Genomic DNA, 115,343 nt, shown 5'->3' on the forward strand with positions numbered 1-115,343 from the left:
GGTCGAGGGTGCCACGCTGAGCACCAGCGAGGGCGACATCGAGGTCACCCTCTTCCCGAAGCAGGCGCCGACGACGGTCCGCAACTTCGTCGAGCTCGCGGAAGGGTCCAAAACCGCCAACCCGACCACCGGCGACGACCGCTTCTACGACGGCACGATCTTCCACCGGGTCATCGAGGACTTCATGATCCAGGGCGGCGACCCCCTGGGCACCGGCACGGGCGGCCCCGGCTACACCTTCCCCGACGAGATCGACCCCGACCTCACCTTCGACGCCCCGGGCAAGCTGGCGATGGCCAACTCCGGTCCGAACACCAACGGCTCCCAGTTCTTCATCACCACGGCTCCCACACGCCACCTCGACGGCAAGCACACCATCTTCGGCGAGGTCGCCGACGACGAGGGGCAGCAGGTGGCCGAGGCCATCTCCGCGGTCGACAAAGACGCCTCGGACAAGCCGGTCGAGGACGTCGTGCTGGAGTCGGTCACGATCCACCGGTCCGACGACTGACCTGATTCCACCCGTGGGTCGCCGTCTCATCGCCGAAGCCCCGCACCTCCTGGCCCTGCATCGCCTCGGCCATGAAGGCGGTCCACACCTTCGCTGACGTGCTGCCACCGGTGACCTCCTCGACCCCGGGGATCTTCAGTGGTTCGCCGTCGGGGCGGCTCAGGCTGACGGCGGTGGCCAGCTGCGGCGTGTACCCGGCGAACCAGGCCGACCGCGCGTTGCCGTAGGTGCCCGTCACCCCGGCGACCGGCTGCCCGGTGGGCAGGACCGCGTCGATCCCCGGCGCGCGGTGCACCGCCTCGTTCATCGCGAAGGTCGCGTCGAGCGCCGTCGCGGCGCTGAAGGCGCGCGTGCCCCGCTCCAGCCGCGCGGCGTCCACGGGCTCCAGCACACGCCCGTTGACGTCGGTGACCTTGGTGATCATGTGGCGCGGCTTGTGCAGTCCCCCGTTGGCGAAGGTCGCGAAGCCGCTCGCCTGGTCGAGGGCGGTGAGCTGAAAGGTGCCCGACGCGATGCTCGGCTCCATGGCCGCCGTCTCGAACTGCTCTTCGTCGACCCCGGCCTTGCGCGCGGTCTCGGTCACGCTCTCGGGGCCGATCTTCACCACGGTCTCGACAAAGGGCACGTCGGCGGATTCCACGGTCGCCTGCAGGAGGTCGGTCGCCCCACCGGTTCCCCCGGCGTCCCGGCCGCCCCCGCCGAAGGGACCGGGGATATCGGCACTCCGCGTCTCCGGCCGCCCGATGCCCTGCTCCAGCGCCGCCGCCAGCACATAGGGCTGGAACGTCGCCCCCGCCTGGGTGCGCTGCACCAGCGAGTGGTCCAGCTCGTTGACGAAGTCCGCCCCGCCGTGGAACGCGCGGATCTCCCCGGTCGCCGGGTCGACCGCGGCCAATCCCTTGTTGGTGCCCTCCGGCAGGTCCGGCAGGGCCGTGTCGAACGCCTTCTCCGCGGTCTTCATCAGGCGCTCGTTCAGCGACGTCTCGACCTCGTACCCGCCCGCCGCGATCTGCGCGTCGGACAGCCCGTAGCGCTCGCGCAGCTCCCGCTCGACCGCGAGCTTGATGTAGCCCTTGAAGCCGGACAGGCTCGTACCCGGCGTGTAGTCCACCGTCTCGGGGAACTCCAGCGCGTCGGCCTCCGCCTGGGAGATGCCGTGCTCGGGGTCGTCCTCGTGCATGGCCACCATGCCGTCCACGGCGTAGGCCCACCGGTCCTTGAGGACCTCCTCCATCTCCGAGCCGGGGGTGACGTTCTCGAAGTTGGCCGGCTGCTGGATGATCGCGCCGATGAACGCGCCCTCGGCGGCGTCCAGGTCCTCCACGTCCTTGCCGAAGTAGGCCTGGGCCGCCGCCTGGACGCCGTAGGCCTCGCGCCCGAAGTAGATGGTGTTCAGGTACTGCGTGAGGATCTCCCCGGGCGGCAGCGTGCGTCCGACCTTGATCGATATCAGGATCTCCTTGACCTTGCGGGTGTAGGAGCGCTCCTGGGAGAGGCCGTCGTAGTAGTTCCGCGCCATCTGCTGGGTGATGGTGGAGCCCCCGCCCGCGCTGCCGCCGGACAGCACGGCGCGCGCCAAGCCCACGGGCGAGACCCCCGGCTCGGTATAGAAGTTCCGCTGCTCGGAACCGAGGACGCCGTTGATCACCGTCTCGGGGATCTGGTCCTCGCTAACAGGGATCCGCTTCAGCTTGCCGACGGTGAGGGCCTCACCGCCATCGTCATAGGCGATGCTGCTGCCGACCAGCAGCGCGCGTTCCTGCGGCTGGAGGTCGCGGGGGTCCGGCGTCTGCGTGTAGGCGACCACGAACACGGCCACCAGTGCGCCCAGGCCCAGCACGCTGGTGGCCGCAAGCGGTTTCCACGCCCGGGCGATCAGCCGCCGGGTGCGGTGCAGCCGCCGACCGCCGTTCTTCGGCGCACCATCGGTGGCGGTCCGCCGGTGCCGCGGCGTCCGCGGTCGTCGCGTGGAGTCCGTCCGTCCTCGTCTGCCCATGCTTCGCGCCCCGGTCGTGGTGCGCCCCGCGCGAAGGCACCGCCCACCCGTCAGGGGCGCCCGGGCAAGCGGTCCCCGCCCGGCATTTCCGAAGGCTGGCGGAGAAACGCGACGAACCCGTGTGGACGGCGTGATGATCTCGTGTTCGTTTCCCCGCCGTTGTGTAACAACCTCTCGCGCGCCGCGCGCGGATTCGATCGATCCGGTTCCAGTGGCCGCTGCGTCGCGCTCCGCCGTCGTGGGGATCGATGGTGGGTGCCGAGGCGGAGGCGCGTGATAGCGTTCCCGCTTCCCGGACGATTGTTGTTCACATTCAACGACTTTCGGCTAGCCGGAAGCGTGTCACCCGGTATACGATCAGTTCACATCACTACGTGCCACGAAATCGGCACTTTCTGTGAAATTCTCGTTCTTCTTGATCATCCACCTCGCTGAGATGAATGATGGCTTCCGTGGATCCCCTGCTGCGCAACCGTGCTCTTCTCCCCCTCCAGCCCTCACCCGCGCGTGGGCAGCGCCCCGTCCTCGGCCTCGACGACTCCGGGGGGTACTCGTATTCGACGCTGACCGCCGAGATGACCGAGTGGCTCGACCAGAACAGCGTCATGACCGTGGTCTGCGGCGACGAACACGGCCGCGGCCTGCTGAGCAGCGCGGCGTGGGTCGCTGGTGAACGCCTGTCCTGCTCGGTCCGGTCCCGCTGCCACGGCCGGAACATGACGATCTGGGTGGAGAAGCCCTGAGGCGGTGTCCAGGCGCCCGGGCCACGGACGCCGCGTCCGCCGCGAGCCCCGTGGCCGTCAGTCGCAGGGGCGGCGCAGGCGCTGCGCCCGGTCGGCCTGGTCGGCCAGATCCAGCAGTGAGGACGCGAGCTCACGGATGGCCTGGGGGCTCAGCCGGTAGTAGGTGAAGCGGCCGGACGGCTCGGCCGTGACGAACCCCGCCTCGCGCAGGATCTTGAGATGGTGGCTGATGGTGGGCTGCCGCGCGCCCGTCTCCTCGATGAGGTGGCACGTGCACATCTGCTCGCTGGCGAGGAGCCGGACGATACGTGCACGCAGTGGATCGCCGAGCAGCTTCACGGCGGCCCCGTCCATGGTGCCTCCCGAGGAGATCAACATGCCTTGATAGCACCACGCTTTTTATACGTCCGTCAAATGCCCAGCATCGGCACGACACCGTCCGACCGGGGCCGCCCCGGCCCCGGTCTGTCGGCCCGGGGCCGGGGCCCGGGACCGGTCGGGCGGCCGCTCTCCCCTCATCAGCGACCACCGCCGGTCCGGTTCATGCCCCCGTTCATCAGGTGCGCGCGGGCAGGCCCAGCTCGCCCAAGAGCCGCTCCACCCGAGAGCGAATCTCATCACGCACCGGCCGGACCTTATCAAGGGGCTGTCCCGCCGGATCGTCCAGCTCCCAGTCGAGGTACCGCTTGCCCGGAAAGACCGGGCAGGTGTCGCCGCAGCCCATCGTGATCACCACGTCGCTGGCCTCCACCGCCTCGGGGGTCAGGACCTTGGGCGTGTTGGCGGAGATATCGATTCCGACCTCGCGCATCGCCTCGGCGGCGATCGGGTTGATCCGCTCGCCCGGTTCCGAGCCGGCCGATCGCACCTCGACGGCGCCGCCGGAGAGGTGCGTCAGGAACCCGGCCGCCATCTGGGAGCGGCCCGCGTTGTGTACGCAGACGAAGAGGACACTGGGTTTCGTGGACATGTTCCACCTTTTCATTGCGGCGGGTCGTCGGAGGATTGGGGAGACGAGGGCAGCGGCGGCCCCAGTCAGGTCCGATCGGCGGCCGCCGCGGCGGCCTCGGCCGGCGTGCGGCGCGGGAAGAACCCGCGCGCCCGCAGGGAGACGTAGACGAGCCCGACGAGCACGGGGACCTCGATCAGCGGCCCCACGACCCCGGCCAGCGCCTGCCCCGAGGTCACGCCGAAGACGCCGATGGCCACGGCGATCGCCAGCTCGAAGTTGTTGCCCGCGGCGGTGAACGCCAGGGTCGTGGAGCGCTCGTAGGAGAGCGAGATCGCCCACCCGAGGAGCATGGACAGCCCCCACATGAGGCCGAAGTAGGCCAGCAGCGGGACGGCGATGCGGGCGACGTCCAGCGGCTGGGAGGTGATCGCGTCGCCCTGCAGGGCGAACAGGATGACGATGGTGAACAGCAGCCCGTAGAGCGCGAAGGGGCCGATGCGGGGGAGGAAGGAGCCCTCGTACCAGTCCCGCCCCTTGGCGCCCTCGCCGAACCTGCGGGTCAGGTACCCCGCCACCAGCGGGATGCCGAGGAAGATCAGCACGCTCTTGGCGATCTCGACGGCCGAGACGTCGATCCCGTTCTGGGAGAGGCCGAGGACGCCAGGCAGGAACTCGAGGTAGAACCAGCCGAGGGCGCCGAACAGCAGCACCTGGAAGACCGCGTTGAGCGCGACGAGGACGGCCGCGGCCTCGCGGTCGCCGCAGGCGAGGTCGTTCCACACGATGACCATCGCGATGCAGCGCGCCAGGCCGACGATGATCAGGCCGGTGCGGTACTCCGGGAGATCGGCCAGAAAGATCCAGGCCAGCGCGAACATCAGCGCCGGCCCGACGACCCAGTTCAATAGGAGTGAAGGAAGGAGCAGACGGGTGTCGCGGGTGACCGTGTCGAGCCGGTCGTAGCGCACCTTGGCCAGGACCGGGTACATCATCAGGAGCAGACCCAGCGCGATCGGCAGGGACACCCCGTCGATCTGCACCGCCTCCAGGGCCCCCTGGAGCCCGGGCACCGTGCTTCCCAGCGCCAGCCCGGCGACCATCGCCAGTCCGATCCACAGCGGAAGATAGCGGTCCAGCGTCGACAACCGGGCGGCGCCGCCCGACGGCGCCGCTGCCGCTTCCGTATTCTCCGTCATCTCGTTGACCCTCTCAGTTCGACCACATCAAGCCAAGTTGATATGAACCGCGACTGATGTGTCAATCCCACACGTCCACCAGTGGCACGTCTCACCCAACCCCGATGACCTGCGGAGACAGAACGGATCCCAGGTCGTGGCGCCCCACGACGCCGCTGCGGCCCCCTCCCGACGACCGCGCGCTGTCGCAGGGGGAACTTGACAATCCGCCACCGACTCGCGAATGCTCGCGGATCACGCGACACCCCATCCGCCCAGACCACCCCCCATCCCTCCCCGGAGGCTGCCGTATGACCGATCTCCTCCTTGTCCTGACGGGCGCTGGGATCAGCCTCGTGAGTAGCGTGACCGTCACCTGGCTGCAGGCCAGATACACCCGCAGGGGCGAGGTGCGCGAGTCGACCCGCTCCGCCACCCGTCGGCTCACCTCCCTGTTCATCGCCGAGCGCGACGCCGCCGACTCCAGTGGGGAGCCGACCGCCGCGATGGCCGAAGCCGAACTGCTGGCCATGACGATCACCGAACGCCGCGCCCGGGACCGCGTCCGCGACCTGACCCGGCTGCTGCGCGAGCTCCGCCTGCCGGAGCTGCGGGAACTGAGCGGGATGCGGCCGGAACGCGCGCGGCGGGTGCTGTGCGATCACGCGCTGGAGGTTCTGGGCGCCCTCTACCGGGGCGAGCGGCTGCCCGCCGTGCCGCCGCAGGTGCAGAAGATGCTCAGCGTGGAGGACGAAGCGCTGAGCATCCACGCCGGGGAGGTGCCCGCCCCCGTTGTGCGAACCGCGGACGAGAGCGCTGAGGCGGAGCCGGCGGAGGCGTCCGATCGGGCGCAAGGTACCGAGGAGGACGCGATCGCGAAGAGCGCGGTGCCCCGTCGCCCGCGCCGGTCGACGCGGGCGACGCGCGACAAGGGCGGCGACAACGGCGGCACGGGGTCGGAGAAAACGACGTGATCTCGGGAAAGCGGACCGAATCCTCGATGGTTTTCGGCACGCTTTCCCGAGGCTGACGGGCTCCCCCGTCCCGTCAGCCGGTGGTGACCAGCTCGAGGTTCCAGCGGTCCAGGATCTCGTTCACGGGCTGGAAGAACGTGCTCCCGCCCTCAACGCAGTTGCCCATCCCGCCGGAGAGCACGCCCTGGGCCTGGTCGTCGGACATGAAGGGGCCACCGGAGTCGCCCCGCTCAGCGCAGGCCGAGGTGTGGGTGAGGCCGAACACGATGCCCTGCTCGTAGATGACCGTCTGGTCCTTGGCGAGGACCTCTCCGCAGCGCCACCCCGAGGTGGACCCGGAGCGGCAGACCGACGCGCCGACGCTCGCCTCCTCCGACCCGGCCACGTCCTCGGGGCTGGAGCGGACCTGCGCCGTCGGCGTCCAGTTGACGGTCTCGCCCACGAACGCCATGTCATCGCCGGGGAACATCGAGCGGACGAAGGTGCCGGTGGCCTCGGATCCCTCGGCGGGAACGCTCGAGGAGGCCGTGGACCCCACGGAACCGCAGTGCCCCGCCGTCACGAAGCCCCCGTTGTCGTCGGAACCGTCGGTTGCGCCCGGGCCCTCGGTCACACCGAAGCCGATGGAGCAGCGGGACTGGTCGTTGATGAAGTACGGGTCGCCGCCCACGATGTCGACGAAGGTCCGCGGTGGTTCGGTGACCTCCGAGATGACCACCGCCTCCGGGTCCACCCCGGCCGCCGCGATGGCCTGTTGCGCGTCATCGGACCCGCCCGGCAGGACGGTCATGACCACGGCGTCCTGCTCGACGTCCGGATACCAGCCGGTCACGCCGGGGTAGCCGGTGCCGACCGAGCCGTTGAGCTCGTCCATCACCCGGCCGAGAGCGTCCTCGCCATAGGTGACGACCCGCGCTTGGGCGCCGGCGTCGCGGACGGCCTCGGCCGCGTCCGGGTCGGTGACCGCGACGGTCAGCTCCCGCGTATCGGCGTCGAAGACGGCGCCGCCGAAGTCCGGTCCGAGCGCGGAGCGCAGTTCTCTCTCGGTGGCGCGGGCCTGGCGCTCCCGCACCACCAGGTCGACGGCCTCGGTCCGGGTGAGCCCGAGGTCGCGCTGCAGCGCCGCGAGCTGTTCGGGGTCTCTCAACACGGGTTCGACGTCAGCGGAGACCACAGGCGCTGCCGAGACGACCAGCCCGAGGGCAAGAAGGGCGCTGCCCAGCGCCGGGATCGTGGGGGATTTTCGCACGTGCCTCACTCCTTGAGCGGGAGACTTGGAACAAGGGGGACATTCGGCGGGGAGGCCCTTGGGACTCCCGCGTCGGCCCCCAGCGGCTCCAGACCGCGGGGCACCTGACCCACCGGCATTCACCCGACAAGTCCGGTGAACGCTTCGTAACGGTAAGTGAATAGGCCGAGTTTCAACAGCCCCGACCAGGCACGAAAAGCCGAGTGATCGTCGCGTAATGGTTGACGCGTGGTGCGGTTGTGAACACTGTGACGCATGTGGGCGGAACGTTCGACCGCCCTTCGCGCGAGATGACACCGGCGACCGCCCCGCGGGAATGTCGGGCGGCGATGAGATCATGCAGGCGGCAACAGCTGATCATGCGCGATGTTCCGCCTGTTCAGGCGGGATGCGCCGGATGTCCGTCCATCACTCTTGGCGCCGAAACGATCGGGCGATGAATCCGCGACGACCTCGCGGGCGTCGAACGATCACCTCCCCCTGCTACCCGCCTGAAGAGGACCATGGATGCTGCGGATTCACTTCACCGACGCGGACCTCGCCCGCACCCGCGTCGAACAGGAGCCCGACCCGCTGTGGGAAGTGGTCATGAGCCTGCACCGGCTCCAGACGCGGTGGGGACGGCGCAGGGTCCAGGACTGGTACGCCGACGTGCGGCGCACGCTCACCGAACGCGGACTGGACACCACGGTCAGATCGCTGCTCGTGCCCATCGCGCCGTTCGCCGACTACTTCCCCGACTTCCTCACCCCCGACGCGGCACGGCACGGACTCGACGCCGGGCTGGAGGCGGTCGCCGCCACCCCGCGCTCGGAATTCGACCGCCAGCTCGAGATGGTCGCCGAGCGGCGCGCCATGCCCACCGGGATACGTTCACTGACTGAAGGCGACCCCCGGCCCCGCAGCGAGCTCGTCACGGCGTTGCGCGTCTACCATGACACCGCCCTGGCCCCCTACTGGGAGCGGATCCGCACGGTGAGCGACGCCGATCGCATCCGCCGCGCCAGGGACCTGCTCCACGGCGGGGTCGAGGGGCTGCTGGGCGGATTCGCGCCGCTGATGCGCTGGGAGGCGCCGACTCTCCACGTCGACTACCCCCTGGAGTCCGACCTGTATCTGGGCGGACGCGGGATCCGGTTCATCCCGTCGTACTTCTGCCACAAGCGCCCGGTCGCCCTGGCCGACCAGGCACTCCCCCCTGTGCTCGTCTACCCCCTGCACAGCGGGGCGTCCCCGGTCGGCCAGGGCTCTCCCCCCTCCCAAAGCGCTCCCCTCTCCAGAGCGCTTCCCCTGCGCGCGCTTCTGGGCGCGACGCGAGCGGAGATCCTCCAGGCGGTCGCCATGGGCATGACCACCAGTGAGCTCGCCGCCCACCTGGGCATCACCCCGGCCGCTGCCAGCCACCACACGAGGATCCTGCGGGACGCGGGACTGATCGTGAGCACCCGCGACCGCCACCACGTGCTGCACACGATCACCGCGGCCGGATCCGGCCTCCTGGAGACGGCCGCAGGGTGACCGCGGCGGGGCGCTGAGATCGCCGTCCTCGGTCCCCGCGCCCCGCGTGGTGCGCTGTGCCTCCACATACTGGCCTGGAGCGCCCGGACCGTGCCACACCCTTCGATCCTGATTTAAAAACGCTGGTCACAGCAGTTTTTCCGGTGCACGAACACGCGGCTGCCGCTGCCAGCGCGGAACGGCTCCCGCCGCGAGACGGATGGTCCGGCGGTGGTCCGTCGCGGGCTCCCGGAGACGCGGCCGAATTCGGGGAATCCCGGCGCGCATTCGGGTCGCATATCTCATAGGATCTCCTGTACTGCGGCCGTTCCCCCTCTCGTCGCGTAGGTCCCCCCTGTCCTTTCGGACACCTTCACCGGCATGCGCGTCGGCCGCCCCTTTTCGCTCCGGGCACCGCCCGACCCATTCGCCGCCGAGAAAATGGCCCATTCATGTCCGAAGACGCCGCAAGCTCGTCCGAAGCCGCCCCCTCCGCCGACGCGACACAGGACCACGCCGACACCGCGACCGCGACCGACACCTCGGACGCCACGCCTCGATCCCCGCTCCGCCGACGCCTGGCCACCGTCACGGCGGTGGCCCTCGCCCTCCTGCTCGTCGCGGGAATCGGCTCCGCCTACGCCTACTACCGCTTCCTCCAGGGCAACATGACCCGCCACGACCTCAGCTCCGCACTGTCGGACGAGGAACGGCCGCCCAAGATCGGCGACGCCGTCAACATCCTGTTCATCGGCTCCGACGGCCGGGAGGGCGGAAACGCCGCCTACGGGGGCCGCGACTTCGTCGGCGAGCGGTCGGACTCGCTGATGCTCGCGCACATCTCCCCCGACAGCCGGGTCACCGTCATCAACATCCCCCGCGACTCACTTGTCCAGCTGCCGTCGTGCGCCCCCTACGGCGAGACCGAGGGCACTACCGGCTACTACGGGATGATCAACTCCGCGCTGTTCCACGGCGGACCGCCGTGCGTGATCAAGACGGTGGAGTCCCTCACCGGCATCCGGATCGACCACTTCGTCCACCTGAGCTTCGTCGGATTCCGCGACATGGTGGACGCCATCGGCGGCGTGCCGATGTGCATCCCGAACCCATGTCAGACAAGCGCTCCAAGCTCGACCTGAAGGCGGGGCGCCAGCGACTCGACGGCGAGGAGGCGCTGTCGTTCGTCCGCGCACGCTACGAGATCGGCAACGGCGGAGACATCGGCCGCATCGACCGACAGCAGATGTTCCTCGGCGCGCTCGCCGACGAGGTGACGAGCAGCGGGGTCCTCACCAGCCCGAGCAAGATCAACAGGCTGCTCCAGGCGATCACCGAGCACACCGCGACCGACGACGACCTCTCCCTGAGCCGGATGGTCTCCATCGGATCCACGCTGGCCGAGGCCGACCTGCACGACATCACGTTCTACACCGTCCCGTGGTATCCGGCGCCCTCCGACCCCAACCGGGTGGCCTGGAACGAGGAGAAGGCCCAGCGGCTCTTCACGGCGGTCAGCAGGGACGAGCCGGTCAGCGACGCCATGCTGGAGACCGGTGCGCCGAAGTCGACGCCGTCGGAGAGCCCGCTGCCGCCGCCGTCGTATCCGGCCGAACCGTCCACCGAGCCGGTGACCCCCGCGAACTCGTCGACCCCCTCGCCGACCGGCGACGACATCACCGGCCGCGACGCCACGTCCAACCCCTGCGTGAACGGCCTGGGTGAGGGCACCGAGGACGGCGCCAAGTAGAGACGGCGACTCGGCGGGACGGGACGGCGGCCACCACGAGCGCCCCCGTCCCGTTTCTTTCGTGGTGCGGCCGGCGGGTGGAGGAGCCTTTCGACGGACGCGTCGGCGCGCCACCCGGCGAGGGATCGAGGCGTCCGGGCCGGACGTGGGGCGGCTCTCGACGCCGGAGCCTCCCGCGGATCAAGAGAAAAGGCCCTGAGCGGAGCGACCGGATCCCGGGATCTCCGTCCCGGGAACCCCCACAGTTCCCAGGACGCCCCGCTCACCGGGGCCGGTCGCATGCCCGCTCAGGGCCGGCGTGCGTCCCACCGAGGACGGATGGGTGGGACGCACGGTTTTTGGGGTTGTTACAACGGCAGGGCGTCCTGCAGCCCGGCGTTGCCCGCCAGGTCCCCCACCAGACCAGCGTTGCTCAGGTCCAGCAGCGGGGCCTTCTTGGCCTTGTCGGTCGTCGCGTTGACGTCGACGTCCGCGGGCACGTCCTGCGCCTCGGCGGGCTCGACGGCGTCGGTCGGCTTGACCGTGTCGGTCGTGGTCTCGTCGTTGGCGGTCTCCTGCTTGACGTCCGCGGGGAGCGTCTTCGCCTCGACCGGCTTGGTCGCCTCCACCGGCTCGGTCACCTCGGCCTTTTCCGGGGACAGCAGCGACTGCAGCGCGCCCAGCGAGGGCAGGTCGGAGGTCAGGCTGTCGGTGGGCAGCTGGTTCGTCGGGAGCTGCCCGGTGGGCACCTGGTCCGTGGGCACCTGGTCCGTGGGGACCTGGTCCGTGGGAACGTCCACCTGGTTCGAGGTCGGCTGGATGGCACCCGGCTGAGCCGCGCCACCGGCGAGCTGCTTGAGGGACGCCAGCAGCGGGAACACCGGCACCGGCAGCTGCGGCATGTTCGACGTCGAGGGCGCCGACGGCGCGTGCTCCGACGCGCCCCCTGGCAGCGGGTGCTCGCCGCTCACGGCGTCGGTGTCCACCGCGCGCTGGTGCGAGATGTTCTTCTGGACCGCACCGTTGGTGCCCTTGGACGGCTTGGCTACGTCGCCGACAACGGGCAGTCCGCCGCCCACATCGCTGACGACGGGCAGTCCGTCCGCCTTGACCAGGTTCTTGGCGCCGGCCAGGCCGTTGACGTCCGGCAGCCCCTTCGCCTTGGTCAGGCCCTCGGCGTCCAGGTTGTGCACCGTGTTCGCCGCGCCGTGCACCTTGCTCACCGTTCCGTGCAGCGTCTTGTGGGTACCGCCCGGCTTGCCGGGCACCTGCTCGTCCACATTGCTGTTGAGGGCTCCGTTGAGGTCGGGGCCGGAGCGCTGGTGCTCGATCTCGTGGGACAGCCCGACGGTCTCGGTGACGCTGTCGAGCGTGCCCTGCACCTTGTCCACCTTGGCCTGGGACTGCGGGCCGACGTGCGACATGTCGCCGGTGGATGTGGTCAGGTTGTCGGTCTTCGGGGCCGACACGGATTCGGACAGGTCGGGCGTTTGACCGGCCAGCCCGAACTTCAGGCCGGGGACCGTGCCGGGCGCGACCGTGTCGCCAAGGACATCCGCACCGGCGAAACCGGTACCGAAAGCGATGAAGCCGGCGGCGCTGGCTGCCACCACAACAGCCTTCGCGGACGTGCGAGCGAACTGGAACATGGAGATGGTCCTTTGCGGATCGTGTGCTTGTCGAGATGTCGGTTGGGGAAGGGGCGGATCTCTCCGCCCTGCCCGCGGACGCCCTGGCCCGGGGTGTCCTACGGGCTGTGTGGTGGTTTTGGTGGGTGTTCCCCCCGAGAGCTCCGCCTCCGCGCATGGCCTGCGCGGCAAGCGGATACCGGGTTCAGTCAGAGGATCTGGCGGACCTTCGACTGACGTGAGCCTCGTGAGGTGAGGCACGGGGCTCACGTCAGCCCCCAGAGGTGAAGCTGGGATCGGCGTCGTCGCCAGGGTGCGGGGAGTCTCGATGGCGGCCCTCACGCGCGAGGCGCGGGCGTGTCCCCGGGGATCCGACGTACTAGTCGGGCGAGACCGTCGGTTCTTCGGCCGGGTCCTGCGGGATGGCGGCGAGCGCGTGGCGGTCGGCCTGCAGGAGTCCGGAGGACGGTGCGGCGAGCGAGGTCGCGGGCAGGTACCCGGCGAGCATCGTCATCGCGGTCGGGCCCTGCGCCTGCGGCGCGGAGCCGACGATTCGCTGAGAAGTGTGCGGCGCGTCGTCATCCTGCGACGCGGGGGACGCGTTGGTGCCGGCGTCGGTGGTGCTGTCGGACGCCGCCTCCCAGGCGCTGTTCGCCACGGCGGAGGCCGGGAACGGGAAGGCCTCATCGGTCCGGACCGCCGGCGTGGGGGCGTCGGCGGTGCCGTCGGCCTTCTCCTCGTCGTCCTCGGACGTCGGAGCGGCGGGCTCGGGCTCCTCGGCGCCGTGGGCGTCCGGACCGCGGTCGGCGGGACGCGTTTCGGCGGGCTTCTCGGCCCCGCCCGGGAGACCCGGGAGGGCGGACCGGCCCTTCTCGGTCGCGCCGAGCCCGGCGTGCCCGACCTTCTCGACGACGTCCCCGACCGAGGTGGCGGAGTGTCCGTTGCCGCGGCCGCGGGAGTCGCCCGCGGGAGCCTGCGGCTTCGGCTTGGTGATCGTCGGGACCTGGCGGACGGCCCGCTCGCCAACGGACTTCACGGTGGAGGCGGTGGAGGCGACGGACTGGTGCTGCGGCGCGGCGGACGCGCGTGCCTCCGTGTTCGGCCGGGCTGCGGGTCGCTTCTCGGCCTCCGCCTGGTGTTCCCGGTGCTCCGTCGACGGACCGCGGGCGTCCGCCGCGGCGGCGCCCGCCTCGGTGGACCGCTCGGCGGCCGGGGCTTCCACGGGACGCTCCAGCTCCGTCTCGGCTCCGGCGGGCGCCGTGCCGAGCATCCAGGCGGCCGCGAGGAATCCGCCCGTGATCAGCAACCGCCGCAGGGGGGTCGCCGTCTGCGCACGCACGGCCGCCACGACGCGCGAGGCGCGTCCTGTTCGGCCCGTACGCAACACTGTGGAGACCCTTTCGACGGTTACCGGTGGCGGAGGTAGAGGATCGGCCGAACCTGCTCAGGTCCACCGATCAACCACGGAGCGTGGAGAGAGGAGTTCATGGAACTCCCTGTCGATGACAGAACGCGACGTTAGCACGATCGAATCCAGAGGCAACCGTCTTCCCCCTGAATTTTTTCATCGCCAGTTCATAACAACTGTGAAACGCCAGGTCGGAGCGGGCCCGGGGAAGGTCTCTTTCATTTTCGACAAACCCCTCGAAACGTTATTACCCCGATATCGGACAGTGGTCGATCACAGTCTCACTGGTCACGCTCGGCGTATCTCGGCGGCACGCATTGTGGACCCTCCGCTATCGCCGCACGCCCCAATCGACCGGGATAACGTGGTGTGCGGAGGTGTGCACCCAGTGCCCGACATTCCCGAGCGCCCCCTGCTCCCCCGGATGCGTCTCGATGAGCTCCTGTCTGACCTGCACAGCCGGCTGGAGGCCACGCTGTCGACGCGCGATCGCGTGCATTCGCTCCTCGAAGCGGTGCTGTCGATCGGCAGCGACCTCGATTTGGCCACCGTTCTGCGGCGGCTGACCGAGGCCGCCGCGCACCTCGTCGACGCCGAGTACGCGGGTCTCGGCGTCATCGGCGAGGACGGCCGCTTCGTCGAGTTCATCCCCGTCGGCGTGAGCGAGGAGGAGGCCCGCCGGCTCGCCCTCTTCCCCCACGGCAAGGGGATCCTGGCGGTCCCCAGTCGGGACCGGCGCGCCCTGCGCCTACGCGACCTGCGGGAACATGCCGACCACCACGGCTTCCCGGACGGCCACCCGCCCATGCGCTCCTTTCTCGGCGTGCCCATCCAGGTCCGGCACGAGGTCTTCGGCAACCTCTACCTGACCGAAAAGCGGGGCGGAGCGGAGTTCGACGAGGACGACGAGGCCATCGTGACCGCGCTGGGCACCGCCGCCGGCGTCGCGATCGAGAACGCGCGGCTGTACGAGGAGACCCGGTTGCGCGAGCGGTGGCTCACCGCGTCCACGGAGATCACCACGCGGCTGCTGTCCGGGGACGACACCGACGAGGTGCTCGCCTTCCTGGCTCAGCAGGCCCGGGCGATGTCCGAGGCAGACATCGCGGTGGTGCTCCTGCCCGACGCCCAGGACCGGCGGCTCATCGCGGAGATCGCCGACGGCCCGGTCGCCGCCGAGATCCTGGGAACCCCCGTGGACATGAGCGAGACCAAGTGCGGACTGGTCTACCGCAACGGCACCGCCGTCTCCGTCCCCGACCTGCGGCAGGCCAACTGCCCGATGCTCACCCACCGCGGGTTCGGCCCGGGGCTGCTGGTGCCCCTGGGTACCCCCGCCCACACCCGCGGCGTCCTGCTGCTGGGCAAGCTGGGCGCGCGCTCCCCGTTCAACGACGCCACCCGCCGGATGCTCGACGCGTTCTCCGGCCAGGCCGCGGTGGCCCTGGAGCTGGCCGAGGCGCGCCGCGACGCCGAGCGGCTGGTCGTGCTGGAGGACCGCGACCGCATCGCCAAGGACCTGCACGACGTGGTGATCCAGCGGATGTTCGCCTCGGCCATGACGCTGATGAGCACGATCCGGCTGATCAGCGACCCGGAGGCGAACGAGCGGGTCCAGCGCACCATCGACGACCTGGACGAGACCATCCGGGAGATCCGCTCGACGGTGTTCGCCCTGCAGCACCCGCCCACGCCCGCCGAGAGCTCGCTGCGCGAGCGGATCCTGGCATCGGCCGAGGGCGCGGCGCGGGCGCTGGGCTGCCAGCCGGGGGTGAACCTGGAAGGGCCGATCGACGCGGACGTCCCCGAGGAGGTCGGGGAGCAGCTGCTGGCGGTGCTGGCCGAGGCGCTGTCGAACGTGGCCCGGCACGCCCACGCCTCGGAGGTGCACGTGTCGGTGGAGGCCGATGAGTGGCTGACCCTGCACGTCACCGACGACGGATGCGGCATTCCGGAGCAGGGGAGACGCAGCGGCCTGCGCAACCTCGCCGAGCGCGCCGCGGCGCTGGGCGGCACTTTCACGGCGGGTCCGCGGCGCGGCGGCGGCACCGAAGTGCGCTGGAGCGTGCCGTTGTCGCCGATCGACACCGCGTCCCCGACCGAGCGGTGCTTACCCGCGATGGTGGGACGACCGGACGTCAGCCCCGAGCACCACCGGGAGCCGGTCGACTAGGCGGTCGGCCGTTGTTGCGCCTGCGGTCACATCCGGTCCCCTAGGAGGCCGGCATGACCAAGCAGAACTCATTGCCCTCCGGGTCATGCAGCACCTGGAAGGAGCCCTGCGCGTCGGTTTCCAGCGCCCCGATGGCCGTCGCACCGACCGCGACGGCCTCCGCCGTCGCAGCGGCGATATCGTCGACCCGAATGTCGAGATGGAGGCGGTTGCGCTCGGTCTTGGCCGCCGGATCCGGCTGGAAGGACAGGCGCGGACGCCATTCGGCTCCGGTGGTCCCCTCGATGTAAGACCAGCCGTCCGGCCGGTCGACCACCGCGCCGCCGAGGACGACGGCCCAGAACCGCGCGACCCGTGCCGGATCCGCGGCGTTGATGACGATCTGCTCGGTTCGTCCCAGCGACATGCCGGGCATCCTAGCCTGCGGCCGTCCCCGGTGTTTCCTTCGGGATGCGGCGGCCGGTGATGACCTTGGTCTCGACCCGGATGAAGTGCGACCGGTCCCCGGGCGCCCAGGGGTGCAGCGGGAGGCGCTCCAGGTCGGCGCGTTCCTCCGGGTCGGTGACGGCGCGGCCATTGCCCACGACCGTCACCGACCAGCCCGCGCGCGCGTCGACATCGAAGTCGTCCACCTCGAAGGCGACAACCGTGTCGCGGGTCGCCGAGGCCAGCCGCGAGGTGGCCGACGTGCGGATCACGATGTCCATGCCGTAGACGACGAAGTTCACCGGTTGGACGGCGGGCAGGGCGTTGTGGGTGAACACGATGCGCCCCAGGGGTGCGGCGGCCAGCAGCCGCAGGCACTCGTCGCGGCCGAGGATCTCCAACCCGGCGTTGTCCGTCGACGTATCGGGCGTGGTCATCGCTTCTTGTTCCGGAGATCCGCCACGAGGATGGCGGCCTGGGTCCGACGCTTCAGGTCGAGCTTGGACAGCAGGCTGGACACGTAGTTCTTCACCGTCTTCTCGGCCAGGTAGAGCCGTTCTCCGATCTCCCGGTTGGTCATCCCCTCCCCGATGAGGTCGAGGATCTGGCGTTCCTGCCGACTGAGCCCGGCCAGCGGGTCGGGCTCGGGGTCCCGGCCGCGCAGGCGTTCGAGCATCCGGCCGGTGCTGCCGGGATCCAGCAGCGAGCCGCCCGCGGAAACCGTGCGGACGGCCCCGACGAGGTCGGCGCCGTGGATCTGCTTGAGCACGTAGCCGGCGGCACCGGCCATGACCGCGTCGTACAGGGCCTCGTCGTCGGCGAACGAGGTCAGCATCAGGCAGGCGGTCTCGGGTCGGCGCGACCGGATCTCACGGCACACGCTGACGCCCGATCCGCCGGGCAGCCGCACGTCGAGAACGGCGACGTCGGGGGCGGCGGCGGGGATCCGGGACAGCGCCTGCTCGGCGGTTCCCGCCTCCCCCACGATCCGCATGTCCGGCTCGCCCTCGAGAAGGGCGGCGATACCGCGTCGCACCACCTCGTGGTCGTCCACCAGGAACACCCTGATCTGCTCCGGCGCCCCGGCCGTCATTCGGCCAGCCCCTCTCCAGCTGTCAGCACGCCCGACGTCATGTCGCTTGCCTGACCGACGTTATAGCGCCGGGGTCGAGCGGCGTCCACTCCGAAGGGCTCGAATGGGGAAGGCCGAAGGTCCCGAATCGGTGTCCCGGTGGCCGGAGACCCGGCCACCGGATGCCCGGCCGACTACAGGTGGGCCCAGGGACGGGCCTCCTCGAAGGCGCGGCACGCCGCCAGCACCAGGGCGTCGGCGTGGCGGGGACCGACGACCTGCAACCCCACGGGTAGCCCGTCCCGGGTCAGGCCGCACGGGACGCTGGCCGCAGGCTGCTGGGTCATGTTGAACGGGTAGCTGAACCCGGCCCAGCTGGTCCAGCGGCGCTCGGTGGATCCGGAGGGGACCTCCGGTCCGGCCTCGAAGGCGGGGATCGGCATGGTCGGTGTGAGCAGCAGGTCGTAGTCGGCGTGGAAGAGGCCCATGTCGCGCCCCATCCGCATGCGGGTGTCCACGGCGGTGAGGTAGTCCTGCGCGCTGTAGGTCAGCCCCTCGGCGATGATCTCGCGCAGCCCGGGGTCGAGGAGTTCGCGCTCGCGCTCGCCCAGCCGCTCGGTGGCCTTGGCCGCGCCGGCGTACCAGAGGACCTGGAAGTCGTGTCGGCAGTCCTCCAGCGGCGGGTCGACCTGTTCCACCCGCGCGCCCAGCTCGGCGAAGGTGGTGACGGCGTCGGCGACCACGCGGGCGACCTCAGGGTCGACCGTCAGGTGGCCGAGTGCGGGGCTGTAGGCGATGCGCAGTCCGCGCACCGACCGCCCGAGCCCCGCGGAGAAGGGGGTGGCCGGCGGTGCCAGCGCCGACCAGTCGCGCGCGTCGGGGGCGCTGGTGACGTCGAGCATGAGCGCGGCGTCGGCGACGGTCCGGGTTATCGGTCCGGTGTGGGCGAGGGTGCCGAACGCGCTCGCCGGGTAGTGCGGGACCACGCCGTAGGTGGGTTTGATGGCGAAGACGCCGGTGAAGCTCGCGGGGATGCGCACCGAGCCGCCGCCGTCAGTCCCGGTGGCCAGCGGCCCCATGCCGGAGGCGACCGCCGCGGCGGAGCCGCCGCTGGACCCGCCGGGCGTGGTGGACAGGTCCCACGGGTTGCGGGTGATACCGCTGAGCGGGCTGTCGGTGGTGCCCTTCCAGGCCAGTTCGGGCGTGGTGGTCTTGCCGACGAAGACCGCGCCGTTCTCGCGGAGGCGCGCGACGACCGGGGAGTCCTCCGGCCACTCCTGGTGCGGGTCGACCGTCATGGAGCCGCGCAGCGTGGGCCAGCCGCGGGTGAGGTGGATGTCCTTGATGGCGGTGGGCACGCCGTCGAGCCGCCCCTGGGGCTCCCCGCGCTGCCAGCGCTCCTCGGAGGCGCGCGCCGCCGCCCGCGCTTCGTCCGGCTTGACCAGGCAGAAGGCGTTGAGCGCGGGGTTCTCGCGCTCGATGCGGTCCAGCACGGCGTCGGTGACTTCGACCGGCGACAGGCTCCGCTTCTCGTATCCGGCCAGCAGTTCGGTGGCCGAGAGCGCGGTGAGCTCGGCGGTCGCCCCTCCGGCCTCTCCTCGCGCCGCGGACGGGCCGGGCGTCCCCTGTTCGGGGACGGACTCCCCGGCCGAACGGTCCAGCCCCTCGAACCCGGTACTCATGTCAGCGTCCTCGTTTCCGTTCGGCGGATTGATAGAGGTGAGGAGGTGAGGGGAGCGTCGGCGCTCAGGGACCGGACACGTACCCCCTCCGCTTGTCGACGATGTTGCGGGGCTCCTCCCCGCGGAGGAACCGGTCGAGGTTGTCGGTGAACAGGCGCACGAGTTCGGTGCGCCAGCCGACGATGTCGCCGGACATGTGCGGGGAGATGATCACCCCGGGCAGATCCCACAGCGGGGAGGACTCCGGGAGCGGCTCGGTCTCGAAGACGTCGAGCGCGGCACCGGCGATGGCGCCGTCGCGCAGCGCGCGCACCAGCGCGTCCTCGTCGACGATGGGGCCGCGCGCGACGTTGATCAGCCGGGCCGTGGGCTTCATCAGGGACAGGGCGCGTGCGCCGATGAGCCGGTGGGTCTGGTCGGTGAGCGGTGCGGCGACCACGACGTAGTCGGCGCGGGGCAGGGCATCGCCCAGGTCGGGTCCGGTCGAGCCGAGGGAGGCCTCGACCACGTCGCCGAGGTCGGCGTCGGTGCGGGCGGTGCGGCCCGCCGCCTCGACGGTCATCCCGGCGGCGGCGAGCTGGGCGGCGATGGCCCGGCCGATGGGGCCGGTGCCGATGACCAGGGCGCGCCGCCCGGCGATGGGCTCGGTCTCGCGGTGCCGCCAGACGCGGTCGCGCTGCAGGTCGTGGCTGCCGGGGAAGTCCTTGGCGAAGCTCAGCACCAGGCCGAGGACGTACTCGGCCATGGGCCGGTCGAACACGCCGCGGGAGTTGGTGACGGCGACGTCGCTGTCGACCAGGGCGGGGAACATGAGGTTGTCGACGCCGGCCGTGGCGGCGTGCACCCAGCGCAGGGCGTCGGCCTTGGGCCACGCGGCGGCGACGGCGGTGGAGAAGAGGTCCCACACGAGGAGGACCTGGGCGCCGGGCAGCACCTCGTCCAGGCGGTCGGCCGTGGCGTAGCGGACGGAGGCGAGCCGGGGATCGGCGTCGATCCGCTCGTGTCCGGGCGGGAGGGTGTCTCCGTGCAGGATGACGAGGTGCGGTGCTGGCCGGGGGGCAGCGGACACGAGGGCGACTCCCTGGTGCACGTCGTGGGTGGTCAGGGCGGCTTTCCCGAAAGCCAATGCCACGCTAGGGAGCCCCCGTAGGATTGTCAACAATTGATCGAATACCCCCTGGTACGACACCCTCGACCACGTTTCACAGACACGTAACACGGCGTGGCGACGCGACCATTGATGCGCCCGCCGATGCGATCGTATGATTGTCGACAATCCACGGCATCAGTGGATGCCGCGGTCGAAGTTGACAGTGTTTGTTCGCAGGTATTCCGCTTTCATCCTCTTTCTCCTTCTTCACGGGGAGAACTACCTCCGCGACCGTCCCGGTGGCCCGCCTTCCGGGTGGCCTGGCGCGGACCCGTTAGCCCGACGACGAAAGGGCCGACCCGACGATGCCTCGGTACATGACCATCAGCCTGGAGAAGCGCGGCGTGTCCTGCGTCGCCGAGCTCCTGGACAAGGACGCCCCGCGCACCTGCGAGGCGGTCTGGGCGGCGCTGCCCCAGGGCGGCGACGTCTACCACGCCAAGTACGCCCGCAACGAGGTGTACGCGATGGTGCCCCGATTCGCCGCCGAGGAACCCGGCCAGGAAAACCCCACCGTCACCCCCATTCCCGGGGACGTCGTGTACTTCTCCTTCCCCGGCGGCATGCTCGACCGCCGCTTCAAGGAGGAGAAGGGCATCGACGCCCTGCCCGGCGTGATCGACCTGGCGATCTTCTACGGACGCAACAACCTGCTGCTCAACGGCGACATCGGCTGGGTCCCCGGCAACGTCTACGCCACGATCGTCGACGGCCTCGCCCCCATGGCGGAGGCGTGCAACGACGTGTGGCGCTCCGGAGGCGTGGGCGAGCGCCTCGTCTACCGGTGCCTGGAGTAGCTCGCGGCACCTTTGACCAGCGGGCCCGAGATTGATTCGGGTCCGTCCGCTGTTCCATACGAATAGAAGGGGGTGAGTGACCAATGCGCATCGATCGGTATGCCGGAGACCCGGCGCACGGTGACGATCGGGACGAGCGGGTCCTCCTCGACCACGCGGGGGCCCCGGCGCCCCTGCTCGGCCGCACGGCGCCTGACGCGGATATGCAGCACAACGTCGTCGAGCTCTCCGCTGTGACGGATACCCCGTGGCAGTCCGGCGTGGGGGTAGTGGCCCCCTACGACTTCGCGCTCGATCGGGAACTGTGGCGGTGGGCGCCCGACGACATCTCGCTGTACGTCACGCGACTGCCGTTCGTCCCGGTGCCGGTGACCGTCGACCAGGCGTCGGCGCTGAGCGACGGCGACAACGTCGCCCGGGCCACCCGCGACCTGCTCGCGCCCGAACCGCTGGTCGTGGCCTACGCCTGCGCGTCCGGCAGCTTCGTGAACGGCGCCGGCGGCGAGCGGCTGCTGTGGCGGAGCATCCTCGACGCCGGTGCGCCCTCGGCGGTCACCACCTCCGGGGCGCTCATCCGGGCGCTCGACGCCCTGGGCGTGCGCCGGGTGGCCGTGGTGACGCCGTACGTCGACAGCGTCACCGAGCGACTGACGGGCTACCTGCACGAGCACCGCGTCGAGGCCGTGTCCAGCGTGGGGCTGGGGCTGCTCAACCACATCTGGAAGGTCGCCTACTCGGAAGTGGTGCAGGCGGTGCGCGACGCGGACCGGCCGGAGGCCGAGGCCGTCTTCATCAGCTGCACCAACGTGCTCACCTACGACATCATCGCGCCGCTGGAGCGGATGCTGGGCAAGCCCGTCCTGGCCGCCAACCAGGTGACCATGTGGGCCGCGCTGCAGGCCATCGGGCGTCGGCCGGTGGCACACGGGCAGCACCTGGTGGACGCCACCGACCAGACCACCGCCGCCTAGAAAGCCCCCGTGCGGCCGTTGTCCGCGCACGGGCGGCGGGCGCGTCCGGACAGCGCCGTCGAACGGAACCGAGCGGACACAACAAAGGGGAGAGGACCATCACCATGGCCAGTGCCGGCTTCTTGTACCCGGGGTACAGCGCCGAGGACGACTACCCGACCCTGCAGAAGCTGATCGGGTCCGATGTCACGCTGCACCTGGTGCACACCCTGATGCGGGAGGACGCGCACCGGGTGGACGCGCTGCTCGACATCGGCGGCTCCGACGTGCTCGGCGAGGGCGCGCGCGAGCTGCGCGCGCTGGGCGTCGACTCCGCGGTGTGGGCGTGTACCAGCGGCAGCTTCGTGTTCGGCTGGGAGGGTGCGCGCCGGCAGGTCGCCGAGGTGCGGGAGGCGGCCGGTGTGCCCGCGTCGAGCACGTCGTTCGCGTTCGTCCACGCGCTGCGCCACCTCGGGATCGAGCGGGTGGCGATCGCCGCGACCTACCCGGCCGATGTCGCGCGGCTCTTCGCCGAGTTCCTGGGGGAGGGCGGCGTCGAGGTCGTGGCGTGGGCCGACCGCGGCATCGTCACGGCGGCGGAGGTGGGCACGCTTCCGGCGGCCGAGGTGGTGGACTTCGTCGCCGCCAACGACCACCCGGCGGCCGAGGCGGTCCTGGTCCCCGACACCGCGCTGCACAGCGCGGCGATCCTGCCGAGCCTGGAGGAACGGCTCGGCAAGACCGTACTCACCGCCAACCAGGTGAGCGTGTGGGAGGGGTTGCGCCTGGCCGGGGCGACGGCACCGCGCGCGGGACTGGGCGCGCTCTTCGCGGCGGGAGCTCCGGATTCCGAGATCGACGCGCGAGGGGCGGTTATCGACGGATGAGCGGGAATCAGAAAGAGGAGCGGCAGTGGCGCGCGGAGCACCGATCGGAGGGGGCAGTGGGCGACGTACGGGGGGTTAGGGTCGGATTCGGCCCGGACCTCCCGATCCGATCGCACCGACCGCGGCGGCCCGAGCGCCCGATCCGACCGAGCAGACGCCATAGATAGGTGTGCGGATGTCATGAACGCCCCAGGACGACTCCAACCCGTTCCCCGAAGGTCCACCGCCGCCCTCATCGCCGACCAGCTCCGATCGGCGATCATGTACGGCGAGCTGGTCCCCGGGGACCAGCTCGGCGAGACCGACCTCGCCGCGCAGCTGGGGGTGAGCCGCGGCCCGCTGCGGGAGGCCATGCAGCGGCTCGTCCAGGAGGGGCTGCTCCGCAGCGAACGCCACCGCGGGCTGTTCGTCCGGGAGCTCACCGCCCAGGACGTGCGCGACATCTACGTCGCGCGGCTCGCGATCGAGCGCACCGCCTGCGAACTGATCATGCGCGGCAACCGGGGCGAGGCCACGGCCCGCCTGACGGCCGCCCTCCAGCGTCTGGTGGAGGCCGCCGCCACCCGCGACCGGGTGGCCATGAGCGACGCCGACCAGGAGTTCCACCACACCCTGGTGAGCTGCTCGGGCAACTCCCGGCTGGAGCGCATGGCCCAGACCCTCCTCGTCGAGACGCGCATGTGCCTGACCGTCATGCAGAAGGCCTATCCCGAGCCCGACGAGCTGGTGCAGGAGCACCGCAAGATCCTCGACGCCATCGCCGACGGCGACGAGGAGGCGCTGCTGCGGCTCATCGAGTCACACATGCTCGACACGGTGGAGCGGATCAACACCCCGGCACGTTCCGACGACGGCGCCGGGGGCCTGTCCGAGTCATCGCCCGCCGGACGCTCCTGACCTCGCACCGACGATTTCGCCGGACGCTCCGTTGATCTCGGCAGAACGCACCGAGAAGCTGCGGGCCGCGTCAGGTGGTGGGTGCAACCATGTCGCCCCACCGGGTCAGGCGCGATCAGCTCGGCCAGACGCTGGGCCGGCGGACCACCGGTCGGCCAGCCGGGCGAGGACGACCGTGCGCAGCAGGCCGTGCCCGGCCAGCCGGGCCCGCTTGGGGCGCCCGGTGCGCCGCTCGGCCCATGCCTTGGCCCAGACGGCCTGGTAGCCCACCCCGTAGCGCCGCCGCGGCCCGTGGCCGGCCGGGTAGTCGCGCATCCGCGGGTTGCCCACGCCCCGGGGGCGGGCGTGGTCGCGGTCCAGCTCCCTGCCCGCGGCAGCCGCGTCAACGCCCAGTGCCTCGGCGATGCGGCCCAGGCTGGCAGCCTGGCCCCCGCACGTTCTCCAGCACCTGGCGGTGTCCCAGCGTCAGCGCACCCGGTCTGGCCACATCCCACCCCTGGCGATCAACGACAACACGGGACGTCGCGCTTGGACAGGTCAGTGGGGCGTCCTGCCCTCCGGTTCCGGTGCTGAGCGCGTTCCCGACGCGCCTCCCCTGAGCAGGTCGGCCGCCACGGAGGCGAGGGCGTCGCGGAGCCGTTCGGGGGCGACGTCGTCACCGAGCAGGAAACGGCGGAGCTGGGGAACGGCGAAGTTCCAGTTCGCGATGGCCATGAGCAGGAACACCAGCAGCTCGGGCGGCTGGTCGTCGCGGACGGTTCCCGAAAGCTGGGCCTCGCGAACGGTGCCGGTCTTGGCGGCGTAGTGCTCGCTGCGCCAGTCCGCGCCCGGGATGGCGCCCTCGGCGCCGTGGCTCAGCCCTTCCCAGAGCAGCAGTCGGACCAGCTCCGGGTGGGCACTCTGGTAGTCGAAGAGGCGGGTGACGTAGGCCGCGGGGTCCGCGGGGTCCATGGGCACCTCATCGGCGATCCGCCGCTGGGCGGCCTCCAGGACGACCTCGAACAGCTTCTCCTTGCCGCCGAAGTAGTCGTAGATGGCGCGCTTGTTGGCGTTGGCGCGCTGGGCGATGCGGTCGACGCGGGCACCGGCCACGCCGTACTCGGAGAACTCGGCGGTGGCCGCTTCGAGGATGCGTGCCCGGGTGGCCTGGGCGTCGTAACTCATGCCACAAGAATAATCGAACTATCCAGTTCGTTTGGACGCCGCCGGGGGTGTACATTGCTTGCGAACTATCCAGTTCGTTCGGAATTCAGGATCGGAACCCAAGGAGGGACTCCGTGTCCACCACCCCCATGCCCCGCACGCTGCTGCCCGTGCTCGCTCTGTGCTGCGCGGTCACCGTCGCCAACATCTACCTCAGTGCCCCGCTGCTCAGCCTGATATCGGCCTCGCTGGGCACCTCTGCCGCGCAGTCGGGCCTCGCCGCCACGTTCTCCCAGCTCGGCTACTCCGCCGGACTGCTCTTCCTGCTTCCGCTCGGCGACACCGTGCGCCGCCGCCCACTGGTGAGCTGGCTGGTCGTCGGAACGGTGGCCGGTCTGGCCACCGCCGCTCTGGCCCCGGGACTGCCCGCACTGCTGGCGGCAATCCTGGCCGCGAGCGCGTTCAGCGTGATCCCGCAGCTTCTCGTGCCGATGGCCACGGCGATGGCCCCGCCCGAGCGCCGCGCCCGGGTGATCGCGACCCTGCAGGCCGGGGTGTTCAGCGGCGCCATCGCGGCGCGGGTGATCGGCGGCGTGATCGGCGAGTTCAGCGGGTGGCGCGCGGTGTTCGCGATCGCCGCGGTCGGCACCGCGGTGATCGGCGCGGTCACCGTCGCCCTGCTGCCGCCGGACGAGGAGCAGCGCGGCGGGGAGCGGCCGAGCTACGGCGCTCTGCTGGCCTCGCTGCCCGGGCTGCTCCGGGAACCGGTGCTCCGGCGCTCCCTGGCCCTTCAGGCGAGCGTGTTCGCGGCTTTCAACATGCTGTGGACGACGCTCGTGTTCCTGCTGACCGCCCCGCCCTACCGGCTCGACACCGCGGCGGCCGCGTACTTCGGCCTGTTCGGCCTGGTCGGCGTGGGGGTGGCGCCCGTGGCCGGCCGCTTCATCGACCGGTACGGTCCCCTGCGCGTCGTGGGCGTCTCGCTCGCGGTGGTCGCGGCGAGCTGTGTCGTCTTCCTCTTCGGCCGCGCCGGTCTGGCCGTTCCCGGCGTCGCGATCGCCGTCCTGTTCGCCGGGCTGCAGGGCTGCCAGATCTCCAACCAGAGCGCGGCCCTCGCCGCCCGCCCCGACGCGCGCAGCCGGATGAACACCGTCTACATGTTCGGCACGTTTCTCGCCGGGGCGATGGGATCGGCGCTCGGCGCGACGCTGTACGAGCATGTCGGGTGGACCGCGGTCAGCGCCGCGGCGGGCGGCGTCACCCTTCTCGGGCTGGCCGTGTGGGCCATGGCCACGCTGCGGGAAGGGCGTGGCGCCGACGGGTCCGCTCGGAAAGCGGAAGGTAGCCCGAGCGGACCGTCGGCGCGGGTGTGAGGAGCGGGGTCACACGCCGCCGATGCCCACGTACTTCATCTCCACGAACTCGTCGATGCCGACGCGCCCGCCCTCGCGGCCCAGGCCGGAGTGCTTGACGCCGCCGAAGGGGGCGGCCGGGTTGGAGACGATTCCTTGGTTGAGCCCCACCATGCCGGTCTCCAGCGCCTCCGAGACGCGCAGCGCCCGCTTCAGGTTCTCTGTGAAGACGTAGCTGACCAGCCCATACTCGGTGTCGTTGGCGGCGGCCAGGGCCTCCTCCTCGGTCTCGAAGGTGATGACCGGCGCGACGGGGCCGAAGATCTCGGTCGTGGAGAGCTCGCTCTCCTTGGAGACGCCGGAGAGGACGGTCGGCCGGTAGAAGTAGCCGTCGCCCTCGCCGGGGCCGCCGCCCACGAGGACCTCGGCGCCCCGGCCGACGGCGTCGTCCACCAGCGACTGCACCTTCTCGCGCGCCCTGGCGTCGATCAGCGGACCCACCTGCACGTCCTCGTCGGTACCGCGACCCAGCTTCAGCGCGGCCATGCGCTCGCCGAGGCGCCGGGCGAACTCCGGTGCGATCGCGGCCTGGACGTAGAACCGGTTGGCGGCGGTGCACGCCTCGCCGATGTTGCGCATCTTGGCCTGCATGGCGCCGTCGACGGCGGCGTCCAGGTCGGCGTCGTCGAACACCAGGAAGGGCGCGTTGCCGCCGAGCTCCATTGAGGTCCGCAGGACCTGGGAAGCGCTCTGCTCCAGCAGCCTGCGGCCGACCGACGTGGACCCGGTGAAGGACAGCTTGCGGATACGGCCGTCGCGCAGCAGCGGCTCGGTGACCCCGCCGGCGTCGGTCGTGGTGATCACGCTGAGGACGCCCTCGGGCAGGCCCGCCTCGCGCAGGATGTCGGCCAGGGCCAGCGCCGACAGCGGCGTCTGCTGGGCCGGTTTGAGCACCATGGTGCAGCCGGCCGCGATGGCCGGGCCGATCTTGCGGGTGCCCATGGCCATGGGGAAGTTCCACGGTGTGATGAGCATGGACGGGCCGACGGGCTGGCGCATGATGAGGAAGCGGGCCTGGCCGTTGGGGGCGAGCGAGTAGCCGCCCTCGATGCGGACCGCCTCCTCGGAGAACCAGCGGAAGAACTCCGCGGCGTAGGCGATCTCGCCCTTGGCCTCGGCGACCGGCTTGCCCATTTCGAGTGTCATGAGGAGGGCGAGGTCGTCCTGGCGCTCCATCAGCAGCTCGTAGCCGCGCCGCAGGATCTCCCCGCGGTCGCGCGGCGCGTGGCGGGCCCAGGAGGACTGCGCCTCGGCCGCGGCGTCGAGGGCGGCGAAGGCGTCCTCGGTCCCGGCGTCGGCGACTTCGCACAGCACCGAGCCGGTGGAGGGGTCCTCGACCTTGAAGGTCGCGCCGCTCTTCGCGTCGTGCCAGCGTCCGCCGATAAGGAGCTGCTTGGAGACCTGCTCAACGACCCGCGTCTCCCGGTCTGCAACGGTCATCGCCTGTGCATTCCCTTCCGAATCGAGCGCGCGTGCGCAGCAGGACGGCGTCTGCCTGCGTGGACGACCTTTCCCGCGGGTGCGCCCGCTAACCACCGCCTGCGTCGCGTATTCCCAGGACGAAGCGGATACCCGGCGCCCGAACGGGTAGGGGCTACGGCGCGCTCTGGACATCCCTTCAGGGCGGATGATTCCATAGTGCCGTCGATTGTCAACAATCCTACAAACACACCGAACGCAGCCACAGACCCAACGACCCGTCCCAACCCCAGAGACAGAGACAGAGGTTGACGAGCATGGCTGAGCAGCCGACCCGGCTCTCCCCCGTCCTGAAGCAGGCGACCCCGGTCCTCGCCGCGCGCGGTGAGGGCGTCTACATCTACGACGAGGATGACCGCCGGTATCTCGACTTCACCGCCGGGATCGGCGTCACCAGCACGGGCCACTGCCATCCCCGCGTGGTGGAGGCGGCGCAGCGCCAGGTCGGAACGCTCATCCATGGCCAGTACACGACCGTCATGCACCGGCCACTGCTCGACCTGACCGAGCGGCTGGGCACGGTCCTGCCCGAGGGGATCGACCGGCTCTTCTACGTCAACTCCGGCAGCGAGGCCGTGGAGGCGGCACTGCGCCTGGCACGGCACGCGACGGGGCGGCAGAACGCCATCGTGTTCCAGGGCTCGTTCCACGGCCGGACCATGGGGGCGGCGTCGCTGACCACCTCGGGGGTGAAGATCCGGGCCGGGCACGGCCCGCTGATGCCGGGGGCGGTCGTCGCCCCCTTCCCCTACGCCTACCGGCTGGGCATGAGCGAGGACGAGGCGGTCGCCTACACCCTTCGGGAACTGGACTACCTGCTGGCCACGGTCACCTCGCCGAAGGACACGGCCGCGATCTTCATCGAACCGGTGCTCGGCGAGGGCGGCTATGTGCCCGCGCCGCCGGCGTTCCTGCACGGACTGCGCGAACGCGCCGACCAGCACGGGATCCTCATCGTGATGGACGAGGTGCAGACCGGGTTCGGCCGCACGGGCAAGTTCTGGGGACACGACCACGCCCGTGTCCGCCCGGACATCGTGATCACCGCCAAGGGCCTGGCCAGCGGCTTCCCCCTATCGGCGATCGCCGCCCCGGCCGCCCTGATGGAACAGGCCTGGCCGGGCTCCCAGGGCGGCACGTACGGCGGCAACGCCGTCTCCTGCGCCGCCGCCCTGGCCACCCTCGACGTCATCGAAGAGGAGAACCTCGTCGACAACGCGGCCCACATGGGCACCCGTCTCCACCACGGCCTGTCCCAGGTCGCCGAGGCCCACCCGGTCATCGGCGACGTCCGCGGCCTTGGCCTGATGATCGGCAACGAGTTCACCGCCCCAGACGGCTCGCCAGACACGGAAACCGCCACCCGCGCCCACGGCATCGCCGCCGACAACGGCCTCCTACTCCTCACGTGCGGCCCCTACGGCAACATCGTGCGGATGATCCCCCCGCTGATCGTGAACGAGGAGCAGATCGAGACCGCCACCTCCATCTGGGCTGAGGCGGTCAAACAAGCCACCGGCTGACGGCCCCCACAGCACCCCAGGAACCAGGTGCCGGGGCGCGCCCACCCGCGCGCACCCCGGCACCTCCCGCCCACACGCGCGGACACCGCGCCCTGTCGCCTGCCTCACACCTGAACCGCATCGGCGGAAAATGCGTCAAAACCTCGCCGAACACTCTGGTAGAGTCTTACTCGTCTTCAGGGAGCAGCAAGCGACCAGGGACAACACAACAGTATCTGCGCTCGTAGCTCAATGGATAGAGCATCTGACTACGGATCAGAAGGTTGGGGGTTCGAATCCTCCCGAGCGCGCAGCGGCCAAGAGGCCTGATTGGGACCCTGACCTGGGAAGACAGGTCAGGGTCTTCCTGTTCCCTCCAGCCCTTGCGAACCTCGGCCGCCCTTACGGGGACGGCAAGGGGATGGATCCGTCCCCCACCAGTCCCGAGTGCTGTCCACAGCGCGACCGCACGCACTCGTTTCATCCGCCCCGGGGACGGAAACCCACATATTCAATGTGATCCGCACCGCCCAGCGCCCCCGGGGTGCCTCACATGCGTGATCTACGCCACGCGACATGGCGGGGTCGCCCTGGATCTCTAATGCATCCGGGCACCCCATAACCCGGAAGAAGAGCCCGGCCCCGCCAGCCCAGATTCAGAACGGCGGGTTAGCGGACCGTCCGTGCGAACTGGGCATTCGGGATTCCTTTCCACCGCAGGGTCCAGCGGTGCCAGAGCCGCACAGCCGCCGGGCCGCCAAGGTCCTACACCACCGCGACGGCCCCAGCCCGGCCGTACTCGCCTCCTACGACCTGTTTGTGCTCGGCTTGGTCTGTCGGATGGTCTGGCGCTGCCCGCGTGGCCGGATGCTGGAACTGTACGACCGCAACGTCGGCGCCCGACACTTGGACCTGGGGCCTGGCACCGGTTTCTTCCTGGATCGATGCTCCTATCCGGTCACCAACCCGCAGCTGACCCTGCTGGACCTTAACGAGGACGCTCTGACCAAGAGCGGCCGACGGCTGGCGCGGTTCGACTCGGCTGGGCTGAACTTCTTGCTGCACTGTCTGCCCGGCGGTTTGGCTCACAAGGCGTCGGCCTTCGACCATGTGGCCGGATACATGTGCGAGGGTGGACGGATCTTCGGCTCCACCGTGCTGGCGCTCGGCATTGAGCGCGGGTGTCTGGCGCCTAGGGCCTGTTTTTTGAATCGGCGGGTGGAGTGGGGCTCGCGCTGGCAATCTTGGTGAGCGTGTCCGGCCGTCATGAACTCACCGATGCCGAGTGGGCCCTGCTCGCCCCGCTCATGCCCGACAACCCGCCCAAAGGCGGCCAATGGGCCGACCACCGCCGCGTCATCAACGCCGTGCTGTTCCGAACCCGCACCGGGATCCCCTGGCGTGACCTGCCCGAACGCTACGGCCCCTGGGAGACCGCGGCCGGGCGCCACCGCCGCTGGTGCCTGGACGGCACCTGGCAAAGGATCGCCGACCGGCTGCGCATCGACGCCGCCACCGGAGAAGACCTGGTGGTCGGCATCGACTCCACCAGCGTGCGCGCCCACTCCCACGCCGCCGGAGCCGCGAAAAAGGGGAAGCGGTACGGGACGAAGCGGACGGCTCGGAAGCACTGGGACGTTCCGGGGCGGGCTGACCACCAAGATCCACCTGATCGCCGACCAGCGCAGGCGGCCGCTGGTGACCGCGACCAGCCCCGGCCAGCGCGGTGACGCGCCCATGTTCGAGCCGCTGATGGTCGCCCTGCACCTGCCCCGCTCGGTCGGGCGCCCCGGACCAGGCCCGACCGGCTGCTCGCGGACAAGGCCTACTCCTCAGCGGCGATCCGCTCCCACCTGAGCAGGCGCGGTATCAAGGCGACCATTGCCCAGCCCGCCGACCAGCGGGCCAATCGCAGGCGCAGGGGATCGGCGGGCGGTCGGCCCCGGCTTTCGACCGGGGTGCCTACCGCGGCCGCAACACTGTAGAACGGGCGATCAACCTGCTCAAGCAGAACCGGGCCGTGGCCACCAGGTACGACAAGCGCGCCGCGATCTACGACGGGACCGTCCAGCTCGCCTCGATACGGATCTGGCTACGCGACCTCACCCGTTCGAAAAACACTGCCTAAGGCGCTGGAGTCGCTGAACGAGGACCGCACCATGAGCAATGCCGAAGACTCACGGGAACAACTGCACGGCGAATTGGGCAGGCGATTCACAGATTATCGGGTAACTGTCCAGGGCTCCGTCGCCCTTTTCGAAGCGACGGTAGACAGTTAGAAGATGCTACGATTACGGACAGGTTGACCAACGGGAGGATTCCTATGCGCCGGGATTCAGGTGTAACGCAAAACGGACAGCTGACCACTGCGCATCCAAGGACGACCATCCTCCATGAAGACCCTCAACATCGGAATCCTGGCCCATGTTGACGCCGGGAAGACCAGCCTTACCGAAAGACTGCTGTTCGAGACCGGAGTTATCGAAACGGTAGGTAATGTCGACAGCGGCACCACGCAGACCGACTCCATGGACATGGAGCGGAAGCGTGGTATCACCATTAGGTCGGCTGTTGTTTCGTTCCCTATCGACGACCTCGATGTCAACCTGATCGACACTCCGGGCCATGCGGATTTCATATCCGAGGTCGAACGGGCGCTCCGGGTACTGGACGGCGTGATCCTGGTGGTCTCGGCCGTGGAAGGTGTGCAGACCCAGACTCGGGTGCTGATGCGCACCCTCCAGCGGCTGGGCGTCCCCACCCTGATCTTCGTCAACAAAGTCGACAGGATGGGCGCCAGCAGCGATGTTGTCTCTGCCATCAGGCAGCGACTGACCTCACACGCCGTCGTGATGAGTGAAGTCCAATGGATCGGCACAGCTTCGGCTCAGGTGACCCCGCGGTCTTTCAGCAGCGAAGATTTCCAGGCCGAATTGGCTGATGCCTTAGCGGAGGCGGACGACGCCTTTCTCGCCGCATACTTGGAAGGCCCACACCATCTCACCGCAGAGCGGTATCGCGCTGAACTGACCGCCCACGTGTGCAGCGGACGGGTCTGCCCTATCTTCTTCGGATCGGCAGTGACCGGCGAGGGGGTGGCTGACGTGATCCAGGCCATCGGACAGCTCCTGCCGACCAACGATGGGAGCGCAGATGGCCAGCTTTTCGGGACTGTTTTCAAGATTGGGCGGGGAGCGGTCGGCGAGAAGGTCTCCTACGTGAGGCTGTGGTCGGGGTCGATGGGCCTCCGTGACCGGGTCACGTTCTACCGGCCTGGCCCCGGCGGTCAGGCCACAGAACACAGTGGAAAGATCACCGCGATGCACGTGTTCGGCCGTGGCGATCAGAAGGTGGAGACCCGATTGAGCGCCGGCGGTATCGCCAAGGTGTGGGGCCTGAAGGACGTGCTGATCGACGACCACATCGGCGCGAGCGCGAAGGGGTCTGATCAGCCCCACTTCGCGAGGCCGAGCCTGGAGAGCGAGGTACGCGCCAAACACCGCGATGACCAGCCCCATCTATATGAGGCACTGCAGCAGCTGGCTGAGCAGGACCCGTTCATCAACGTCCGCCGGGTCGATGGCCAGCAGGCCATCACCGTCTCGCTCTACGGCGAGGTGCAGAAGGAGGTCATCAAAGCGACCCTGGCCGAGCAGTTCGGGGTCAGCGTCGAATTCGGTGACACCCAGACCGTCTACATCGAGAAGGTCACCGGGGTCGGCGCCTCCGCCGAGGTCATTGACAAGCGGGGCCACAACGACTTCTACGCCACCGTCGGCTTCCAGGTCGAACCGGGCCCTCCGGGCTCAGGGGTGGTCTACCGCCTTGGCGTGGAACCCGGCTCGCTGCCCAGCGCCTTCCACACCGCCATCAGGGAGACCGTCCATCAGACGCTGCGCCAGGGCCGGTACGGCTGGGAGGTGACCGACTGCGTGGTCACGCTCACCCAATCGGGGTTCGCCGGCCCGGTCAGCACGGCCTGGGACTTTCGGGCGCTGACGCCGCTAGTGCTGATGGATGCGGTGCACAAGGCCGGAACCCAGGCGTACGAGCCGGTCAATCACTTCGAGGTGGAGACGCCGGTCAACACGCTCAGCGCGGTGCTGATGCGGCTGGCCGAAACCGGCGCGATCCCCCAGGAGCCGGTCGTCGGCGGGGACGTCTGCTGGGTGGAGGGCACCATTCCGGCCAGCCGGGTACACGAAGTCGAACGTCAGCTACCGGCGATCATGCAGAGTGAGGGCGTGTTTCTGTCCCAGTTCGAGGAGTACCGCCCCGTCACCGGGGTTGTTCCGACGCGGGCCAGGACCAACGCGAATCCGCTGGACCGCAAGGAGTACATGGCCGCGCTCTCAATCCAGCGGTCGACCGGCTAGGCAGTGTTTTTCGAACGGGTGAGGTCGCGTAGCCAGATCCGTATCGAGGCGAGCTGGACGGTCCCGTCGTAGATCGCGGCGCGCTTGTCGTACCTGGTGGCCACGGCCCGGTTCTGCTTGAGCAGGTTGATCGCCCGTTCTACAGTGTTGCGGCCGCGGTAGGCACCCCGGTCGAAAGCCGGGGCCGACCGCCCGCCGATCCCTGCGCCTGCGATTGGCCCGCTGGTCGGCGGGCTGGGCAATGGTCGCCTTGATACCGCGCCTGCTCAGGTGGGAGCGGATCGCCGCTGAGGAGTAGGCCTTGTCCGCGAGCAGCCGGTCGGGCCTGGTCCGGGGCGCCCGACCGAGCGGGGCAGGTGCAGGGCGACCATCAGCGGCTCGAACATGGGCGCGTCACCGCGCTGGCCGGGGCTGGTCGCGGTCACCAGCGGCCGCCTGCGCTGGTCGGCGATCAGGTGGATCTTGGTGGTCAGCCCGCCCGGGAACGTCCCAGTGCTTCCGAGCCGTCCGCTTCGTCCCGTACCGCTTCCCCTTTTTCGCGGCTCCGGCGGCGTGGGAGTGGGCGCGCACGCTGGTGGAGTCGATGCCGACCACCAGGTCTTCTCCGGTGGCGGCGTCGATGCGCAGCCGGTCGGCGATCCTTTGCCAGGTGCCGTCCAGGCACCAGCGGCGGTGGCGCCCGGCCGCGGTCTCCCAGGGGCCGTAGCGTTCGGGCAGGTCACGCCAGGGGATCCCGGTGCGGGTTCGGAACAGCACGGCGTTGATGACGCGGCGGTGGTCGGCCCATTGGCCGCCTTTGGGCGGGTTGTCGGGCATGAGCGGGGCGAGCAGGGCCCACTCGGCATCGGTGAGTTCATGACGGCCGGACACGCTCACCAAGATTGCCAGCGCGAGCCCCACTCCACCCGCCGATTCAAAAAACAGGCCCTAGGCCGGACGGTCACGGCAGCCGGCCTCGATCTTCCAGACGCTTGAGCCTCGTCCGCTTCACCGCCGTCCCATCCGGCCCGGTGCCCCGTCGAAGCTGTCGGCCGATCTGCCAGCATCGCACCGGACCGTCGGCTTCGCTCACCGTGGCCGACCGGTCTGGTAGTCGTCCGGCAGCGTGGGCGAGACGGCCGCCGTTTTCGGTTTCGTTGGCGGGAACCGCAGTGAGAGTGCCGCCTTCAATCGGGCGTTGACCCGGGAGTAGGGTCTGCGGATCCACCGTGAGCACAGCCGAAGGGAGATCACGACAGAGCCGTTGGGGCCGCTGGAGCTGGTCGGGGATCGATGGGCCATCGGCGATCCTGACCGGAAAGAGGGGTCGTGCCGGGTTTTCACCGCCGACGGCATGGAGCATCACAAGCTCGCGGCATCAGAGCCGCTTGCCGTCGTTCCGTGGCCCAGGTTCGTGGACGGCCCGAGAGTGAAAGCCACCGCACGAGCGTGGTCGGCCACCCGCGCCGCGGGCATACTGATCGATACTTTCGCAGATCGCAGGACGATCGCTGGCCCTCGCGCCTGCTCCGTTCACGTATACCTGCGCCATCCGTACGAGGACGTGTTGGTGAACTGCACCCATCACAAACGCCGCTACCTGTTCCGCCACATCTCCCTCCTGGACGCGTTGCTCAAGAAGACGACCGAGGCGAAGGCGGCGCACCGTCTGGGGGACCCGGAGTGGCTGGGAGAGGCGGTCACCCGCGTAGCGGCGCTGCGTTCCTGGTTGCGCCCGGATCGATCTGTAGGTGAGGTCATCGCAGACCTCGGCACATGAAGAAGTGCCGCAGGACCTTGATCGTGTTGAATGCGTGCGCACTGCGACGAGATGGAAGCCTTGATCGCTGTGATTTAGCTCGTCAGCGGCCTGAGCCACGCATCATGAGCGATTCACTGCGCATCAGAAGGTTGGGGGGTTCGACTCCTCCCGAGCGCGCAGGTAGAGGGCAGCTCTCCAGAAGAGCCGCCCTCGTTTGTGTGCACATATGGTTCACACCAGCCGCGGGCCGTCGGCCGCGCCCTCGGCGCGGCCGACGGCCCTTTCTCCGTTAGCGCCGACCATGGCGCTGGGGCGTCACTGGCACGCGCCCACCTGGACAGACTCGATCCTGTCGTTGAAGTCCCACTGCGCGCTGTCGAGGTTGTAGATCTTGGCACGGGCCGGGATCTCCCGACGCTCGCCTGAGAAGTCCTTGTTGGAGAACACACACCAGGCGTGATCCGTGTTGTTGATGAGGGAGCTCGCCGTCCTGGAGACTCCGAACGGGCGGACGTCAACCTCGCTGTACTTGAAACCGGCGAAGACGCCGTCGTAGCCCGCATGCGAGTAGAGGCACAGGCGCTCGCCGGTGCACTGCTGCGGGCTCGCGGTCGCAGCGGAGGCGGCGCCGGCCGGGAGGACGGCTACCGCGGCCGCGGCGAAGAGACCCGCTGCCAGCGCTTTTCCGAATCCACGCTTCATGCTGTTGTCCTTTCCTAGGAAGTCCAGCCGTTCGTCGTTTAGTGAAGCAGCGACTATTACCGCCGATTCACATGCCATAGCATCCCGATTTTCGGATGCCGTGGCACACGCAGGCCAAGGCACACATAGCCACACCACGAAGCCACACCCCTGCCGGGTGCGAGTTCCCCCATTTTCAAGGGATTCCCGAATGCCTTTGCAAGCGACGCACCGAGACTATCCTCGAAAACAACTGGGAGCAAGACAGAAAGAAAGGAGATTATTCAATAATCGAAACGGATAGATATTGACCGAGGAACCGCGAATAAAAAGCGAGGAGAAATAGCTGAAATGTCGACTGCCTCTCAGAACGCGAACGGCCCCGGACACACCCGAACGGGCGTGTCCGGGGCCGTCGGCGCGTAGTGACCGAGACGGGCGGTACTGCGCGCTCCCCTCCACCCTCAGTCCTTCGTAGAGAACGGCGTGAGCGGCCCGCCGAGGCGGGGCATCGAGAGGACCAGGCCGAGACCCGCATGGCCTACTGCGGACCGGTGCTCAGCCGACGGCGGGCCTGCCGGTCACCCACCAGCCGAGAACACTCCGATCCCTCGATTCCACCCAGGGGCGTTAGGCCGGGTTTCCCTGGGCTTCAGTACCTGGCGGTGTCAGGGGAAGGCATCAGGACCGTACTTCGGCCTGCTGCTTGGCAGGGGGCTGCGAGGCTGCGGCAGCGGCATCGGCGGCTACGCGGCTGCGGTGCCGACCGTCGGCCAAGCCGCACAGCAGGGCGAAGATCAGGGCGCCCGCGCCGAGCAGGGCGGCGATCCAGATGGGCGAGGTGTACCCGAGTCCGGCGCTGATGGTCATACCGCCGAGGAAGGGGCCAACGGCGTTGCCGATGTTGAAGGCGGAGATGTTGGCGGCAGAGGCCAGGTTCGGCGCGCCTTCGGCTGTGGCCATCACCTTGGCCTGCACGGGCGGAATGACCGCCGCCACCGCGGCGCCGAAGACGATGAACATGGCCACGGCTGCGACCTTGCTGTGCACGGCGAGCAGCAGCAGGAGCGAGGAGGCGGTGACCGTGATGAGGACGCCGTACACCGCTGCCATCAGCGCGCGGTCGGCGAGCCTGCCGGCGATGGGTGTACCGATGACCATGCCGACGCCGAACAGGACGAGCACGATCGGGACCGAGCTGTCGGAGAAGCCGGAGACGTCGGTGAGCATGGGAGCGATGTAGGTGACAACAGCGAGGGCGGGTGCCCAGCCAAGGGCTGTCGCGCCGTAGGCCAGCCACAGGCGGCCCCGTTTGAAGACCGCCAGCTCGCTCCGCAGGTGGGTGCCTTCCGCCACCGGCGAGAAGGGAACGAGCTTGAGAACACCGAGAAGGACGACCACACCGATGGCGCCGACGGCCCAGAAGGTGGAGCGCCAGCCCAGTGCCTGCCCCAGGGCCGTACCACCGGGAACCCCGACGACGTTGGCGATGCTCAGCCCCATGAACATGATGGCGACCGCCCTGGCCTTGCGGTCTTCGGATACGACATCGGCGGCGGCGACGGCGCCGATACCGACGTAGGCGCCGCCGACCAGCGCGGATAGGACCCGGCCCACCAGCAGCACGCCGTAGTCGGGTGCCAGGGCACTGATCAGGCTTGAAGCGACAAAGCCGACCATCAGCCACACCAGCATGGACTTGCGCGGCACTCGCGTCCCTAGTGCGGCCAGCAGCGGTGCGCCCACCACCATGCCCAGTGCGTACCCGGAGACCAGGGATCCGGCGGTCGGGATGGAGATACCGAAGTCAACGGAAATCTCGGGAAGGAGACCGGCGATGACGACTTCGGTGGTGCCGATGGCGAACGCGCCGAGTGCGAGGGCGAGCAGCGCCACGGGCATTCGGGCCCCGTTGCGGGAGCGCGTCGTCGACGTCGAATGAACATTGGACATAAAGCCACAGTCGGCGACCCGTTGAACTGGAACAACGCCGAAAAATGCAACGTTCGTCAAGCCAGGCTTACCGATCAGGTTCGCTTCGCCGCGGCAGCGTCCATACATGCCTGAACGAACATGCGAACCCTGGCGTTCTCACCTGCCGATCGCCACACGAGCCCGTACTCCAGCGGTTCGGCGCCCTCCAACGGGACGTATGTGACGCCCCGCGGCGTGTAGCGCTGGGCGACATCGGCGCCCACCGGGGAGATGCCCTTGCCGGCACCGACGAGGGCGAGAGTCTCCTGCAGCGTGGCGGCCGATTCGCCGCGCTCGATCGGCTGGCCGCTGGGGGTGCGCAGGGGCGCGTTGTGCTCCTGCCAGTACATCGGTACTTCACCGATACAGGCGAATACCTTGTTGTGGGCCAGGTCTTCCAGGGAGACCGACGTCCGCTCCGCCAGCGGGTGCCGCGAAGGCACGGCAAGCATCCGCGGTACGGAGAAGACCACAGGTCCGCGCGTGAGGTCCTGCTCGTCGATGGGAAACTGGGTGACCAGTACGTCCACGTCCCCCGCGCGCAACGGACTGATGATGCCGTTGATCTGTGTCTCTTTGATCTGGGCGTCCGTGCCGGGGTGGCGTGCGGTGAACATGCTGATCGCATCCAGGACGAACTCTCCTGCCGCGGCGCCGAGGAACCCGACGCGCAGGACTCCGTCGACGCCGCGCGCGGCGGCCTCCGCCCTGGCGATACCGTCCTTGATACGCCGGTAGCCGGGCTCGATGTCCTCGTACAGCTGCTGCCCCAGGGGCGTGATCCGGACCTTTCGGCTGGTCCGCTCGAACAAGGGGGCACCGATACCCCGCTCCAGCTTCTGGACGGTCTGGCTGACCCGGGCCCGGGAGATGAGGAGACGCTCAGCGGTACGTCCGAAGTGCAGTTCGTTGGCGAGCGTGAGGAAGACCTGGATCTCAAGCCGCTCCACTGACGTTCCCCTCGTGACACTGCGCGTCGCGTCGGCGAATATACCGGCGCCGCCCATCCACCTCTCCGGGTCGGTGTTCTGGTGGTCGAGCGGTCCTTTATGCGGCCGGGTTAATGCCCTGGTCCCTCACCAACTCGGCACCGCCAGTCCGCACGCATACCCGGGGCGGGGGACGGCCGGATCCATGCGGCCGACCGTCCCCCAGGGCGTCAGGCGGCGTCGGCCAGTAGGCCGCTGACGTTGTTGTGCAGGGCGGCACTGGAGGCGTTGAGGCCGGTGATCTCGGCGGTGACGCCGTTGCGGCGGAAGCGTTCCAGGGCCTGGTCCAGGGCGGCCACGGCCGAAGCGTCCCACACGTGGGCGCCGGAGAGGTCGATGGTGACCGTGTGGACGCCCGCTTCGCGGTAGTCGAAGTGGTGCAGGACATGGTCGCGGGAGCCGAAGAAGAGCTCGCCGTGGACGGAGTAGACGCGGGTGCCGCCCTCGGGGTCGAGGACGCTGGTCACCTCCGCGACCACGGCGGCGTGGCGGGCGAAGATGACCATCGAGGTGACGACGCCGATGCCCACGCCCAGCGCCAGGTTGTGCGTCGCCACGATGACCGCCGTGGTGACCACCATGACCAGCGTTTCGGTCCACGGCATCCTGCGCAGTGTGTAGGGGCGGACGCTGCGCCAGTCCATGGTCGTGGCGGCCACGAACACCATCACGGCCACCAGCGCTGCCATCGGAATCCCCGCCACCAGGCTGTCGAGCATGACCACGAGCACGATCAGGAACACCCCGGCCAGGAACGTCGACAGCCGGGTGCGCGCCCCCGACCGCACGTTCATCACGGTCGGCCCCACCGTGGCGCAGCCGGGCATGCCGCCGAGGAAGCCGGAGAGGATGTTGGCCCAGCCCTGGCCGCGGGCCTCGCGGGCCTTGTCGGAGTGCGTCTCGGTGTAGTCGTCCACCAGCTTGGCGGTGATGAGCGACTCGATGAGGCCCACGAGCGCGAGCGTCATCGCCGTCGGCGCGATGACCCGCAGCGTCTCCCAGCTGAGGGGGACGTCGGGGAGGAACGGCACCGGGAGGCTGTCCGGCAGCTCGCCCATGTCACCGACCGTGGGCACGTCCAGCCCCACGATCCAGGCGAAAGCGCTGAGCACGATGATGGCCACCAGCGGTGCCGGGACCGCCGTGGTCAGCCGCGGCAGCAGCAGGATGATGGCGAGCCCGGCGGCGATCATCGCGTAGACCGTCCACCCGTCGCCCGCGAAGTGCGGGATCTGCGCCGTGAAGATCATGATGGCCAGCGCGTTGACGAACCCGGTCATGACGCTCGCGGGTACAAACCGCATCAGCCGGGCGACCCCCAGCAGCCCCAGCACGACCTGGACCGCCCCGGCCAGGATGGTGGCCGCGAGCAGGTAGTCGACGCCGTACTCGCGCCCCAGCGGCGCGACGACCAGGGCCATGGCCGCGGTCGCCGACGAGATCATCGCCGGGCGCCCGCCGAGGAACGCCAGGGCGACGGCCATGGTGAAGGAGGCGTACAACCCGACGCTGGGGTCGACACCGGCGATGATCGAGAACGAGATCGCGTTCGGGATCAGGGCCAAGGCCACAACAAGCCCGGACAGGGCTTCGGCGCGCAGCACCGACAGGCTCGGAAGCGTGGTCCGCTGCCACGCCGTCCTCAGTGTGGTCATGAAGCCGCTCACTTTCGGGCAGCTCGGTGGGACCGCTCGAAGCGGTTTGCCATACATCGGTCAGGGGAGCGGGACACGGGCGCGGTCGGCCCGGATGGGATGGGGATGAATCGGGGAAAGGTCGGTCCCGCGCGCGGAGTTTCCGCGGATCCCCCTGTGCTCCGGAGACACCGTGTGCCCGAGCGGGCGGCGCCCCCGCACAGCGGGGAGGAAAAGGGAAAGCAATAGGAGCCCCGCACCGCAGCACGAAGCTCCCGTGGCGACACTACCCTCCGCCAAAGGCGGAGGTCACGCGGTTGTCCTGAGACGGTATTCACACGTTCGGGCCAGGCGAACGGGACGCTTCGGTCCCCGTGCTGACGTATGCTCCCCCGCCGCTCACCCACCCCCGCAGAGCGACGTGCTACCGCGGCGAGAACGCGGACAGAGCCCGTGCAGAGCGCCCCTCCGTAGCGTTCCTTGACGACAAAGGGAAAGAAACGGAGCGCACTAGGGGTTGAATTGGGGAGACCACGCAGTTCCCTCAGAGTCGCGATAGTCGGAGCGGGCCCGGTCGCCTGCCTTGTGGCGATCGAGCTCCGCAAGAATTCATTCCACGTCGACCTCTATGAGAAAGGGGAGGATATCCGCCGGATTCCTCCGGCGAAAGGGCATTCCTTCAATCTGACGCTCACCACGCGCGGTCTGCGGTCGCTGGACACCCGCATCGTGGATCTGCTCTACCAACGGGGCGTTCCCCTGCCGCAGCGGGTCGTGCACCACCGCGACGGCGAGCTCACCTATCAGCGGTACGGCACCGAACCCGAACACCACCTGCTCTCGATCCCGCGCGGCGTGCTCCACCGCGCCCTGCTGGACGAGGCGGCCCGCGCCGGAGCGCGGTTCCACTCCGGCCACGAGTACATCGGCGCCGACCCCAAGAACGCCACCGCCGACGAACTGGCCGCCCGGCTGCGGTCGCTCCCCGGCATCGACGTGCTGCCCCGCGCTCCGGGCCACCTTCCGGTGGTCGCTTTCCGTGCCACCGCCGACGGCTCCCGGGGCGGCCGACAGACCGAGCTCTTGTGCCGCCGGATCTGCTCACGCGGCGACGTCTACGTCGCGCCCGCCGTACTCCCCAACGAAGGCCTGGTCGTCCGGACCTGCATCATGCACCACAGGAACTCGCGCACGGTCAGCGGGCAGTCCTCACTGTCGAACGCGGCCAGGGCCAGCTCATCATCCGCGCCGACGCATCATGCGGCCCCGCACCGTGACCACGGTCCACACGATGAGCAGCGGAAGCGCGTTGAGGATCGGGCCGACGGGGGAGAACTCCTCGCCCGGTGTGCGCAGCAGGTCGGCGTGGAGCTGTTGGTTGATCGCCAGGGCGACGAAGAGCACGGCCGACACCGCGGCGACCACGGGCCAGGAGCGCACGTAGGTGTTGAGCCAGTAGCCGGTGGCCGCCCCGATCGCGGCGCGGATGAGGGTGGCCACGGCGCCGACCACCAGGGGGATGCCGATGGGGTTGTAGGTGAACGACATCTTCCAGTCGCCGCTCATCGCCGCCCACACCGACCGGGTGCCCCCGCACATGGGGTCCATGATGCCGAAGTAGTGCGCCAGGCCGTGGACGTCGACCGGCGGCAGGCCGAACACCGCCATCAGGCCGCCGAGGACGAGCCCGCCAAGGGCGGCGAGGGTGAACCAGCGGTGGGCGTCGTGGCGCTCGACGCGGAAGGCCAGGGGCCGCGTCCACGCCCTGACGCTCGTCAGGTCCCGTATGTCCGTCACTTCTCACCCCGCAGGCGCTCGATCATGCGGCGGTCGCGCTTGGTCGGGCGGCCGGCTCCCCGCTCGCGGCGGGCCACCGGCATCGCCACCTGGGGCGGCGGTGGCGGGGTGTGGTCGGTGTAGCAGCGCACCGCGATCGGTGCGCCGACGCGCTTCTCCAGGATGTGGGTGACCTCGACGATGCGGGTGGTGCCGTGGGCCTTCAGCCGGATCATGTCGCCGACGCGGACCGGCAGGGCGGGTTTGGCTGACCGGTCGTTGACCCGGACGTGGCCGCCCCGGCAGGCCTGCGCGGCTTCCGCGCGCGTCTTGAGCAGCCGAACCGCCCACAGCCAGCGGTCCACGCGCGTCGTCGGTGGCCCGGGCGGCAGGGGCCGTTGCTGCGCGGGCGGGCGCTCCGACGGCGCCCCCTCCGGCCTCCGGTCCTGTGCCTGCTGGTTATCTGGGTCGTTCACCCTCAGGTCCTTCGCGCACGCTGTCGGTCTCCGCCCGCCCCCATCCGGTGATCTCGGCAGAGTGCACGGAATTTCAGCGGTTTTCTGGTGCATTCTGCCGAGAACATCGGAGGAAAGAGCGAGGCCTCTGTCGCAACTGTAGGTGCGGAGGCGGGGGCGGTGGTAGGCGGAGGCGTCTGGAGGGGGCGCTCGGCCGGGTCAGTCGCGCGCCGCGTACTCCGATCGGGGCGCACGCTCCTCGGAGGTCTCGGGTGCGCGGCCGTACCAGGGCCACCAGTTGGTGGTCCTTCCTTCGGGGATCATGCGGTCCAGGCGGATGGTGAGCGCCAGGGCGAAACCCCCGGCGATCATGCCGGTGACCAGGTCGGTGAACCAGTGGAAGTGCAGGTAGGCCGAGACCATCGACTGCAGGATCGCGATGCCGACGATGCAGTAGCCCAGGCGGCGGACGATGTGCGGGCGCACCGCGCGATAGCGGATAAGCAGGAACAGCACGAGCCCGTAGATGAGCGTGGCGTTGGCACCGTGGCCGGAGGGGAAGGACACCCCGCCCTGGTCGCCGAAGAACACCGGGTCGTAGGTCCGCGGATGGTTGCGGGCCAGCAGCAGCTTCATCGACGCCACCAGACACACCATCCCGAAGACGCCGCCCACGCCCAGGACGACCGGCCGCCACGAGCGGTGCCAGTAGGCCAACTGGAACGTGGTCGCGGTGAGCACGGGCAGTGCCACGGCACGCGAGGCCACCGTGTCGGGCCACAGGATGAGGAACTGCCGTATCTCGTCCCAGTAGGGCCGGGGCGCGGTGTTCACGAAGTTGTCGATGGGGTGCAGCGGCCCCGCCGAGAGCACCGTCATGGTGATCAACGCCACGGCCAGAATGATCGCGGTCTTGTCCGACGCCAGGCCCCACGCGATCTCACTGACACTTGGCCAGGCCACCTGCGGGTTGGAGGGCTTTCCGGACGACTTGAGCGAGATTCGGGGTGCCGCGCGCAGGACGCGATTGGCTCTATCTTTGGAGGGGAGCGAATGGCCCGCCCGGTGCGGCGGCTTCGTCCGGATCCGCGATGTGTGCATCATGTGTGCTCAGTGCTGTCTCACGAATTGTGGGCTGGCCTGCGGCACGGGTGTGCTTAGGGGGACGGGCTCGCCGCTGGGACAGGGGTCGGTGGTTGCGGGGGCGGGGACACTGGGTTCAAGGCGCCCGCGCGGCCGGGGATGTCCGTGTCGAGGTTGTCGAGGTTGAGGTCTGCCGCTGGGTCGATCCTGCTCATCGCAGGCTTTCGGGCGGTCAGGGGTTTCCGCCGGGAAAACCGGCTAACGTTACCCAGCTGTTTATTTGAACATTTCCGACAGGTGAGCATAGCGCCCTGCCGGAACACCCGACACGAGCGGCCCATCGGTACTCCTTGGTCACGCTGGGCGCTTCACCCACTGCTCAGGGGATGAACGGCGGGAGTTCACCCGTCGGCCGTCCACATGTGAGTTATCCGTTAGGTGATGTCGGCCACAGATCGGTTCCGCTCCGTGATGTGGCACTCTTCGTAACGAGCCTCCGCACATCCTTCGCGCCGCGCACGGCGCCGCAGAGCAGAAAGGCCGTTGATGGTCGACCTCCCCGAGCGGTCGGACGCGGAATCCCGCTTGGCCCGCAACCCGTTGCGGGAGCAGATCCGTCGGTTCCTCGTCGACGGTCTGCTGTCCGGGCGCTGGCAGCCGGGGGAACGCGTCGTCGAGCGGCGCATCGCCGCCGAGCTCAACGTGAGCCAGGCGCCGGTGCGCGAGGCCCTGCGCGAGATGGAGACACTGCGGCTCATCGAGTCCGTGCCGAACAAGGGGGCGCGCGTACGCGACTTCGGTGTCGCCGACATGGCTGAGATCTATCCCGTCCGGGCCGGTCTCGAACTCGTCGCGGCCGAACTGGCCGCCCCGCGCCTGGCCGAGGACCCGCGACCGCTGGAGCGCGAGGTCGAGGCGCTCAAGCGCGCGACGGTCAGCGGTGACGTGGACGAGCAGGTCAGACACAGTGTGGAGTTCCACCGGGCCATCGTGCGGGCCGCGGACAACAGTGTGCTTTCCCACACCTGGGAGTCGCTGGGCGTCGAAGTCTGGACCGCGCTGTCGGTCCGCTGGCTCAATATGGAGCTGCACGCCAAGGCCGCCGACCACGCCCAAATCACCGAGGCGTTCCGTCGGCGCGATCCCAACGTCGGCCGGATGCTCAGCGACCACGTGCTGAACTACGTCGAGGCCGCGTTGAAGACGCACAACGTCGCGCACTGAACGCGTTCGACCTCGCGTGGGAGACAGCGGGCGCCGCAGCGCGCTGATCTCCATTCCCTCCACCCGGGTCGGGCGCCGATCCGCCCCCGTCGCGAAGATCTCAGCGACCTATCCACCCGTCTGCGCGCTACGCCCGAGATCTACCCTAGAGTCATATTGATCGATCATCGATCAATCCGTAGAGTATGCGCGACACACGTCACACAGAACACCAGTCTTGCGTGATCAGCGAGCCGACCGGCCGGACCAGCCCGAAACCGATGTATGAGCCGGCCCCCGACCGGGAAGCGAAGCTGAAGAACGAGTAACGAGTCGCGCCGAACCGACGCGGCGCAGACTCGAACAGCCACTTGCGCGCCCCGCCGTTGAGCCCGGCGTCGGCGCGTCCGCCCTGGCCACAACCACTGTGGGCCACGGCGCGGGTCCCCGGGGCCCACCGGCCCGCCGGGGACCGTCCCCGCACGTAGAAAGGCACACCATGGCTGACACGGCCAAGCCGAAGGGCGGCGGCACCGCCAGGACAACGGGTGGTCGCCGGCGGAGTCGGAAGGCTGACACCGCCGCCTCGTCCATCGCCAACGAGCAGCCCAAGGTGCTGCTCGACTACTACCGGCAGATGCTGCTCGTCCGCCGGTTCGAGGAGCGCACCGGCCAGGCGTACACGCAGGCCCGCATCGGCGGCTACTGTCACCTGAACCTGGGCGAGGAGGCCACCGTCGTCGGCCTCATGACCGCCCTCCAGGAGCGCGACTACCTGTTCACGAACTACCGCGACCACGGCTATGCCATCGGCAAGGGCATGAGCCCCCGCCGCGTCATGGCCGAGCTCTACGGGCGCGCCACCGGTGTGTCCAAGGGCTGGGGCGGCTCCATGCACATGTACGACACCGAGACCCGCATGCTCGGCGGCTACGGCATCGTCGGCGGGCAGCTCCCGCTGGCCACCGGTGCCGCTCTGGCCGTCTCCTACCGCGGCGGCGACGAGGTCGTCATGTGCCAGATGGGCGACGGCACCACCAACATCGGCGCCTGGCACGAGTCGCTGAACATCGCCGCGCTGTGGAACCTGCCCATCGTGTTCGTGGTGATCAACAACTTCACCGGCATGGGCACCACCGTCGAGATGTCCTCCGCCGAGCCCGAGCTGTACAAGCGCGGCTCCGCCTTCCAGATCGAGGGCGTCCGGGTCGACGGCCGCGACGTGCTCGCCGTGCGCGACGCCGCCAGCGACCTCGTCGAGCGCGCCCGCTCCGAGCAGCGCCCCTTCCTGCTCGAGGCGACCAGCTACCGGATGAAGGGCCACTCCGTGGTCGACCCGGCCAAGTACCGCACCAAGGAGCAGGTCGAGGAGGCCAAGGCCAACGATCCGGTGCTGGCCTTCGAGACCCAGCTCGACGAGGCCGGTGTCCTCACCGAGGAGATCAAGAAGGAGATCTCCGAGTCGGTCAAGGCCGAGGTCACCGACGCCGCGGACTTCGCGGAGAACAGCCCGCACCCCGACGTGTCCACGCTGTTCGACTACACCTACGCCACCCCCGTGGCGAACGAGTCGCGCCGTATGCCCGCCGACCCGGTCTTCGCCGAGTAGATAAGGAGCGGGTACATGTCCGTGATCACCTACCGCCAGGCTCTCCGCGACACGCTGCGCGCCGAGATGCACCGCGACGAGAACGTGCTCCTCATGGGTGAGGAGATCGGGGTCTTCGAGGGCTCCTACAAGATCACCGAGGGTCTGCTCAAGGAGTTCGGCGAGCGCCGGGTCCGCGACACCCCCATCGCCGAGGAGGGCTTCGTCGGCGCCGCGGTCGGCGCGGCCATGCTCGGCCTGCGTCCGGTCGTCGAGCTCATGACGATCAACTTCTCGCTCATCGCGATCGACCAGATCATCAACCACGCCGCCAAGATCTACGGCATGTTCGGCGGTCAGACGCCCGTGCCGATGGTCATCCGCACCCCGGGCGGCGGCGGCCAGCAGCTCGGCGCCACGCACTCGCAGAACATCGAGCTGTTCTACTCCTTCATCCCCGGCCTGAAGGTGCTCGCCCCGAGCACCCCGGCCGAGGCCTCCTCGATGCTGCGCGCCGCCATCCGCGACGACGACCCGGTCCTCTTCCTGGAGAACCTGGGCCTGTACAACACCAAGGGCGAGGTGCCCGACGAGGACGAGAGCGTCGCCGAGATCGGCCGCGCCGCGGTGACCCGCGAGGGCACCGACGTCACCCTCATCGGCTACTCCCGCATGGCCATGGTCACCAACCAGGTCGCCGAGAAGCTCGCCGCCGAGGGCATCAGCTGCGAGGTCGTCGACCTGCGCAGCCTGCGTCCCCTCGACCGTGAGACGATCGTGGAGTCGGTGCGCAAGACCGGGTCCGCCGTCATCGCCGAGGACGACTGGCTCACCTACGGCATCGGCGCCGAGATCGCCGCCTCCATCCAGGAGGGCGCGTTCGACTACCTCGACGCCCCCGTTCGGCGCGTCGCCATGGCCGAGGTACCCATGCCGTACGCCAAGCCGCTGGAGACCGCTGCTCTCCCGTCGGTCGAGTCGATCACCACCGTCGTCAAGGAGACCCTGAACGCCGTGGGCCGGCGGGTCGGGTAAGGGGAAAGCACACGATGACTGACATCTACATGCCGCGCCTCTCCGACACCATGGAGGAAGGCGTCATCAGCTCCTGGGTCAAGAACGTCGGCGACAAGGTCGCGACCGGTGACGTGCTGGTCGAGATCGAGACCGACAAGGCCGTCATGGAGTATGAGGCCTACGAGGACGGTTACCTCGTCAAACAGTCGGTGAGCGCGGGCGACACCGTGCCGATCGGTGCCGTCATCGGTGTCATCGGCGACAGCCCGGACGCCGTTCCGGAGGAGTCCGCCCCGGCCGCCGCGCCCGCGGAGAAGGCGGAGGAGGCCCCGGCCACGGAGGCCGCCGCCCCGGCCCCCGCTGCTCCCGCCGAGACCGCTCCGGCGGCCCCGTCCGCCAACGGCGCCGCCGCGCGTCCGCGCACCTCCCCCCTGGCCCGCCGACTGGCCAAGGAGTACGGCCTGGACATCGAGAAGATCTCCGGGTCGGGCCCCAAGGGCCGCATCGTGCGCGCCGACATCGAGGCCGCCGCCAAGCAGCAGGCCGCCCCGGCCCCTGCTGCCGCCGCCCCGGCCGCTCCGGCTGCTGCTCAGGCCCCGGCGGGCGCCCCGCAGGAGGCGTTCGACGACGGCCGCGCCTCGGAGGAGCTCAAGGTCAGCAACGTGCGCAAGGTCATCGCGCGCCGGCTGACCCAGAGCAAGCAGGAGGTCCCGCACTTCTACCTGCGCCGCACGATCGACGCCGAGGGGCTCAAGGAGTTCCGCGGGCAGATCAACGCGCAGCTCGCCGACACCGGCGTCAAGGTCAGCTTCAACGACCTGATCGTCAAGGCCGTCGCCACGACGCTGCGCTCGCACCCGGAGGTGAACACCTCGTGGGTGGACGACAAGCTGCTCCAGCACCACCGGATCAACGTCGGTGTCGCCGTCGCGGTGGACGCCGGGCTGGTCGTTCCGGTCCTGCACGACACGGACAAGACGCCGCTGTCGGAGATCAGCACCAAGACCCGCGAGCTGGCCGGTAAGGCCCGCGACAACAAGCTGAAGCCGCAGGAGATGAGCGGCGGCACGTTCAGCGTCAGCAACCTGGGCATGTTCGGCATCGACAGCTTCTCCGCCGTCATCAACCCGCCGGAGGCCGCCATCCTCGCGGTGGGCGCGATGAAGCAGGAGGCCGTGGTGCGCGACGGCGAGATCGCCGCCCGCAACACCATCGCCCTGGAACTGTCGGTCGACCACCGCGCGGTTGACGGCGCCGTCGGCGCCGCGTTCCTCAAGGACCTCGCCGAGGTTCTGGAGAACCCGATGCGGATCATCCTGTAGTCGCCGACCAGGCCAGCCACCGACGCCCGGCTCCCGGTTCACTCCGGGGGCCGGGCGTTTCGCGTTCGGTCCGGCCATTCCGGTCGGCCCCCTGGTCAACGGCCCGAGTTCCACGTGAAACATGCACGTGTACGCGTGCGTTCGCGCGACCGCCGGTCTTCCGGCAAGATCACGGTTGGCTTCCCGTCTCCGCGCCCCAGTGGCCGACAGGCCGCCGCATGCGTCAGGCTGACTCTCGAACGGCCACGACCGATGGTGACTCCCCGATCACCGAAACGGCCGTCCGCATCCGCGCCGACCAGATAGAGAGCCCGTATGATGATCGCCTCTCACCAACCGGCCGGGGCCGAACCGACCATGGCCTCCGCAGCCATCGTCCCTGGACCGGACTGGACCCTGACCTTCGTGCTCCTGAACAGTGGCGTACACACGGGGCACTGGTCACTCCCTGCGGGCCCCATCGGCCCCGGTGAGAGCGCCGAACAGGCCGCCCGCCGCGAAGCCGAAACCAGCGCCGGCGTCCGCCCGGGCCCCCTCGCTCCCACCGGCATCTACGACGTCCACGGACGCACCGACGGCCTGCCCTACCGCTTCCGCCTCCACGTCTACCGCGCCCTCCAACCCTGCACGGTCACCGACGGCTTCGTCCCGAACCCGACCGACGTCGCGGAGGTCGGCCAGGCCCATCCCCACGACATCCTTCCGCACCCCACCCACATGCGGATCCTCAACGACGCGGGCCTCGCCGACTTCGACCCGGCTCTCGTCCAACGGCTGCTGGAAACCGACGGCGTGGCCGTGACGCGCCAGGACCTCTAAGACGGGTGCCTCAGCGAAGCTATCCCTCTCACCACCTCACGGCGGCACGGCAACGCTCCAGGGATCGGCCCCAGCACCTGGCCCCTCCGGAAACCTCGGTCCTCAAGGGCTCTGCTGCGCGGCGCTGGCGCCCTGCCGCAGGCCGCGAGGGCCCGGGACGAAGGCGTGGGTGCGGAAGGCCGCGGTGATCGTCACGGCGGCCAGGGCCAGAGCGACCAGGCTCCAGGGAAGCGCGCCCGTTCCGGCGCCTTCCAGCAGCACGCCGCCGAGCAGTCCGCCGCCGGCCACGGCGAGGTTGAAGAAGGTGACGAACATCGACTGCGCCACGTCGGCCGCCTCCCCAGCGGCGTCGGCCAGCGCGGTCTGCAGGAGGGTGGGCGCGCCGCCGAACGCCAGTCCCCAGGTCGCCACGCCCGCGAAGACGGCCCAGGCGTGTCCGCCCACGGCCCCCAGCAGCGCGGCCGAGGCCGTGAAGAGCACCAGGCTGCCCAGGGTGAGGGCGCGCAGGTGCCGGTCGGTCCAGATTCCGGTGAGCCAGATGCCGACGATCGCCGCCAGGCCGAACGCCGCCAGCAGCACGTCCACGCGTGCGGACAGCCCCGCCTGGGAGGCGAAGGGGGCGATGTAGGTGTAGAGGATGTTGTGGGCCAGGATCCACAGGAACATCACCGCCAGGACGGGCCGGACGCCGGGGGTGGTGAAAGTGCGTGCGATGGGCTGGCGGTCGGCGGCCTTCTGGCCGGGGAAGTCGGGCAGCAGCAGCCGGATCCACAGGCCCAGGAGCAGAGCGGCGACCGACATGGTCCAGAAGACGCCTCGCCATCCGACCAGGGCGCCCAGGGCGGTGCCGAGGGGAACGCCGAAGCACAGGGCGATGGGCTGGCCCACACCCATGACGGCCAGCGCACGCCCCTGCTGGTGGAGGGGGACCAGGCGGCGGGTGTAGCCGGAGAGCAGCCCCCAGATCACCCCCGAGGACATACCGGCTCCCAGCCGACCGACCAGGGAGAGCACGTAGGTGCCGGAGAGCGCGGTGAGGGAGTTGAACACCAGCAGCCCGATGACGCCGCAGAGCAGGAGTGGTCTGCGGCGGACTCCGCGGGTGGCGGCGATGACCGGGATCGCGGCTACCACGGAGCCGATCGCGTAGACGGTGATGAACTGCCCGGCCAGGCCCTCGCTGACCCCGAGGCCGGCACCGATCCGGGGAAGCAGCCCGGCCGGCATCGTCTCGGTGACGATGGCCAGGAACCCGGCCGTGGTCAGCGCCAGCAACTGGCGCACCGGCAACCGCGCCGACGCACCCGCCGCGGTTCGGGACGTCTCCCACACCCTGTCTTCAGTCTTCTTCATCCATCCCCCTGAGCGCCTTGTGTGGACTGCGTCGAAAGAGGGAGCCGGTCGATGCCGCCCCGCAGACCGGCGCCCCTCGTCGCCTCCGACGCCGAATCGGACCGGGGCTGCCGATCCAATTCTTCCGAGCGCGAGCACCTGAATTTCGTTTCAAAATGAGAGTGCGACGCCCATGGTGAAGCAGGGGCGCCACCCATTCCGCCCGGCGATCAATAATCCAAAAAGTGAGGGTGGCATGGGCAGGACCAGGCAGTCAATAGAAGGAATCTGGTTGCTGATAGAGCGCTCCTAATGCCCCTGGCAGGGTAATGACCGTGGAATTATTTCGTGAAATACGTCACGCTTCCACTGCCGTCTATTATGGGGGCCTAGTCTCCAGGCACGGAGGATTCCACGATGCGCACTACCGCCCTGCCCGCTAAAAGGGGATTTGGAGAGCGTGCAGTCCCATACGCCTTCCCAATGTGCGGAGTGGTGGCCACGTCCGGCAAGCACAGAGGGAATTCCGACCGCCTCGGCCGCGCTGGGCCCACCGATGGACGGCCCCGCGTACGCTGCCGGGATGGAGCGAACTCGGGGTCGTTGGTGATCGGCACGTCATTACGCGGGGATTTGTTGGAGGACAAGGGGAGACCTTCGGCGAACTCTGGCCTCACCGACTTCGACCCGGTTCTCGTCCAACGGCTGCTGGAAACCGACGGCGTGGCCGTGACGCGCCAGGACCTCTGAGACGGGTGCCTCAGCGGAGCTGTCCCTCTCACCACCTCACGGCGGCACGGCAACGCGCCAGGGATCGGCTCCGGCACCCGGCCCCTCTTCACACCGAGATCAGGTGGACGTCTTCGGCCCCGAACGTCTCCAGGTAAGCGGCCAGGTCCTCGGGGTCACTGGTGAACACCACCGCCCCCTGGTGCTTCACGGCAGTCCAGGCAACGAGGGCGTCCACCACGTCGGGCCGCTTCTTCGGGGGGAGACTCGCCGTGCCCAACACCCCGCCGATGCGTCGCCAGTCGGCCATGTCAGGAGCAGTCGCGCACGCGATGCACTGCGCCTGCCCAGCGGACGTAGGCCGCAGTGCCGGGGGAGACGAGCGGGCTTGGGGCACGACAGACTCCTTCAGCACCGTGCTCAAGGCGTGTACCGTCGCCGGATCCGGGCGCCACATCTGTGCCAGCACGGGTCCCGGCACGATCGGTCGATGCGGGGTGCCATCCAGGCTGCGGTGCATCTGAATGGCCTTCGCTTTCCGGGCGGCCAGTGCGATGAGCATCCCGGTGTCGTACACGGGGACACGGACACTCAAGCGACGTCTCCCCGATGACGACCTGCGTCCTCATCCTGGCCATAAACCAACCGCATGGCGTCGTCCACGTCGCGCTGTTCGTCTTCGGTCAGCGCGGCCACGTCGGTGTCATCCGCGGGCCCATAGTGGTCCGCCTGAGCCATGGCATCGGCGATGACCGCGTCGATCCCCGCGAAGCCAGCTTCCGCCGCTTCTGTCTCCGCCATCTGCCGAGTCGCGGCGTTCACCAGGTACGCGGACACGTCCATCCCCGCACGTTCCGCGTGCGATCTGACGCGCTCGGCCTGGCTCGGTTCGAGGCTGATGCTGATCCGTACTTTCCCCATACGGCGATCGTAATACGTGTATTACGAGACGTACAGCAGCGCCGTCGATTCATCCATCGGCAGCGTTTCTCCGGATGTCCGGCTACTGGGACGACCACCCTGACCAGCTGGCGACCGCCACCAGGATGATGGCGTCCGTCGGCGGGGTGTCCCGGTACTGCGGGTACTTGGCGACGAGCCGGTCCCGGGCCTCGTTCCACTGCGGTCCGGTGTACTCGATACGCGCATCCCCGTCCGCGCGGGCCCACCACAGGTGGTCCCAGTCATCGCTGTAGTCGTCCACGAGCAGCGACACCCGGGGGTTCTCCGCGATGTTGCGGAGCCGCTTGAGGGCGCGGGTGGACTTCGGCTTGCTGTCGATGGCGGTCGCGACCGTGTCTCCGTAGGCGGCAAAGGTGACCGGAACGAGGTGCGGCCGCCCGGCGGTGTCGGCCGTGGCCAGGCGCGCGACACGGCTCGTCGCGAACTGTCGCCGCGCCTGTTCCGCGCTCCACCTCATCCGGGGCAGCCTCCCTTCTCAGCCCGTGGTGCCCGGCCGTGGCGGCCGCCTGACGCCGCCGACCCGCATCGTTCCGGCAAGGGAAGGCGAGTGGGCCTGCCCTCTGTAGTTTTCTCCCATTCCCGCTACTGATTCAGGTGACACGCATTAGGATCCAGCGGCATCTTGTGTCGTATCCCACACGGGGTTATTCGGCCACAGCCGAAAAGCACCGAAGTCGTCTTCACACGAGCAGGGCCCGCCGTTAGCTTGTGACCGGAACGGCCGAGGACCGGCTGCTGTCCCGCGCTGGGATGAAACGCCGACGGCCGGCTTTTCTCACGCTGTCCGGTGGGGACAGCGCATCGAAGTCGGAGATCACATGATGCTGAAGAAGATGGCTGCTGCCGGAATTATCGCGGCGACCGCCACCACCATGTTCGCAGCTACCCCTGCATCCGCTGCGGAGGCGGCGACCAAAGGCACCGTGCGGTTCTCGTTCGGCTGCAATGGTTCCACGAAAGCGCGGGCGAACTTCTCGTACAACGAGGGAACTGTCAGTACGACTGTTTACTACAACAACCACTGCTCGCACTCGGTGCGCGTCACGGTGAACATGGCCGACGCCTCCGGCCAGAATATCCACTGCCTGAAGGTCCCGGCCCACAAGAAGGGCAGCAAGAAGTACCGCCAAGGGCTTTCCGGGACGTTCAAGGGCCTCAGCAAGGGCTGCCTCGCCTAGCACTGACGGAAGTCACAATATCGGGGGCGACTTCCAAGGAGAATCGAGCAGACCTGCAAGGGGCAGGGAAACCGGAGGGGTGGGCGCCGCGTGCGGCGCCCACCCCTCCGGCCTGTCGAGCCATGGGGAAGCGCGAGGATCGTCAGCGCCCCCTCCCACCGTCCGCGCCACTCCTGTCACATGGCGAAGACCGCTCGCGGGTCGTCGGTCCCAGGTGTCCGTCCGCCCGTTGCCAGGTGCACCGAGCCTGTGCCGGCCGTGACACGCCAGTTGCCCGCCAGAACACCACGCGCGGGCAGGAACTCGCGCTGCGATGGCAGGGTGACCACGTCGGCCGAGTCCACGGCGGTGAACAGGCACCATCCCTTGCCCGTCACCTTGCAGGCCCACAGACGGGCGCGCTCAGGGATATAGTCCGGCACCTCATCGTCCAGCTCCAAGCGGACGCCCCGGCGTTCGGCCTCCTTTCGGATCACGCTCCACGCGTGCTCGGCCAACGTCAGCTGTTCCACCATCACGCTCCAAGTCAGCGTCGCCACGGCTCACCCCACGGACGGTCGGGTGGCTCCGAGGTGGCAATCGACTGCCCACAGTTATCAGAGGTCAGGCTACGGCGGCGAGCCGCCGTGACGAAGCCGTTCGCGCGACCCGATTCCGCCTTCTCGCCCGCTCCTGAGCGCCACTGTCTCAAGTCCGCCGAACGCTGACCGCCCGGGCACGGGACGGCGGATGACGTGCGAAAACCGAAAAGGTACCGTGCGCCACGCAATATCACCTAATGACCTTAGGCGCATAGGTAAAAAGGCAGAGGCTGCCGTGCGGCACGGACAGGGGCGGCACCGGCGCGACATCGACGCAGGCGGAGGCGACCGAGCACCGGTTACTCGGGGTAGGAAACCGGCACGGGGCCGGGCGGCCACGAGTGGCGCCCCGTCCACAGAGAGGAAACGGTGTCATGTGCTCGATGGGCGGGGCGACCGGCGTGATGGGAGGCATGGACATGATGGGCTCGATGATGATCGGCATGCTGTTCGTTCTGGCCGTCGTGATCGCCCTCGCCGTGGCCGGCGGAGTATGGCTGGGCCGGTCCCTGGCGAGGCGCGACGACAACGTCCCGCAGGTCGCGGAGGACCCCGCCCAGGTCGAGCTGCGGCGCAGGTACGCAGCGGGGGAGATCGACCGCGAGGAATACCTGCAGCGCAAGATCGACATGGAGTAGCTACCGGAGGCTGGGCCGGTCCAGCGGTTCGGTGACCTTGAGGGCGCGATCACGGAATCACGGAAGTCGTGTGGGCGACCGATTGTCCGCTTCTGGTGCGCGAGGTCCTCAACCGGCGCGGGCGAGATCGTCCTCCTCTACTTCCAGGGGGGACTGATGTACCAGCCCGGCTTGGCCCAGATCACCGACCTGGAGAAGTCCGAGAAGAAACACGCCTCCGGCGAGGGTCCAGCGCCAGCGGCGGCCCCGACCCCGGCGGCCACTGCCCCCGACGAAGACGACGATGCTCGAGCGGTTCGGTGACGGCGAGGCCACCGTCGCACGGCGGCCGACCGCCGCCATCTACTATTCGTTCGTAGTAACAACTACAATCATGTAGTAGAAAGAGAGGACGCCAGGAGAAAGGGGAGGGGCATGGGCAAGCGCGAACACCGGGCGGAGGACGTCGCACTGAACCGGATCCGCCGCCACTGGGACCGGCAGGCCCGCGGATACGACCGGGCGATGAGCACCTTCGAACGCGTGATCTTCGTCGGCGGCCGGGAGTGGGTGTGCTCCCGCGTCCGCGGGCGCACCCTCGAAGTCGCGGTCGGGACCGGGCGCAACCTTCCCCTCTACCCGCCCGGCACCGAGCTGTCCGGCATCGACCTCAGCGCCGAGATGCTCGCCATCGCGCGTCGTCGCGCCCGCGACCTGGGCATCGACGCCGACCTTCGCGAGGGTGACGCGCAGCGGCTGCCCTACGCCGACGCTTCCTTCGACACCGTGGTGTGCACGCTGTCGCTGTGCTCAGTACCGGATATGGAGGCCGTCATCGCGGAGATGCACCGCGTCGTGCGCCCCGGCGGTTCCCTCCTCCTACTCGACCACGTACGCCCGACATTGGCGCCGTTGCGCTGGTTCCTGATCAGCGTGCAGGGGCTCATGAACCTGCTCAATCCGGGCACCGGTGAGCAGATGACCCGTCGGCCGCTGCCCGCCGTGCGCGCCCAGGGGTTCGAGATCGAAGAGAGCGAGCGCACCAAGGGCGGGATGGTCGAACGCCTCGCCGCCCGTCGGCCCACCTGACCCGGCACTGGACGGTCGCCGTCGACGCCCCGGCCACTATCCTCGTGTAGTAGGAGATCTCGCCCTCGGAGACCGGAGGAGGAGACCGCGTGGCCAAGGCGTCGCCGGGAGGGCTGGAAGCGGCCGTCATGAAGGTCTTGTGGGACCAGGGCGCCCCTATGACGGTGCGCGAAGTTCTCGACGCGGTGAACGAGGGCCGCCACCGCACGCTCGCCTACACGACCGTGATGACCACGCTCGCCCGGCTCGCGGACAAGGGCGCCGTGCTGCGCGAGGCGGCCGGGCGCGGCTACTCCTATCGGCCGGCCGGGCGCGACCCCGCGGCGCTGGCCGTGCGGTCGGTGCTCACCGACCATGGCGACGCCGCCATCGCGCATTTCGTCGAGCAGGTCGGGGCGGACCCCGAGCAGCTCGGGCGACTGCGGCGGCTGCTGGACGCCCGGCCGGATGAGGGCAGAGCCGGTGGATAGCGGCCGCCGCCCGTTCATCTTGCTGGTCGGCTCGGTGCTGACGCTACGGGCGGTCCTCGCGGCGTCCGCCTACTGCCTCGTGCACCTGATCGCGGTCCGGGTGGCCGACGCTGGCCCGGCCGTGCTGTGGTCCGACGGCCAGTACCTACCGGCGGTCCTCGCCGCCGCTCTGCTCGCCGCGAGCACGGTCGCGACCGCCCGCCGCGCGTTCCAGTCACGCCGCGACGACCGCGCGCTGCGCGCGGCAGTACGCGGACGCTCCCGCCCGGCCGACGGCGGGCTCGCCGCCGTCGCCGCCCGGCACGGTCTGGCCGACCGGGTCGTGGTCGTCGACGAACCCCGCCCGTACGCGTTCACCTTCGGCATGCTGCGCCCGCGAGTCGCGGTGAGCCGCTCCCTCCTCGACAACCTGGAACCCGGTGAGGTGGCGGCGGTGCTCGCCCACGAGGCCGCCCACGTTCGCGGACGCGATCCGCTGAAGACCCTCCTGGCGCGGCTCGCGACGAGCCGCGGCCTCTACCTGCCACCGCTGCGCGATCTGTCGGCGCGCTTCACCCGCGGCCGCGAGCTGGCCGCCGACCGGTCCGCGGTGGCGGCCTGCGGCGTGCGCCCGGTGGTCGGTGCCCTGTTGCGCAGCGCCACGCCCCCGGCCTGGCGGCGGGACCGGCCGCGCCGATGGCCGCTCAAAGCCCCGGCGAGCCGTTGGACGCCCGGATCGGCCAGCTGGAGTCCGGCGTCGAATCCCCGCCCCGCCGCTCCGATCCACTCGACGGCGGTGGGTGCGGCGAGCGCGACGGTCGTGGCCGCGATCGGCGTCCAGGCGTACATCCTCATGATGCAGCTGTGCGGATGCGCGATGTGAAGCAACGCGGATGCCCCAAGGGGGTTACGAGCCGACACCCGGGGATGGCGGGGTGAGGTCGCCACCCTGCGCGAGGGGGCGCGACCGCGGTACTGCTGTTCCCCCTCGCCCTGGCGGAGTCCACGGGACGGTGGGGAACGAATCGTGCATGCCGTGACACTGCCGCATCCCCTTGACAATCGCCCACAGGTTTTCCCTGGCTAACCGGAGGGTGAGAGCTTCTTCCCGTCGAGGTCGACACACGATCTCATGCGTCCTCATGCGTCCAGGAGTGGCCAAGTTCGCTCGTCCATTCGCGCCCATTCCAGGGAACTCCGCTGCTTTACTGGGGATCATGGGCGAGCGTTGGCAAGATCGGTTCCGTGCGAGCAGGGTCAGTCTCCCATCCTGGGCCAGAGAAGCCCCTGACCATTCGATGTTCCGCAGCAACGCCAGCGGCACCTGGGAGATCTACACCTGGGACCGGGCCACCGGCGAGCAGTGCCAGGTGACCAAGCGCCACCACGGCACGATGTCGGGCACGCTCGACCCCACCGGGACCTGGGTCTGGTGGTTCGACGACACCGACGGCGACGAGTTCGGCGTCTGGCGGCGGCAGCCGTTCCGAGGCGGCCCCGACGCCCCGGCCGTCCCCGGACTCCCCTCCTCCTACATCGGCGGCCTCGCGCTCGGCGCGTCCGGGCTCGCCCTCGTCGGCCGCTCCACGGACGACGGCTTCAGCGTCCACCTCAGCCGACCCGGCACGCAGCCGCGCACCGTCTACTCCCACCGCCAGGAGGGCTGGATCTCCGACCTCTCGCGCGACGAGTCCCTCTTCGCCATCGGCCACAGCGAGCACGGCGACAGCCGCCACATGGCCGTGCGGGTCCTGCGCCTCCTCCACGACGGCACCACCGAGACCGTCGCCGACCTGTGGGACGGCCCCGGCCGCGACCTCACCCCCGTGGGCTTCGCCCCCGACGGCCACCGGCTGCTGGTGCTGCACGAACGCTACGACCGTGTGGAACCGCTGATCTGGGACCCCCTCTCCGGCACCGAGCAGGAGATCCGCCTCGACCTGCCCGGCGAACTCTCCGCCGGGTGGACGCCCGACGGCGGCTCCCTGCTGATCGCCCAGGACCACCGGGCACGCAGCCGCGTCCACCGCCACGACCTCGCCACCGGCGCGACGACCCCGCTGGACATCCCCCGCGGCCTGGTCTCCGCGGCCGCGGCCCGCCCCGACGGCACGGTCGAGTACTCCTGGTCCAGCTCCGAGCACCCGCCGGTGGTCCGCGACACCACCGGCACCACCGTCCTGGCCCCGCCCGGCCCCACCGCACCGTCCTCCGTGCCCGTCCGCGACGTCACCGTCCCCGGCCCGGGCGGCGACATCCACGCGCTCGTGTCCGTCCCGGCCGACGCCGCCGCCCCCGTGCCCACCGTCTTCATCGTGCACGGCGGCCCCGAGTCCCATGACGTCGACGCCTTCGCCCCCGACGTCGCCGCCTGGGTCGACCACGGATTCGCCGTCGTCCGCGTCAACTACCGCGGCTCCACGGGCTACGGCACCGCCTGGCGCGACGCCCTGGAGAGCCGCGTCGGCCTGACCGAGCTGGAGGACATCAAGGCGGTCCGCGACTGGTCGGTGGCCTCCGGCCTGGCCGACCCCGACCGCCTGGTGCTGGAGGGCGGCTCCTGGGGCGGCTACCTCACCCTCCTCGGCCTGGGCGTGTACCCCGAGGACTGGAGCCTGGGCATCGCCGCGATGCCGATCGCCGACTACGTCACCTCGTATGCCGACCAGATGGAGGCGCTGTGCGCCTTCGACCGCTCGATGTTCGGGGGCTCGCCCGACGAGGTCCCCGACCTGTACCGCCGCTCCTCGCCCATCACCTACGTGGAGAACGTATCGGCTCCCGTGCTCATCCTCGCGGGAGAGAACGACCCTCGCTGCCCCATCCGGCAGATCGACAACTACATCACCCGCCTCGCCGAGCTCGGCAAGCCGCACGAGGTCTACCGGTTCGACGCCGGGCACGGCTCGTTCGTCGTGGAGGAGCAGATCCGCCATATGTCGGCCGAACTGGATTTCGCGCAGAGATTCACCGGAACCCGCACGGAAGGGCCGTCCCCGAGGACCGCATAGCTATGCCAGGGCAACCGCGCTATCTGTGGCTGGCGGACCAGCTACGCACGCCCATCCTCAACGGCGAGCTGACCCCCGGTACCCGGCTCCCATCGCGGTCCCGGCTGGCCCGCTCGTATGAGGTGAGCGAGCAGGTGTCCCGGCACGCCCTGCGCCTGCTCGTCAGCGAGGGGCTGGTGGAGGCCCGGCCCGGCTCCGGCTACTACGTCCGGTCCGTGCCGCAGATCCACCGCTTCTCGCGCACCGACCGCTCCTCGGGGTCGGGCGTGGAACCGCTGTACCGCCGCGATATCGACACGGTCACCGAGAAGGCGTGCGACCTGGTCTCGCGCCGACTCGCCATCCGCGACGGCGACGCGGTGTACCGCACCCGCTGCCTGGGGCTGACCGACGGCGTACCCGTCGCCCTGCACACCGCCTGGGAGCCGATGCTGCTCACCCACGGCACGCTGCGCACTCCTGCCGACGCCGAGCCGGGGACCAGCGTGCTCGACCGCCTCGGGGCGGCCGGGGTGATCATCGACCGGGTGGTGGAGGAGGTCGGCGTGCGCCCGTTACGCGAACCCGAGGCCTCCATGCTCCAGCTCGCCGCCGGCCTCCCGGTCCTGGTGGTGGAGCGCACCCACTACAACGGGCAGCGCCCGGTGGAGACCTCCGACCTGGTGGGCTCGGTCGACCACTGCCGCCTGCTGTACCGGCTCAGTCTCGCCCGTACGCCGAGGAAGGGGCGCTGACGGACCGTTTTCGCGATGAGCACGGGGATTGTGTCGATTTCGGCGGTTTTCCGACGGAGTTTCCGTGGTCATCGCAGAGGGAGAGTGGGGGAAAGCACGACGGCGGCCGGGGCTCCCCCTCCCGGAGAACCCCGGCCGCCGTCGTTGACCGCCCGAGTCGGGCGGGATCGCCTAGCCCTGGATGAACTCCTGGGCCACGACCTCCGCGATCTGGGCGGTGTTCAGAGCGGCGCCCTTGCGCAGGTTGTCGCCGCACAGGAACAGGTCGAGCGACGCCGGGTCGTCGAGCGAGCGGCGGATACGGCCGACCCAGGTCGGGTCGGTGCCCACGACGTCGGCCGGGGTCGGGAACTCGCCCGCGGCCGGGTCGTCCTGCACCACCACGCCCGGCGCGGAGGCCAGCGCCTCGCGGGCCGCGGCGGCGTCCACCTCCTGGGCGAAGGTGGCGTGCACGGCGAGCGCGTGGGTGGTGACCACGGGGACGCGGACGCAGGTGGCCGAAACCCGCAGCTCCGGCAGGCCGAGGATCTTCCGCGACTCGTTGCGGACCTTCAGCTCCTCCGAGGAGTAGCCGTCGTCCTTGAGCGACCCGGCCCACGGCACTACGTTCATCGCGAGCGGCGCCGGGAACGGCCCCAGCTCGCCCACGGCGGCGCGCACGTCACCGGCGCGGCTGCCCAGGGTGCGGTCGGTGGCGGCCTTCTCGATCTGGTCGTGCAGGGTGTCGATGCCCTCCTGGCCGGCGCCCGAGGCCGCCTGGTAGGAGGACACCACCAGGTCGGTCAGACCGTAGGCGCGGTGCAGCGCGCCCATGGCGACGATCATCGACAGCGTGGTGCAGTTCGGGTTGCTGATGATGCCGCGCGGGCGGTTGCGCGTCTGATCGGCGTTGACCTCGGGCACGACGAGCGGGACATCGGGGTCCATCCGGAACGCGCCGGAGTTGTCCACGGCCACCGCGCCGCGCTCGGCGGCGATCGGCGCCCACTGCTTGGACACCTCGTCGGGGACGTCGAACATCGCGACGTCGACACCGTCGAAGACCTCCGGCGCCAGCGCTTGGACCTCGACCTCCTCACCGCGGACGGTGAGGCGCTTGCCGGCCGAGCGCGGGGAGGCGATCAGCCGGATCTCGCCCCACACGTTCTCCCGGGTGGAGAGGATGTCGAGCATGACGGTGCCCACGGCACCGGTGGCACCGACGATGGCGAGGGTGGGAAGACGGTTGCTCATCGGCCGGTACCTCCGTAGACGACGGCCTCGACCTGGTCGGCGTCGAGTTCGAACTCACTGTGGGCGGCCGCGACCGCCGTGTCGATCTGGTCCTGCTCCACGATGACCGAGATGCGGATCTCCGAGGTGGAGATCATCTCGATGTTGGTGCCGGAGCGCGCGATCGCGTCGAAGAACCGCGAGGTGACGCCCGGGTAGGAGCGCATGCCCGCGCCGACCAGGGACACCTTGCCGATCTGGTCGTCGTAGCGCAGCCCCTCGAAGCCGACCTTCTCCTGGACCTTCTTCAGCGCCGTCATCGCGGTCTGGCCGAAGTCCATCGGCACGGTGAAGGAGATGTCGGTGCGCGCGGTGGAGGCCGCCGACACGTTCTGCACGATCATGTCGATGTTGATCTCGGCGTCCGCCAGGGCGGTGAAGATCGTCGCGGCCTCGCCGACCTTGTCGGGAACGCCGACGACCGTGATCTTGGCCTCGCTGCGGTCGTGCGAGACGCCGGAGATGATCGGTTGTTCCATGCCTTCGGTTTCCTCAACTTCTGAGACGACCCAGGTACCGGGCTTCTGACTGAACGACGAGCGCACGTGCAGCGGGATGTTGTACCGCCGCGCGTACTCCACGCACCGCAGGTGCAGGATCTTGGTGCCGGTGGCGGCCATCTCCAGCATCTCCTCGTAGGAGACCTGCGGGATGCGGCGAGCGGACGGCACGATGCGCGGGTCGGCGGTGAACACGCCGTCGACGTCGCTGTAGATCTCGCACGCGTCGGCGTTCAGCGCCGCCGCGAGGGCAACGGCCGTGGTGTCGGAACCGCCGCGGCCCAGCGTGGTGATGTCCTTGCTGTCCTGCGCGACGCCCTGGAACCCGGCGACGATGCAGATCGACCCCTCGTCCAGAGCCTCCTGGATCCGGCCCGGGGTGACATCTATGATCTTGGCGTTGCCGTGCAGGGACGTGGTGATGACTCCGGCCTGCGAGCCGGTGAAGGATCGGGCCTCATAACCCAGGTTCCCGATCGCCATCGCGACCAGGGCCATGGACATGCGCTCACCGGCGGTCAGCAGCATGTCCATCTCGCGCCCGGGGGGAACGGGGGAGACCTGCTCGGCGAGGTCGAGGAGCTCATCGGTAGTGTCGCCCATGGCAGAGACCACGACGACCACGTCATATCCCGCTTTTTTCTGAGCGACGATCCGCTGGGCTACGCGCTTGATGGCGTCTGCGTCAGCGACGGAGGACCCGCCGTACTTCTGCACGATTAGAGCCACGGTCGTTGCTCCTGAGGAGTTGGGATCAAGGTAATCAACCAGAAGTGTAGCTATCAGGTTTCATCGGATGCCCTCTCACCTGCGGCGAAAGGCACCGAGATGGGGTCGTACCCGGCAAACGGGCCGATACTCCAACTTTTTTTCGGACTCATCGTCCAGACGTGTACGATGCGCCGCGGAGCGCGGCGGTTCGCGCCGCTGAGAGGGGCTCTGGGCCGCGTGGGGCGGTTCCGGACGACGGCTCAGAACTCCAGGTTCCGGCGCCCCTCGAACGCCCGACCCAGCGTGACCTCATCGGCGTACTCCAGGTCGCCGCCGACGGGCAGGCCGCTGGCCAGGCGGGTGACTTTCAGCCCCATGGGTTTGACGAGGCGCGCGAGGTAGGTGGCGGTGGCCTCGCCCTCCAGGTTGGGGTCGGTCGCCAGGATCAGCTCGGTGACCTGGCCGTCGGACAGCCGCGTCATCAACTCCTTGATGCGCAGGTCGTCCGGGCCGACGCCCTCGATCGGGCTGATGGCGCCGCCGAGCACGTGGTAGCGACCGCGGAACTCGCGCGTCCGCTCGATCGCCACGACGTCCTTGGACTCCTCCACCACGCAGATGACGGCGGAGTCGCGCCGCGGGTCGCGGCAGATGCGGCACTCGGTCTCCTCGGAGACGTTGCCGCACACCTCGCAGAACCGCACCCGGTCCTTGACCTCGACGAGCGCGTTGGCGAGGCGCTTGACGTCGGCGGTCTCGGCGGCGAGCAGATGGAAGGCGATGCGCTGCGCGCTTTTCGGACCGACGCCGGGCAGCCGCCCGAGCTCGTCGATCAGATTCTGAACAGCGCCTTCGTACATCGCCTACCACTCACTCGTCGATCTCTCGGCCTCTACCGTAGTCGAGCCGCGCGAAAGATCTCACACCCGCACCGGCCGCCGGAGACGCCAGCGGGTGCCTAGAAGCCGGGGAGGCCGGGCATGCCGCCGCCGGGCATGCCGCCACCGCCCAGGCCTTCGGCGAGCGGGCCCATCTTCTCCTGCTGCAGTTCCTCGACCGCGGACTCGGCGTCGCGGATGGCCGCGAGGACAAGGTCGGCGATGGTCTGCGCCGTCTCGCCGGCGTCGTCGGGGTCGATCGCCTTAGGGTCGATGGTGATGTCCTCGACCGAACCGCGGCCGCTCACCTTCACGGTGACCAGCCCGCCGCCCGAGGTGCCCTCGACCTGGGCTTCGTCGAGCTGCTGCTGGGCCTCCATGAGCTGCTGCTGCATCTGCTGGGCCTGCTGCAGCAGCGCCTGCATGTCCATTCCGCCGCCAGGGTTCACTTGCCAACATCTCCTTGCGTCATGTGCCGACTCTTGCGAGCGTATCCGCTCGCGCAGAAGAGGTGGGGCGGTCGCGACAGGGCGTGGTGCGCGCCGTCAGTCCGCGCTGGTGCGCGGGCGCGTCGAGGCGGACGCGATGACGTCGTCGAGGTGGTCGCGCGAGGCGATAAGCCGATCGATCATCCCCGAGATGCGCTCGCGCTCCTGGGCGAGGGTATCCAGCAGGTCGGGGGCGGGGTCGCCGCGCTCCTGGGCGTACAGGCAGGGCAGCAGATCATAGATCCCGGCGCTGGACAGCCCGGCGGCGTACAGGCACTGGATGCGATCGACGCGCTCCACCGCCTCCTCGGAGTACTCGCGGTGGCCGCCGGCGGTGCGGCGTGCCGCCAGCAGGCCCTGCTCCTCGTAGTAGCGCAGTGACCGCTCACTGACGCCGGTGCGGCGCGCCAGCTCCCCGATGCGCACTATGACCTCCGACACATTGGGTTGAACCTGACATGGATGTCAGATTCTAGGCTGCCGCACATGGACATCGACACCCCCGCCCACGGCGTCCCCAGCCCCCTACTGACCAGCGCGGACCTCGCCGGAACCGAGCTCCCCAACCGCATCGTCATGGCCCCCATGACCCGGCTGCGGGCCGACACCAGCGGCGTGCCGCAGCCCATCATGGCGCAGTACTACGCGCAGCGCGCCAGTGCCGGGCTGATCGTCTCCGAGGGCATCTCGCCGAGCGTCCGCGGCCAGCAGTACCTCACCGAGCCCGGCCTGTTCAGCGAGGAACAGGTCGCCGGGTGGACACCGGTCACCGCGGCCGTGCACGCGGCGGGCGGCCGGATCTTCGCGCAGATCATGCACGCCGGGCGCAACGGGCACCCGGACAACCGGATCGACGGCGGTCAGCCCGAGGCCCCCTCGGCGGTGCCGCTCACCCGCCCGCTGCACACCCTCGACGGCAAGATCGACCCCGTCATGCCGCGGGCCATGACCACCGCCGACATCCGCGCCGCGATCGACGACCACGCCGCGGCGGCGCGCGCCGCCCTCCGCGCCGGGTTCGACGGCGTGGAGATCCACAGCGCCAACAGCTACCTGCCGCACCAGTTCCTCGCCGACAACACCAACCTGCGTGACGACGCCTACGGCGGAAGCCCGACCGCACACGCCCGGTTCGTCGTCGAGCTCACCGAGGCCGTGGCCGACGCCGTCGGCGCGGACCGCGTCGGCCTGCGCATCGCACCGGGCAACCCGGAGAACGAGATCACCGAGGCCGACCCGGCGCCCGTCTACCGCGCCCTGCTGTCGGCCGTCGACCCGTTGGGCCTGGCCTACCTGCACGTGACCGACAACCCCGACTACCCCGCCCTGGACGACCTGCGGCCGCGGTGGAGGGGAACGCTCATCGGCAACACGGGTGAACACGAGGCGACGACCCGGGAATCGGCGGAGCGGCTGATCCGGGACCGGCGGGCCGACCTCGTGTCGGTCGGCCGACCGTTCATCTCCAACCCCGACCTTCCGGAGCGCGTCGCGGCCGGGATCGCGTGGGCGCCGATCCGGGAGAAGAACTTCCACTACACCTCGGGGCCGCGCGGCTACATCGACTACCCCGCCGCGCGAGAGGTCGTGGCCGGGTAGCGACACGCCCGGCCGGGGCGGGGCCGAAATGGCGTCCACGCGGCTCCGCCCCCGCTCATTTGAGCAGGTCGGACCCAGTGTGGGCCATCGCACCCACCTGCGGAGACCCGTTGAACCGAAATCCACTCCGTCATCACTTGGTATCTATATGGGGTCAAGGCGCGCGTCTGAGGATCGATGAGCACTGACCGTTCGAGTGGACGGATTCGACATATGGTCCGCATGGTCCGACCCCATCGCCTCCCCACCCCCGACCGGCGCAGTTTCCTCGCACTGACTGGCATCAGCACCGCGGCTTTCGTGCTCGGCAGCAACGTGGCCGGGCATGCCGCCCCCATCGACCGCCCGGTTCCGGACAACCCGTTCTCCCTGGGCGTGGCCTCCGGAGACCCGACCCCCGACGGCGTGGTCCTCTGGACCCGCCTGGCCCCCGACCCGCTGGCCGAAGACGGCCACGGGGGCATGCCCGCCCACGACTACACCGTCGAGTACGAGGTGGCCACCGACGACCGCTTCCGCGACGTCGTCCGGCGCGGCAGCGCCGTGGCCACCCCCGACCTCGCGCACGCCGTGCACCCCGAGGTGGCGGGGCTGGAGCCCGGGCGCGAGTACTTCTACCGGTTCCGCACCGGAGGCGAGATCAGCCCGGTGGGCCGCACCAAGACCGCGCCCGCGCCCGGCGCCAGCGTCTCCTCCCTCTCCCTGGCCATCACCTCCTGCCAGGCCTGGTACCACGGCCACTACACGGCCTACCGCGACATCGCCGAGCAGGACCTCGACCTGCTGCTGTTCCTCGGCGACTACATCTACGAGTACGGGATCACCTCGGCCAACCGGCTCCGGCAGGGCGCCCCCGAGCTCAGCGAGGCGCACGCCGCGGCCGTCCTCACCCTGGAGCAGTACCGGCTGCGGTACGCCCTCACCAAGACCGACCCCCACCTGCAGGCCGCGCACGCCGCGGCGCCCTGGGCGGTGACCACCGACGACCACGAGGTGGAGAACAACTACGCCGACGCGCACTCCCAGTACGGGGTGTCCCAGGAGGACTTCCTCCGGCGCCGGGCCGTGGCCTACCGCGCCTGGTACGAGAACCAGCCGCTGCGCGCCGCGTCCCTGCCCAAGGGCCCGGACATGCGGCTCTACCGCCGGCTGCGCTTCGGCCGCCTCGCCGAGTTCAACGTCCTGGACACGCGCCAGTACCGCGACAACGTCCCGGCCGACGGAGGCGCTCCCGGCGGGGACCGCACCGACCCGGAACGCAGCATCCTGGGCACCCAGCAGGAGGAGTGGCTCTACAAGGGGCTGAGACGCAGCGACGCCACCTGGAACGTGCTGGCCCAGCAGGTGGTGATGGCCCTCATCGACCGCGACACCGGGCCGGGCCTGGAGTTCAGCATGGACCAGTGGGACGGCTTCCCCGCCAACCGCCAGCGGCTGCTCGACACCCTGACCGAGTACGACGTGTCCAACCCCCTTGTGCTGACCGGCGACATCCACCGGCACGCGGCCGCCGAGCTCAAGGAGGACTTCGACGACCCGGACTCCGCCACCATCGGCACCGAGCTGATCACCACGTCGGTGTCCTCGGACGGCAACGGGTCGGACCGGGACCATTTCGCCCCCATCTGGCTGGGCAACGACCATGTCAAGCTCTACAACGCCCGGCGCGGCTATGTTCAACTGCAGATGACCCCGAGCGAAGTCACGTCGGACTTCAAGGTGATCGACCAGATCGAGGCCGACGACTCAGGGACCGTGAGTACCGTGGCCAGGTTCGTCACCGAGGAGGGCCGACCCGGCCTCGAACCGATCGGCGGAGGACGCCCGTGAGCAGACCCCCCATGCCCGTGACCCGGATCGCCGCCCAGGGACGCGTCGGCGCGATCGACCTGTCGTGGAAGCTCCCCGGATGGGATCCGCTGGTCGACCACTTCGCGATCCATATGTCGGAGGACCCCGAAGTCGAGCTGACGCCAGAGACGCTCATCGGCAAGACCGTCTACGGGCGCTTCACGCACGACACGCTCGGGCCGCGGGCGGAGACGCGCCACTATCGGATCGTCACGGTCGACGCGGCGGGACGGCGCAGCCGCCCCTCGCGGCTGGTGCGCGGGGTGTCGACCGAGTCGATGACCATGCGCGGGCGCCCGTTCGCGCAGGTGGGAGAGTTCGACTCGAAGAGTCTGGAGCTGGCGCTGGCCCCCGACCGCGGCCAGCCCGACTACCTGTCGACGTTCCCCGATGGCGTCGACTTCCGGCACGGACAGAGCGACCCGGCCACGGACTGGTGCTACCTGCACCCGGGCCCGCGCGACCGGTGGGCCGGGCATCGGGCGCACACGTTCCGGCTGCGGTTCGACATGGCCTACGCGCCGACGGCCGACCCCGGGTTCGTGATCTGGCTGATCGACACGCACGCCACCCTGGCCGGGACCGCGACGCTCGCGGTCAACGGGGCCGAGGTCACCGAGGTGGAGTTCGAAGGCGGGGCCACCCGCGGCTCCCTGGAGGGCGACGCCACCGTGCCCGGCACGGCGCTGGTCCCCTCCTTCGTCGAGCTGCGGCTCCCGGCTCAGCGCTTCGCCGCTGGGGAGAACGCCATCGACATCACCAAGACGACGGGGTCCTGGCACGCCTACGACGCGGTCGGGGTGTTCGAGCTGGAGCGGTGAGCACCGCGCCGTTCTCCTCCGCCCGCAGACGGCACACATGCCCGATTCAACCCCTCGATGTCCGGGGACAACCGTGACCGGTGGCACCGCGCTCCCCGCCCTATCGACCACCGAATCGGAAGCGTGTAGAGATGATCACCGCCGCCCAGCGCCATGCCGCGCTGATCGACTCGCTCATTCAGTCCGGTGAACTGGTCGACGACCGGCTGATCGCCGCCTTCCGGGCGACGCCGCGGCACCTGTTCATCCCGGAGGTCGGGGCGCTGACCGTGCACGGCACCGTGCTCGACGCGCGCACCAGCCCCGAGGCGTGGCTCGCGGCCGTCTACTCCGACGACGCGATCATCACCCAGGTCGACGACGGCGACCCGACGCGCCGTCGCCATCTGCCCACCTCCTCCAGTTCCGCGCCGACGATCATGGCGCGCATGCTGGAGGCCGCCGACCTGGGCGACGGTCAGCGTGTGCTGGAGATCGGGACCGGCACCGGGTGGAACGCCGCGCTGCTCGCCGCCCGTCTCGGCGACACGAACGTGACCTCGGTGGAGGTCGATCCCGCCGTCCTCGCCGGTGCGCGCTCCGCGCTGGCCGCGGCGGGCCGTTCACCCGCCACGCACCTGCGCGACGGCGCGCTCGGGTACCCGCCGGGCGCCCCGTACGACCGGACGATCGCCACGTGCAGCGTGACCCGCGTTCCCCGCGCCTGGATCGAGCAGACCCGGGTCGGCGGGCTGGTCGTGACCCCGTGGACGGCCATGGAGGGCGCCGGAGTGCTCGCCCCGCTGACCGTGGCGGAGGACGGCTCGGCCTCCGGGCACTTCCGCGGCGGACTGGGGTTCATGCTGCTGCGCTCGCAGCGCATGCCCGATGTGCCCCCGCACGGCCTCGACGCGGAACCGGACGAGACCCGCGTCGTCGACGAGGACGTCATCAGCCCGCTGACCGAGTTCGCGACCGCGTTCCCGATCACCTTCATGGTGCCGTCGTGGCGCATGGGGCTGCGGAGCATGGGCACCGGGATGGGGTTGTGGCTGTCGGCCACCGACGGGCCGTCATGGGCGCGCGTCTACCCCTACGGCGACGAGTGGGCGGTCGAGCAGGGCGGGCCGCGCTCGCTGTGGGACGAGGTCGAGCGCGCGACGGCCGAATGGGGGGCGCTCGGCGCGCCCGATCACGACCGGTTCGGGCTCACCGTGGCGCCCGATGAGCGGCACCGGCTGTGGCTGGACACACCGGACGGCCCCGGCTGGGACTTCGTGCTGCCGGACCGCTGAGAGCCGGCTACCGAAGATTCACCACCGACGCCTCCGGTCCCTCCGTTGATCTCGGGGATACCGGGGTCTCACGCGCGATTTTCCCCCGATATCTCCGAGGTCAACGCAGGAGCGGCGCGCAAACCGACACGGCACGTGAAAGCTCGGTGGTCGTGCCCTCGTCGGCCCCGGTGCCGCCGACGAGGGCACGGTGGAGTGCGTCGCGACGATCGCGACACCCACGGGCGCACGGCCTAGTCACCGGAACCGTGCTTCTTCTGTTTTCTGTTCCCCGCTCCTGAGCCCCGGCTGCTCCGCTGCTGCATGCGGCGCAGCAGGTCGCGCTTGTCCTGAAGCGGATCGGAACGCCCGGCCCCGGTCTGCTTGGCCGTGTCACCACCGCGCAGCTGCGCGCGGGACACGCTCTTCCGCTGACCGCCGACACCCAGCAGGCTGTTTCCATCTCGCGGCATACGCCACCTCCCTGATCGAACAATCCGAGACGTTTCGTCTCGCTCGATTTCGAGCATGCACCACCGCGATCGAGCATGTCAAGACGATACGTCTCGTTCCATTGGTTGGTAGGCTCGTGGCATGCCATCCGACAACGTCCCCAGCAGGCCCCGCCGCAGCGAACGTGCGCGGCGCGCCATCCTCGACGCCACCTATGACCTGGTGTTGGAGAAGGGCTACGCGAAGCTCACGATCGAGGCGATCGCCGCGCGGGCGGGGGTGGGAAAGCAGACGATCTACCGCTGGTGGCCGTCCAAGGGCGCGGTGATGATCGACGCCTTCCTGCCCGAGGGCGCCGGAGAGGAGACCGAGGTCGACCTGCCCGACACCGGCGACCTGGCGGCGGATCTCAAGGGGGTGCTGCGCGCGACGGCCGACGAGTTCGCCGACCCCGCCTTCAGCGCGCGGCTACGCGCGCTGAGCGCCGAGATCCTGCTGGCACCCGAGCTGGCCCCGGACGTCGCGGAGCGCGTCCTGGGTCCGGGACTGCGGGCCTACAAGAAGCGGCTGCTCGCCGCGCAGCAGGCGGGTGTGATCGCCCAGGGCGACGACGTGGACCTGGACGTGGCCGTGGAACTCCTCCTCGGCCCGCTCCACTACCGGTGGCTACACGACCTCGGCGGGATCACCCACGACTACGTCGACACCCTCGTCGACTTCACCCTCGCGGCCCTCCGGCCGGGCGCGACGACTACGTCGTCCTCCTCGTCCTAGGCCTGGTGGCTCGGGCGGCGTCGACGACGTTGTCTTTAGAGTGAGCCCCATGGCAGTCGTTTCTCTGCGCATCATCGGCCGCGACCTGCCGGGGCGCGAATGCGGTGAATACCGGAACATCCATGTCGCCGTGCAACGCGGGCGCGAGCCGGAAGGGGCCGTTCCGGGAGATGCGGCGGAGGCCGTCTGGGAGTTCACGGTTGAGACGGTCGTCGCGCCGGACGGGACCCCGGACTTCCGAGGGCCTTATGTCCACGGGCGGCGCGGGGCGCGGTTCCTGTATCTGACCTGGGGCGAGCAGCCACCCGGGGGACCGTTCACGATGTTCCGCCGCGCCAAACTCTTCCTCGACGACCTCCCGGCGGAGGCCCTCGATCGAGGCACTGCCGAGGGAGAGCTCGGGCTGACGGACTCCTGCGGCATGGCGCGTTGCGCGGCAGTGCGCCCGCCCGACATCACCTGGAGCTACTGACGTTCCAAGCGTGATGTCCCGCCCCGTCTCTCCCGTTGATCTCGGCGAAGCGCACCGAATTCCAGCGGTTCTTCGGTGCGCTTCGCCGAGATCAACGGACGAAGCGGTGACATCGTTGGTGGAAGGTCAGTAGTGGCTCACCACACGGCCATGGCCAGGTGTCAGCGGGACCACGACATCCGCGTCACTGCGCGGTGTGGTCGATCTCGTCGATGAGCTTGCCTCCGAGCTCGCTCTGGATCAGCGAGTACCCGGTCGGCTGCGGCGTCTCGTTGACGGACGGGTCGTCCGCCGGGTCGGACATGGCGGACTGAGGTTCCGGCTCCGGAGCCGGAGGCGGAGCCGCCGCGGCGTTCTCGTAGGGGTCCGGAGGAGGCTCCGGGAGGTCGCTGACGGGGCGCTGCGGTCGCTCCTCGTCCGCGGCGGGACGCTGTTGCGGCTCGGGCGCGGGAGACGCGGGAGACGGCTGCGGCTGGCTCTGCGGTTGCGCGGGAGCGTCCCACCCCGCCGGTTCCGCGGCCGGGGCAGGAGCGGCGGGAGGCGGAGTCGGCGCCGCCGGACGCTGCGGCGCGACGGGCGGTGCACCGTTCGCGGCCACCGCCGTGACACGCACCTCCATACCGAGGATGTGCTGGATGGCCCCGGCGACCACCTGGTCGCTGCCGCTGTTGGAGAAGCCCTTGGCGTCGTTGGACCGCGAGAAGCCCAGCTGCACCGTGCTTCCCTCGACCGCGACGGGGCGCGCGTCGCTGCCGCTGAGCACCATCCAGGTGAAGCGGCGCATGCCCTTGACGGCCTCCAGGATCTGCCCCCAGGACGCCTGGAGCGTCCCCAGATCGAGGCCCCCACCCGACGCGGGCTGGGCAGCGGCGGCACCGTGCGCCGGAGAAGCAGCCGGAGCCGGATCCGCCGGGGCGGCGGAAGGAGCCGGAGCTGCGAACGCCTCGGGCCAGTCGTCGCCCCGCGGAGCCGCCGGACGCGCGGGCGCGGCCTCGGGCTCCGGAGGCGGCGACGCGGCCGGGGTCGCGGGCGCGACCGGTGCGGCCGGGGCTGCCGCGGCCTGCATGACCGCACCACCTACTGTTCCCGAGATCACGTTGCCCGTGGTGGGTGCAGCTGGCGAGCCCGGATTCGATGAAGCGCCCGACGCCACTCGGCGCTCCAGCTGGTCCAGGCGGGCCAGCAGGGCGCCGCCGTCGCTGCTCGGGTCGGCCGCGGGCAGCAGCACCCGCGCGCACAGCAGTTCCAGCAGCAGGCGCGGCGACGTGGCGCCGCGCATCTCGGTCAGCCCCTGGTTGAGGATCTCGGCGGCGCGGGTGAGTTCGGCCGGTCCGAGCCGAGTGGCCTGCTCCCGCATCTGGTCGACGGCGTCGGGCGAGACGTTGATCAGGCCCTTGTCCAGCGCGTCGGGCACGGCCGCGAGCACGACCAGGTCGCGGGTGCGCTCCAGCAGGTCGGCGGTGAAGCGCCGGGGGTCGTGGCCGCCCTCCATGACGCGGTCGATCAGGCCGAACACCGCCGCGCCGTCGCGGGCGCCCAGCGCGTCGACCATCTCGGTGAGCAGCCCGGAGTCGGTGTAGCCGAGCAGGGCCACCGCGCCGTCGCGGGTGATGCCGCTCTCGTCGGAGCCGGCGAGCAGCTGGTCCAGGATGGACAGCGAGTCACGTGCCGACCCCGCGCCCGCACGCACGACCAGCGGCAGCGCCGCCGGGTCAAAGGGGACGCCCTCCTCGGTGAGGACCTCCTCCATGAGCTCGCGCAGCGTGCTCGGCGGGATGAGCCGGAACGGGTAGTGGTGCGTGCGCGACCGGATGGTGCCGATGACCTTGTCGGGCTCGGTGGTCGCGAACACGAACTTGAGGTGCGGCGGCGGTTCCTCGACGAGCTTGAGCAGCGCATTGAAACCCTCGCGGGTCACCATGTGCGCCTCGTCGATGATGTAGACCTTGTAGCGCGAGTTCACCGGCGAGAAGAACGCGCGTTCGCGCAGTTCCCGCGCGTCGTCGACACCACCGTGGGAGGCGGCGTCGATCTCGATGACGTCGATGCTGCCGCCGCCGTCGGGAGCGAGCGCGACACAGGGCTCGCACTCCCCGCACGGATCGGGGGTGGGACCTTGCACACAGTTGAGCGAGCGGGCGAGGATCCGGGCGCTGGACGTCTTCCCGCACCCGCGCGGCCCGCTGAACAGGTAGGCGTGGTTGATCCGCCCGTTGCGCAGCGCCTGGCGCAGCGGCTCGGTGACGTGCTCCTGCCCGCGCACTTCGCCGAACGTCGCAGGCCGGTACTTGCGATACAGCGCGATGCTCACGGCGCGTTCACTTCTCCCTCCGCACGTCCACGCCCTCCATTGAACCGCGTAACAGTGACACCCCGCGCCGGATCCGACGGAACTCGGGAGAGGAGGAGACGGGAAACCCCAGACCAGGGAAGAAAAAGGACCCCCCGCGCACCCGCCAGAGCTTACTTATCCTTGCTGCCTTCCGGCCCTGGGGAGGTTCATAAGGTGACGCCGCACGAGGGGTCTGCTTGGAGTCTATAGGACACAGCGGACCCCTGAGTACCCCCGAGCCTCACACCCGACCGTCCCTCGCCGCGACACCCGCCACAGTGCCCGGCCGTCGACGAAACCGTTCGAAGCACTCCCGAATGGCCTGTAAAGTGGTCTGCGGAGGATTCGCCTAGAGGCCTAGGGCGCACGCTTGGAAAGCGTGTTGGGGGCAACCCCTCACGAGTTCGAATCTCGTATCCTCCGCCAGCCTCAAGCAGGCAAAACGAAGGCCCGAACCAGGTGCGTGGTTCGGGCCTTCGTCGTTTCGCCGTCTCAGTTCTCGCCTCCGTTGCCCCACAGCCGGGGAAACACAGAACCCATCCGATGCGGCACCGGCCAAGGCGACCCCGCTCCGGGCGCGTCTCCTCGAATCCCTGCCGGACCGCCACCGATGACCCGCACCTGCGTCACTCACGCATGTTCGACCCCCCGGTAGGGGAATTGGGACCCTCACGCTATGCAGTTTGATCACATTTCGTGAAATTATTATCACTGTGGATAGTGAAACCGATGCCACCGCGGAAGCGAGTCACCCCCTCCCCACCAGCCGAGATCGGCCTCAAGCCACACCGGTGACGGCGGACTCGCTGACCGTAGGGGTGGAGGAGGAGTATCTGCTGGTCGATCCGGTGACCCGGGAGGTGAGCTCACACGGCCCGAGGGTGGTGGCTCAGGCATCCTCCGGGCTCGGCGACCGGGTCAGCACCGAACTGACTCGCTACCAGGTCGAAGCACGGACCGAACCGCATACAGCGATGGAGGGCCTCGGCGAGCAGATCCGGTCGATGCGAGCCTCCGTGGCACGCGCCGCTGGACGGCATGGCCTGCGCATCATCTCGAGCGGAGCTCCGATCCTCGGCCAGTCGCTTCCCCCGCCCTTCTCGGACGGACCTCGGTACGCGCAGAGCGTCGCGACCTTCCGCGCCCTGGACGACGAGCAGACCGCCTGCGCCTGCCACATTCACATCGGTATGCCCGACCTGGACCGGACTCTCCAGGTCAGCAACCACATGCGCCCCTGGATCCCGGTCCTCATCGCCCTGATGGCCAACTCGCCCTACTGGGCGGGCCGAGACACCGGTTATGCGAGCTGGCGCACGATGACCCTGGCACGCTGGCCGGTCGCCGGCCCACCGCCGTATTTCGAGTCACCCGCGCACTTCGACGACCTCATCGGCCGCGTCATCGAGGCCGGCGCCATCCTGGACCGCGCCGGCCTCTACTGGGACATCAGGCCCTCGAACCACGTGCCGACCCTGGAGGTCCGCGTGGCCGACGCTCCCGTGACCGCCGACGACACGCTCCTGCTCTCCGCCGTCGTCAGAGGCATGGTCGCAACCGCACTGACGGCGATCGACGCCGGGGAACCGGCGCCGCATCCGAAGCCGGAGATCCTGCGTGGGGCCTGCTGGCGTGCCGCACGCGACGGACTGACCGGACAGAGCGTCGACCTGTCCACCGGCCGCCTGATTCCCGCGGCGGCGCGAGTTGATCAGCTCCTGACGTGGATCCTGCCCGCTCTGCGCGACCAGGGCAGTCTCGCCCTCGTGTCCGATGGATGGTCACGCCTGCGCGCCAGTGGCAACGGAGCCGACCGCCAGCGCGTCGCCTACCGCCGCCGCATCAGCCTCTCCGACGTCGTCGACCACCTGATCGCCGCCACCACCCCTGCCAACCGCGATCCGGGCTAACGACGGCCCGCTTGGCGCGCGAGCTCCTGCTACTGGACGCGGGTATGGAGACCGACACCCTTGACACCGCGGACATCACCCGCACCCTGCCCCTGTCCGGACACTTCTCACCCCTCCAGCGGCAGGTGGACAAGATGGTGCTGGCCGCCCAGGAGGCGGGCATGGCCGCCCTGCGGCCGGGCGGCGAGACGCTGCCGGTGGAGCTGTGGGGCATCGGGGCGCGGATCAAGGACGACCTAGTCATCACGGCCGACGGCGCACAGCTGATGTCGCGGGCACTGGCGCGCGCTCCAGAGGCAATCAAGACGTGGACCGGCGTACTGCTCAACGGCTGACCAATGTGCGTGTCGGCATCTCTTGTCGGTGTGAGTGCCATGTGAAATATTACTGACGTGCTCACGCGAAACCTCGCGGACGTCGTCATCGTCGGGGCCGGCGTGGTCGGCGCGGCCTGCGCCTACTACGCGGCCCGCGCCGGTCTCGACGTCTCTGTGATCGACCGCGGCCCGGTCTCGGGCGGCACGACGGGAACCGGGGAGGGCAACCTCCTCGTCTCCGACAAGGAGCCCGGCCCAGAACTCGCCCTCGCCATGCTCTCCCTGGGACTGTGGCGGGAACTGGCCGACGTGCTGCCCTCGCGGATCGAGTACGACGCCAAGGGAGGCCTCGTCGTCGCCTCGAACGAGTCCGGGGCACGGGCGCTGCGCGACCTCGCGGTGCGCCAGAGGGTGGCGGGCGTCACGGCGCACGAGGTCCCGGCCGACCGGTTGCGCGAGCTGGAGCCCCACCTGGCCTCCGGTCTGGCGGGCGGCTGCCACTACCCGCAGGATGCCCAGGTCATGCCCGCGTTGGCGGCAGCGCATCTGCTGCGCGCCGCCGGAGGCCGGGTGCGGCTGCGGCTCGGCGAGGAGGTCACCCGCCTACTCACCGGAGCCGACGGCGCGGTGCGGGGGGTGCGCACTCAGACCGGCGAGATCCCCGCCCCCTACGTGGTGAACGCCGCCGGCGCCTGGGGCGGCGAGTTCGCCCACCGTGCGGGAGTGGAGCTGCCCGTGCAGCCCCGCCGCGGCTTCGTCCTCGTCACCGAACCGCTGCCGCGCGTGGTGCGGCACAAGGTGTACGCGGCCGACTACGTCGCCGACGTGGCCAGCGATGCGGCCGACCTGCAGAGCTCACCGGTGGTCGAGGGCACCGCCGCGGGCCCCGTCCTGATCGGTTCCAGCCGCGAGCGCGTGGGCTTCGACCGGTCGTTGTCGGTACCGGTCCTGCGCCGCCTCGCGGCCGGGGCCACCGCGCTCTTTCCCACCCTGGCCGGGGTGCGGGTGATGCGGAGCTATGCGGGATTCCGGCCGTATCTGCCCGATCACCTGCCCGCGATCGGCCCTGATCCGCGTCGGCCCGGGCTCGTGCACGCGTGTGGTCACGAGGGCGCGGGTGTCGGACTGGCACCGGCGACGGGGCTGGTCGTCGCGCGCTGGCTGAGCGGCGGTGACCTACCCCTGGACATCCACCCGTTCCGGCCTGAGCGGTTCCCCACCGCCGCCTGAACGCCCTCCACCCGCTATGAGAGGAGGCACCCATGGCACGTACCCCGGCCGAGCTGGCCGCGGCGCGCCCCGGACCGCCGTTCGAGATCACCGTCGACGGCCGCCCGGTCACGGCCCTGCCCGGGCAGTCCCTTGCCGCCGCCCTATGGGCCGCGGGCATCCTGGCGTGGCGTACCACCCGCATCGGCGGCCGCCCGCGCGGAGCGTTCTGCGGGATCGGCCAGTGCTACGACTGCCTCGCCACCGTCAACGGCCGCCCCAACCGCCGGGCCTGCCTGCTTCCCGCCCGGGCCGGCGACGTGGTCACCACCCAGGAGGGACACGGCCGTGCCGAACCCGACGTCTGACAGCGCGCCGCACGACGGCTACGACCTCGCGGTCATCGGCGCGGGCTGCGCCGGTCTGGCCGGTGCCGCGGCCGCCTCCGAGCTCGGACTGTCGGTCGCCCTGCTGGACATGGCGCGGCAGACCGGCGGCCAGTTCTACCGGCGTCCGGCCCCGGAACTGCGGGTCGAACGCCCCCAGGCCCTCCACCACGACTGGTCCGTATTCACCGGTCTGCGCCGACGCGTAGCGGCCAGCGGCGTCACCCGGCTCACCGGGCACCATGTGTGGAGCGTCACGCGGGAGGACGACGGAGGCGGCAACGTGGAGTGGGTGGTCCACGCCGCGACCGGCGCTGATGGCGGCGACGAGCGGCCGGTCCGCGTACGGGCACGGGCCATCCTGCTGGCAACCGGGTCCTACGAACGCCACCTCCCCTTCCCCGGATGGACGCTGCCCGGTGTCGTCGGCGCCGGGGGCGCCCAGGCGATGCTCAAATCCGGGCTCGTCCTGCCTGGCAGGCGGGTGTTCGTCGCGGGCAGCGGTCCCCTCCTGCTGGCCGTCGCCTCCTCACTCGCCGCCGCCGGGGCGCGGATCCCCGCCGTCGTAGAAGCGTCGGGCTACCTCGGCTACTCCCGCCGACCGGGGGTACTCGCCGCCAACCCGCTCAAGCTCGGTGAGGCGGTGACGCACGGGGCGGCGCTGCTGCGCCACCGGGTGCGGCTGAGCACCCGGAGCGCGGTCACCGCCGCCCATGGCACCGACCGCGTCGCAGCCGTCACCGTCTCCCGGCTCGACCGTGACTGGCGCCCTGTGCCGGGGTCGGAGCACCGGATCGCGTGTGACGCGCTGGCCGTGGGGTTCGGCCTGGCCCCGCAGATCGAACTCGCCACAGCGCTGGACTGTGCCACGCGGCGCGCCGTTGACGGCACCACCGCACTCGTCCTGGACGGGCTCCAGCGGACCTCGGTCCCCGGCATCTGGGCGGCGGGCGAGACCGGTGGCATCGGCGGTGCCCACGTGGCCCGCGTCGAGGGGGAGCTGGCGGGCATCGGCGTCGCCGCCCAGCTCTCCGGGCGGGGCGCCCTGGTCAGGACCGGCAGGGTGCGCACGCTCCGGCGCCGTCGCGACCGGATGCGCGCCTTCGCCGACGTCATGGCCGCCGCCCACGCGCCAGGGCCGGGCTGGACGCGGTGGTTGACCGATGACACCGATGTGTGCCGCTGCGAGGAGGTCACCGCAGCCGACATCCGCGAGGCCGTCACCGACCTCGGCGCCCGCGACGCGCGCAGCGTGAAGCTGCTGACCCGCGCGGGCATGGGCTGGTGCCAGGGGCGGATGTGCGGGGCGGCCGTCACGTGCCTCGCGGCCTCGGGCGGCGAGAGCGTACCGCCGTCGGCCGAACGGCGCCCCTTCGCCGTTCCCATCACTCTGGCCGCGCTCTCCTCCCCCGAGAGCCCGGCCGACGCCGACGCGCCGTCCACGGCACCACCGGATCCCGCCGTGACCGACGACTGACCTCCGCTTTCCACGGCAGGAGACCCGTCCCACCCGGTCCGGAACACCCGACCATTAATGCAATGTCACACACCATAGAAAGGCTTGCCCTGGCATGGACGCCACCCCCTGGACCGCCGACCGTCCCTGGCGCGGCATCATGGTCGCCACCGCCCTCCCGCTGCGCGACGACCTCTCCGTCGACTACGACGCCTACGCCGAGCACATCCGCTGGCTCGTGGACAACGGCTGCGACGGCGTTGTCCCCAACGGCTCACTCGGCGAGTACCAGACCCTGACCCACACCGAGCGCGCCCGCGTGGTCCGTACCGCCGTCGAGGCCGTGGGCGACGGCGCGCGGGTGATGCCCGGCGTTGCGGCCTACGGCAGCGCGGAGTCCCGCCGCTGGGCCGAGCAGGCCGCCGACGAAGGCTGCGGCAGCGTCCTGCTGCTGCCGCCGAACGCCTACCGCGCTGACGAGGCGGCGGTGCGGACCCACTTCGCGGAGGTCGCGAAGGCCGGGCTGCCCGTCGTGGCCTACAACAACCCCATCGACACCAAGGTCGACCTCACCCCCGCGCTGCTCGCGCGGCTCCACCGCGACGGGAGCATCGCGGCCGTCAAGGAGTTCACCGGCGACGTGCGCCGGGCCTACGAGCTCGCCGAACTCGCCCCCGAGCTCGACCTGGTGATCGGCGCCGACGACGTCGTGGTGGAGCTTGCCCTCGCCGGTGCCGTCGGCTGGATCGCGGGCTACCCGAACGCCTTCCCCGCCAGCTGCGCCGACCTGTACCGTGCGGCGGTCGCCGGTGACCTGGAGACGGTGCTTCCCCTCTACCGGTCGCTGCACGCGCTGCTGCGCTGGGATTCCAAGACCGAGTTCGTCCAGTCCATCAAGCTGTCCATGGACATCGTCGGCCGCTCGGGCGGCCCGGTCCGCCCGCCGCGCTCCCCGCTGGCCGGGAAGATCGCGGCCGGGGTACGCGCGGCCACCGAGAAGGCCGTGGCCGACGGCCACCGCTGACCTTGCGAAGGGAGACCGATCCTTCATGCGTACGCGTCATGTCTACAGCGCCGTGGATTCGCACACCGAGGGCATGCCCACACGCGTGATCACCGGGGGCGTCGGGGTGATCCCCGGCGACACCATGGCCGAGCGTCGGCACCACTTCATCGAGCACCTCGACCACCTGCGCACGCTCCTGATGTACGAGCCGCGCGGCCATGCCTCCATGAGCGGCGCGATCCTGCAGCCGCCCACCCGCTCCGACGCCGACCACGGCGTCCTCTACATCGAGGTCTCTGGATCGCTGCCCATGTGCGGCCACGGCACCATCGGCGTCGCCACGGTCCTCGTCGAGACGGGCATGGTGCCGGTCGTCGAGCCCGTCACCACGGTCCGCCTCGACACCCCGGCCGGGCTGGTCTCGGCGGACGTGCACGTCGAGAATGGCGCGGCCACGGGGGTCACGCTCACCAACGTCCCCGCCTTCTGCGTCGGCTTGGACCGCAAGGTCGACGTGCCGGGGTACGGTTCGGTGACCTACGACCTCGCCTACGGCGGGAACTTCTGCGCCTTCGTCGAGCTGGACGCGCTGGGGCTGCCGTTCGACCGCTCACGCAAGGACGAGCTGCTGACCGCCGGACTCGCGATCATGGACGCCGTCAACGCGTCCCCGGACCGGCCCGTGCACCCGGAGCGGCCGGGGATCGCCGGACTCAAGCACGTGTACCTCGCCGCCTCCGGATCCGACGCGCACCGCTCGCGGCACGCCATGGCCGTCCACCCGGGCTGGTTCGACCGCTCGCCCTGCGGCACCGGAACCTCCGCGCGCATGGCCCAGCTGCACGCACGCGGTGACCTGCCGCTGCACCGGGACTTCGTCAACGAGTCCTTCATCGGCACGGCGTTCACCGGCCGCCTCATCGAAGAGACCCGGGTGGGCGGCGTGGCCGCCGTGGTGCCGCGCATCACCGGACGCGCCTGGATCACCGGCACCGCCCAGTACTTCCTCGACCCCGACGACCCGTTCCCCGGAGGCTTCCTGCTATGACCGACCACGCCGCACACGTCGCCTCGCGCAACCCCGCCGACCTGGTGATCGACGCCCTCGCGCCCGGCGCTCCCGCCACCGCCGCCCCCACGGTGTCGCCCGCATTGACAACGTGACATTGTACCGTGGTGCTCCACGGGAAATACGGAGGGAACACCGATGGGGCACCTGAAGCAGCGCAATCTCCTCGCCGCCACGGAGCGGCTGCGCGATCAGGTCGCCCATGCCCTGCGCGCCGCACTGATCTCCGGCGAGCTGCACCCCGGAGAGGTGTACTCGGCACCCGGACTCGCGGAGGACTTCGGCATTTCCGCTACCCCGGTACGCGAAGCGATGCTCGATCTCGCCCGCGAGGGCCTGGTCGAGCCTGTCCGGAACAAGGGCTTCCGGGTCACCGAGGTCAACGAGCGCGACCTCGATCAGTACACCGAGATCCGCACCCTCATCGAGGTGCCCATGGTGGGCCGCATCACCCGCAGCGCCACGCGCGAGGAGCTGGAATCGCTGCGGCCGGTGGCCGAGGAGATCGTCAGTGCCGCGAGCCGGCACGACCTCATCGGCTACCTGGAGGCCGACCGGCAGTTCCACCTGTCCCTGCTCGCACTCGGCGGCAACGACCGCCTCGTCGAAACCGTCGGAGATCTTCGCAAGCGTTCCCGCCTGTACGGCCTGCCCGGCCTGAACGAACGCGACCAGCTCATCCCCTCGGCCGAGGAACACATCGAGCTCCTCGAACTGATGCTGGCGGGGGACGCCGAGGGCGCCGAGAAGTGCATGGCCCGCCATCTGGGACATGTGCGCTCACTGTGGGCCTAGAAGCACGGACGCCCGACCGGATGGCGGACGTCAGTTCCGCCTCCCACCCCGGCGTCCGCCTCGGCGCCGGCCCCGCCGTACCCCGTCGCCGCCTCCCGCAATCAGCGGCAGCGGCCCGCACCGCCCTCCGCTTCACAGCACAGGGACAGGAGTCGGAGACAATAACCGCGGCGGCGTCAGGGCTCGGAAAGGCAGGGCATCTGTGAAGGCCAGGTTCGACACCACGACCACACAGGTTGCCCTGGCGGAAGAGGGTGTGTGCCTACTGCCCCCGGACACCGTCAACGCCGCGCTGGGCATCGAACCTTCGCGGTGGACGCGCTTCGCCGCCCACTGGGATGACCTGGCCGACGACCCGTACGTGGCCGCGCACGGCACGCGGCGCCAGCGGCGCTACGACCGGTTCTCACTCACCCCGGCGAACGGGGAGCTGGACCCGCTGCCGCACACCCCCTTCATCCAGCCGGGACACACGAATCCGCTCTATCCCGATGTGGAGCGCCACTTCGCCCCGCTCACCGCGGAGTTCCAGAGCGAGCCGCTGATGCGCGCTCTGCTCCTGCTGCTCGGACGGTTGGCGAGCGCCCTGGACGACGCCGCTACCTGGACCTCCTACGTCCACCCGATGCGCGTCATCGCATCGGCGGACAGCCAGGGGGATCCCACCCCCGAAGGACGGCACCGCGACGGCGTCACCCTGGTCACCTCGTTCTTCGTCGGTCGACGCAACGCCACCGGCGGAACCACCACCGTCGTCACCTCTGCGGGAGAGCCCCTGCTGACCACGGCACTCGACCAGCCGGGAACTCTGCTCCTGTGCGACGACCGACGCACCCTGCACCAGGTATCGGCCATCCAGCCGACCGACCCCGCCCGGCCCGCGTTCCGCGATGCCTTGGTGACCACACTCGTTCCGGCCTGACGACCGCGCCGTCGGTCCCCAACCGCCCGCATATCCGCGGTGACCACCGATGACGCGGATAGGCTGTGGCCAATGGAGATCTTCCACCTGCGCTACTTCATGGCGGTCGCCGATCATCTCAGCTTCTCCAAGGCGGCACGGCAGCTGCACATGGCGACATCGCCGCTGAGCCAGCGGGTGCGGGATCTCGAACACGAACTCGGCCAGCGGCTGTTCGACCGGGACTCCCACCACGTTGAGCTGACCCGGGCCGGTGCGGCACTGCTGCCGGTCGCCAAGGACGTGGTCGGCCGGTTCGACGACATCCCCTGGCGGTTGCGCCAGGAGATGCGCTCCGAGCGCAAGACCGCCTACGTGGGCGTCACGCCCGCCCTGCACCCGGGTCTGCGGGAGCGGTTGACGCGGCTCGAAGAGCGCTGCGCGGAGGAGTTCGACGTCAAGCGCTGGCCCGGGAACAGTGCGAACCTCGTGGCCGCGGTGCAACGCGGCGACCTGGCCATGGCGCTGGTCCACCTGCCCGTGCACGCCGATCGGATCGAGGTGCTGGAGCTCGTGCACGAGCCCCTGGGCGCGCTCCTTCCCTCCGCCGAATTCGGTTCGCGGAGTTCGGTGTCGCTCAGCGAACTCACCGATTACACGTATGTGTGCTCCGCCCCCGGGACACTGCCGACGTATTTCGAACAGCTCAAGGTCCGGCTCAGGGCGGCAGGGATCCGCAAAGAGGTCACCCTCAACATCGGTGACTACGCGAGCGTTCGCGAGATGGTGGCGAATGGATCGGCATTCTCGATCACCCTCCTCCGGGCGGGCAACGACGTCGCGAATGGCGAAAACGGCGGTTCCGTCGTCAGGTCGGGATACTACGGCTCCGGTCCGTGTGTCGTGGTGCCGTTCCAGGACTTCGCACCGGCGCTGCCGACCGGGCTGATCTGGCGCCGCGACAGGGCCGATCCCGAAGGCGACCTGCATCACCTGGTGCGGGAGGCGCAGGCGGTGTTCTCCGACCCCGTCGAATAGAAACCCCATTATCCCACCCCGATCCGGGTGTACCTCAAGAACCGCGTGACCGCTCTGGTCACGCCGTTTTTCTTTTATTGGTGTCACCACTGGTTTGTATTTCATCCCAGCACCGCAATAGTGTTTTTTGCGACCCCCACAAATCCCCCAGCGTGCATTCTCTTATTTCGGCACTGGAGTGGTGATGGAATCCACAGAAGAATCGGCGGAGCTGCCCCCGGCCCGTGAGTCGTCGGGCCCGCTGGCCGGAGTCCGCGTTATCGACATGGCCACGGTGGTGATGGGGCCCTACGCCGCACAGATCCTCGGGGACCTCGGCGCCGACGTCATCAAGATCGAGTCGCCCAACGACACGGTCCGGAACGGCACACTGCACCGCACGCCCGGAATGACGCCGCTGAACCTCAACGTCAACCGGAACAAGCGCAGCGTGGCCCTCAACCTGAAGGACGAGGCTGGGCGCGCCCAGGCGCTGGAGTTGATCGGCGGCGCCGACATCCTGATCACCAACATGCGCATCGGCGCCCTGCGCCGCCTCGGCATGGACTACGACAGCCTCGCCGCGGCCAACCCCCGACTGGTCTACGTCCACGCCCAGGGGTTCCGCTCCGACTCCGACCGGGCCGGGTTCGCCGCCTACGACGAGACCATCCAGGCCGCCTCCGGCCTGCTGGACCTGGCACAGCGCGCGGGCGACGTGGGCGCGCCCGTCGTCCTGCCGAGCATCTTCGCCGACAAGGTCGCCGCGCTCACCATCGTCTACAGCGCGCTGGCCGCACTCGTCCACCAGCGCGCGGCCGGCCGAGGACAGCACGTCGAAGTGCCGATGGCCGACACGCTGCTGGCGTTCAACCTGGTCGAGCACTTGCAGGGCCGGGTCTTCGAGCCGCCGATGGGCGGCACCGGTTTCCCGCTGTCCATGAACAAGGGGCACCGGGCCCGGCCGACCAAGGACGGCCTGGCGATGATCATGCCCTACAGCCCGCAGAACTTCCGCGACCTGTTCGCCGCGGCGGGCCGCCCCGATCTGGCCGAGGACCCGCGGGTCAACGGCAAGCTCATCGACAGCCAACGCGACGGCAAAGACCTGGTCGACCTGATGGAGTCGGTGACGCCGCACCTCACCACAGCGGAGTGGATGGAGGTGTGCGCCAAGCACAGCATCCCCGCCGGGCCCGTGCTGCGGCTGGACGAGGCGGCCGACGACCCCTACATCCAGGGCGGCCGCCTGCTGGACGTCGCCGAACACCCGAGCGAGGGCGCCTACCGCGTTGTCGGCGTGCCCATGGCGTTCTCCGCCACCCCCGCCGCCGTGCGCCGCCACGCGCCCCTGCCCGGTCAGCACACCGACGAGGTGCTCACCGAGCTCGCCGACAGCGGGAGCGCCCTCGCGGACGACACCGCCACGGAAGGAGACCGCCGATGAGCGCGACCACCGATGCCGCGACGCCCGTTGTCCGGACCGAGAGTGCCGACGGCGTGCTCGTCATCACGATCGATCGGCCAGAGGCCCGCAACGCGGTGAACGCGGCCGTCGCCACGGGCATCGCCGCCGCCGTCGACCGGCTGGAGAACGAGCCGGAGCTGCGCGTGGGCGTGCTCACCGGCGCGGGCGGCACCTTCTGCGCGGGCATGGACCTCAAGGCCGCCGCGCGCGGCGAACAGGTGAACGTCCCCGGCAAGGGCTTCGCCGGGCTCACCGAGGCCCGAACGGCGAAACCGCTCATCGCCGCCGTCGAGGGGTACGCCATGGGCGGCGGGTTCGAGCTGGCCCTCGCGTGCGACCTGGTGGTCGCGGCCGACGGCGCCCGCTTCGCTCTCCCCGAGGTCAAGCGAGGCCTGATCGCCGGTGGCGGCGGGGTGGTGCGGCTGCCCAAGCGCATCCCCCACCACCTGGCGATGGAACTGCTGCTGACCGGCCAGACCGTCACCGCCGAACGCGCCCGCGACCTCGGCATCGTCAGCCGCGTTGCCTCCGACGGCGACGCTCTGGCGGCCGCGCGGAACCTCGCCGAGGAGATCACCCGCAACGCGCCGCTGGCCCTGGCGGCGGTGAAGAAGGTCGTCCGGCTCTCCGACGGGGCGACGGAGGCCGACGCGTTCGCCGCACAGGCCACCGAGGTGGGAGCGCTGCTCCGCTCGGCCGACTTCTCCGAGGGGGTACGCGCCTTCGCCGAGAAGCGCACCCCGGAATGGACCGGACAGTGAACCGCGAACAGATTCTGCGGAGCGTCAGCACGCCGCTCACGGCTCCCGCCTACGCACCCGCCGCGGCCAGGTTCACCAACCGCGAGTACCTCAACATCGTGTACCGCACGGACCCCGAGGCGCTGCGCGCCGTGGTACCCGAGCCGCTGCGCATCACCGAGCCGCTGGTGCGGTTCGAGGTGATGAAGATGGGCGACGTCACCGCCTACGGCCCCTACGTCGAGGCGGGACAGGCGATCCCCGTGCGCTTCGGCGACGAGCAGGGCGAGTACCTGCACGCGATGTACCTGGACAACTTCCCGGCCACCGCCGCGGGGCGGGAGGTGAGCGCCTACCCGAAGGCCATGGGCACACCCGCCCTGTACGCCGACCACGCCGCGCTGGTGGGCACGCTCGACTACGGCAGCCTGCGGGTGGCCACGGCGACGATGGGCTACAAGCACCACCCGCTCGACCCGGCCCTCGCCCACGAGCAGGTCGCCGTCCCCACCTACATGCTCAAGATCGTCCCGGGCTACGACGGCGCACCGCGCGTCTGCGAGCTCGTCCGCACGCAGATCACCGACCTCGTGGTCACCGAGGCCTACACCGGCCCCGCCCGGCTGCAGCTCTTCGAGCATGTCCTGGCCCCGCTGGCGGACCTTCCGGTACGCGAGATCGTCTCCGCCAGCCACATCATCACCGACCTCACGCTGTCCCAGGCCGTTCCGTCCACGACTACCTGGCCGAACGTCCTGAAACCGCCAAGGAGGACGCGTCATGCCGATAACCCAGAACTCCCACCGCGACCTCCGGGTGCGGGCCGCACCACCAGTACCGGTCCCGACAGCGGACACCCGGCGCACCCCGCGCACAGCGGACCGTGGCAGTCGTCGGGCCGGCACCATCGGGCTGTCGTGGGCCGCGCTGTTCGCCGCCAACGGCATCGCGGTGGTCGTAACCGACCCCGCGCGGACCTCGACCAGGCCCTCGCCGAAGCGCTGCCGGGCTCGCCGACGGACTGCCCGGAAGCGACGTCGAGGAGCTGCGCGGCCGCATCCGCACCACGCACGACCTGGCGGAGGCGGTCGCCGAGGCCGACCTCGTCCAGGAGAACGGTCCGGAAGACGTCGGCTTCAAACGGGACTGTTCGCCGAGATCGCCCGCCAGGCCCCGCGAAGGCCGTGCTGGCCACGTCCAGCTCCGGCATCGTCGCATCCGACATCGCCGCGGAGCTGCCCGACGACGACGCCGCGCGGATGCTGGTCGCGCACCCCTTCAATCCGCCGCACACGGTCCCGCTCGTGGAGATCGTGCCGGGGGAACGCACCGCGGAGGAGACCGTCGCGGCGGCCACCGCCTTCTACCGGTCGCTGGGCAAGACCCCGGTGCGGCTGCGCACGGAGATCCCGGGTTCGCGGCCAACCGACTCCAGAGCGCCGTGCTCCAGGAGGCGATCCACCTGGTGCTCAGCGGGTCGTCGACGCCGCCGAGCTCGACACCGTGATGAAGGCGTCGCTGGGCGGCCGGTACGCGACCATCGGCCCCTTCGAGAGCTTCCACCTCGGCGGCGGGCCCGGCGGTATCCGGCACATGATGGAGCACCTCGGGCCGGGCCTCGCGCGGGGCTGGCAGAACCTGGGCCACCCCGAACTGGACGGCGCCGCCGTTGACACGCTCATCAGCCAGATCGAGGCCGCCTACGGACACGGCCCCGACGCCTACCGCGAGCGCGCGGCACTGCGCGACCGCAAGCAGCTCGCCGTCAACGACGCGCTGCGTGAGGCCGAGCGGACCTGACGCGGCCTGACGCCGCTCCGGAAGGGCGGGGCCGGGGCCGCCCGCCTCCCCCTCCACCCACCACTGCCACCTGCGTTCCCTCTGTAAGGAGTACCGCCATGCCCAAACCCGCCAACCCGGCATCCGACTTCTTCGGCTTCGCCGACCTGCTCAGCGACGCCGAACGGGCCGAGCTCGCCGCCATCCGCGACTACCTGGAGAGCGAGATCAAGCCGCTCGCCAACACCGCCTGGGACCGGGCCGAGTTCCCCTTCGAGGCGATCGAGAAGTTCGCCAAGCTCGGACTGGCCGGGTACGCCTACCCCGAGTACGGCGACGGCCGCCCGCGGGGCGAGCTGTTCTCCGGCTTCCTCTCCATGGAGCTCAACCGGGTCGACCCGTCGCTGGCGGTCTTCTCCGGCGTCCACACCGGCCTGGCGATGGGCAGCATCTACGGGGGCGGCAGCCAGGAGCAGCGCGACCGGTGGCTGCCGGACATGGCCGCCATGAAGAAGATCGGCGCCTTCGCGCTGACCGAGCCGGAGGGCGGATCCGACGTCGCCGGAGGCATGCGCACCACCGCCCGGCGCGACGGCGACACCTGGATCCTCAACGGCGCCAAGCGGTGGATCGGCAACGGCACCTTCGCCGACCTCGTCGTGGTCTGGGCGCGCGATACGGCGGACAACAGCGTCAAGGGGTTCGTCGTGCCCAAGGGCGCTCCGGGCTTCACCGCAACGAAGATCGAGGGCAAGATCGCGCTGCGCACCGTGCAGAACGCCGACATCGTGCTCGACGAGGTGCGGGTGCCCGAGGCCGACCGTCTGCAGGGCATCAACACGTTCCGCGACACCGCCGCCGTTCTGGCCCGTACCCGCGGCGGCGTGGCCTGGCAGGCGCTGGGAGTGGCGGTGCGCGCCTACGAGCTGGCCCGCGAGTACGCCGTCAACCGTGTGCAGTTCGGCCGCCCCATCGGCGGCTTCCAGATGATCCAGGACCTGCTCGTCAAGATGCTCGGCAACATCACCGCCATGTTCGGCATGGTGGTGCGCCTCAACCAGCTCGTCGCGGCGGGCGAGGGCAGTGCCGAGCAGGCCGCCCTGGCCAAGGCGTTCACCACCACGCGGATGCGCGAGTGCGTCGCGTGGGCCCGGGAGCTGTTCGGCGGAAACGGCATCGTCCTCGACTACGAGATCGCCAAGTTCTTCGCCGACGCCGAGGCCGTCTATTCGTTCGAGGGGTCGCGCGAGATGAACACACTGATCGTCGGCAAGGCCATCACCGGACACAGCGCGTTCGTGTAGACGACGCGCACGAGGCGCAGGCCGAAACGCGGCAGGGCCCGAACCACCCGGGTGGTTCGGGCCCTGCCGTTCTCTGGTCTCACGGGGTCTGAGTCGTGTCCGAGAAGGGGCCGACACCACTACGGAAGCCCATCACTGATCGCTCCCAGGCCGCAACACGCTGTAGACCACGACGAATGCACCACCAGCAACCATCGCGCCCTGGGCCACGGCGTGGGCGGGGGGATCACCCCCCGCCCACCACAGCAGCCCTATCGCCGCCCCCGCCAGGCACGCGCTGAGAAATGCGAAATAGAGACGCGCTTCGATCGCGCCACGATCGGCTGATGCCCTCTGCGGACGCACAGAGCTCCACCGGTGCTGCTTGGTGCGCTCAATCCAGCATCCAGAACAGATATTCCGAAACATGAAAACATCCCTTCATTGGAAGAAAAGCAGACTGCCCGCCGTCGACGACTGGACCACCGAGAGGAGGCCCGTTTTCCCACCCCGAGAAGGAATAACGAACAAAACCGGTCGGTAACCAGCGAGGTCCGGAAATCCCACACACTCCCGCGGATATTCCGCATGTTTTTGGGAGGCTTGCTGGCCGCCTTCGATCGTGCAGCCCAACGGAACAGAGCTTGAGCCGCCACACCAGCCGGGGTTACCGGCGAGTCGCAACGGGTCCCAGGTCGGGGTCGACGTCGGTAACGACCAGACCGGACCGCACAGCGGTTAGACGCACACAGCCATCCGCCGACGTGTCATCACCGCAGCCACTGTCGATCACATTTGTCGCCTACATCCGATCTTGTCCAAGATTCGACGGCGACTGGCCGCGCGACCACTAATCTAGGGGCGCCTACTCACCTACGAGTACAGAAATGGCGCATTGAACCGCATCTGGTTTTAATTAGATGAAGATAGAAGAAATAGGATGGGTCGGGCCCGACTCACATGGATGGATTTGGATAGACGGAGGAGACACCTGTGGGACCTTGGAAGCTGCCTGACCTGCCGGAAGGCCCTCACAAGGACCTCAACCGCGCCCTGCACGCCCTGCGGGCGGAGGCGGGCTACCCCGTAGTCGCAACCATCGAGGAGGCGGTATCCGCCCTGCCGGTGGTCGAGCGCTTCAAGGACTGCCCGCCCAAGATCAGCGCCTCGACGATCCATAACGCCTTCGCCAGCGCCAAGTTGCCGTCCTATGGGCGTCTCGTGCAGATCGTGCGAGCCCTGGGACTCGCCGCCGAGCGGCTGAAGGGCACCCCCGACGCGGCGGCGGCTGCCGACGACCGGGTTCCGGAGTTCACCCGATTGTTGGAGTCCGCCATGACGGGCGAACACCAGCCGAGATGGGCACTACCTGCGGGCGACGCCCTACATCAGATGTACATGATCAGCGAGCGGGCAAAGCGCGAAGAGCAGGCGATCTGGGAAGAGGGACGTGTCCAATGGGAGAACTTGGCCGGCAGGGCCCGACGCCAAGCGCTGATAACCCTGTTGGCCGTGTATGACGAGGCCCACGACGAGCTGACGCAGACGCTCCAGCGGATACGTGCGCGGCGCCAGCAGCTGCACTCCGAATTCGCAGGAACGGGGACAGTGCCCGCAGCGCAGACACCCCTCACCAAGCAGATCCACGAGAACCGGGGCTATGACGACCACCAGACCGCGGCCACCAGCCGCTCCATGGAGGACTACCTGTGCCAACCTGACGCCATGACGCCGTTTCCCAGCCTCGCCCCCCACTTCCCCATCCACACCCTCGCGGAAGAACTTGCCGCCGCGGACGAACCAACCGTCCCCATGGCGTCAATGAGGCGGCATCAGCGCAAGGGTTGGTTCGACGAAGACGCGCCTGAGCCGGTGGTCCCCCGCCGTGGTAGACGGTTGAATGTCGTTGGACGTGTTATTGGTCGCCTGTCGGCGTATTCCAGGATGCCCTAGCTGCTGGGTCTTTCGGGAGTACCCCCGAAAGACCCAGCAGAGTTGAGGTGGGTGCGGCGGGCCACCCCCACCAGCACCGGGCTTTCGCGGAGCCATCGCGGCGACCGGACCGTGATCGGCTACGGGATGGCTGCTCCAGTGCTGCCCCGACTCCGGGGCGCCGGGATCAAGGTCATCGCCGTCGAGGGCGACGAGTCGGTCAAGGGCCGCGCCCGGCCGGTCGACACGAGGGGGCCGGTGGAGGAAGGTGGTGCCGCCTGACCGGAGGAGGCGATCAGGCGACCGTGAGGAAGGCGGATGGGGCTGCCAGTCGGCGAATTCAGAGGCTCAGAAGGACCTCGCAGCGATGGTCGGTGCTGCTCACACGGCCGTTGGCAAGACGTCGACCTCGCCGAACGGGCAATTCATGTCGTCATGTCAGCGGCCTCCACCCGCCAGACGGCGGACTGATTCCCTCCGACGGCGGGCTGACGCGGGCACGGCGGGTCGGCGACGATCACGTTCCCTACAGTCGGATGCGGACGCCTAAGGAGAACACATGACGACCCCGCCCCCACCGTTCGACCCGGAACTGGCAGCCGCCTTGGATCTCATGGGGATCACCTCAACGGTACAGATCACCCCAGAGAACATCGCCACGCTTCGAGAGAGCGCGTATGGACAGACGCCGTCGCTGGAGGAGCTGAGCTGTGGCGGAGCCTTCGACGTCGAGGAGCGCAGCGTGCCCGGCCCGCAGGGCGCTCCCGATGTCGGCCTGCTGATCTTCCGTCCCACCCACGTGCAGGGTCCGCGGCCCGTCGTGTACTTCATGCACGGTGGCGGCATGGTGATGGGCGGCGCGAAGGTGGGCACGGAACGGGCCCTGGAGTGGGCGCGTGAACTGGGCCTGACCGTCGTGTCGGTGGAGTACCGGCTCGCCCCCGAGCACCCGCACCCGGCCCCGGTCGAGGACTGCTACGCAGGGCTGCTGTGGACGGTGAAGCACGCGGCCGAGATCGGCGGCGACGCGGGCCGGATCATTCTGGCCGGAACCAGTGCCGGAGGCGGCCTCGCCGCGGCCACTGCCCTCCTGGCCCGCGACCGCAAGGGGCCGCAGGTGATCGGGCAACTGCTCGTGTGCCCGATGCTGGACGACAGGAATGACACGCCGTCCGCGCACCAAATGGCGGGGCGGGGCGTGTGGGACCAGGCATCCAACGAGGTCGGGTGGAGCGCGCTGCTGGGCGAGCGACGCGGGACCGAGGATGTGCCGCCGTGCGCCGCACCGGCCCGGGCCACGGATCTGTCCAGGCTGCCACCCACCTTCATCGACGTCGGCTCGGCCGAGACCTTCCGGGACGAGGACGTCGACTACGCGACACGCATCTGGTGTTCCGGGGGCCAGGCCGAGCTGCACGTGTGGCCCGGCGGGTACCACGGGTTCGACGGCTTCGCCCCGCACGCCGCACTCTCCCAGGAGGCCCGCGCCGCCCGACTGAACTGGCTGCGCCGCCTCGTGGGCGAGTAACCAGCGGCCTCGGAGGAGGACAGGGCAACACCATGGAAGAGCTGGCAGGGCGGCTGACCGCGCTGGACCCGGACGCGGAGGCGGCGGTCCGCGTCATCGCCTACTTCGACCGCCTGGTCGAGGGCCGGGCCGGGCTCGAGGCCCTCGTGCGCGGCGCGGCAGTCCTGTCCGGCTCTCCCGCTCGCCTCATCGACACGGATCAGCGCGTGCGCATCCGCATCGAGCCTGACGGGCGGCGCCATGACAGCGCGGGGACCTGTGGCGATCGCCGCACCACCGCCCAGAAGATCGGGGAGGACACCGATGAACTGGTCGACGTCGTCATCGCCGGGATCGGGACCGGCGGGACCGCGACCGGCGTCGGTCAGGTGCTCAACACGGATGGTGAGAGCAGATCTGCTCTTACCATCCGCGAACGCGCGTATACCTCCGCGACCAGTAGTTTGACCCTTGCCTCGGACCACGGGTCGGGCTGTCGGCCACCGTGGCGGAACGAAAGGCCCGAACAAGGAGCGGGGTTCGGGCCTTGATCGTTGCATGGTCACGGTCGCACGCACTGACTCTGGGTGTCGCCGTCGGCTTACCGCGCCCTTAGCGCCTACCGCCTGACCCGTGCCGCACGCCTGTGGGGTTACCGCGATCTCACTGCTGACATGATCCCCAAGCACAGACCCATGGATGTCGCGAAGGTGGCGCCACCGGTGAGCACAGCGTCGCCGAGTCCTCCTCCTGTGTTGGCCTTCACGATGCCGGCAACGAGCGCCACCAAAAGGGAAATGAGCGCACACACCAGCATCCAGAGCAGGCGCATACGGAGCTGCATCTCCGACTGGGGGGTGTCCACCGCGAGGTTCCTCATTTCTTTCGGGGTGACAGATGACGGGGGTGGTGGGTCAGCCGAGCGACAGGGTTCCGCTCATGAGGAGTTCTGCGATGTCGGTGCGGGTACTAGCTGCCTTCCGTACCAGTCGCTGGTGGACCGAGATCTGGTCATCGAAGGTGCTGAGCACAGCAGCGATACGGCGCTGCTCGCCGATCGGAGGCAGCACCACAGCGAGCTGCCCAAGCTTCTGGCCGCTGATAGAGGGGACCGCGGTGGCCGCAGAGTGTTCCTTGATCCACCCCATGATGCGCGGCAGGGCCAGGTAGCCGAGGAGGTAAGCGGGGTCGGTCGCCTGCGGCTCCCGCGCCCGCAACCGCAGGAGGTTGGTGGTGGGCACCCAGCCCTCCTGTTCTTCTGCGACAAGCGCGGAAGGGCCCGTTGAACCGGACCGGACACAGACGATGTCTCCCATCGCCAGCCGGAAGCGCTTGAGTTCTGCTGCTCGTTCACGCGAAACCGTCTCCGGACGGTCGCCGACATCGATCCGCCCGTCACGAAGGTGCTTCGGCAGCACGATGGGCACCTCCCCGTCTCCCATGCGCTGATCCGCCCGCAAGCGTGAGTAGGACGGTCCGGCCTGGATTTCGCACACGGAGGCCAAGGGCACACGGACCCACCCGTCTGGCAGCGCATCGCCGGCGTCCGCGTCAAGCCCAGTGCTCCAGTGACGCAGTCCGTCCACGGCCTGATCCGTCTTGCGCGCCTGATCCGCTAGCTCAGCGAGATGATCAAGCGCCACAACGGGATCGAGGACCGCCGTCTCGCGGTCCACCCGCCGCTTCGCCTTCACATAGTCAGCGGGATCTAGGGAGCAGCCGTTGGCGCAGAGCTCATCGACATCCGCAGAGCCGCTGATACCGTCAGCCGTCCCAGAGGTCCGGCGTGTCCCATGACGATCGCGCCAGGCGCACAAGAGATCAATGATGATGTGCTGGTCCTCCTCTGTCAGTGCCCGTCGACCGCGCTTCTTCGTCCCCAGGTAACGAGCGTTGATGAACAGCACGGGTTCGCGCGATCCCGTCGGATGCCGCAGCAGCCACACGCAAACGGGGATGGATGTCGTCGCGAAGAGCTGCGAGGGCAGCGCGATGACGCACTCCACTGCACCGCTCTCGACCATGTTCTGCCGAATGGTGCGCTCTGCCTGGTTCGCCGATGTGCCAGCACTGTTGGGCATGACCACGGCGGCTCGTCCTCCCTCGTTGAGAGAGGAGAGAACGTACTGGATCCAGGCGAAGTTATCGTTGCCGACCGGTGGCGCACCGTAGGGCCACCGGCCTTCCCCTCGCTCACGCGCCATCGATTCCCCAACATTGAAAGGGGGGTTGGCCAGGATCACATCCGCCTTGAGGCACCGGCCTTCCGTACCATCCCAAGGCGCGCGTGACCCCCGCGAGAGCCGGGTGTCCACTCCCTGCAGGGCCAGGTTCATCCCAGCGAGCCGCAGCATCTCGTAACGCGGGTTCTCACCGTGCACTGCCACGCGAGGCGGCCCGTTCTCCGTCCTCACCTTCTGCGCGGCCGCAGCAAGCAGCTCACCGCCGCGAGCATAGGGATCGTAGATCGCGTGGACGCCGGAATCGTCGGACAAGGCGAGCTCCACCATGAGCTCCACCGCAGTGGGAGGAGTGGAGAATTCATCACTCCTCAGGCCGATGTGCTCCTCATACTGCTCCAGCAATTCGCCGAACGCCGCAGCGCTCAGTCGTTCGGCTGATCCGATCAAACGCTTCAGATCCTCGAAGGTTCTCGGTTCCAGTCGAGTGATCGCGTCGTGTACACCGGGGAGCAAGCCCCGACGACGGAGCGCTTCGTCGGCCGAATGCCCGATGGCCTGAAGCAGGGACTTCGCTTCCTCCTGACCACTGCCGTACCAGGCCTTCTGCCGAACTGAGGACCAAAGGGTGGACTCTCCGCCCTGGAGAAAGTTGAGGGCGAGGAGCAGCATGAGGTAGTCGGCCATAGCGCCGGACCCACGGACCCTTCTTGCCAACGGCCCCATGAGCTCATCCAGCACCTGCTGTTCGGCATCGTCGGATACATCGGCACTGACTCCGCCTTTGGAAGCGAAGACGTCGGCCGTGGCGTGGGTAGGGGAAGCGCCCATGTCGAGTTTATGCCGGACCCGGTCCCCGTAGGTGGCCCCGGCCGACTCGCCTGCAATTCTCGACTTGGGCGGAATGGAGCGGGAATCGAGCCAAGCAACGACGTCCGCCAGGCGAAAGTACTCGGTGTCTCCGGACCGATCGGGTCGTGGAAAATCCGGGTAGCGTCGCTGCCAGTTCGTGACCGCCGGACGACGAACCCCGGCGAGCGAGGCGATTTCGGCCCTGGTGACGAGCTGGCGAGGGGTTGGGGGGCGGGTGCGCATGGTGCCTCCTGGTGGGATCAGGCTGTCGCTGGAACATCTGCGACTTTAGGAGCATGGGGCGGTGGGTGTCTATTGCGCACTCACAGTGCGCAATCTTTTCCGCGCCCACACACAGGCAGGCGCGTCACATCCATGGCAGAGCCACATAGCGATGACATGGGGATATATGAGCGCATCCCGCGAGTTCTCACCCTCCCAACCAGAGGGAAATGCCGTTAACAGATGAGCTTCGGAGTGGATCACGTGTCGACAGGAGGGCTCCGTGTCTGCGGCCGACAGCCGGCGGAGAGCAGAGGTACGCAGTGCGCCGCGGGGACATCGCAGTGCCAGACCACCACCCGCCCGGGCGTCCACGGCCGCCGACCCGGCATAAACAGAAAATACGCCCCCCTATATTCATGTAATTCCCCGAAGTCCAGCCGGACGCCTCACGAAGCTCAGGGATGATTCACTTCGCCCCCTTCATCACGATCACAGGATCAAGGTCAGGAATTCTCCTATCCGCCCCTGATCGGTACCATGTTGAGTTCGCGAGGGATGGGGTGCTATGGCCGATGAAAGCCCAGACGAATTTCTGCGGGCAGATGGCGGGGAACTCCCCGCTGACGAGCACGAACCCGTCGACGCGTGGGCGGGTGCCCTGCCCGGAAAGGTCATGGTTCCGGCCTACCTCGCGGCCCGGTTTGCCGCCCAGTATCGAGTGATCGTCGATGTACTTCTCGACGCCCAGGACGACAGCCTCACCGGGATGAGCTTTGATGAGGTCGATCGGGCCGTGCGTCACCGCGTTGTTGGCCTCGTCGGCGAACGGTCCGCTGAACGGCTTCTAGGGGACGCGGCATTCAACCTGGAAGCACGACTGGGCCGCCTGGTGCAATGGGGCGTGCTCACCCGGTGGCAGGAACCAGCGCGCACCGGCGATGATTTCCTACGCCGCAGAGACCGATACCAGCTGACACCCTTGGCGGCACGACTCCACGCCTTCTGGCGCGACGCCGATGACGCAGAAGAAGAGTCCGGAGACCTCACACTCGCCCCTCGAGCAATTCATGATCGACTGGCAGCCTTCACCGACGCCGTTCGACAGAAAAGGTATCCAGCGGCGGCCGGCGAGTTCCAGCAGGTTATCGCCGTTCACCATGGCATGGCGCGGGCGGCCCGCGCGTGGCAGAGGGCCCTCGCACACAACCTCTCCGGTGTTCCCGACGAGGCCAAGCAAGAGCTCGTCTGGCGCACGCTCCAGTCATACGTTGCGATGTGGGGAGAGCAGGTCGATGTGCACAGCCCACGCATCGCTTCCCTCATCGAGCAGCTCGCGCCCCGCTTGACCGAGGGAGTGTGGCGCGCCTGTGTCCGGGGAGCGCTGGCCGAGGACGCCTCGGACGACATGGTTCGGTCCCAGACGGCTCGATGGCAGAACGTCTGGCGTGCGCTGGAAGTCTGGTTCCGCGGCCCCCAGGCCCAGGCCAAGCGGCTGCGCCGGCAGTTGCGCGACATCATCGGCCCGTGGGCCCGCAATACCCAGATCCTCATGGACGCGGGAGGAACCGTCACCCGCAGCGCCGAACTCATCGAGCTCGCAACGGCGATCGAGAACGCTCCTGACGATGAAGCGGCCTGGCGCGTCTGGGACACCGCCCTGGGCGCGTTCCCCCCGCGTCACCTTCTCCTCCTCAGCGATGCCGCCGACGACGGCACGCAGAGCTGGGCGGCCGCGCCACCCGCCCCCGTGACGGCGCGCTACCGCGAACACGGCAACCGGACGCTGGTGGGGCGTCGCCCCCGCCGCGCCGACTATTCAGCGGGGAGGGAGGCCGCACGCCGGGCGCGCCTCTCCGACCTCGCCGAACGTTCCGAAGCCGAGTCGACACTACGGCAGCGCTCGGGAACCTTCCTCTCGGAGTGGCCGGAGCTGAGCCGAGCCGAGTTCGACCTCCTGCTGGATCTCCTCGGCACAGCGCACCGCGCTGGAACCGGTGGTGAGGCGATCACCGATGACGGCCGCTGGCGGGTGTGCATCCGCGAACCCCAGGACCCCGGTGCGATCGCGACACTCCGCGGTCGGGACGGACGCCTGGTCACCGTCGACTGGCACTTCGAACTGGAGCCCGCGGAGTGACGAGCACTATCGACGCCGAAGAGCGCCAGAACGCCTTCACCGGGATGCTCGCCCACCCCAGCATCACCCGCTACAGCCACCCCAAGCTGTGGCGGGATGTGCGCAAACACCGGCCGTTGCTGGTCCAGTGGTTCGACGAGCGCCTGGGGTACCGGCTCGTCGTCGCCGAGACGATGGCCCGCCTCTTCCGGCTGCCCCTGGACGGAAAAGTGATCGCGCCGGTGCGGACACGCATGGTGTCGCGCCGCGTTCTCGTTCTGACCCTGCTGGCAGCGGCATGTGCGGAGGACGCCGACGACCTGACCACCGTGCAGGAGTTGTCCGACCGCGTCCGGGCCCTGACCGCACGGGACGACGTGGGCGCCTCCGACTACGATCCGGACCGCTTCGCCGAACGCCAGATGTTCGTCAAAGCGATCGACCGGCTCGTCTCTCTCGCCGCCCTGCGCCCGACGGACCGGAGCGGGGAGAAGATGCTGACAGGCTGGACCCACCGCAAGGACAGCATCGGGGGCGCCTACCGCGTCGACCGGGAAATGCTCCTGCGGCTGGTCGACCCCGCCTGCCGTGCCGCTGCGCTCGGCCGTCCCGCCGCCCTCCAGCAGGACGAGAACCTGCGCCGCCGATTCACCATCATGCGTCGGCTCATCGAACTCCCGGTCTGCCTCCCCGCCGATCTCAGCGAGGAGGAGTCCGCCTACCTGTCATCCCAGCGGCACCGGATGCTCGACTGGTGCAGGGAAATGACCGGCTGGCAGGTGGAGCAGCGCAGCGAAGGCATTGCCCTGGTCCCCCAGGACGAGGACGCCACCGACCTCCCCTTCCCGAAGGTCCGCGGCGACCACTTCGGCAGCCTGCTCATCCTCGACCGACTCATCGGTGCCGCCGAAGTGGACCGCGCGACGATCACCGAAGCCGCGCGTGAGGTGTGCGGCCGCCACCCCAACGGCGTGACCAAGTGGTTCCGCGAGGCGCCAACCCGCCTGGCGGACGCCGCGATCCCCCTCCTGACCGAGCTCGACCTCCTACGCCCCCACGGAACCGACAGCTGGAAGGTGATGCCGACGGCGGCGCGTTTCCGGGGACCCGAGGTCGTCGCGGCCCAACAGAAGCTCGACACCGAAAGCGAGGACGCTTGACCCCCGTCGCCGACCAGGAGAAGGTGACCGCCCTCGACCCGGCCGACTGGCTGAGAGCCGCGCGCACAGGCGGCGCTCCCGAACCAGTGCGCGAGCGCTGGCAACCCTTGCGCGTCGGCATCGTCAACCTGTGGGAATACGACGACACGGAGTTCTGGTTCGCCGACGGACGGCTCGTTCTGCGCGGGGGCAACGGAACCGGGAAGACCAAGGTCCTGGAACTCACGACTCTCATGCTGCTGCGCGGCGAGATCACCCCGCCGGCCCTGGACCCCTTCGGCTCCCGGCACCGCACCATGCGGTTCAACCTCCTGCCATCCGGAGAGGAGGACGATCCCCGTCCCCCCGCGGACACCGGGCTCGGCTACGCCTGGGCTGAGTTCGGGCGCCTGGACGACGAGGGGCAGCCGCGCTACCTCACCTTCGGCCTCGGGGCCGTGGCACGGCGAGGGGCCGGTACGGAGTCACCGGAGCGGTGGATGTTCCGCACCGCCCGCCGCATCGGAACCGACCTCGTGCTGGCGTCTCCCACCGGCCCACTCCCCGAGAAGGAGCTGCGCGAGCAGAGGGGCGTGGAGGTCATCAAGAACGCGGAGGTCTACCGCCGTGAACTGGCCCGTGAGCTGTTCGCGGTCGATCCGAGCGCCTACGGCAATCTCACCGAGCTGCTCAAACAGCTGCGCCGCCCCAAGCTCGGCGAACGGCTCAACCCCAAAGAACTCGAGCGCACCCTGCGCGACGCGCTTCCCGAGCTGGCCACGGACGAGGTGACACAGCTCGCGGAGGGCTGGGACCGCCTGGAGGAGCTGCGCCTCGGCGTCGAGAAGCTGGAGAACGCGGCCGCCCGAGTCGCGGAGTTCGTCCGCCGGGGCTGGCTGCCGTGGGTGCGCATGGTGGTTCGCGGCCGCGCGGACGAACTCGCCTCCGCCACCACACGTCTCGACGACACCACCCGCGACAAGAGGAAGGCCCAGAACGACCTCGCCACGACTGAGAATGAGCTTGCGGAAAAAGTGGCCGAACACGGCGCCGCCAAATCCCAGCTCGACGCACACCAGGTCCGGTTGCGCGAGCTCCTGGAGTCCAACGCATACCGAGACGCCGTGTCGGCGATGCAGCGCGTCGAGGCCCTGCGGCACCAAGCCAACCGGGAGCAGGAGATCGCGGCTGAGCACAGAACCGCGGTATCCGGGTGTGAAAAGTGGGAAGGCAGGGCCAGGGAGAAGCTACTCAAGACGCGCACCGAACATGACGCGGCCGTGGAGCACGTCGAAGGCACACTCCAGTCCCTGCGGGAGAGCACGACCGACGCCGGCCTGATCACCGCCGCCGCAGACCTCATCGATTCCAGGGATGTCGAGGCCCTCCGCTCTCTCTACGGCAGCAGAATCGAGCGCCTGAACCACCTCACCACTCTCCACGCTCGGTGGGAGAAGGCACAGCAGCGCGTCGACCAACTCGACTCGGTGCTGGAGGACCGGGATCGGCAAGAACAGGAGGCGCGCACCGGGGTCGACCAGGCGCAGTCGTCGGTAGAGCGGGCCACCGCGGCCCTGGAGAAGCGTCTGGCCCACTGGGTGGACGCGCTGGACTCTGCGCCTCCCACACCCGATCAGGTCTCCGCGTGGCATGGCATGGTCGAGGACGCCTCCGCATCGGATGCCGAGAACCGCCGATCGTTGTGCGACGCACTCGGGACGCACCTGAGCGATGCCCAGAAACGGCTGCGAGACCAGCGCGAGGAGCTGCGCACCGAACGGCACCCCTTCGACCTCCGCAAGACCCATGCCGAAAGCGAGCTGGAGAGCGCCCGTTCCGAGACCGACGCCGCTCCCCCTGAGCCCGGACTCTGGAAGCGGCGGCGACGCCCGGAGGCGTCCGCGGAGATGGGCGCACCCTTCTGGCGATGCGTCCAGCCCCGTGCCGACGTCGACTCCGAGCTCCTGGCGGGGCTCGAAGCGACGCTCGCCGCCGCCGGACTCCTCGATGCCTGGCTGGCCACGGACGGCACACTTCTCACGGACGACGCGGACACCTTTTTCGCCCCTGCCGAGCCGACGGCCCTCACCGACCCGACCGACGGCCCCGTGACGCTCACAGCGGTCTTGGAACCCACCCCCAACGGCGGCGTGACCTCGGACCGCATCGCCGAGGTCCTCTCCCGGATCACATGGCACCCTCGACGACCTCCGACACCCGCTGATGAGGACGTATGGCTGGCCGCCGACGGTTCCTGGAGCACCGGAGCGCTCACCGGACGGGCCGTCGCCTCGCGTCCCGCCGCCTACCTCGGAGCGACAGCCCGCGAGCAGGCCCGGCAACGACGCATCGAGGCCCTAGAGTCCGAACTCACCGTGCTCGACGGCGAGATCGCGGCGATCGACTCCCAGATCGGCCTCGTACGGGAGCAGCTCGACCACCTTGACACGGCACGCGAGGAGCTGCCCAGGAAGGAGGAGAACGCCCTCGTCACCGCCCTCGCCCGGCTCAGGGCGGCGCGAGACCAGCACGAGGGCGCCGAGCAGGAGCTGACCAGGGCTGTGACCGCCCACGACGAAGCCCTCGGGAAGCGGGACCGGGAACGCGCCGAGGCCTCCTCCTATGCGGCCGACCACGCGTTTCCGCTGGACAGACTCGACGACGTGCGCCGGGCGCTCGACACCTACAACAGCGCCATCGGCCGACTGGAGTACGACCTGGCCAGGCTGCGAGCGTACGAGGAGCGTGTCGATGAGTCCGAAGGCGAGCTCAGCGACGCAGCCGCTCTGGCGGAGGAGGCCCGGGAGAAGCGCGACGAAGCGATCCAGCGGGCCGAGGCCGCCGAAATCAAGGCAAGGACCGCGGAAGAATCGGTCGGCACCGACTACGAGACCCTGCGACGCAAGCGCGAGAATCTCGAGGACACGATCAACGCGCTCGATAAGTCCACCGAGCAGTCGGCCCAGGCGGTGAGCGTGCTCCGCGTCCGGCACGGCCGCGCGGAGACCGTCCTCGACTCACATGAACAGGCCAGAGCACAGGCGGAACAGCGGAGGGAAACGGCCATTGCCACGCTGTGGCGCGCGGCAGACGAGGGGCTTGTCAGTGCGGTCGGCGTGCCCGTTCCCGACTCGCGCACCATCAAACCGTCACTGGAGATGGCGCAGGAGATCCGGAAGACGATCCGCGAGGCGTCGACGGTCGGCCAGGAACGCGCGTGGCGCCAGTGCTACGCCGCTCTCCAACAGGTGCGCCAGGCGCTGCTCCCCACCCGCGACGCGATCCTGGAGGACGAGGAAGACGGGGACCTGCCCCGGATCTCCATCCAGGTCGACCCCACGTCCGGCCGGGTCGCCCCCAACGTGGCCGCCGAAGAGCTCACCGCGCAGGTTCAAGCCCAGCGGAACAAGTTCGACGCGGAGCAGCAGCGCGTCCTGACACGGTTGCTCGAGTCGACCTTCATCGAGCATCTGAAGGAACGGCTCGACTACACGGAGTCGGTGTTCACGCGCATCAACGGCCGCCTGGTCCAGCACCCCACGCGCCAGGGGCACACCCTCCGGCTGCGCTGGGAGGCCGACGCGGACCACGCCGAGGCGGGGCAGGTCGTCGAAGCCCTCCGCCAGGGCTACGAGCACCTGGCAGAGAACCGCCAGGCGATGGTGCGCGCCTTCCTCAAACGACGCATCGAGGCTGCGCGGGAGCAGGCGAGCGCAGAGGGCATCGCCGACTGGCAGCGGCACCTGGCCATCGCGTTGGATTATCGGCGGTGGCTGCGCATCGGCCTGGAGTTCCGGCCGGGTCCCGGCGCCCGGTGGCGCCCGTTCGACGCCGCACGGCACGGGTCGAAATCGGGCGGCGAGAAGGTCATTCTGCTGTCCCAACCGCTGTTCGCTGCCGCCGTCGTCGCCTATGACGCCGCAGGCCCGCACGCGCCCCGCATGGTGTGGCTGGACGAGGCGATGACGGGGGTGGACAGCCAGGTGAAGGCCGACTTCATGGGGCTGACGGTGGAGTTCGACCTCGACCTGATGCTGACCGCGCACGACGAGTGGTGCAGGTACGCGAGCGTCCCCGCGGTCGCCGTGTACGACCTGTCGCGACAGCGGTTCGTCCCGGGAGTCGACGCCATGCCCTACCTCTGGTGCGGTGGCGACTGGCAACGGTGTGAGGCAACCCTGGCTGCCCGGAGATCCGAAACGGCCTCGGCGCCTGCGGACGAGGGCCTGTTCTGATGGCGGATCCCCTTCCCCGTGCCTTGGCCGAGTGGGCCGACCAGCCTGGGCCGGCCAAGGTGATCAACGAGGTTCGGAAGCGCGCACTGCGAAACGCCTCCACCGAAACGGGGAGTCTCCGGTGTTCACTGACACCCGACGAGCGCACTCAGGTCGGGCGGTTGCTCGGGGTCCAGTGGGTCCTTTCAGAACGCCCCGTGCGGTTGCGGGACCTGAACGCAGCCCTCGCACCGCACGGACACACCGCACGAACGGTGGCGGAGGCGGTCCACGGCCCTATCGTCCCGAACAGTGAAAAGCACCGTTCACAGGAGCTGCGCGCCGACAAGGAGCGCGACGAGGCCCGCGTGATCCTCCGTGCGGTCGACGCGCCCGTGTCCTGGCTGGAGGACCCCTGGCTCCCGCGCCCCGGCGACGGTGAGCTCGTCGGGCTGATCAGGCAGGTCGCCAAGGTCTGGGAAGCGCGACCCGACATCGCGGAACCGCGGCGGCTGGCCGTACTCGCCGCTCACGTCTGTGGAGATGCGCACGCGCTCGACGACCGCCGCCAGCTGGGCAAAGCGGTCGCCCGCCTGGCCGCCACCGTCCACGATCTCGACCGCCCGACGCGCACGGGCACAGCATGGCGGGCCGCCTGGAAGGCAATCGGAGTGCTGTGCGACGAGGTCTCTTCTTGTGTCCTCGTTCTCAACCTCCGGCTCGCCGGAACCGCCTCCGCCGTCCTGCAGGCCACCGCCTCTCCCGGCGAACCGGTCTGGTTGAGCTCCCGCGCCCTGGGCGGCGACTGGAAGGTCGCCGCCCCTACCCCCGTCTTCGTGTGCGAGAACCCGACGGTGGTGGAGGCCGCCGCCGACCGCTGGGGGAGCTCCTGCCACAGCATGGTCTGCACCAACGGCATCGCCTCGACTGCGGCCCTGGAACTCGTCCGCGGCCTGGCGGAGTCGGGGTGTCCCATCTATGCCCGAGCCGATTTCGACCGGACGGGCTTTGTCATCGTCGACCAGGTCCGATCCGTCGCGCCCGCGGCCCACCCGTGGCGCTTCGACGCGGAAACCTATTCCCGAGCCAACCCCGCCCACCGCCTGACCGATACGCCTTTTACGCGCGAATCAATCCAGCAGCCGGTGCACGAGGAAGCCATCCTTGCGTTCCTCCTCGCTGACCTCGATGGACGGGGCGAGCCAACAAGATGAGGCACCTCAGCCTCTCTGGGCAGTGCCCTCTCGCATCCAGGCAGTGGCTTCAAGGCACCCGGTGAGCCACGATGCCTCCGCCGCATCGATCAGAATGTCCCCCACCGTCATGGGACCTGACCGAGAACGGAGCTGTTTGAGCGCGAGATCCGCAACTTCACAGGGCTTCCAGTCCATATCGCTGTGGAGAAGCGTTGCGGTGTCCTCACCTCTGGGCTGGACGAACACCAGGTACTCACCGCAGTCGTTGATAAAGAATCCAACGTAGGAGTCGGCCGCAATCTTTTGACCGCACAGCTCACTCAACATTTCGCGAATTTTTATACCCGCCATTCATCTTTCCTTCCACGTGGATCCTGCCACTGACCCAAGCGAGGCTACTGCAGATCATCCGGCCCGCGAGCCGGGCGCTGCGCGCCACGAGAGCAGAGGTGCTCACCAGGAAAGGAGATTACCGAGGTGGAAGGTGGGATATGGCAGCGAATCCGCGAGATCAAATGACGGTCACGCATAACACCACGGGTAGTTTCACGAAGACTTACGAAGACCCGCAGTTCCCCCGACCGACCGTCAGTTCTGACGAAGAAAACGCGTCGGTTCAGCAAGAATCGCAGCCGCGGACTCCAGATCAGCCAGGCGGCGCGCGAGTGTTGCGGCCGCGAGGCGGGGCGGCAGGGCCTCGTTGAACTTGAGGCCGCGTAGCGCCTTGTCGTCGACCTCGGGCAGGCAGAGCCGCTCGGCCGCATCCGCCGTTCCCTCGCGCCACATCTCCGGGGTGAGGTCGGAGCGCAGGCGAATGTAGGCGTCGGTGAATCGCTGGCTTGCGTCGGCCAGTCCGCCGAGGCTGGCGGCGAGGGTCGCGTTGGCCTTGTAACCGCCCCAGGTCCACCACCGGACATCGTCCCCCTGCCGGGCGATGACGGTGCCTCCCGGGTGGACGAGGTCCAGGTTCCTGTCCCGTGCCTCCGCCAGGTGCGCGGTTGCTCGCTGGGTCAGTTTCACCGGCGGATCGGCGCCGAGCAGCACGTCGCGCACCGCGCGCGACAGCGCGTACGTAGCCGCATCGACCGCCATGCCGAACCAGCGCGCCTTGCCCGGCAGGTCGGACGGCTCGACGAAGCACCGCCGACGCCCCCAGTCGATCCAGTTCACCTTCCACGCCTGCCCGGCCAGCAGCAGGACGCGGGGGCCCTCCACCTTCTCGGTGAGCAGCATGGGGTCGGACCGGCCGATCTCCTTGCGCCCCCACAGCACGGTGAACTGCGGCGGCGCCGTGAACACCGCGGTCAGCTCCATGAAGTGCCGCCGCCCGAACCTCTCCTCGGCCGACGGTCCGATGAACAGGGTCTCGCCGTCCCGCTCCAGAAAGCCCTCGTCGAGGAGGTGGCGCAGGATCGGCTCGGCGCCGCGATCGAACGGCGGCAACCCGTTCCACTCCTCCCGCCACAACACGCGGCCGATCTTGTGCTCCTGCAGGGCGAGTGCCAGCAGCTGCTGGGCGACGATGTGCCGCGGTTCGGGCGGAGCGGTCACCGGTTCCACATAGTTCCGCCCCCACAGGTGCAGCAGCCCGGCGGCGCTCAGCAGGGCGTCGTGGCTTCGGGCCAGGAAGAGGCAGTTGCGGGTGGACCCGGATCGGCGACCCGTCCGGCCCAGCCGCTGGAGAAAGGAGGCGACCGTACCAGGGGCGTCGATCTGGATCACCCGGTCCAGGTCACCGACGTCGATGCCCAGCTCCAGGGTGCTGGTCGCGACGATCACGCAGTCACGTGCCTCCGCGAAAGCGGCTTCGGCACGGCGCCGCTCGTCCAGGGAGAGGGATGCGTGGGAGAGGAACGTGGTGACCCCCTTGCCCCGGAGGGCTGCCCCCAGCTCCTCGACCGTGGCTCGGGAATCACAGAAGACGAGCCGCTTCTCGCCCCGGTGCAGCGCGGCGATGACGGTGGCGGCGTTCGCGGTCGATCCCACGTAGTCGAGTTCGATGTCGCCCGGCGGTGGCTCCTGAGGCGCCCCCTGCTGCGAAGATGAGGCGTCCGGCAGCACGACGCCAGGGGCCACCACGCGGCCCGGGCGCGTTTCGTGGCCGGACCCCTGCAGCCAGTGCAGTAGTTCATCGGGGTTGCCGACCGTGGCCGACAGGCCGATCCGCTGAATCGGCCCTCCAGCGATCCGCTGGAGCCGTTCCAGCACCGCCAGCAGGTGCCACCCGCGGTCGTCGCCCGCGAAAGCGTGCACCTCGTCGACCACCACGGCACGCAGTCCAGCGAACAGCCGACCGTGGTCGGTCTTCGTACTGACCAGCATCGCGTCAAGCGACTCGGGCGTCGTCAGAAGAACGTCAGGCGGTTGCCGCAGAAGACGCTGCCGCGCACCTTGGCGGACATCGCCGTGCCACAGCCCCGCTCTACGGCCCAGCCACCCCGCATACTGCTCCAACCGCGGCACCAGGTTGTTGAGCAGCGCCTTGAGCGGGCACACGTAGAGCACCGAGAGACCGCTCCACCGCTGCTCCTCCATGGCCGACAACAGGGGGAAGGCGGCGGCTTCCGTCTTGCCACCGGCGGTCGGAGCGAGGAGCACCGCGTCCTCACCGTCGAGCAGCGGTGCGACGGCCTCACGCTGCAGCGGCCTGAGGTCCCGCCACCCGAGGGCGTTGACGATGTGGTGGACCAGCGCCGGGTGGAGCCGGTCGACGGCCGATGCCGCCCCGTTCCCGTCCGTCACAGGTCCAACTCGACATCGTCGGCAGCGGCCGCAGCCGCGTTGCGCTCCGTCTCGTTGAGCTCCGTCGAGTCGATCGTCAGTGTGTAGTGGCGACGGGGGTCGAAGTCGGCGAACTCGTCCACCCGATCGAGGACGTCGGCGACGAGCTTGCGGAGGAAGACGCGCGGCGCCACCCCCACATTGGCGCCGAGGCCACCGGTGACGGCCGTCGCCAGCTCCGCGATGTAGGCGTCGTCCACGACGTCACCGATCCGGTCCGGGTTGGAGGCGGCCCCTGCATACAGATCCCGCACCTTGCGCCCCAGCTCTCCGAGCCGCTGCAGATCGAAGCCGGGGAGGCGGAGCTGAACCGCCCGCGGCGAGTCGAACCTCGGGTCGGTGCTGAAGTCGGTGGCCAGCCGCTGGGCCAGCGGGGCGAGCCGCTGCACCCCCTGCTGCCCGTCGTAGAAGGCGGGAGTGCCGGTGATGACCAGGAAGAGACCGGGGAAGCGACCGGCGTCGATCTCGTCCAGCAGCTGGCGGATCGCGTTGAGCCCCTTCTCCCGAACGTCGCCGCGCACGCGCTGCAGGGTCTCGATCTCGTCCAAGACCAGCAGAAGGCCCGGGTGTCCGCAGTCGCTCAGCACCCGCAGCAGCCCCTGCAGGAAGCCCAGTGCGCCGAAGTGGTCGAGGTCCCCCCGGACCCCGGCGGCGCGGCGGGCCGACGCCGCGACCGACTTCTGCCCTCCCAGCCAGGCGAGGAGCGCCTCAGCGGTCGCGGCATCCCCCGCCTGCCGGGCGGACCGGTAGCCGCGCAGCGCCGCCGCGAAGGCCGGTGCGGTGACGGCCACCTCCGCGAGGCGTGCCTCCAGCAGGGTCTCCACGGCCTTGTCCAGAGCCTCGGCGTCGTCCTCGGTGGCCTCGCCCGCCTCCAGCACCTCCTCCTCCAAGGTGAAGAACCAGGAGTCCACCACGGCGCGCAGCGCGCTGGGCGGGTGGGTGTGGGTCGTCAGCCGCTCGGTGAGCCGCCGGTAGACGGTCTCCAGCCGGTGGAGGGGCGTCTCGGTCTCGGAGATCTGGATCTCGGCGGTGGCGAGGCCGACCCGCTTGGCTCGCTCGGAGAGCCAGCGCGCGAAGAACGTCTTTCCGGAGCCGTACTCGCCGCGCACGGCGTGGAAGGCCGCTCGGCCGCTGGCCACCACGTCGAGCTTCTCGTCGAGCGCCCGCTCGAAGCGGTCCAGCCCCACGCCGAAGAGGTCGAGCCCCGACTGCGGCACTGTGCCACGCCGCAGGGCGTCCACCACATCACTGCGGCGGGCGGCGCTGACGGCGTCGGCGGGCGTGCTCACTGCGGTCCTCTCTTTCGCTGGTTCCCCTCACCGGCCATGTTTGTCCTGCGCGTCATGGCGTCCATCCTGTCCAATGCCACGGTCATTCAGCGTCCACCTGGAACTGCTGTCGGGCAAGGCCGGTGTTGAGCTTCAGCCTGGCCCCGCCGTCGACGAACTCCAGAACGGGATACCCCTCCACGTTGAGGAGGCGCTGCAGCATCACCATGAGCCCGCCGGCGCGGGCGGGGGGGAAGCCGGCCGCCGCCGCCACGCCCGTGGTCGACAGGGTCCCATCGGCTGCGGCGAGCGCGTCGATGGCGGCGCTGACCTGGGGGCTCTTGGGGCCCCGGCGGACGAACTTCCGCTGTTCCCGAAACACGGCCGACTCCACGATCTTGCTCCCCAGCGAGGGAGAGGAACTGTGTGGTGCCCCGGATTTCCCATCCGCGGCGGCGGGGTGCTGTGCCGCCGTACCCAGCGGCCCGGCGGATGCTCCCTCACCCTGACCGGCGACGGAGGGTCCTCCGGTGGGCGTGGCGGGCGCGGAGGACGAGTCGGCACGTCCGCTGCCGTGCACTGCCCTCTGGCTGCTTCCTGTGCCGACTGCTTGGGACGCCCGAGGGCCATGCTGGGCCCGGACGCCGGAAACAGCGGGCTGGGCGTCCACTTCGGTCGGGGCGGGGGCGCCAGCCGCGGGCATCCGACCTCCATCCGAGCCCGCCGCACCCAGCCGCTGCGTCTCCCACCACGTGGGGGTCACCCGCTCGGGAGCGAGGAGCGACCATCCCGCGGGCAGCAGCTCACTGGACGGGAGAAACACCAGGACCGGCACGGTCATCTCCGCGAGCGAGGCCCCGCCGTGGTACCCGCCCTTGCGCTGGGTGTAGCGGATGTCCTCACGCCAGGGCACGACGACCCTGCGGTTGCCCTCCGGACCATCGCCTTCCAGAACCCGCGGCCCGGACAGCAGCATCTCGCCGTCGCCTGCAGCCGTTCCCGTGCGCCAGCGGGCCGCGCTCGCCTCGTTCCTGCCTGTCGGTGATGGCGCGGAGTCGAGGTCGCCCCGTTCCAGCACGTGGCCGTGGTCGGAGACGATGACCACCGGACGGCCGTAGGAGCGGGCCGCCCCCAGGAGTTCGTCCAGGAAGGTGACATCGGCGATGCGCCAGCCCGTGCGGTCTCCCTGCGCGGCCTTGTCCAGGGAGTCGTCGACGGTGTTGAGTACGACGCCCACAGCGGACTTCCCCGCCAGCGCATACTGCAGCTCGTCCGACAGCCGCTTTCCCGCTGTCCCCGCGATCTCCGCCTTGTGGAACAGCACGGCGTCCGGATCCTTGCGCCCGGCCCAGAACGCGGCGAACCCTTCCTTCTCCACCGACTGCCCTCCGGCCGTGAGCTTCCCGGCCAGCAGGGAGGACCTACTGAGGCGGGTCACGGAGGGAATGACCGCCGCCGCCGCGTCGCGGACGTCCTTGCGGCGGCCGGCCTCCACCCAGCCGCTACGCGCCGCCAGCTCCTGGGCCAGGCCCGTGGCGACGGCGCTGCTCATCCCGTCCACCAGCAGGACCAGCGGCGCGGTCTCGCCGTGCTTGTCCTTCTTACGCAGAGGCGCGGCGACCTCCGCGAGGACATCCTCGACGAGCAGGCACCCCCCGGGCGCGAGGGTGTGGGCTGTGCGCGCCCATCCGGAAAGCCGCTCGGCGAACACCTCGTCGGCCTCGGCTCGCGCCTGTACGGCCCGATCGCAGACGTCCTGGTAGGCCGCTGCGAGGGCCGCGTCGGCATCCGGGTCGCCCGGCCACAGCACGGTGAGGGCAGCGTCCATCCACCCCCAGTCGGCGAGATGGCGCTGCAACCCGTCGGCCGCCGAGCCCGGAGCCGGGGCGGGCTGCTCCAGGCGGCGCAGTAGCCGGACCGCGGCCTCGGCCGTGCGGACGCGGCTCGCCCTCAAGGGGGCGAGCCAGTGCTCCTTGACGCGGTCGAGGGCGTGCTCGGCGTCCCGCGACGCACCTCGCAGCGCGCTGCCGAGCGCTGCCATGCGGTTCTCGAAGGCGGAGGGGAGGTAGGCGCTGGACACCAGGGCACTGGTGAGCCCGGCCTCCCCCGCGAGGGCGTCGGCCCGGTGCAGCACGTCCATGGCCTGATCGTTGAGCCGGGTGCGGTGCTGCCCGAACCCGCGGGCGTCAGCGAGCCAGCGGGTGAGGGTGCCTTCCACAGCCGTGGTGAACGCCTGCAGGTTACCCAGGTCGACGCGGCGTTGTCCGAACAGGGCGCCGATGGTCATCGCCGTCTCCGCCGAAGCCGACCCGGACGGCCCGTTCATCGCGGAGGCCACCACACCAAGCGGCATCGCGTCCTGCGCACGGCGGGAGGCGGCCAGGTCCAGCAGCGGCCGCACCGCCGCACCGGCGACGCTGACCAGCCACTCGGTGATCTCGGTGCGTTCCGCTTCGTCGAGTGCGGCGAAGCGATCCGGCCCTCCGGCCGTGCGCGACCAGGCGAGGAGCGCGTCCGCGTCGGGCGGCGTCTCGGCGGCCCGGTCGGACGCATCCAGCCCGAGCCGGGCCTGGACCAAGAAGCGCATCGCGGTATCCCGGGTAAGCACGCCGCCCACCTGCGGCCACCCGTCCCGGGGTTCGGCGTCCAGCAGGGCGTCGACCAGCCACGGCTCGGTGCGAATTCGCGGGTCGAGCCGCGCCGCGCCGCATCTCCGCTGCACGATCTCGGCGCGGTCAACACTGAGGACACGGTTACGCACGGCGTAGCCGAGCAGGTCCCAGCCGAGGGCGGCCTCAGGCACCTGTGTGACGACGACCAGAAGGCGCTCCCCGTTCGCCGCCTCCGGAGCTGAGGCCGCGGCCTCGTGCGTGTGCCAGCTGTCGGCGATACCAAGCACCGAGTTCTGCTCGATGACGGTGACGCGGCGCGTCACCGCTTTCTCGCCGGCACCAACGAGAACGGGGAACTGGGTCGGGGCGCCCGGCTCGTAGCGCCCGTGGACGAGGACGAGCCGATGCCCCGGCAGTCGATCGGCCTCGGCGTCGAGCCGCGCTTCGAGGATCCGGCGCCCGAGGACCAGAGCGGGCGGCCGCGTGGTTGCCTCCTGCGGTTGCGTCGGCGAGGCCATCAGGAGGGCCGCCCTTCGCGGGAGGTCGGCCTGGAGGAGATCTCACCATCCTGGTCGACGACACTCCAGGTGATCTCGATCTCGGCGCCGGGGTTGCCGTGCGCGTAATCGCGGATCTCGTCGAGCACACCGGACAGCGCCGCTTCCATGGCGGAACCGGAGGTGGCGGCCGAGATTCGGCGCTTGGTGGGCACGGGGCCGGCTGTCGGACGGTGGGTGTCCGTCGACGCGTCGGGATCGCCGGTGACCGGAGGCCTGCCGTGATCGGTCAGGCTCACCTCGCCGGGGCCGGTGCCCCTGCTCGGGTCTTCGCCGAAGGGCGGCACGCGGTCGCGGTCGTCACCCCCTCCTGCGGGCGGAGTGGGCGGCTGGCCCTGGTCGGCCCGGTTGGCGATCTCCAGAGCCCTGCCGACGAGTCGACGGGCCTCCTGCTGCGCCTTTCCAAGGGTGGGGGTCAGGTCGTGGGTTCCCTGGGACGCGTGGGCGACCCGGCTGATATCGGCGAGCAGCCGCTCCGCCTGGCCACCCACGGTGTCATCACGCCCGGCCAGCGGCCGCACCTGCTCCAGCACCTGCCAGTCGGTGGCCTCCAGCGCCCGCAGGACAGCGGGGGCCGAGCCGATCGCCGCCCCGAGCTCCTTGTCGTCGATGCCGTAGGCGACCCCCGCGAGTTCGCGCACCAGCGGGGTGTCGTCGGTGTGGCGGAGAAGTCGTTCCACCAGGTCGGCCGCGTGCCGGGCGGCCAGGACGCGGGGGGCGGCGGAGGCCCCGGTCAGCGCGTCCGTCAGCCCGAGCACATCGACGTGGGCTTGCTTGGTGAGAGAGGCGAACACGCCGTTGACCGCCGACTCGACCTCCCTCGCCTTCTCCCGTACTTCACCGGCGAGCTTGGTGACGTTGCGGGCGAACATCACCGGCGGGATCCCGGCAATGCCGAACAGTGCCCCGGCGCGCCGCAGCGCGGTGGCGAACTCCTCCTCGCTCGGTTTCTCCTGCTCGCGCAGCGTGTAACCGTGGCCGATCTTCCCGATGTCGGGCGCCGTGGACTGCACAACACCGTGGTAGACCCAGGCGCGGTCGGCGATGAGCGCGTAGGTGGCGATCAGCAGGTCGGCGACGGGGGTGTCGAGACCGGTCCACCCCATCTCGCCGATCCAGGCACGGATCTCGGAGGCCTTGATGTCGCCGGTCGCGCGCTTCTGGAGCGCGAACTGGTCGATGCGGCGCTGCCACTCCGTGCTCAGCACGAGCGGGCCGTCGTGCACCTCGCCGATCTCCAGGGGGTGCACGATCCGCTTCACCAAGGTGAGGTCCCTGCGGTCGACCGTGACCCGGCGCGAGCCGTCCTCCATGGCTCGGGCGATCCAGCCGTAGACGGTTCTCAGGTCCTTGAGCGTGACCGCTCTGCGGTTGCGGGCGGTGTCGAAGTCGGGGTGCTTAGGGTAGAGGCGGTCGAACAGGTCGTCGGCCAGTGCGAGCATGCTGTTCTCGAACCCGGCCCCCGCGGCGAGCCGGGGTTTGTGGCCCGGCAGCAGGCTCATCACGTGTCCGTCGTCCGGGACCGATGTCTCGGTGTTGGCGGGGTCCAGGCGGGCGATGCCGTAGAGCTGGGCGAGCACGGCCGTGAGCTCGGTTTCGATGTTGTCGCGCTGCGCCTTGAGCTGGGTCTTGAGCCGCCCTCTGTCGTCGGAGGAGAGGTGCGCGGCGTAGTCGTCGAGGCGGTCCCGGTCCAGCAGGTAGTCGATCTTGATCAGCCGACCGAGCTGGGCGGCACGCCGCGCGGAGAAGTGGACGGGCAGCCACACCACGGTGGGGTGGTGGTTGCGGTCGTCTTTCATCAGCTCGCGCACGCGCAGGGCGTCGTAGCTCGGCGGTCGGCTGGCCGGGTCGAACGGGTAGTCCAGGACGAACCGGACGTGCCCGTTGACGTCGGGTTCGAACTTGTCCTCGGGCACGCTCTGCGAGTCGCGGACGTTGCCGAACACGAACTCGGCGCTGCGCTTGGTACCGCGCCACACCACCTCGCGCCCGCACATGTAGGAGCCGGTGTCGGTCACACCGAGCTGGTGCCACAGGGTTTCCTTCACCCAGCGCCGGCGGGCGCCGATGCTGTCCTGGTCGGCGACGGCATCCAGCAGCGGCTCGACGTCCAGGTCGGACAGGTGCAGGCTGAAGACCGGGTCGGCGTCGTCGCCTTCCGCGCGCAGTTCGCCGAACTCGGTCCGCAGGTCGTTGAGGGCACGAGTGGCTACACGGGCGTCGTCCATGACGCGGGTGCGCTTGATCGAGCCGTGGTTGAGCGCCGCCAGGCGGCGACCGGTCAGCCGGGTGAACGCCGCCACGTCGGGGGCGAGATAGGCCAGCAGCAACGTCTTCACCAAGCGCATGGTGCCGATGTAGTTCGGGTCGTTGGAGGACCCATATCTCTCCAGAAGGTAGGCGCTGACCTTCCGGTAGAAGCGGACGGCCTGTTCGCCCTCCTTCTTCAGGCGTTCGGTGAACGCGCCGCTCATGCCGGAGGAGAGCACGTCCCACAGGTCACCGACAGGGATGACCTGGCCAATCTGCAACTCGTCCCGATGTTGGGCGAGCAATTCCTGGATGAGCTTGAGACCGGTGCGCTCGCGCTGCAGGGCCCCGGACAGCGCCACCAGGACGTTGAGCAGCGCCGGGGTGAGCGGATAGACGGAGCGGAAGTCCTCCCAGTCGGCCCCGGTGGCGCCCTCGGAGTCGAGCAGGGCGTCCCGGACGTCGCTGCCGGCCTTCTCCACCTTGGCGAAAGCCGCGTCGATGATTTCTCCTGTCCCAGGCTTGGGCTTGAGAACGCGTTCCTTGATGATTGCTGGCAGGTTACGGTCCTCCAGGCTGATCACCTCGAACCGCTCGGCGAGGTACCCGACATGGTCTTCGAGGTTCTTCACTTCGGCGCCGGTAACGTCTTCGCCGATCAGCTGGGAGAGATTACGCTGCCGCGAGATGAAGGAGACGATCGGCACCGGCTTGTCGGCACTGCCCGACTCGATGATCTTGACGAGCTTGTTGACCTCGCTGTTTACGAAGTCCTGGTTGTTCAGGTACGCCTGAAGCCACAGGATCAGCTCGTCGATGAACAGGACGATTCCGTCGTAGCCGAGGCTCTGTGCGTGGCGGCTGATGACGGACAGTCCGTCGTCGAGGGGGAGGAAGGCGTCGACGTCGCCGCTGGCGCCGCGCGCGTACGCCTTCATCGGGCCGGAGAGCAGCGCCGAGACCAGGGCTTCGCGCAGCGGGTCGCCGTGCGGGGCGGCGAA

The 115,343-nt window shown here is 69.7% G+C and carries 98 protein-coding genes, 2 tRNA genes, 1 other RNA gene and 4 pseudogenes (2 of these 105 running past the window's edge); 61 read left to right on the forward strand and 44 right to left on the reverse strand.

Annotated elements, in window-relative coordinates:
- On the forward strand, positions 1 to 511 hold the 3' portion of the coding sequence (locus CDO52_RS01280; protein ID WP_017619617.1) for a peptidylprolyl isomerase. The gene continues 149 nt to the left of window position 1, outside the view; 511 of the gene's 660 nt are visible here — the last part of the coding sequence; its start codon lies off the left edge, out of view; the stop codon is at positions 509 to 511.
- On the opposite strand, the gene CDO52_RS01285 is transcribed toward CDO52_RS01280, so the two are convergent.
- On the reverse strand, positions 486 to 2,507 hold the full coding sequence (locus CDO52_RS01285; RefSeq protein ID WP_152471692.1) for a transglycosylase domain-containing protein: 2,022 nt from the start codon (positions 2,505 to 2,507) through the stop codon (positions 486 to 488). The two genes, CDO52_RS01280 and CDO52_RS01285, sit on opposite strands and share 26 nt — an antisense overlap.
- Before the next feature lie 452 nt (positions 2,508 to 2,959).
- On the opposite strand from CDO52_RS01285, the gene CDO52_RS01290 reads away from it, so the two are divergent.
- A complete protein-coding gene (locus CDO52_RS01290) occupies positions 2,960 to 3,250 on the forward strand; it encodes a hypothetical protein (protein ID WP_017619619.1) in 291 nt (96 codons plus the stop codon).
- Positions 3,251 to 3,307: 57 nt separating this feature from the next.
- Here CDO52_RS01290 and CDO52_RS01295 read toward each other — a convergent pair whose 3' ends face one another.
- The 3 genes from CDO52_RS01295 to arsB form a co-directional block, all read right to left on the reverse strand.
- Positions 3,308 to 3,628: an ArsR/SmtB family transcription factor gene (locus CDO52_RS01295; protein WP_033300788.1), complete on the reverse strand. Its 321-nt coding sequence runs from the start codon at positions 3,626 to 3,628 to the stop codon at positions 3,308 to 3,310.
- Between the two features lie 178 nt (positions 3,629 to 3,806).
- Positions 3,807 to 4,220 (reverse strand): arsenate reductase ArsC, encoded by a 414-nt coding sequence (locus CDO52_RS01300; protein ID WP_017619621.1) that lies wholly within the window; start codon positions 4,218 to 4,220, stop codon positions 3,807 to 3,809.
- A gap of 65 nt (positions 4,221 to 4,285) precedes the next feature.
- Complete coding sequence (gene arsB, locus CDO52_RS01305) at positions 4,286 to 5,398, reverse strand: ACR3 family arsenite efflux transporter (RefSeq protein WP_094932166.1); 1,113 nt, start codon at positions 5,396 to 5,398, stop codon at positions 4,286 to 4,288.
- Positions 5,399 to 5,733: 335 nt separating this feature from the next.
- Here arsB and CDO52_RS01310 point away from each other — a divergent pair, with 335 nt between their 5' ends.
- Positions 5,734 to 6,351, forward strand: coding sequence for a hypothetical protein (locus CDO52_RS01310; protein ID WP_157745364.1), 618 nt, complete (start codon positions 5,734 to 5,736; stop codon positions 6,349 to 6,351).
- A gap of 73 nt (positions 6,352 to 6,424) precedes the next feature.
- Here CDO52_RS01310 and CDO52_RS01315 read toward each other — a convergent pair whose 3' ends face one another.
- Complete coding sequence (locus CDO52_RS01315; protein WP_017619625.1) at positions 6,425 to 7,600, reverse strand: S1 family peptidase; 1,176 nt, start codon at positions 7,598 to 7,600, stop codon at positions 6,425 to 6,427.
- 507 nt (positions 7,601 to 8,107) lie between these two features.
- Here CDO52_RS01315 and CDO52_RS01320 point away from each other — a divergent pair.
- Together CDO52_RS01320 and CDO52_RS01325 are read left to right on the forward strand one after the other, a co-directional pair.
- A complete protein-coding gene (locus CDO52_RS01320; RefSeq protein ID WP_017619626.1) occupies positions 8,108 to 9,118 on the forward strand; it encodes an ArsR/SmtB family transcription factor in 1,011 nt (336 codons plus the stop codon).
- An 806-nt stretch (positions 9,119 to 9,924) separates the two neighbouring features.
- A pseudogene (locus CDO52_RS01325) lies at positions 9,925 to 10,847 on the forward strand (LCP family protein).
- A gap of 347 nt (positions 10,848 to 11,194) precedes the next feature.
- Here the strand turns inward: CDO52_RS01325 and CDO52_RS01330 are convergent.
- Positions 11,195 to 12,475 (reverse strand): hypothetical protein, encoded by a 1,281-nt coding sequence (locus tag CDO52_RS01330; protein WP_017619628.1) that lies wholly within the window; start codon positions 12,473 to 12,475, stop codon positions 11,195 to 11,197.
- 358 nt (positions 12,476 to 12,833) lie between these two features.
- On the reverse strand, positions 12,834 to 13,841 hold the full coding sequence (locus CDO52_RS01335) for a hypothetical protein (protein ID WP_206539158.1): 1,008 nt from the start codon (positions 13,839 to 13,841) through the stop codon (positions 12,834 to 12,836).
- A gap of 409 nt (positions 13,842 to 14,250) precedes the next feature.
- Here CDO52_RS01335 and CDO52_RS01340 point away from each other — a divergent pair, with 409 nt between their 5' ends.
- Positions 14,251 to 16,035 carry a sensor histidine kinase gene (locus CDO52_RS01340; RefSeq protein ID WP_017619630.1) on the forward strand — a complete coding sequence of 595 codons (1,785 nt, stop codon included), beginning with the start codon at positions 14,251 to 14,253 and terminating at the stop codon, positions 16,033 to 16,035.
- 40 nt (positions 16,036 to 16,075) lie between these two features.
- On the opposite strand, the gene CDO52_RS01345 is transcribed toward CDO52_RS01340, so the two are convergent.
- The 5 genes from CDO52_RS01345 to CDO52_RS01365 form a co-directional block, all read right to left on the reverse strand.
- Positions 16,076 to 16,450 carry a VOC family protein gene (locus CDO52_RS01345; protein ID WP_017619631.1) on the reverse strand — a complete coding sequence of 125 codons (375 nt, stop codon included), beginning with the start codon at positions 16,448 to 16,450 and terminating at the stop codon, positions 16,076 to 16,078.
- A 1-nt stretch (position 16,451) separates the two neighbouring features.
- Positions 16,452 to 16,898, reverse strand: a complete 447-nt coding sequence (locus CDO52_RS01350; protein ID WP_017619632.1) for a pyridoxamine 5'-phosphate oxidase family protein — start codon at positions 16,896 to 16,898, stop codon at positions 16,452 to 16,454.
- On the reverse strand, positions 16,895 to 17,554 hold the full coding sequence (locus CDO52_RS01355) for a response regulator (protein WP_017619633.1): 660 nt from the start codon (positions 17,552 to 17,554) through the stop codon (positions 16,895 to 16,897). Before CDO52_RS01355 ends, CDO52_RS01350 begins: the two co-directional genes overlap by 4 nt.
- A 173-nt stretch (positions 17,555 to 17,727) precedes the next feature.
- A complete protein-coding gene (locus CDO52_RS01360; RefSeq protein WP_017619634.1) occupies positions 17,728 to 19,215 on the reverse strand; it encodes an amidase in 1,488 nt (495 codons plus the stop codon).
- 64 nt (positions 19,216 to 19,279) lie between these two features.
- Positions 19,280 to 20,305: a D-2-hydroxyacid dehydrogenase gene (locus tag CDO52_RS01365; RefSeq protein WP_394296725.1), complete on the reverse strand. Its 1,026-nt coding sequence runs from the start codon at positions 20,303 to 20,305 to the stop codon at positions 19,280 to 19,282.
- A gap of 377 nt (positions 20,306 to 20,682) precedes the next feature.
- Between CDO52_RS01365 and CDO52_RS01370 the strand changes: the two genes are divergently transcribed.
- The 4 genes from CDO52_RS01370 to CDO52_RS01385 all read left to right on the forward strand — a co-directional run bounded on the left by CDO52_RS01370 (position 20,683) and on the right by CDO52_RS01385 (position 23,896).
- Positions 20,683 to 21,162, forward strand: a complete 480-nt coding sequence (locus tag CDO52_RS01370; protein ID WP_017619636.1) for a DUF3830 family protein — start codon at positions 20,683 to 20,685, stop codon at positions 21,160 to 21,162.
- Positions 21,163 to 21,245: 83 nt separating this feature from the next.
- A complete protein-coding gene (locus CDO52_RS01375) occupies positions 21,246 to 22,133 on the forward strand; it encodes a maleate cis-trans isomerase family protein (RefSeq protein ID WP_017619637.1) in 888 nt (295 codons plus the stop codon).
- A gap of 104 nt (positions 22,134 to 22,237) precedes the next feature.
- Positions 22,238 to 22,999, forward strand: coding sequence for a maleate cis-trans isomerase family protein (locus CDO52_RS01380; RefSeq protein WP_094932168.1), 762 nt, complete (start codon positions 22,238 to 22,240; stop codon positions 22,997 to 22,999).
- A gap of 180 nt (positions 23,000 to 23,179) precedes the next feature.
- Positions 23,180 to 23,896 (forward strand): GntR family transcriptional regulator, encoded by a 717-nt coding sequence (locus CDO52_RS01385; protein ID WP_017619639.1) that lies wholly within the window; start codon positions 23,180 to 23,182, stop codon positions 23,894 to 23,896.
- A gap of 105 nt (positions 23,897 to 24,001) precedes the next feature.
- Here the strand turns inward: CDO52_RS01385 and CDO52_RS01390 are convergent, their stop codons facing one another.
- Both CDO52_RS01390 and CDO52_RS01395 read right to left on the reverse strand, forming a co-directional pair.
- Entirely contained in the window at positions 24,002 to 24,226 is a 225-nt protein-coding gene (locus tag CDO52_RS01390; protein WP_017619640.1) for a hypothetical protein, read from the reverse strand.
- Between the two features lie 207 nt (positions 24,227 to 24,433).
- On the reverse strand, positions 24,434 to 25,060 hold the full coding sequence (locus CDO52_RS01395) for a TetR family transcriptional regulator (protein ID WP_017619641.1): 627 nt from the start codon (positions 25,058 to 25,060) through the stop codon (positions 24,434 to 24,436).
- 113 nt (positions 25,061 to 25,173) lie between these two features.
- Here CDO52_RS01395 and CDO52_RS01400 point away from each other — a divergent pair, with 113 nt between their 5' ends.
- On the forward strand, positions 25,174 to 26,412 hold the full coding sequence (locus CDO52_RS01400; protein WP_017619642.1) for an MFS transporter: 1,239 nt from the start codon (positions 25,174 to 25,176) through the stop codon (positions 26,410 to 26,412).
- A gap of 9 nt (positions 26,413 to 26,421) precedes the next feature.
- Here the strand turns inward: CDO52_RS01400 and CDO52_RS01405 are convergent, their stop codons facing one another.
- Positions 26,422 to 27,891, reverse strand: coding sequence for an NAD-dependent succinate-semialdehyde dehydrogenase (locus tag CDO52_RS01405; RefSeq protein ID WP_017619643.1), 1,470 nt, complete (start codon positions 27,889 to 27,891; stop codon positions 26,422 to 26,424).
- Positions 27,892 to 28,187: 296 nt separating this feature from the next.
- On the opposite strand from CDO52_RS01405, the gene CDO52_RS01410 reads away from it, so the two are divergent.
- The 5 genes and pseudogenes from CDO52_RS01410 (at position 28,188) to CDO52_RS01430 (ending at position 33,808) form a co-directional block, all read left to right on the forward strand.
- Positions 28,188 to 29,453, forward strand: a complete 1,266-nt coding sequence (locus CDO52_RS01410) for an aspartate aminotransferase family protein (protein WP_017619644.1) — start codon at positions 28,188 to 28,190, stop codon at positions 29,451 to 29,453.
- Positions 29,454 to 29,670: 217 nt separating this feature from the next.
- A tRNA-Arg gene (locus CDO52_RS01415) sits at positions 29,671 to 29,743 on the forward strand.
- A gap of 418 nt (positions 29,744 to 30,161) precedes the next feature.
- A complete protein-coding gene (locus CDO52_RS01420; RefSeq protein ID WP_094932169.1) occupies positions 30,162 to 30,683 on the forward strand; it encodes a class I SAM-dependent methyltransferase in 522 nt (173 codons plus the stop codon).
- Between the two features lie 56 nt (positions 30,684 to 30,739).
- Positions 30,740 to 31,560: pseudogene (locus CDO52_RS01425) on the forward strand (IS5 family transposase).
- Positions 31,561 to 31,825: 265 nt separating this feature from the next.
- Positions 31,826 to 33,808 (forward strand): elongation factor G, encoded by a 1,983-nt coding sequence (locus CDO52_RS01430; RefSeq protein WP_017621924.1) that lies wholly within the window; start codon positions 31,826 to 31,828, stop codon positions 33,806 to 33,808.
- Here CDO52_RS01430 and CDO52_RS01435 read toward each other — a convergent pair.
- Positions 33,805 to 34,624 (reverse strand): annotated as a pseudogene (locus CDO52_RS01435) (IS5 family transposase). The gene CDO52_RS01430 and the pseudogene CDO52_RS01435 sit on opposite strands and share 4 nt — an antisense overlap.
- 427 nt (positions 34,625 to 35,051) lie before the next feature.
- On the opposite strand from CDO52_RS01435, the gene CDO52_RS27955 reads away from it, so the two are divergent.
- Positions 35,052 to 35,567 carry a hypothetical protein gene (locus CDO52_RS27955; RefSeq protein WP_017620472.1) on the forward strand — a complete coding sequence of 172 codons (516 nt, stop codon included), beginning with the start codon at positions 35,052 to 35,054 and terminating at the stop codon, positions 35,565 to 35,567.
- A gap of 297 nt (positions 35,568 to 35,864) precedes the next feature.
- Here the strand turns inward: CDO52_RS27955 and CDO52_RS01445 are convergent, their stop codons facing one another.
- The 8 genes from CDO52_RS01445 to CDO52_RS01480 all read right to left on the reverse strand — a co-directional run bounded on the left by CDO52_RS01445 (position 35,865) and on the right by CDO52_RS01480 (position 44,021).
- Positions 35,865 to 36,251, reverse strand: a complete 387-nt coding sequence (locus CDO52_RS01445) for a peptidase inhibitor family I36 protein (RefSeq protein ID WP_017620473.1) — start codon at positions 36,249 to 36,251, stop codon at positions 35,865 to 35,867.
- Between the two features lie 660 nt (positions 36,252 to 36,911).
- On the reverse strand, positions 36,912 to 38,183 hold the full coding sequence (locus tag CDO52_RS01450; RefSeq protein WP_152471795.1) for an MFS transporter: 1,272 nt from the start codon (positions 38,181 to 38,183) through the stop codon (positions 36,912 to 36,914).
- A gap of 74 nt (positions 38,184 to 38,257) precedes the next feature.
- Positions 38,258 to 39,154, reverse strand: coding sequence for a LysR family transcriptional regulator (locus tag CDO52_RS01455; protein WP_017620475.1), 897 nt, complete (start codon positions 39,152 to 39,154; stop codon positions 38,258 to 38,260).
- A 209-nt stretch (positions 39,155 to 39,363) separates the two neighbouring features.
- Positions 39,364 to 40,848: a SulP family inorganic anion transporter gene (locus CDO52_RS01460; protein ID WP_026126128.1), complete on the reverse strand. Its 1,485-nt coding sequence runs from the start codon at positions 40,846 to 40,848 to the stop codon at positions 39,364 to 39,366.
- 588 nt (positions 40,849 to 41,436) lie between these two features.
- Positions 41,437 to 41,847, reverse strand: a complete 411-nt coding sequence (locus CDO52_RS01465; protein ID WP_017620477.1) for a hypothetical protein — start codon at positions 41,845 to 41,847, stop codon at positions 41,437 to 41,439.
- Between the two features lie 219 nt (positions 41,848 to 42,066).
- A complete protein-coding gene (locus CDO52_RS01470) occupies positions 42,067 to 42,624 on the reverse strand; it encodes a DUF2752 domain-containing protein (RefSeq protein ID WP_017620478.1) in 558 nt (185 codons plus the stop codon).
- Entirely contained in the window at positions 42,621 to 42,995 is a 375-nt protein-coding gene (locus tag CDO52_RS01475; protein WP_026126129.1) for an RNA-binding S4 domain-containing protein, read from the reverse strand. The genes CDO52_RS01470 and CDO52_RS01475 overlap by 4 nt, the downstream gene beginning before the upstream one ends.
- Positions 42,996 to 43,277: 282 nt before the next feature.
- Positions 43,278 to 44,021 carry a phosphatase PAP2 family protein gene (locus CDO52_RS01480; protein ID WP_017620480.1) on the reverse strand — a complete coding sequence of 248 codons (744 nt, stop codon included), beginning with the start codon at positions 44,019 to 44,021 and terminating at the stop codon, positions 43,278 to 43,280.
- Positions 44,022 to 44,687: 666 nt separating this feature from the next.
- On the opposite strand from CDO52_RS01480, the gene CDO52_RS01485 reads away from it, so the two are divergent.
- The 5 genes from CDO52_RS01485 (at position 44,688) to CDO52_RS01505 (ending at position 50,090) form a co-directional block, all read left to right on the forward strand.
- A complete protein-coding gene (locus tag CDO52_RS01485) occupies positions 44,688 to 45,365 on the forward strand; it encodes a GntR family transcriptional regulator (RefSeq protein ID WP_017620481.1) in 678 nt (225 codons plus the stop codon).
- A 478-nt stretch (positions 45,366 to 45,843) separates the two neighbouring features.
- Positions 45,844 to 46,953: a pyruvate dehydrogenase (acetyl-transferring) E1 component subunit alpha gene (pdhA, locus tag CDO52_RS01490; RefSeq protein ID WP_017620482.1), complete on the forward strand. Its 1,110-nt coding sequence runs from the start codon at positions 45,844 to 45,846 to the stop codon at positions 46,951 to 46,953.
- 15 nt (positions 46,954 to 46,968) lie between these two features.
- Positions 46,969 to 47,967 (forward strand): alpha-ketoacid dehydrogenase subunit beta, encoded by a 999-nt coding sequence (locus CDO52_RS01495; RefSeq protein ID WP_017620483.1) that lies wholly within the window; start codon positions 46,969 to 46,971, stop codon positions 47,965 to 47,967.
- 14 nt (positions 47,968 to 47,981) lie between these two features.
- A complete protein-coding gene (locus CDO52_RS01500; protein WP_017620484.1) occupies positions 47,982 to 49,271 on the forward strand; it encodes a dihydrolipoamide acetyltransferase family protein in 1,290 nt (429 codons plus the stop codon).
- A gap of 315 nt (positions 49,272 to 49,586) precedes the next feature.
- A complete protein-coding gene (locus tag CDO52_RS01505) occupies positions 49,587 to 50,090 on the forward strand; it encodes an NUDIX hydrolase (protein ID WP_017620485.1) in 504 nt (167 codons plus the stop codon).
- A 102-nt stretch (positions 50,091 to 50,192) separates the two neighbouring features.
- Here CDO52_RS01505 and CDO52_RS01510 read toward each other — a convergent pair whose 3' ends face one another.
- The 4 genes from CDO52_RS01510 to CDO52_RS01525 form a co-directional block, all read right to left on the reverse strand.
- A complete protein-coding gene (locus CDO52_RS01510) occupies positions 50,193 to 51,443 on the reverse strand; it encodes an MFS transporter (RefSeq protein WP_017620486.1) in 1,251 nt (416 codons plus the stop codon).
- A gap of 817 nt (positions 51,444 to 52,260) precedes the next feature.
- Complete coding sequence (locus tag CDO52_RS01515) at positions 52,261 to 52,746, reverse strand: hypothetical protein (protein WP_026126130.1); 486 nt, start codon at positions 52,744 to 52,746, stop codon at positions 52,261 to 52,263.
- Complete coding sequence (locus CDO52_RS01520; RefSeq protein WP_232524362.1) at positions 52,743 to 52,994, reverse strand: hypothetical protein; 252 nt, start codon at positions 52,992 to 52,994, stop codon at positions 52,743 to 52,745. The genes CDO52_RS01515 and CDO52_RS01520 overlap by 4 nt, the downstream gene beginning before the upstream one ends.
- A gap of 160 nt (positions 52,995 to 53,154) precedes the next feature.
- Positions 53,155 to 53,571, reverse strand: coding sequence for a TIGR03668 family PPOX class F420-dependent oxidoreductase (locus tag CDO52_RS01525; RefSeq protein ID WP_017620490.1), 417 nt, complete (start codon positions 53,569 to 53,571; stop codon positions 53,155 to 53,157).
- Positions 53,572 to 53,932: 361 nt separating this feature from the next.
- Here CDO52_RS01525 and CDO52_RS01530 point away from each other — a divergent pair, with 361 nt between their 5' ends.
- Positions 53,933 to 54,292 carry a hypothetical protein gene (locus CDO52_RS01530; protein WP_017620491.1) on the forward strand — a complete coding sequence of 120 codons (360 nt, stop codon included), beginning with the start codon at positions 53,933 to 53,935 and terminating at the stop codon, positions 54,290 to 54,292.
- Between the two features lie 176 nt (positions 54,293 to 54,468).
- Here the strand turns inward: CDO52_RS01530 and CDO52_RS01535 are convergent, their stop codons facing one another.
- Entirely contained in the window at positions 54,469 to 54,831 is a 363-nt protein-coding gene (locus CDO52_RS01535) for a hypothetical protein (protein WP_152471796.1), read from the reverse strand.
- Between the two features lie 416 nt (positions 54,832 to 55,247).
- Here CDO52_RS01535 and CDO52_RS01540 point away from each other — a divergent pair, with 416 nt between their 5' ends.
- The 7 genes from CDO52_RS01540 (at position 55,248) to CDO52_RS01565 (ending at position 60,773) form a co-directional block, all read left to right on the forward strand.
- Positions 55,248 to 55,511: an SHOCT domain-containing protein gene (locus CDO52_RS01540; protein ID WP_017620493.1), complete on the forward strand. Its 264-nt coding sequence runs from the start codon at positions 55,248 to 55,250 to the stop codon at positions 55,509 to 55,511.
- Positions 55,512 to 55,667: 156 nt separating this feature from the next.
- Positions 55,668 to 55,814 (forward strand): hypothetical protein, encoded by a 147-nt coding sequence (locus tag CDO52_RS27065; protein ID WP_157745366.1) that lies wholly within the window; start codon positions 55,668 to 55,670, stop codon positions 55,812 to 55,814.
- Positions 55,815 to 55,925: 111 nt separating this feature from the next.
- A complete protein-coding gene (locus CDO52_RS01545) occupies positions 55,926 to 56,579 on the forward strand; it encodes a class I SAM-dependent methyltransferase (protein WP_017620494.1) in 654 nt (217 codons plus the stop codon).
- A gap of 89 nt (positions 56,580 to 56,668) precedes the next feature.
- A complete protein-coding gene (locus CDO52_RS01550) occupies positions 56,669 to 57,049 on the forward strand; it encodes a BlaI/MecI/CopY family transcriptional regulator (RefSeq protein WP_017620495.1) in 381 nt (126 codons plus the stop codon).
- Positions 57,042 to 57,911 carry a M56 family metallopeptidase gene (locus CDO52_RS01555; protein ID WP_157745371.1) on the forward strand — a complete coding sequence of 290 codons (870 nt, stop codon included), beginning with the start codon at positions 57,042 to 57,044 and terminating at the stop codon, positions 57,909 to 57,911. The genes CDO52_RS01550 and CDO52_RS01555 overlap by 8 nt, the downstream gene beginning before the upstream one ends.
- Positions 57,912 to 58,245: 334 nt before the next feature.
- On the forward strand, positions 58,246 to 60,039 hold the full coding sequence (locus CDO52_RS01560) for a prolyl oligopeptidase family serine peptidase (protein ID WP_094932170.1): 1,794 nt from the start codon (positions 58,246 to 58,248) through the stop codon (positions 60,037 to 60,039).
- 2 nt (positions 60,040 to 60,041) lie between these two features.
- Entirely contained in the window at positions 60,042 to 60,773 is a 732-nt protein-coding gene (locus tag CDO52_RS01565) for a GntR family transcriptional regulator (protein ID WP_017620498.1), read from the forward strand.
- A gap of 171 nt (positions 60,774 to 60,944) precedes the next feature.
- On the opposite strand, the gene CDO52_RS01570 is transcribed toward CDO52_RS01565, so the two are convergent.
- From CDO52_RS01570 to CDO52_RS01590, 5 genes are all read right to left on the reverse strand, one after another.
- Positions 60,945 to 62,006: an aspartate-semialdehyde dehydrogenase gene (locus CDO52_RS01570; RefSeq protein ID WP_017620499.1), complete on the reverse strand. Its 1,062-nt coding sequence runs from the start codon at positions 62,004 to 62,006 to the stop codon at positions 60,945 to 60,947.
- Entirely contained in the window at positions 62,003 to 63,274 is a 1,272-nt protein-coding gene (locus CDO52_RS01575; RefSeq protein ID WP_026126132.1) for an aspartate kinase, read from the reverse strand. Before CDO52_RS01575 ends, CDO52_RS01570 begins: the two co-directional genes overlap by 4 nt.
- Positions 63,275 to 63,516: 242 nt before the next feature.
- Positions 63,517 to 64,116 (reverse strand): recombination mediator RecR, encoded by a 600-nt coding sequence (recR, locus tag CDO52_RS01580; protein ID WP_017620501.1) that lies wholly within the window; start codon positions 64,114 to 64,116, stop codon positions 63,517 to 63,519.
- Positions 64,117 to 64,214: 98 nt separating this feature from the next.
- On the reverse strand, positions 64,215 to 64,565 hold the full coding sequence (locus CDO52_RS01585) for a YbaB/EbfC family nucleoid-associated protein (RefSeq protein WP_017620502.1): 351 nt from the start codon (positions 64,563 to 64,565) through the stop codon (positions 64,215 to 64,217).
- Positions 64,566 to 64,679: 114 nt separating this feature from the next.
- Complete coding sequence (locus CDO52_RS01590) at positions 64,680 to 65,048, reverse strand: MerR family transcriptional regulator (RefSeq protein WP_017620503.1); 369 nt, start codon at positions 65,046 to 65,048, stop codon at positions 64,680 to 64,682.
- A 36-nt stretch (positions 65,049 to 65,084) separates the two neighbouring features.
- On the opposite strand from CDO52_RS01590, the gene CDO52_RS01595 reads away from it, so the two are divergent.
- From CDO52_RS01595 to CDO52_RS01610, 4 genes are all read left to right on the forward strand, one after another.
- Positions 65,085 to 66,221, forward strand: a complete 1,137-nt coding sequence (locus tag CDO52_RS01595) for an alkene reductase (protein WP_232524363.1) — start codon at positions 65,085 to 65,087, stop codon at positions 66,219 to 66,221.
- Positions 66,222 to 66,443: 222 nt separating this feature from the next.
- Complete coding sequence (locus CDO52_RS01600; RefSeq protein WP_026126134.1) at positions 66,444 to 68,051, forward strand: alkaline phosphatase D family protein; 1,608 nt, start codon at positions 66,444 to 66,446, stop codon at positions 68,049 to 68,051.
- Positions 68,048 to 68,893, forward strand: coding sequence for a polysaccharide lyase family protein (locus CDO52_RS01605; RefSeq protein WP_026126135.1), 846 nt, complete (start codon positions 68,048 to 68,050; stop codon positions 68,891 to 68,893). Before CDO52_RS01600 ends, CDO52_RS01605 begins: the two co-directional genes overlap by 4 nt.
- A gap of 131 nt (positions 68,894 to 69,024) precedes the next feature.
- Positions 69,025 to 70,167: a methyltransferase domain-containing protein gene (locus tag CDO52_RS01610; RefSeq protein WP_017620507.1), complete on the forward strand. Its 1,143-nt coding sequence runs from the start codon at positions 69,025 to 69,027 to the stop codon at positions 70,165 to 70,167.
- Between the two features lie 233 nt (positions 70,168 to 70,400).
- On the opposite strand, the gene CDO52_RS01615 is transcribed toward CDO52_RS01610, so the two are convergent.
- Positions 70,401 to 70,619, reverse strand: a complete 219-nt coding sequence (locus CDO52_RS01615) for a DUF6243 family protein (RefSeq protein WP_017620508.1) — start codon at positions 70,617 to 70,619, stop codon at positions 70,401 to 70,403.
- 121 nt (positions 70,620 to 70,740) lie between these two features.
- On the opposite strand from CDO52_RS01615, the gene CDO52_RS01620 reads away from it, so the two are divergent.
- Positions 70,741 to 71,373 (forward strand): TetR/AcrR family transcriptional regulator, encoded by a 633-nt coding sequence (locus tag CDO52_RS01620; protein ID WP_017620509.1) that lies wholly within the window; start codon positions 70,741 to 70,743, stop codon positions 71,371 to 71,373.
- 49 nt (positions 71,374 to 71,422) lie between these two features.
- Complete coding sequence (locus CDO52_RS01625; protein ID WP_017620510.1) at positions 71,423 to 71,845, forward strand: DUF5990 family protein; 423 nt, start codon at positions 71,423 to 71,425, stop codon at positions 71,843 to 71,845.
- Between the two features lie 184 nt (positions 71,846 to 72,029).
- On the opposite strand, the gene CDO52_RS01630 is transcribed toward CDO52_RS01625, so the two are convergent.
- Together CDO52_RS01630 and ffs are read right to left on the reverse strand one after the other, a co-directional pair.
- Positions 72,030 to 74,156 carry a DNA polymerase III subunit gamma and tau gene (locus CDO52_RS01630; RefSeq protein ID WP_017620511.1) on the reverse strand — a complete coding sequence of 709 codons (2,127 nt, stop codon included), beginning with the start codon at positions 74,154 to 74,156 and terminating at the stop codon, positions 72,030 to 72,032.
- A 122-nt stretch (positions 74,157 to 74,278) separates the two neighbouring features.
- An RNA gene (gene ffs, locus CDO52_RS01635) (signal recognition particle sRNA small type) lies at positions 74,279 to 74,374 on the reverse strand.
- 141 nt (positions 74,375 to 74,515) lie between these two features.
- Here ffs and CDO52_RS01640 point away from each other — a divergent pair.
- From CDO52_RS01640 to CDO52_RS27970, 21 genes and pseudogenes are all read left to right on the forward strand, one after another.
- A tRNA-Ser gene (locus CDO52_RS01640) sits at positions 74,516 to 74,603 on the forward strand.
- A 365-nt stretch (positions 74,604 to 74,968) separates the two neighbouring features.
- Positions 74,969 to 76,087 carry a carboxylate-amine ligase gene (locus CDO52_RS01645; protein ID WP_017620512.1) on the forward strand — a complete coding sequence of 373 codons (1,119 nt, stop codon included), beginning with the start codon at positions 74,969 to 74,971 and terminating at the stop codon, positions 76,085 to 76,087.
- 11 nt (positions 76,088 to 76,098) lie between these two features.
- Positions 76,099 to 76,422, forward strand: coding sequence for a M24 family metallopeptidase (locus tag CDO52_RS27070; RefSeq protein WP_017620513.1), 324 nt, complete (start codon positions 76,099 to 76,101; stop codon positions 76,420 to 76,422).
- Positions 76,423 to 76,479: 57 nt separating this feature from the next.
- Positions 76,480 to 77,634: an NAD(P)/FAD-dependent oxidoreductase gene (locus tag CDO52_RS01655; protein ID WP_017620514.1), complete on the forward strand. Its 1,155-nt coding sequence runs from the start codon at positions 76,480 to 76,482 to the stop codon at positions 77,632 to 77,634.
- A 32-nt stretch (positions 77,635 to 77,666) separates the two neighbouring features.
- On the forward strand, positions 77,667 to 77,981 hold the full coding sequence (locus tag CDO52_RS01660) for a (2Fe-2S)-binding protein (protein ID WP_017620515.1): 315 nt from the start codon (positions 77,667 to 77,669) through the stop codon (positions 77,979 to 77,981).
- Complete coding sequence (locus tag CDO52_RS01665) at positions 77,962 to 79,476, forward strand: NAD(P)/FAD-dependent oxidoreductase (RefSeq protein ID WP_017620516.1); 1,515 nt, start codon at positions 77,962 to 77,964, stop codon at positions 79,474 to 79,476. Before CDO52_RS01660 ends, CDO52_RS01665 begins: the two co-directional genes overlap by 20 nt.
- 94 nt (positions 79,477 to 79,570) lie before the next feature.
- Positions 79,571 to 80,479 carry a dihydrodipicolinate synthase family protein gene (locus CDO52_RS01670; RefSeq protein WP_017620517.1) on the forward strand — a complete coding sequence of 303 codons (909 nt, stop codon included), beginning with the start codon at positions 79,571 to 79,573 and terminating at the stop codon, positions 80,477 to 80,479.
- 25 nt (positions 80,480 to 80,504) lie between these two features.
- A complete protein-coding gene (locus tag CDO52_RS01675) occupies positions 80,505 to 81,509 on the forward strand; it encodes a proline racemase family protein (RefSeq protein ID WP_017620518.1) in 1,005 nt (334 codons plus the stop codon).
- Between the two features lie 159 nt (positions 81,510 to 81,668).
- Positions 81,669 to 82,325 (forward strand): GntR family transcriptional regulator, encoded by a 657-nt coding sequence (locus tag CDO52_RS01680; RefSeq protein WP_017620520.1) that lies wholly within the window; start codon positions 81,669 to 81,671, stop codon positions 82,323 to 82,325.
- Between the two features lie 202 nt (positions 82,326 to 82,527).
- Positions 82,528 to 83,247 (forward strand): 2OG-Fe dioxygenase family protein, encoded by a 720-nt coding sequence (locus tag CDO52_RS01685; RefSeq protein WP_017620521.1) that lies wholly within the window; start codon positions 82,528 to 82,530, stop codon positions 83,245 to 83,247.
- 72 nt (positions 83,248 to 83,319) lie between these two features.
- Complete coding sequence (locus CDO52_RS01690) at positions 83,320 to 84,264, forward strand: LysR family transcriptional regulator (protein ID WP_017620522.1); 945 nt, start codon at positions 83,320 to 83,322, stop codon at positions 84,262 to 84,264.
- A 184-nt stretch (positions 84,265 to 84,448) separates the two neighbouring features.
- A complete protein-coding gene (locus CDO52_RS01695; protein WP_017620523.1) occupies positions 84,449 to 85,690 on the forward strand; it encodes a CaiB/BaiF CoA transferase family protein in 1,242 nt (413 codons plus the stop codon).
- Complete coding sequence (locus CDO52_RS01700) at positions 85,687 to 86,472, forward strand: crotonase/enoyl-CoA hydratase family protein (RefSeq protein WP_094932171.1); 786 nt, start codon at positions 85,687 to 85,689, stop codon at positions 86,470 to 86,472. Before CDO52_RS01695 ends, CDO52_RS01700 begins: the two co-directional genes overlap by 4 nt.
- Positions 86,457 to 87,113: pseudogene (locus tag CDO52_RS29345) on the forward strand (acetoacetate decarboxylase); the annotation flags it as partial. The gene CDO52_RS01700 and the pseudogene CDO52_RS29345, both read left to right, overlap by 16 nt.
- Before the next feature lie 522 nt (positions 87,114 to 87,635).
- The gene (locus CDO52_RS29350; RefSeq protein ID WP_394340784.1) at positions 87,636 to 88,124 is read left to right on the forward strand and encodes a 3-hydroxyacyl-CoA dehydrogenase NAD-binding domain-containing protein; all 489 of its coding nucleotides are present in this window, start codon (positions 87,636 to 87,638) and stop codon (positions 88,122 to 88,124) included.
- Complete coding sequence (locus tag CDO52_RS27965) at positions 88,045 to 88,251, forward strand: hypothetical protein (RefSeq protein ID WP_198345815.1); 207 nt, start codon at positions 88,045 to 88,047, stop codon at positions 88,249 to 88,251. The genes CDO52_RS29350 and CDO52_RS27965 overlap by 80 nt, the downstream gene beginning before the upstream one ends.
- Positions 88,252 to 88,349: 98 nt before the next feature.
- Positions 88,350 to 89,534 (forward strand): acyl-CoA dehydrogenase family protein, encoded by a 1,185-nt coding sequence (locus tag CDO52_RS01715; protein ID WP_017620527.1) that lies wholly within the window; start codon positions 88,350 to 88,352, stop codon positions 89,532 to 89,534.
- 972 nt (positions 89,535 to 90,506) lie between these two features.
- Positions 90,507 to 91,466, forward strand: a complete 960-nt coding sequence (locus CDO52_RS01720) for a hypothetical protein (protein WP_094932172.1) — start codon at positions 90,507 to 90,509, stop codon at positions 91,464 to 91,466.
- 126 nt (positions 91,467 to 91,592) lie between these two features.
- Entirely contained in the window at positions 91,593 to 91,727 is a 135-nt protein-coding gene (locus CDO52_RS29035; RefSeq protein WP_269769166.1) for a hypothetical protein, read from the forward strand.
- Between the two features lie 277 nt (positions 91,728 to 92,004).
- Entirely contained in the window at positions 92,005 to 92,973 is a 969-nt protein-coding gene (locus tag CDO52_RS01730; protein ID WP_017620530.1) for an alpha/beta hydrolase, read from the forward strand.
- A 32-nt stretch (positions 92,974 to 93,005) separates the two neighbouring features.
- Positions 93,006 to 93,503 (forward strand): hypothetical protein, encoded by a 498-nt coding sequence (locus CDO52_RS27970; RefSeq protein ID WP_026126138.1) that lies wholly within the window; start codon positions 93,006 to 93,008, stop codon positions 93,501 to 93,503.
- A 101-nt stretch (positions 93,504 to 93,604) separates the two neighbouring features.
- Here CDO52_RS27970 and CDO52_RS01745 read toward each other — a convergent pair whose 3' ends face one another.
- Together CDO52_RS01745 and CDO52_RS01750 are read right to left on the reverse strand one after the other, a co-directional pair.
- Positions 93,605 to 93,817, reverse strand: coding sequence for a hypothetical protein (locus CDO52_RS01745; protein WP_017620531.1), 213 nt, complete (start codon positions 93,815 to 93,817; stop codon positions 93,605 to 93,607).
- A gap of 49 nt (positions 93,818 to 93,866) precedes the next feature.
- Positions 93,867 to 96,227 (reverse strand): type I restriction-modification system subunit M/S, encoded by a 2,361-nt coding sequence (locus CDO52_RS01750; RefSeq protein ID WP_026126139.1) that lies wholly within the window; start codon positions 96,225 to 96,227, stop codon positions 93,867 to 93,869.
- A 547-nt stretch (positions 96,228 to 96,774) separates the two neighbouring features.
- Between CDO52_RS01750 and CDO52_RS01755 the strand changes: the two genes are divergently transcribed.
- The 4 genes from CDO52_RS01755 to CDO52_RS01770 are packed head-to-tail and all read left to right on the forward strand — an operon-like array spanning position 96,775 to position 104,892.
- Entirely contained in the window at positions 96,775 to 98,346 is a 1,572-nt protein-coding gene (locus CDO52_RS01755) for a DUF2397 domain-containing protein (RefSeq protein WP_017620533.1), read from the forward strand.
- Positions 98,343 to 99,485, forward strand: coding sequence for a TIGR02678 family protein (locus tag CDO52_RS01760; RefSeq protein ID WP_198345816.1), 1,143 nt, complete (start codon positions 98,343 to 98,345; stop codon positions 99,483 to 99,485). The genes CDO52_RS01755 and CDO52_RS01760 overlap by 4 nt, the downstream gene beginning before the upstream one ends.
- Complete coding sequence (locus CDO52_RS01765) at positions 99,482 to 103,699, forward strand: TIGR02680 family protein (protein ID WP_017620535.1); 4,218 nt, start codon at positions 99,482 to 99,484, stop codon at positions 103,697 to 103,699. Before CDO52_RS01760 ends, CDO52_RS01765 begins: the two co-directional genes overlap by 4 nt.
- Positions 103,699 to 104,892, forward strand: a complete 1,194-nt coding sequence (locus CDO52_RS01770) for a TIGR02679 domain-containing protein (protein WP_017620536.1) — start codon at positions 103,699 to 103,701, stop codon at positions 104,890 to 104,892. The genes CDO52_RS01765 and CDO52_RS01770 overlap by 1 nt, the downstream gene beginning before the upstream one ends.
- 6 nt (positions 104,893 to 104,898) lie before the next feature.
- On the opposite strand, the gene CDO52_RS01775 is transcribed toward CDO52_RS01770, so the two are convergent.
- The 5 genes from CDO52_RS01775 to CDO52_RS01795 form a co-directional block, all read right to left on the reverse strand.
- Entirely contained in the window at positions 104,899 to 105,201 is a 303-nt protein-coding gene (locus CDO52_RS01775) for a hypothetical protein (protein WP_017620537.1), read from the reverse strand.
- A 261-nt stretch (positions 105,202 to 105,462) separates the two neighbouring features.
- Positions 105,463 to 107,616 carry a DEAD/DEAH box helicase gene (locus tag CDO52_RS01780; RefSeq protein ID WP_094932173.1) on the reverse strand — a complete coding sequence of 718 codons (2,154 nt, stop codon included), beginning with the start codon at positions 107,614 to 107,616 and terminating at the stop codon, positions 105,463 to 105,465.
- Complete coding sequence (gene brxD, locus CDO52_RS01785) at positions 107,613 to 108,944, reverse strand: BREX system ATP-binding protein BrxD (RefSeq protein ID WP_017620540.1); 1,332 nt, start codon at positions 108,942 to 108,944, stop codon at positions 107,613 to 107,615. Before brxD ends, CDO52_RS01780 begins: the two co-directional genes overlap by 4 nt.
- Positions 108,945 to 109,026: 82 nt before the next feature.
- Positions 109,027 to 112,053, reverse strand: a complete 3,027-nt coding sequence (pglZ, locus tag CDO52_RS01790; RefSeq protein WP_094932174.1) for a BREX-2 system phosphatase PglZ — start codon at positions 112,051 to 112,053, stop codon at positions 109,027 to 109,029.
- Positions 112,053 to 115,343, reverse strand: the 3' portion of a protein-coding gene (locus tag CDO52_RS01795) for a hypothetical protein (protein ID WP_017620543.1). 681 nt of this gene lie beyond the right edge of the window; the window shows 3,291 of its 3,972 coding nt (coding positions 682–3,972); its start codon lies beyond the right edge, outside the window; the stop codon is at positions 112,053 to 112,055. The genes pglZ and CDO52_RS01795 overlap by 1 nt, the downstream gene beginning before the upstream one ends.

The organism is Nocardiopsis gilva YIM 90087, from assembly GCF_002263495.1.
GTDB lineage: Bacteria > Actinomycetota > Actinomycetes > Streptosporangiales > Streptosporangiaceae > Nocardiopsis_C > Nocardiopsis_C gilva.

What these genes read in the sequence shown, in the direction of transcription:
- CDO52_RS01385 (WP_017619639.1), top strand. Translation starts at nt 23,180, where the DNA reads ATGAACGCCCCAGGACGACTCCAACCCGTTCCCCGAAGGTCCACCGCC.
- CDO52_RS01545 (WP_017620494.1), top strand. Translation starts at nt 55,926, where the DNA reads ATGGGCAAGCGCGAACACCGGGCGGAGGACGTCGCACTGAACCGGATC.
- CDO52_RS01430 (WP_017621924.1), top strand. Translation starts at nt 31,826, where the DNA reads ATGAAGACCCTCAACATCGGAATCCTGGCCCATGTTGACGCCGGGAAG.
- CDO52_RS01345 (WP_017619631.1), bottom strand. Translation starts at nt 16,450, where the DNA reads ATGCCCGGCATGTCGCTGGGACGAACCGAGCAGATCGTCATCAACGCC.
- CDO52_RS01600 (WP_026126134.1), top strand. Translation starts at nt 66,444, where the DNA reads ATGGTCCGACCCCATCGCCTCCCCACCCCCGACCGGCGCAGTTTCCTC.
- CDO52_RS01585 (WP_017620502.1), bottom strand. Translation starts at nt 64,565, where the DNA reads ATGGACATGCAGGCGCTGCTGCAGCAGGCCCAGCAGATGCAGCAGCAG.
- CDO52_RS01525 (WP_017620490.1), bottom strand. Translation starts at nt 53,571, where the DNA reads ATGAGGTGGAGCGCGGAACAGGCGCGGCGACAGTTCGCGACGAGCCGT.
- CDO52_RS01300 (WP_017619621.1), bottom strand. Translation starts at nt 4,220, where the DNA reads ATGTCCACGAAACCCAGTGTCCTCTTCGTCTGCGTACACAACGCGGGC.
- pglZ (WP_094932174.1), bottom strand. Translation starts at nt 112,053, where the DNA reads ATGGCCTCGCCGACGCAACCGCAGGAGGCAACCACGCGGCCGCCCGCT.
- CDO52_RS01595 (WP_232524363.1), top strand. Translation starts at nt 65,085, where the DNA reads ATGTCAGATTCTAGGCTGCCGCACATGGACATCGACACCCCCGCCCAC.
- CDO52_RS01360 (WP_017619634.1), bottom strand. Translation starts at nt 19,215, where the DNA reads ATGAGTACCGGGTTCGAGGGGCTGGACCGTTCGGCCGGGGAGTCCGTC.
- CDO52_RS01755 (WP_017620533.1), top strand. Translation starts at nt 96,775, where the DNA reads ATGGCCGATGAAAGCCCAGACGAATTTCTGCGGGCAGATGGCGGGGAA.
- CDO52_RS01680 (WP_017620520.1), top strand. Translation starts at nt 81,669, where the DNA reads ATGGGGCACCTGAAGCAGCGCAATCTCCTCGCCGCCACGGAGCGGCTG.
- CDO52_RS01695 (WP_017620523.1), top strand. Translation starts at nt 84,449, where the DNA reads ATGGAATCCACAGAAGAATCGGCGGAGCTGCCCCCGGCCCGTGAGTCG.
- CDO52_RS01565 (WP_017620498.1), top strand. Translation starts at nt 60,042, where the DNA reads ATGCCAGGGCAACCGCGCTATCTGTGGCTGGCGGACCAGCTACGCACG.
- CDO52_RS01610 (WP_017620507.1), top strand. Translation starts at nt 69,025, where the DNA reads ATGATCACCGCCGCCCAGCGCCATGCCGCGCTGATCGACTCGCTCATT.
- CDO52_RS01730 (WP_017620530.1), top strand. Translation starts at nt 92,005, where the DNA reads ATGACGACCCCGCCCCCACCGTTCGACCCGGAACTGGCAGCCGCCTTG.
- CDO52_RS01570 (WP_017620499.1), bottom strand. Translation starts at nt 62,006, where the DNA reads ATGAGCAACCGTCTTCCCACCCTCGCCATCGTCGGTGCCACCGGTGCC.
- CDO52_RS27970 (WP_026126138.1), top strand. Translation starts at nt 93,006, where the DNA reads ATGGAAGAGCTGGCAGGGCGGCTGACCGCGCTGGACCCGGACGCGGAG.
- CDO52_RS29035 (WP_269769166.1), top strand. Translation starts at nt 91,593, where the DNA reads ATGGCTGCTCCAGTGCTGCCCCGACTCCGGGGCGCCGGGATCAAGGTC.
- CDO52_RS01750 (WP_026126139.1), bottom strand. Translation starts at nt 96,227, where the DNA reads ATGCGCACCCGCCCCCCAACCCCTCGCCAGCTCGTCACCAGGGCCGAA.
- CDO52_RS01540 (WP_017620493.1), top strand. Translation starts at nt 55,248, where the DNA reads ATGTGCTCGATGGGCGGGGCGACCGGCGTGATGGGAGGCATGGACATG.
- CDO52_RS01285 (WP_152471692.1), bottom strand. Translation starts at nt 2,507, where the DNA reads ATGGGCAGACGAGGACGGACGGACTCCACGCGACGACCGCGGACGCCG.
- CDO52_RS01675 (WP_017620518.1), top strand. Translation starts at nt 80,505, where the DNA reads ATGCGTACGCGTCATGTCTACAGCGCCGTGGATTCGCACACCGAGGGC.
- CDO52_RS01505 (WP_017620485.1), top strand. Translation starts at nt 49,587, where the DNA reads ATGATGATCGCCTCTCACCAACCGGCCGGGGCCGAACCGACCATGGCC.
- CDO52_RS01380 (WP_094932168.1), top strand. Translation starts at nt 22,238, where the DNA reads ATGGCCAGTGCCGGCTTCTTGTACCCGGGGTACAGCGCCGAGGACGAC.
- CDO52_RS01460 (WP_026126128.1), bottom strand. Translation starts at nt 40,848, where the DNA reads ATGACCACACTGAGGACGGCGTGGCAGCGGACCACGCTTCCGAGCCTG.
- CDO52_RS01700 (WP_094932171.1), top strand. Translation starts at nt 85,687, where the DNA reads ATGAGCGCGACCACCGATGCCGCGACGCCCGTTGTCCGGACCGAGAGT.
- CDO52_RS01450 (WP_152471795.1), bottom strand. Translation starts at nt 38,183, where the DNA reads ATGTCCAATGTTCATTCGACGTCGACGACGCGCTCCCGCAACGGGGCC.
- CDO52_RS01500 (WP_017620484.1), top strand. Translation starts at nt 47,982, where the DNA reads ATGACTGACATCTACATGCCGCGCCTCTCCGACACCATGGAGGAAGGC.
- CDO52_RS01670 (WP_017620517.1), top strand. Translation starts at nt 79,571, where the DNA reads ATGGACGCCACCCCCTGGACCGCCGACCGTCCCTGGCGCGGCATCATG.
- CDO52_RS01620 (WP_017620509.1), top strand. Translation starts at nt 70,741, where the DNA reads ATGCCATCCGACAACGTCCCCAGCAGGCCCCGCCGCAGCGAACGTGCG.
- CDO52_RS01625 (WP_017620510.1), top strand. Translation starts at nt 71,423, where the DNA reads ATGGCAGTCGTTTCTCTGCGCATCATCGGCCGCGACCTGCCGGGGCGC.
- CDO52_RS01530 (WP_017620491.1), top strand. Translation starts at nt 53,933, where the DNA reads ATGATGCTGAAGAAGATGGCTGCTGCCGGAATTATCGCGGCGACCGCC.
- CDO52_RS01410 (WP_017619644.1), top strand. Translation starts at nt 28,188, where the DNA reads ATGGCTGAGCAGCCGACCCGGCTCTCCCCCGTCCTGAAGCAGGCGACC.
- CDO52_RS01615 (WP_017620508.1), bottom strand. Translation starts at nt 70,619, where the DNA reads ATGCCGCGAGATGGAAACAGCCTGCTGGGTGTCGGCGGTCAGCGGAAG.
- CDO52_RS01330 (WP_017619628.1), bottom strand. Translation starts at nt 12,475, where the DNA reads ATGTTCCAGTTCGCTCGCACGTCCGCGAAGGCTGTTGTGGTGGCAGCC.
- pdhA (WP_017620482.1), top strand. Translation starts at nt 45,844, where the DNA reads ATGGCTGACACGGCCAAGCCGAAGGGCGGCGGCACCGCCAGGACAACG.
- CDO52_RS27965 (WP_198345815.1), top strand. Translation starts at nt 88,045, where the DNA reads ATGATGGAGCACCTCGGGCCGGGCCTCGCGCGGGGCTGGCAGAACCTG.
- CDO52_RS01355 (WP_017619633.1), bottom strand. Translation starts at nt 17,554, where the DNA reads ATGACGGCCGGGGCGCCGGAGCAGATCAGGGTGTTCCTGGTGGACGAC.
- CDO52_RS01405 (WP_017619643.1), bottom strand. Translation starts at nt 27,891, where the DNA reads ATGACCGTTGCAGACCGGGAGACGCGGGTCGTTGAGCAGGTCTCCAAG.
- CDO52_RS01320 (WP_017619626.1), top strand. Translation starts at nt 8,108, where the DNA reads ATGCTGCGGATTCACTTCACCGACGCGGACCTCGCCCGCACCCGCGTC.
- CDO52_RS01485 (WP_017620481.1), top strand. Translation starts at nt 44,688, where the DNA reads ATGGTCGACCTCCCCGAGCGGTCGGACGCGGAATCCCGCTTGGCCCGC.
- CDO52_RS01370 (WP_017619636.1), top strand. Translation starts at nt 20,683, where the DNA reads ATGACCATCAGCCTGGAGAAGCGCGGCGTGTCCTGCGTCGCCGAGCTC.
- CDO52_RS01715 (WP_017620527.1), top strand. Translation starts at nt 88,350, where the DNA reads ATGCCCAAACCCGCCAACCCGGCATCCGACTTCTTCGGCTTCGCCGAC.
- CDO52_RS01495 (WP_017620483.1), top strand. Translation starts at nt 46,969, where the DNA reads ATGTCCGTGATCACCTACCGCCAGGCTCTCCGCGACACGCTGCGCGCC.
- CDO52_RS01375 (WP_017619637.1), top strand. Translation starts at nt 21,246, where the DNA reads ATGCGCATCGATCGGTATGCCGGAGACCCGGCGCACGGTGACGATCGG.
- CDO52_RS27065 (WP_157745366.1), top strand. Translation starts at nt 55,668, where the DNA reads ATGTACCAGCCCGGCTTGGCCCAGATCACCGACCTGGAGAAGTCCGAG.
- CDO52_RS01510 (WP_017620486.1), bottom strand. Translation starts at nt 51,443, where the DNA reads ATGAAGAAGACTGAAGACAGGGTGTGGGAGACGTCCCGAACCGCGGCG.
- CDO52_RS01775 (WP_017620537.1), bottom strand. Translation starts at nt 105,201, where the DNA reads ATGTTGAGTGAGCTGTGCGGTCAAAAGATTGCGGCCGACTCCTACGTT.
- CDO52_RS01395 (WP_017619641.1), bottom strand. Translation starts at nt 25,060, where the DNA reads ATGAGTTACGACGCCCAGGCCACCCGGGCACGCATCCTCGAAGCGGCC.
- CDO52_RS01770 (WP_017620536.1), top strand. Translation starts at nt 103,699, where the DNA reads ATGGCGGATCCCCTTCCCCGTGCCTTGGCCGAGTGGGCCGACCAGCCT.
- CDO52_RS01295 (WP_033300788.1), bottom strand. Translation starts at nt 3,628, where the DNA reads ATGTTGATCTCCTCGGGAGGCACCATGGACGGGGCCGCCGTGAAGCTG.
- arsB (WP_094932166.1), bottom strand. Translation starts at nt 5,398, where the DNA reads ATGACGGAGAATACGGAAGCGGCAGCGGCGCCGTCGGGCGGCGCCGCC.
- CDO52_RS01560 (WP_094932170.1), top strand. Translation starts at nt 58,246, where the DNA reads ATGGGCGAGCGTTGGCAAGATCGGTTCCGTGCGAGCAGGGTCAGTCTC.
- CDO52_RS01690 (WP_017620522.1), top strand. Translation starts at nt 83,320, where the DNA reads ATGGAGATCTTCCACCTGCGCTACTTCATGGCGGTCGCCGATCATCTC.
- CDO52_RS01350 (WP_017619632.1), bottom strand. Translation starts at nt 16,898, where the DNA reads ATGACCACGCCCGATACGTCGACGGACAACGCCGGGTTGGAGATCCTC.
- recR (WP_017620501.1), bottom strand. Translation starts at nt 64,116, where the DNA reads ATGTACGAAGGCGCTGTTCAGAATCTGATCGACGAGCTCGGGCGGCTG.
- CDO52_RS01520 (WP_232524362.1), bottom strand. Translation starts at nt 52,994, where the DNA reads ATGGACGTGTCCGCGTACCTGGTGAACGCCGCGACTCGGCAGATGGCG.
- CDO52_RS01445 (WP_017620473.1), bottom strand. Translation starts at nt 36,251, where the DNA reads ATGAAGCGTGGATTCGGAAAAGCGCTGGCAGCGGGTCTCTTCGCCGCG.
- CDO52_RS01660 (WP_017620515.1), top strand. Translation starts at nt 77,667, where the DNA reads ATGGCACGTACCCCGGCCGAGCTGGCCGCGGCGCGCCCCGGACCGCCG.